An 81,896-nucleotide genomic window follows, 5' to 3' on the forward strand; every position below is an offset into this window, starting at 1 on the left:
GCTGTTGCCCGAGCGCAACCGTCTGGCCGTGGCGGTCGACGCCACCATCGCGCACCCGCTCGGCGGCGCGCCGTTCACGGGCACGCTGGCCGTCGAAAGCGCGCTGGCCTACGATCCGGCGACGATGTCGGTCGTGCTGCGCGATCCCGAGGTACAGAACTTCACCGTCGACCGATTGCCCGAGCGCTGGTCCCGGCAATTGAACGCCGCCGGCGCACTGATCGCCACGCAGCTGCTGCAAGGCGCGCCCATCTATACGTTCAAGCCCGAACAGCTCAACATTGGCGGGATGCCGCGCCAGCCCGGCGAGATCACGGTCCTCTCGCACGGGGTGAACGTCAGGTTCGATTCACGCTGACGGCGGCGACGTCGCGCTCGGACGCGCCCCCCGACGGTTTCGCTTTTCCACATTCCACATTCACGACTTCTCAGGAACGCATTGCATGGACTTGTTGCTGGCACTCAAAGCCGTCATTCTCGGCGTGGTCGAAGGGTTGACCGAATTTCTGCCGATCTCCTCGACCGGCCACCTGATCCTGGCGGGCAGCCTGCTCAACTTCAACGACGAAAAGGGCAAGGTGTTCGAGATCGTGATTCAGTTCGGCGCGATTCTGGCGGTGTGCTGGGAATTCCGGGCGAAGATCGCACAGGTCGTTGCTGGGCTGGGCAGCGATGCCAAGGCGCGTCGTTTCGCGGTGAATGTGATCGTCGCGTGTTTGCCCGCCATCGTGCTTGGGTTGCTCTTCGGCAAATACATCAAGGCGGTGCTGTTCAACCCGATTGTGGTGGCGACGGCGTTCATCGTGGGCGGCGTGATCATTTTGCTGGTGGAGCGCCACAATCGCAGCAACACCATGGCGGGCAAGTCGCCGCGCGTGACATCGATCGATGATCTCTCGTTCGCCGACGCCCTGAAGGTCGGCTTCGCGCAATGCTTCGCGCTCGTGCCGGGCACGTCGCGCTCGGGCGCCACGATCATCGGTGGCATGATGTTCGGGCTGGAGCGTCGCGTGGCGACCGAGTTCTCGTTCTTCCTCGCTATCCCGATCCTCTTCGGCGCGACGGTGTACGAACTCTACAAGGCGCGCTCGATCCTGTCGGTGGACGATGTCAGCCTGTTCGGCGTGGGTTTCATCGCTGCGTTCGTCAGCGCGTTCATCTGCGTGCGCTGGCTGTTGCGCTACATTGCATCGCACGACTTCACGGCGTTCGCGTGGTACCGCATCGCGTTCGGGATCGTGGTGCTCGCCACCGGCTACAGCGGACTGGTCGTCTGGGCGGACTGAAACCGTCGGACCTCCGTATGAAAAAAGGGCACCGCGAGGTGCCCTTTTTCGTTGGATGCCTGGTTGACTGTCGCCGCGTTAGTGCGTTTGATCCGCGTCCGACTCGCCGCTTATCCGCGTTTGCGGAACACGAGATCCCATACGCCGTGGCCGAGGCGCAGGCCGCGGTTTTCGAATTTCGTCACGGGCCGATAGTCGGGGCGCGGCGCGTAGTCGGTTGCCGTGTTCTCGAGCGTGGCTTCGCCGCCCAGCACTTCGAGCATCTGCTCCGCGTATTCCTGCCAGTCCGTCGCGCAATGCAGATATCCGCCCGGCTTCAGGCGCGAGGCGAGCAGCGCCACGAACGGCGGTTGCAGCAGGCGGCGCTTGTGGTGGCGCTTCTTGTGCCACGGGTCGGGGAAGAACACGTGCACGCCATCGAGCGAGCCCTCTGGGAGCATGTGCTGCACGACCTCGACCGCGTCGTGCTGGATGATGCGCACGTTCGACAGCGGCGTCTCGCCGATCAGCTTGAGCAGTGCGCCCACACCTGGCTCGTGCACTTCCACGCCGAGGAAGTCGTCCGCCGGACGCAGCTTCGCAATATGTGCGGTGCCGTCGCCCATGCCGAAACCAATCTCCAGAATTCTCGGTGCACCGGTGCGTTCGAAGGCGTTCGGCCAATCGAGCGGGGCGGGTGCGTACGGCAACACGAACTTCGGGCCGAGTGCGTCGAAGGCGCGCTTCTGCGCTTCCGAACTGCGACCCGCGCGGCGCACGAAGCTGCGAATACGGCGCGGATGGGCTACGCCGTCGGGACCGACATAAGTCTCGCCGTCACCTTGGGCGTTAGGTTGCGACGTATCGATCTCGTCGTCGTCGTGGGCCGATTGCGCGTCGTCAGCCGGCGGGTGTCCGTGGTTCGTCATGGAAGCAAAAAGCCGTCTGGACGACGGCTTGTCGAGGAATGCTGCGGCGGGCGACCCCTTAGGCGCGGTGGCCTGAGTCGGTGCCCAACACGATGATTTTCAAAGGATTTTCCCGGGCCGTGGCGTCGGGGACGGGCTCGATTATCCACCGGAACCCCCTTGACTGGCAAGCCGATGCCCGGCTCAGCCGGGGCGCACGACCCGCGTGTCCTCCGGGGCGACCGGCTCGCCGCGCGCCGTGCTCGGCCGCAGCTCGGCCAGTGGCTCGCCGGTGCGCGTGTCGATGAGCGTCGAATGCGCCTCGCCTCGCGCGAACCGGTACTTCTCGCCCCATTGCCGCAGCGCCACGATCAGCGTGAAGAGTTCGCGGCCTTGCGCCGTCAGCACATATTCCTGGTATGCCGTGCCGTCCGAGGCGGGCTGGACCGACAGAATGCCGGCGTCGACCAGCGCGCGCAAACGCGTCGTGAGCATGCTGCGCGCCACCCCGAGGCTGCGCAGAAAGTCTCCGAAGCGGCGCACGCCGTCGAAGGCATCGCGCACGATGAGCAGGCTCCAGCGGTCGCCGATGATGTCGACGGTGCGGGCCACGGGGCAGGTGCCGGGCGACGGGGAAGTGGGTGTTCGAGGCATGAGCGATAGCGGTGAACCGGTGGCAAGCGTTGGCCGATGGCGCGAACGTTGGACCAATATAGGTTTCATTTTAAGACTGGTTTGGCTATCATCCAACAAGTCTTAATTTGAAACCGGATTGGGAGCTTTCATGTCATCGTGCCGAATGACGCAACCCGACGGGCATCCGCACGCCGCCGCTGCGCGAATGCCGCGCGCGCTGGTGGGGACTTTCGCCGGCGCGGCGGGGTTGAGCGTCGCAAACGTCTACTATGCGCAGCCACTGCTGGATACGCTCGCCGACGATTTCGGCATTTCGCGCGGTGTGGCCGGGAGTGTCGTTACCGCGACGCAGGTGGGGTGTGCGCTGGCGCTGCTCTTTCTGGTGCCGCTGGGCGATCAGTGGGAGCGGCGCCGCCTGATGCTCGTGCAGGTCGCGTTGCTGGCCGTGAGTCTCTTGGGGGTTTCGATGGCAACGTCCGCAGCCGGCCTGTTGTTGGGCATGGCGGCCGTTGGCCTGCTGGGCACGGCCATGACGCAGGGACTGATTGCCTTCGCATCGAGCGTGGCGGGCGAGCATGAACGGGGTCGCGTCGTCGGCGCCACGCAAGGGGGCGTGGTGGTCGGGCTGTTGCTTGCGCGGGTTATGTCGGGGGCCGTCGCCGATCTGGCGGGATGGCGGGGCGTCTACCTGGCATCCACCGCGGCGATGCTGGTGCTAGGCATCGTCTTGTGGCGAGTCTTGCCGCAGCAGGCGGTCGCGGACGAGTCGGGTGACCCGAAGGATTCGCCCTCGGCAAGACAGTCCTATGGCGTGTTACTCCTGTCGATGTTCGAGCTGTTGCGCCGCGAGCGCACGCTCCAGATTCGCGGGGCGATCGCGTTGCTGATGTTCATGGCGTTCAGCGTCTTCTGGAGCGCGCTGGTGCTGCCGCTGTCGGCCGCCCCATTTCACTTCTCGCACACGGCCGTCGGGGCCTTCGGCCTCGTGGGCGCGGCCGGTGCGATCGCGGCAGCCCGCGCGGGGGCGTGGGCCGACCGTGGATGGGCGCAGCGCACGACGGGCCTCTCGCTGGCGTTGCTCACGCTCGCCTGGCTGCCGCTGGCGGGATTGCACGCGTCGCTCGCGTGGCTCGTGCTCGGGGTGTTGCTCCTCGATCTGGCCGGGCAGGCGATTCACGTGACCAACCAGAGCCTCATCTTCGCCGCGCGCACGGACGCGCCGAGCCGCCTCGTCGGTGTCTACATGCTGTTCTATGCGACGGGAAGCGGCCTGGGCGCATTGGGGGCAACGGCCACGTATGCATCGTTCGGCTGGTCGGGCGTGTGCCTGCTGGGCGCCGGGGTCAGTCTTGCAGCGCTGGTGTTTTGGGCGGCAACGCTGCAATTCATGCCCGATGCCGCCGCGTCGGCGTCGCCGTCAGCGCGGCTTGGCGCGTGACGGTTTGGCCGGCTTGGCGGGTGTCTGCGCGCGGGCCGTGGCCTTGGTGCCGAAAACGCCGGTCGTCTCCATGTCTTCGAGCCACGAGAGGGCGTCGGCATGGCGCAGGAAGTGGCGCAGATAATCGGGTGAGACATCGTGCATGAGCGACAGCGCACGATGCACCAGATGGCTGGAGTTGAGGGGGCCGGCGTTTTCGGGCACTTGCGCGAGCGACTGTCGCAGGTTGCCGTCCGTGCTCAGCTTCGACCATGTTTCGCGGAAGTATTCGAGCACGTCGAGATCCTCGAACGCGTCGTCCGTGGCGATGACGGTTGGCGTGATGGTCGCCGGCGCCGTACGCTGCACCGCAGCCTCTGCGCCGCGCGCATCGCGCTTGCCGGTGGCGGGTTGAGCCGACGCAGGAGGTACCGCGGGCGAAACGTCAGGCGCAGCACGTGAGGCGGGCGCCGATGCCGACCGACCGTTGGCGTCGAAGCGTCGCGCGATGTCCGCCGTCAGCGCGCGGAGCGTCGAAGCGGCTGGCGCGCCCGGTGCGGCGCTATGTGAGGGCGCCGGTTCGGCGGCGTTCGCGACGTCCTCGTCATCTGCATCCGACACCGACCCGGCAAAGGCGTCGACGAGTGCTGCGATCCTGGCGTCGAGCACACGTTGCACGCTGGCATCGCAGGCGCGACGGCGACGCGCGAGCGCTTCGATCCGATGGAAGCGCACGGGATCGCGCTTGTCGGCGCCCTGCGCGCGCCACGCGGCCAGTTGCGCCTCGATGTCGCGGGCCTGCGGTGCGGCGCCGGTCTGCACTTCGCCGTCGGCGGTGCCTCGCCCGACGCCCATCCCGCTAGCGTCGCGCTCGTCGGGCGCGGGGAATGTGTCGTCGCCGGAACTCGTCACGATGGTCTCGTCGCTCATGGCGTCACGACTTCGGCTTTGCTGCGTTACTGGCACTGCTGCGCGGCATCGGCGCGATTTCCACGCGGCGATTCTTCGCGCGTCCCGCTTCGTCGGCATTCGATGTGACGGGCTGCTCCGCCCCGAAGGCCGCCGAGAAGATCGACGACGGCGGCACGCCCGCGGCGATCAGCTCGCGTGTGACGGTCAGCGCGCGCTGGGCCGAGAGCTCCCAGTTGTCGGCGAACCGCCGGTTGGTTTCGCGCACTTGCTGATCGTCGGTAAAGCCGCTGACCATGAGAATCTCGTCGCTTGCCCGCAGATAGGCGGCCAGCGGCGCGGCGAGACTGCGCAACACCTCGCGGCCTTGCGGCTGCAACTGGTCGGAGTTCAGTGCGAAGAGCACGTTGCCGCTGATGCCGATGCGTCCGTTCACGAGCGTGACGCGTCCGCCGGCAAGCGGCCCGGCGAGCGCTTTCTCGAGCGTCTCGCGGCGCTGCGTTTCGGCGCGGCGCTCCTTCACCTCGCGCTCGAGCTTGGCGGAGAGTTCGATCTGCACGCCGATCACGCCGAGCATGATGAGCACGAAGGCGCCGAGCATCACTGACATCAGATCGCCGAAGACCGCCCACGTGGGCGCCGCGGCCCCGACGTCGCCGCTGTGTCCGATGTCCGCGTCGAAGTCGTCGCTCATGCTGCCACGCTACCCGGTTGTGCCCGCGTCCTTGCCAGATCCTGAAGATTCTCGAGGATCTGCTTTTGCGACATCACGCTCAGTTCCACGACTTCGCGCGCCTGCGCGACGTAGTATCCGAGCTGCTCGTCGCTGCGGGCCATCGATTTGTCGAGCGCGGTTTCGATCCGCTGCAGCTGTTCGAGCAACTGCGTGTTCGACTCGCCGAACGACTGCACCGCCGCGCCGAAGGCATCGCCAAGGCTGGCGATCTCGATTGCGCTGCCGGTGACCTGTGCCGATGCGGCCGCAAGCTTTTCCGTTTGTGCGGCAATGGCGTCGCCGAGATTCGCGCCGGCGCGCTCGAGCAGCTGCGCCGACGTGGTGACCAGTTCGTCGACGGCGGCGCGTTGCTCGTTGCCGGCGTGCTTCACGGTGTCGAGCAGTGTGCCCAGCGTATCGAGCAGACGCGAGCGTTCCTCCAGCATGGCGTTATCGCGTGCCATGCTGTCGGAGAGCTTCTGGCGCAGCTCGCCGATGATCTCGGCGGCGGCCTTGGGGGCTTCCGATGCGGTTTGCACCAGACGCGAGATTTCCGCGATGGTGTCGCTCGCGTTGGCGCGGGTTTGCTCCGACATCTCCAGCGCGGTACGCGCGAGCGTGTCGCAGATCGCCTGTTGCTGGCTGGCCGTCTGCGCGCCCACCTGTTGCCATTCGGCGCGCAGCGTGGCGAGCGTGCCCTCGAGCGTTTGGGTCCAGGCGGACAGACGCTGCGTTTCGCGCTGGGCGGTGGCGTCGTGATGGGCGGCGTTCGCTTCGCTCAGCGCCTGCATCAGCGACGCGCTGTGCTGCTCGAATGCGCTGGTCGTGGCGGCCACCAGTTGCTGGCTGCCGTCGGCGAGTCGTTCGTTGCTGCGCGCGTGTTCCGCGACGGCCTCGCGCCATGTCTGCGCGACGTTGGCCGAAGTCGAGTCCATCTGGGCGGCCACGCTGTGGAGCAATTGTTCGGCGCGCATCTCGAAGGTTTGCGCAAATTGCGAGAGGGCGGCGGCGAGATCGCGCGCCAGTGCCTCATTGGCCGACTGTTGCGCGACGAGCGCCTGCTTCCACTCGCCGGATACGACCGCGGCCGTCTCGGAGACGTTAAGCATCGCGCCTTCGGTGCGTTGGCTGACACCGTCGATCAGGTGTGCCGAGCGTTGTTCGAAGGTGTCGGTAAAGCGCGCGAGCGCGGTGGCCAGTTCGGTGCCGAGTGTGGCGTTGGCCTGCTGTTGCAGCGCGATGGATCGATCCCAGGCCTGCGCCACGCGTTCGTGCGCGCCGCTGACACTGCCGCTTGCCGCATCGAGCTTGGCGGCCACGTCGCCGAGCAGGGCGCCGGAGCGGGCTTCGAACGTTTGCGCGAAGCGCTCCAGCGCGGCACCGAGGTCCTGCGTGAGGGCGTCGTGCGAGCGTTGCTGTTGGGCGAGTGCGTGCTCCCAGGCCTGCGCCACCGTCGTCTGCGCGGTGGCAATGCTGCCGGTGGCGTTGTCCAGTCGCGCGGTGACGTCCGCCAGCAAGCCGGCGGAACGCGTCTCGAACGCCTGGGCGAACTGCGCGAGCGTCGCGCCGAGATCGCGGGCGAGCGCGTCATGGGTTTGCTGCTGGGTGGCGAGCGACGTTTCCCAGGTCTTCGCCACGTCCGCGTGCGAGGCGCTGACCCGATCGGTGGCGGATTCTAGGCGTGCGGCAACGTTGTCGACGAGTTGGGCCGAGCGCGTCTCGAAGGTCTCGGCGAATTGCGCGAGCGCGGTGCCGACGTCCTTCGCGAGGGCGTCGTGGGTGCGCTGTTGCGTGGCGAGCGAGGTCTCCCACGTTTGCGCCACGTCGGCGTGCGCGCTGCTCACCTGCCCGGTGACGGATTCGAGGCGCGTGGCGACATCGTCGACGAGCCGCGTGGCGCGCGTCTCGAACGTTTGCGTGAAGTCGCCGAGGGCGGCGCGCAGATCGGTCGCGAGCGACGCGTTGGTGCGCAACTGTGCGTCGAGCGAATCCTTCCAGACATTCGCCACGCGTGCGGTGGTGGCTTCGAAGCGATCGGACAGGCCGTCCATGCGATCCTGCACGGCGGCGGACACCGTCTGGTGCCAGTTGGCCGTCTCGCGGGCGAGGCTGGCCATGGTCGCCTCGACTTCCGGACGAATGGCCGCGCCGGCGGCGCTGGCGGTGGTGGCGACGCTGTCCTTCAGATACTGCTGCATCGCCTCGGTGAGCTGTGCATAGGAGGCGTCCGTTCGGGCGTGCAGGGCGTCCTGGTTCGCCGCGAGGCGTTCGCCCAGCGCCAGACTCTGGCGCTCCATCGACGCCATCATCGCCTGCAGACGGTCGACCAGCGCCGGCATGGCGGTTGCCTGCTGCTGAAGCAATTGCAGCGTGGTTTCGCGCTGATGCTGTTGCGAGAAGCCGCGCAGGGTAGTGACGATGCGCGCGTCGAGCGTCTGCACGACCTGGGCGCGCTCCTTGCGGGCGAGGGCGGCGAGCAAGCCGAGCATCGCCGATGTGGCGACCCCCGCTACCGACGTGCCGAACGCGAAGCCGAGTCCCTTGACGGGCGAGGCGAGCGAGGCGCGGATGGCTTGCAGGTCGGTCGCGCCTTCGAGTGCGATGCCGGTGCCGCGCAGCGTGGCGGCCATGCCGAGGAAAGTGCCGAGCATGCCGAGCAGCACGAGCAGGCCGACGAGGTACGGCGTGAGGGCGGGGCCGGGCAGACCGACGCGCTCGCCTTCCACGCGCAGTCGTACCGCGGTGCGCACGCCGGCGGGCAGCGTGTCGAGCCAGGCGGGCAGTGACGCCGGCGGTGCGTTCAGGCTCGCGACGGCGCCTGCCAGCGCGTTCGTCGTCTGATGAAAGCGCTTGAGTTCGAGCGCGCCGATGAGATAGACGGCCGCGATGAGCAGCGCCACGGCGAGCGCGAGCGTATTGGTGCCGGCATAGCCGATGGCAATCCAGGCGACGACGGCCAGACCTGCGACAAAGGCAACGAGATCAACGAGGTAACGGGTCATGTTGTCCGGGTTCACTTACGTTTTCGCCTGTGCGAACCGAGGCGAGGGCGGCGATGAGCCCTTCGAGCGGTTCGAGGCGGATGTCCAGTTCCGCGAGCAGGATGCTCTGCATATCCCGGTGGAAGGTGTCGAGCCACGTGCCGGCGGGCGCGAGCGGCGGTGCGCCCGGCACGCGCGGGGCGGCGAACGCCGCCTGTTCCGTATCGCGCAGCCGCGTGAAGTGCCCTTCGAGCAGGTTCGGCACGCTTGCGAGCAGTGTGCGCTCACGTGCGCCCATCACGCGCTCCATGACGGCGTCCACGCTGGCGAGCCGAGCGGCCTCCGGCGATTGCGTTGCGAGCTGCGCGCGAAGCCGGGTGCGCAGGGCGCCGATCGCCGTATCCATCGTCTGCTGCGACGTTGCGTAGCGCTGGCGATAGGCCGGGAACTCCGCGAACGAGGCCGCGCGCTGGCGCTGTGCCGCGCTCAGGGCGCGAATTTGCCCGCCGGGGGCCGCGGCCAGACCGCAGTCGCGGGCGATGGCGGCGGCAAGCTCGGTTCGAACGCGTGCCACTTCGCCCGCCGGATCCTGGGCGGCCGTACGCGCGCCGGGCATTGCGGCGGGCGGCGTGGCTTTGAGGGCCGACGACAGGGCGATGGCGTCGGTCCAGCCCAGCCACTGACTCATGCGGTCCGAGAGCGACGGCGCGGCCTCGGGCGGCGCGAACGTGCTCAGGCGGGCCAGCGAGCGTATGAGTGTGGGGGCGCTGATAACGGGACGCCGGGACACTTGCACCATTCCACTGGGGGGTCGAAAACCCAGCAGTTTACACTGCGCGCGGCCCGCGTCCCCGGCGGCCCGGTCCGGCGGGGGATTGACGGGCGCGTGAGCCTCTGGATGGCGGGTGCGCCGGGCCGGTCCAAACATCGCGCGATCGGATGGCGATGGGGGGCGATGGGCTTGCGATGGGTGCGCTACGGTGATCGGGGCGGGCCGCGTCCGGCCGAGGTCGGCGCCGCGGACGGAGGGAGCGACGGGCTTTTCCGCCGACTGTGATTTATCTCAGTTTTCAGCCGGGGACCCGGGGTATATCGTTGACCCAACTCGCGACAAACGCGAAACGACCAAGCGAAAACCGGAGGTGTGAAATGGCTGCAATTGGACCGATCTGCGACGCACTGGTGACTGTGGGCACGTGGGCTAGCCGGGCTGCACCGGTGGCGAAGTTCTTCTCCGACGTGGCAAGTCTCTTCATGTAAAGCGCAACGCGCGCAACCGAACCGAACGACGACTGGAGGTGTGACATGGCTGCAATTGGACCGATCTGCGACGCACTGGTGACCGTGGGCACGTGGGCCTCCCGGGCCGCCCCGGTGGGGAAGTTCTTCTCCGACATGGCAAGTCTCTTCATGTAAGGCGCGACGCGCGCAACCGAACCGAACGACGACTGGAGGTGTGACATGGCGATGATTGGACCGATTTGCGACGGGATGGTGGTAGTGGGAACCTGGGCGATGCGCATCAAGCCCTTCGCGCAATTCGTTGCCGACGTTGCGGGCCTCCTGTAACTCGCCTGGGGCGAGATCGAGACAAGTCATCAATGGAGGTGTGAAATGGTCTGGGGAATCATGGTGCAGGGACTGACGTCGATCGGCTCGTGGATTGCAGGACACATGCCGATCGTCGATCTCGTCGGGCAAAGCGTGGCGCACTGCATCTGACAGGAAGTCGGACGGCGACAGTCGATGCGGCGTCCGTGGCAGCGGGCTTGCGTGGGATGCTTGTGGCGAAAGTCTGCGCAGCAAGCGCTGACTGAGGCGTCAGGGAGATCCGTCAGTCAGCGAGGCGCGGGCGGGGAGAGGCGCCGGACGGATCAGGACGTCGGGCACGCGGCGTCGGGTGCCTGAGCGAGTCCCGAACGCAGGTAGGGGAGCAGGCTGGCGAGGCCGAGCGTGGCCATCGCGGCACCGATCCATAGCGGCGAGCGCATGCCATAGCCTGCGTCGATGGCGGCGCCACCGGCCCAGGTGCCGAAGGCGAGGCCGGCGGTAATCACCGACGTATGCATCGTGTTGACGAGCGGGCCGGGCGTAGCGGCACGCATCACGCGGGCGACCATGGCGGGATTGAGCGACACCCCCGTCAGACCGATGGCGGCAAAGGCGGCGATGCCGACCGGCGTCGACTGCGCCCACAGCGCGAAGCTCACCAGCGCGAGTGCGAGTACTGACAAACCGGCGACCAGAACGGTCAGCGTGTGACGGTCTGCAAAGCGTCCGGCCACGGCGTTGCCGATGATGTTGGCCACGCCGTACATGGCGAGCAGATTGGGAATTGCGGCGGCGGAGACGCCGGCGACATTGAGGAAGATCGGCGAGAAGTAGCTGAAGGCGGCAAACGTCGCGCCGATGATGAGACCGCTGGTGGCGAAGGCGGCCCAGAGCGGGCGATTGCGCAGCGAACGGAATTCGGCGGCGAGGCTGATCGCCTGACGATCCTGCTTTTGCGTGGCGGGCGCCCGCCAGGCGATCACGACCGTGCACATCGCGGCCAGCGCGGCAACGAGCCAGAAGCTGGCGCGCCAGCCATAGTGTTGCTCGATGAAGGCGGTGAGCGGCACGCCGACGACCGGCGAGAACATCAGTCCCCCGAGCACGAACGAGGCGGCGCGTCCGCGCACCGAGGGGGCGACCAGATCCGCGCACAGCGTGAGTGCGACGCCGAAAGTGGCCGAACTGGCCACCCCCATGACGATCCGCGCGAGGGCCATCGCTTCGTAGCGCGTGGCGAGGGCCGCGAGCACGCCCCCGGCGACATTGATCGAGAGCAGCCAGACGAGGGCGCGCTTGTGCGGCGTGCGCAGGGCGAGCAGCAAGGCGGTGAGGACCGGGCCGCCGATCGCCATGCCCAGGGCGTAGAGCGAGATGAGATTGCCGATGTCGCCGATGCCGACGTGCATCGCTTGCGAGAGGGCGGGCATCATGCCGGCGACCATGAATTCGGCGGTGGTCATCGCAAAGACCGTCAGTCCGAGCAGGTAGACGACGGGGGGCATCGCCGTTTTTTGTGTCATATCTTTAACGATCATTCCAATTTTTGCTGTTCGAGGGGCTCGCGAGGTGTCGGGCGTAGGGGAGGATTGCGCTGACGGCTCGCGAGGCGCGGATGTGGGGGTCAGAGCACGGCGAGCGCGCCTTCGAGGACGTCTTCGAGGAAGGCGCGGTCGGTGACGGTGCGTCCGAGCGTGCGCAGGCCGTAGTAGTTCGACAGGAACGTGCGGGCGACGAGGACTGGCGAGCGGTCGGTGGAGAGTTCGCCGTTGTGTTGACCGACGGCGATCAGGTGAACGATCACCTGTTCGAGCCGGGCGAGATATGCCTGGCTGAACTGTCGGACTTTCGGGTCCTTGCCGCCGCGCTCGAAGGCGGCGAGCAGGGCCATGCAGCCACGTTGCCGGTCGGGATCGAGGTCTTCGTCGATGCCCCATTGCATGAGCGCGCGCAACCGGTCCTTGACGGGCCCCGGCGCGTTCAGGATGTCGACCTGCTTCTGAAGCCCGAGTGCCTGATAGCGTTCGAGGGCTTCGTGATAGAGGTTGAGCTTGTTGCCGAACGCGTTGTAAAGACTGCCGCGCCCGAGGCCGGTGCCGTCGACGAGCGCCTGCGCCGAGGTGCCTTCATAGCCGTGGGTCCAGAAGACGTCCATGGCGGCGTCGATGACGGCTGCGTCGTCGAATTCTCGGGGTCTTCCGCTCATGATGGGATCCGTGGACAGGTGTGAAGGAAACTGCACGCGCGAAGGCGGTGTCGTCGTTACCACGACTATAGGTTATTTTTGACTGATCGTTCAAATAACCGGATGGCGGTTGTGGATTCTTGGGGATGGCGAGCTTGCGATGCCGTTGTGTCACCTCCGTTCGATACGCATTTCGTTTTCGGGTTTCGGAGCGGGACGGGCTTGCTTGCTCAGGTGCCTTAATCGTGAGCAGGTGAACCGGGCGCCCAGTCGCGCTCGTTGATCCACATGCGGCCATTCGATCCCCAGTAGCACACGACGTTCTGGCCGGCACTGGCGTCGCTCACGGACGGGCTGAAGCCATGCGCCCGACTGCGGGCGAAGACGATTTTCGCCTGATGCGTGTTGCTGCATCCACCGACATAGTCGAGCGTGCCGATCCAGAGCTTGTGTCCTGGCGCGTCGGCACGCCGTTGTGACCACTTCTCCAATTCGCGCTCGACATCGGCGTCGTAGGTTGGGGCATAGACCTCCTCGTGCGCAATGCCGTCGAGCAGCGACGCGAAGGCGACGCCGCTGGTGATGCCTTCCAGCGTGGCCGAGCCGGTGGCGTTCTGCATGACGAGGATCTTGTCGGGGAAGGCTTCGCGAAGTTCGCGCACGAGATCGAGCGCGCCTTGCTGGCAAGCGGCGTCGCAGGGGCCATTGGGGGTTCGCACGCCGTGTTCGATGAGTTCGAGATTATCGAGATAGAAGCCGTCGACGCCTTGAGCGATCAACCGCGGCGCGACATACGAGACGATGAGCTTGCGGTACGCCGGGTTGGACGGGTTCATCCAGGTCTCATCGCGGTAGCCGTTGTAGCGTCCCAGATGCGCGGGGTAATTGCTGCCGCAGGGGACGAAGCCGGCGGGGGCATGGTGCCAATAAGCGCGAAAGCGCTCGCAGGCGCCGAGATTGAGATAACTGATGACGCGGTTCTTGCCGCCGGCTTTGAGCGTGGCGATCTGCGCGGGCGTGACGTTGCCTTGATCGGGATCGGCGTCGATATCGACGAGTCGGAAGGTGTTCGCCATGCGAGCGAGGTCGAGGCGGGCGACGTTGCCGTAGTAGCTGACCCACGGGGCGCCGACACCGATATCGCGCCCGGTCGGTGCGGCGACGGCCGCGCGAGGCGGTGTGGGCGTTTGCGCCGACGCCACGTGTGTCGCGAAGGCGAGGAGGGCGGGAAGGGCGAGAAGTGGGCGCGTAACGCGGCGCAGCCATGAACTCGCGACCCGCGCATGATGCGAGACACCGTGCAGACCGACTTGCCGAGCGTGAGTCGTCATGGATGCGATAGACGCAAAAAAAAAGCCGTCTGTGCGACGGCTGATCGATGAGTGCTGCGAACGCTGCTGAAACATGCTGTGGAGCGGGCGATGGGAATCGAACCCACGGCTCTAGCTTGGGAAGCTAGGGTATTACCATTATACGACGCCCGCGAAGAGCGCTATTTTACGCGGGGTTGGTGGTTCTTGGCAATCCATGCGCCTAGCACGTGACTACGATGCTGGGCCAAATGGGAAGGGCTCGGGTGGCCGGCTAGTAGGCTGGGATACTGGAGCATCCTCCCGACAACGCTCCGCCGTCGAGTCGAACGTTGGGATAGAACGGCGCTTTGCAACTGAAGGACGCGTAAACACGCTTCGGCAGGAATCCGCCTCCCAGCCCATATCTGCTGTTAGGTTTAACTTCCGAATACTGGTGCGTGCAGGACTGCGACGTCGCAGCGACGTTGCATACGACAACGACGATCGGGTACGAACAGCTGTTCTCGATGAACATGTCGGCGTCGTTGTAGGCGGGTTTGAGCACCGGCACGAGGTGTGCGCAGCCGTTGACCGGCGAACTCGACTCGGCCCCTGACGCAACATTTGCCGACGGCGAACGTCCAGTGACACTGGGAGAGGCCGTGTCCTGGAGTGCTGCGCTGAGGGCATTGAATTGTGCCGAGTTCTTTCCCCCGGTAGCGGCGGCGCCTTGGGCTACGCCCGAGAGCAGACCGGCGGCGACGGCAAACGCTGCCGACCCGGTGCTGCTTGACGATGCCGGGACAAAGTCGCCCTGCTTACCGTTGGTGTAAGGCCAACTACCGCGATTGTTCGCGCGCACGCCGTCTTTGAGTCGATCCTGATAGAAGACCCCGCTCAACGTTGTCGGCCCCGCCTGGAGAGAACTTCCATCGGTCCACGCCTGACCGGCGCCGTGACGCTGCCCGCGTTTCATTTCTCCGATGTACCGGTACGTCAGGCTGGACCCGCTGTATCCCTTCAACTCGCCATAGCCGGTAGCCCAGCCCGATTCGCACTTACCCGACCACGTGTAGTGCTCCCATGTTCCGATCACGGAGCAGTCGGGATGATTATCCAGACTGATCAATGTTGGCGTCGAATATTTGGGCATCGCTGCGCAGCCGCTCAAAAGGGCGACGGTGCCGGCCAGGACCAGCGTGATTATTGTGCGTTGCCCGACCATCCGCCCGTGAGTCATAACCCCCTCCCAAAATGTTCATTCCGCATGCAACAAGGTAACGAGTTGGGCAGACGTCGGCATCCACTGTTCGAATGATGACAGCTTCCCCGATCCTGGCTTGTGGGAGGCGCGGAGATCATTTGGGGGATGCCTGGCAAACCTGAATCTTCAACAACGTCCGCGTGCGTCTCACGCCGAGAAGCATGCGCGCGGCTTCCCCCAGAGTTCTCACCTGCGATCAAGACGCGTGACCCGCTCGTATGAAGTTGCGCCAGGCCAACCGCATCCGTCAAATGAACGATGCGCCGCCGCGACGCGTCCTCCTAGAATCCCCGAAAGTCAAAATCCAATAACGGGGAGCGAAAATGAGAACAGATCGTTGGCAGCGGCGTCTGACCGGCGTTGCGACAATCGCGCTGGCCGTGATGCTTGCGGGCTGCGGATTGCCCGGACCGACGCACAAGACCGGCGTTCCGGTGGCCCTGGATGACCGTCCCGACTGCTCGGTGTACGGGGTTTGGGAGCGCTACACGTGGTCCGGGGAATGTCAGGGCGGTCTGACCAGCGGGAACGGCACCCTGCTCGGCTACGGCGGCTCGACGCTCATGATGCGTTACGACGGCGAAATGAAGGCGGGCCTTCGCGACGGCGTGGGCGAGCTATGGATGAACGGGGAGAAGTTCAACGGCGGCCCGACCACACGATCCGGACGCTTCTCGCGCGGCAACCTCATCACCGGCGCCGAAACCAACGGCTACAGCGTCCGGAACTATACCGACGGGAAGAACGCCAGCACGACCTACAAACCCAGGGAGAGCGAGTCGTCCTCCGGCGTGGGGACGGCACTCGCGATGGTTGGCGCGGCAATGCAGGGCGTGGCCGCCGGCGGCGGCAGGAACGCCGCACAACTCGCCGCGCTGGGCACCGCCATGCGCGGCAGCACGCAATCCACCGTCGAGGGCGTTTCGCCGAATCCGTCCGGGGGATCGCGCAGCGATCTGAATCCCACCGTGCCCGCTGCCAACCAATGCGTACGCCTGAGTCGCACGAAGTACTCGATCAATTTCACCAACACCTGCGATTTCCCGGTGGCGGTCCGCTACTGCTTCGTCAATCTGTCGGGCGCCAGCCGACTGGATGCCAGCACGGGCGTACTCAAGGACGCCCTCTGCGGAGCCAAGACCGCCTACCCCAGCGCAACGCCGTCGATCATGCCCGGCGGTACCGACTCGCAGGTGGCGCCGAACAACGCCTCACCCATCCACTTCGTGGCGTGTCCATCCAGCGATATCCGAGCACAAAGCCATATCGAGTGGGACGGTTCGGCGCTGCGAGGCACGTGCGGCGGCATCCTGTCGAAAGACACCGTGCCGAACGGGCCGCTCAAAAAGGCGGGCGCCATCCGTTAGCGGCGTGATGGCGCCCATGCGTCCAGCGGCGCCGCAAGGCAACAACGCGGCGCCGAGCCGCGTGGTATTTCGCATGCACGCCTGGCGCCGTCGGAACGCATACGGTGCCCGATTGGCACCCGCCGTTAATCGTCGGCGAGCCGCGCGGTATTCGCCCGCGTCGGCGGTGTGGCTGCCAACAGCTTGTAAAGCATGAACGCCCCCGCGCCGCCGCTGGCGAGCGCCAACAACCACGCAATTGCCGGAAGGTCGAAAACACTCGGCGTCGTCTCGTCGGAAGGAAGATGCATCGTGAGCGCCACCACCGACGTGTTGTAGAACATGTGCAGCAGAATGCCCGGCACCAGCGAGCGCGTGCGTTCGTACATCTTCCCGATGATCAGCCCGATGATGAGCGCCACCACGAACTGATACACATTCAGGTGCGCCAGCCCGAACACCGCGGCCGAGTGAGCGATGGCCGTGCCCGCCGGATACTGACGCAGAAAACTGCGCAGGATGATCCCGCGATACAGCATCTCTTCGACGAAGGGAGCAATGAGGCAGACCATTGCGAAGGCGCCGAGCCCGCCCTTTGCATACACGTCCGCGCTGCTTTGCAGCCATCCGCCCATCGGAAACATCTTTTCCAAGCCCGTACCGATTACGGTAATGACCAGCAACAGCCCCGGCGTCAACAGCGCGATGGGCAGCGTGAACAACCCCACTGTTGCGCGAATTGACCCGCGTCCGCCCTGAAACAGCGCCCGATAACTAAGTTTGCTGTGATGCAGTACCACGCAGAAGACCACACCGTAGGCAAGCACGCGGCCGATGCTGTATGCGGCCATCGGCCGGATGCCGACGACATAACTCAATTGAACGATGATGGCGTCGGTGATCATCTCGACGAAATAGAGGGCGATCACCACAAAGAACGCTTCCAGTAGATTCGGAAAGCAGTATTCCCCCGGTCTGGCTTTCATTTTTTTATGATTCTCTGATCTGATGGTTATCGTCACGCCCGGTGAAGCTCGCGACTCCCCCGGGACGCGGGTCGCCCTGGTGAGCGACGCCGGCACTCGAATGCCGTCTTGACTTGCGACACCGACGAACCCCCGCTCGCCCGTGTCCAACAGCATGATGCCGAAAAATGCCCGTCAATATTTCGAAAGATGCTTAGGCATGTGAAGCGATACGGATTATCGCAGGCGTAAGGCAACCCGCGAAGCGAGATGTCACCGGTTGCCGCATTGCGCCGTCATTGCGAGGGGCAGCCCCGAGTCCTATTCAGTACAGGCCTGCCAGGGTGTTTTTCTGTAGGTCGCGGTCATAGGTCTCGCCGTCGAAATGCCCGCCGCTCAGCCGCTTGTGCATCGCGCCGGTGCTGGGAAGCGTCTCTCGCGGGATCTGCGATGCGGGGTCCCAAAGACGCGATCGAACGACGGCCTTCGCACAGTGAAAATACGCGGCGTCGATGGTCACGACGATGACGGTCTTCGGCAGTTTGCCGTTGACCTCGAACTGGACGAGCAGATCGGGGTCCACGGAGATTCGTGCACGACCGTTCACGCGCAGCGTCTCACCAACGCCGGGGATCAGGAAGAGCAGCGACACGCGCGGGTCGCCGACGATGTTGCGCAAATTGTCGATCCGGTTGTTGCCGGGACGATCAGGCAGGGCGAGCGTTCGCTCGTCGAGAATCCGGACGAAGCCGGCGCCATCGCCTTTCGGCGAGCAATCGGTGCCATGGGCGCCGACCGACGCGAGCACGACGAACGGGCTTGCCTTCACAAAAGCCTGATAGTCCTCGTTGAGGTACGTCAGCTCCTTCCATATCGCACGCTCGCCCGGCGCGCCGTAAAGGGTCTCGAGCTGTTCCACGCTGCTCACGTCATGACTCATGCCGCGCTCTCTCCGTATCCGGTTCGTCGATGGGAAATGCGGGCCGGCTGGCCCGCAGGGGCGGTCGGCCTGAACTCGCGGCGAACGCCTCCCACGCTTTTACCACATTGACGCTCATCGGCGCAGACAACGCGTCGAGCGCATCGCCGATCAGTGGCGTCGCGCATTGATGCGCGTTTTGCATGTGCGCTTGCGATCAGTATTTCTGCGTATGGGGCGCACGTAGCAATGCGGATTTCCCAGCATTTTTGATCGGATATATCTGGTGATGGAGTTACAAGGAGACGTTTAGGTTAACGAATTAAATAATTAATGGGAGACAAGCATGAACGGCATGCTTTCGAAATATCGCTGGTGCGCTGCGGTTGTCGTGTTGACGTTCGGCCACACGGCGGTCGCGGCGCCCCTTGTCGGGACGTACTGCGACACGCCGTCGCGCTGTACGAACCCGATGACCTTGGGTGGCATGGTCACCTCGTCGAACCATCTGGCGACACAGGCGGGACTGAAAGTCCTTCAGCGAGGCGGGAATGCCGTCGATGCGGCCATCGCCGTCGCCTCGACGATTTCCGTCGTGTACCCGCAGATGAACACGATCGGCGGCGACAACTTCTGGCTCATCTACAACGCGAAAACGAAAACGCTTCGGGCGCTGAATGCCAGCGGCCGCTCGGGTGAGCACGCCACGCTCCAGTTCTACAAGGACAAGGGGTTGAGCGCGATTCCACCGCGCGGCTACCTGTCGGTCAACACGGTGCCCGGCGCGGTTTCAGGTTGGGATGCGGCCTATCGCTACGCACGGACATCGATGGGGAACAGCCTCCCCTGGCGCGATCTGCTGAGCGACGCGGTGCACTATGCGAAGGAGGGCTTCGTCGTGACGCCGTCGCTGGCGAAATGGGAGGCGATCAACGTCGATACGTCCGACCCGGTGTATCGCAATCTCCAGCAATACGAGGGTTTCCGGAAGATCTTCCTCAAGCCCGGCGGCAAGCCATATCAGCTCGGCGAGACGCTCAAGCAGCCGGAACTGGCCGGCACGCTCGAACAGATTGCGCGGCAAGGCGCGGAGGTGTTTTACAAAGGCGAGATTGCACACAGGATCGTGAGCGACCTGCAGGCCAACGGCGGCATGCTCACGCTCGACGACTTCGCGCGCCATCGCGCGGACTGGGTCGAGCCGATTACCGTGAAATACCGGGGCTTCGACGCTTACAATTTCCCGCCGAACTCGCAGGGATTCGCATCGCTGGAAATCCTCAACATCCTGAACCGGTTCGACGTGAAGTCGCTCGGCGAGGGCACGGCGGACTATTACCACCTGATGGTGGAGGCCACGAAGCAGGCGTTCGCGGATCGCGATCGGTATCTTTCCGATCCGGACTTCGTCGAGATCCCGCTGCATCCGCTGCTGTCGACGCGGCACGCCGAAGCGCAGGCCGCGCGCATCGACATGGCGCGCGCGAACAATGACGTGAAGCCGATGGACCCGAAAGGAGACACGGTCTGGTTCGGCGTGGTGGATCGGGACGGTAACGCCGTGTCGCTGATTCAAAGCATCTACTACGACTTCGGTTCGGGCATTGTGCCGAAGGGCACGGGCATCCTCATGCAGAATCGCGGATCGTTCTTCTCGCTCGATCCGAAGCACGTCAACCATCTCGAACCGCGCAAGCGCACGTTCCACACGCTCAATCCCGCGATGTTGCTCAAGGACGGCAAGCCGTATCTGGTCTACGGGACGATGGGCGGCGAAGGGCAACCGCAAACGCAGGCGGCGATCGTGACCCGCATCGTCGATTTCGGCATGTCGCCGCAGGATGCGATCAACGCACCGCGCTGGCTTTACGGCCGCACCTGGGGCGTGTCGTCCAACGATCTCAAGATCGAAGGTCGGGTGTCCGCCGTCGTGACGGACGAACTCAGGCGTCGCGATCAACCGGTGAAGGTGGTGGAACCGTTCACCGACACGATGGGACACGCGGGCGCGATCCTCATCGATCCGGTCACGGGCGTGCGACAAGGCGCGTCGGACCCGCGCGGCGACGGACTCGCGGCAGGGGACTGAGGGCGCCGCACGCACCGCGCCTTGCAACGAAACCCGGTGCGTGCCGCGCGCAGACCGACGCCCGCGGGCAACGCGGACTTACGCCTGCCGGCGCGTCGCGTCTGCCCGATTTGCCGCGATCCCCGACTGCACGGCCGGGCGCGCTTCGATCTGCGCGAGCCACCGCTGCAGATGCGGGAACGGGGTGATATCCAGGTCCAGTTCATGATGCGTGCGCAGCCAGGCGAACGCGGCGATGTCGGCAATCGAATAGTCGTCGGTCGCGAGGTAGGCGGACACGGCCAGACGGGCATCGACCACGCCGATCAGCCGCAGCGACTCCTTCCGATAGCGCGCGATGGCTTCCTCGTTGCCCGTTTTCGATCCGTGCAGAAACCACCACAACTGCCCCAGCATGGGGCCGATGCCGCCAATCTGGAAATGCAGCCATTGGTTGACCGCTAACGCCTTTGCCTGCGTCATGGGCTGCAACACGCCGGTCTTCGCGGCCAGATAGGTCAGGATCGCGCCGGACTCGAAGACAGTGAGATCGCGCTCGTGATCGACGATCACCGGAATCTTGCCATTGGGGTTGCGTTGCAGAAAATCGGGGCGCTTCTGCTCCCCGGCGGACAGGTCGACATCCACCTGCCGATAGGGCAATGCCGCTTCATGGAGATACAGGCTGACCTTGAGGCCGTTCGGGGTGTCGGCGGTGTAAAGCGTGAGTGACGGATTCATGCGATGGCTCCGGGAGACAAAATCGAGTGCGTGGCGAGCAACGCGATTGCCACGATTTGCGATTGCAAATACAATGATTGCAAGTGCAATCCTATGAGTTTTCCGTCAGCTTCACAAGGTGGGGGGGGAGGCAACATGACAGCGGTGTCGGGGCGAGGCGGTCTTGCGGCGAATGCCGAGACACGGCGAGCGGCGCTTGCCGGTATCGGGAGGCTGATGGCAGTGCAGACTGGCGCGGCGCTCGCGGCGCACGCGGCGTCGCCATCGCGAGCGCTCGATCGAATGCTGCATGCCCTCGCGCAGGGGGAGGCGCCCGAGCGGATCTGGGTCGTGGATGCCGCCATGCGAGACGCAACCGGTACATCGCAGAACGACAAGACGATGCCGGGGGCCCTGTCGAGCGCCGTCGCGACCTGGTTTCGCGACCCGGCCGCGTTCGAGCGGCCGCTGCTGTATCGGCTGCGCGCGCCGTCATTGCGTGCCGTGCTGTCCGCAGGCGTGGAGGTCAAGGGAATGGCGCGTGCGGCACGGGCGGCGCCGAGCGGGCGAGGCATCTTCCTCAACGAGGCGAGTGTGGCATCGGGCGACCGGCGCTCGCGCGTGCGCCCCGAGCTGCCGCTGTGGCTCGCCGCGCAATCGGAATGGCTGCCGTATGACCCGGCATCGGCGCAGGAACTTCGGGCCTTGCTGTGCGAGGCACTCGACGCGTTGTACGTGCGTGGCGAGTCGGGGTTCTGCTACCTGAGCGCGCACGACGCATCGGGCACGGACGGGCCTGCCCTGAGCAAGACCGATGCGATTGACGCGTTTCGGGGCATGTATCGTGTGCGCGCACTCCCGCGGACGCACCCCCCTTACGCGATTCGCCTGTGCGGCGCGGGCGGCGCCATGGCCAACGTTCTGGAGGCTGCCCGCTGGCTGCAACTGGATTGGGGCGTGGCCAGCGAGATCTGGAGTTGTCCGAGCTACACGCGTCTGGCGCGCGAGGCCGCGCAGTCGGCGCATCGGTCGTTGCTTGGTGCCGACGCCCGGGTCGAGACGGCGCACCTGTCCCGTTGCCTGGCCGGCAGCGCCATGCCGGTGCTCGCGGTCACCGGCTATGCGAGGCACATCGCCAACCAGATCGGCGCTTTCGTGCCCGCGCGCTTTGCGGCCCTGGGCGGAGACGACGTCGACGTGGGCGTGGACGACATCACGCCGGGCGAGGCGCCGGGCGTGCGTTGGATCGTCCTCAATGCGCTGCGCCTGCTCGTGAGCGACGGCGCGATACCGGCGACACGCATCGCGCAGGCGACACGGCGCTACGGCATGGCCTGACGGGCGATGCCGCGCCGGGACAGCGCGTCGTGGCCTTCATCTACTTCGCCTCTTTCGCATTGGCCGGCAAGGTCTTCGCCGCGGCACTGGCACGATCGAGCGCCTCGGCCACCGGCGCAATGTCGCGATCCCGGAACTGGCTCAGGAAAAGTTCCGAAACGGTGGACTGGTACACCTTCCACATCTTCTTGCGCAGTGCACGGCCCTTGTCGGTGATGGTGGCGTAGGCCGCGCGTCCGTCGTCGGGATCGCGCGTGCGCGTGACGAGCGCTTCCTGCTCCAGCCGATCGATCAGGCGCGTGAGGTTGTACCGCTCGATGGCCAGCACGTCCGCCAGCTCATGCATGCGCCGCGTGCCCTGCGGCCCGCTCTCCAACCCCCAGAGCGCGTCGTACCAGGCATAGGCGGGCAACCCCGCCTGCGCCAGCCGGCGCTCGATCTCGCGAATCATCGTGCGGTGCGCCCGCACGAAAGAGAACCAAAGATCGGGTTCGGTCGTACTCATGAATGTCCTCTTGTGGTATTCGATGTTCGCTTGTGAGTTGCAGTTGCAATTGTACATCGCTAGAATGGCTTGCGAGACGATTGCAAATGCAATTCAATGCGTCGTTGCCATTTCGTTTTGCTGTTCCTGCTGGGGCACCCGACGGGTTCCCGGTGATTCCAAGGAGATCTGTCATGACCCAATTGCCCGTGGCGGCGAGTGCCGACACCGATATTCAGGAGACACGCGAGTGGCTCGACGCGCTCGAGGGCGTGACTGCCGTGGAGGGCCGCTCGCGCGCGCACTTCCTGATCGATCGTCTGGCGGCGTGGGATTTCGCGCGTCACGGCGACTTCCACGGCCGCGTGACCACGGACTACGTCAATACGATCCCGGTCTCGCGTCAACCGGCCTATCCCGGCGATCTCGCCATCGAGCGACGCCTGAATGCATTCATTCGCTGGAATGCCATGGTGATGGTGTTGCGAGCGGGGAAGCACTCGAACGTGGGCGGGCACATCGCAACCTATCAGTCGGCGGCGGTGCTGTACGACGTCGGCTTCGATCACTTCTTCCGGGGGCGCACCGAAGCGTTCGACGGCGACATGATCTACGTGCAGGGGCACTCGGCACCGGGGATCTACGCGCGCGCCTTCGTCGAGGGGCGCCTCTCCGAGGCCCAGCTCGACAACTTCCGCAGAGAGGCAGGGCGCGATGGCATTCCGTCGTATCCGCATCCGCGCCTGATGCCCGACTTCTGGCAGTTCCCGACGGTGTCGATGGGGCTCGGTCCGATCACGGCCGCCTACCAGGCGCGCTATATGCGTTATCTCGAATATCGCGGTCTCAAGCCGCATCAGGGACGCAAGGTGTGGGCGTTCCTGGGCGATGGCGAGATGGATCAGCCCGAAGCGCTGGCGGCGATCTCGCTGGGCGGGCGCGAGCGGCTGGACAACCTCATCTTCGTGGTCAATTGCAACCTGCAGCGGCTGGACGGTCCCGTGCGCGGCAACGGCAAGGTCATCCAGGAGCTTGAAGGCACGTTCCGTGCGGCGGGCTGGCACGTGATCAAGGTGATCTGGGGCAGCGGCTGGGACGACTTGCTCGCGCGCGATACGCACGGGCTGCTTCGCGAGCGGATGATGGCCTGCGTGGACGGCGATTATCAGACGTTCAAGTCGCAGAACGGCGCGTATGTCCGGGAGCACTTCTTTGGCACGTCGCCGGAATTGCTGGCGATGGTCGCGCACCTGAGCGACGACGAGATCTGGCAACTCGCGCGCGGCGGCCACGACGCCCTCAAGGTGTATGCCGCCTACGCACAGGCGATGCAGACCGAGGGGCGTCCCACGGTGATTCTGGCCAAGACGGTCAAGGGTTTCGGCATGGGCGAAGCGGGCGAGGGGCAAAACGTCAATCACCAGCTCAAGAAGATGAGTGCCGACGCGGTGCGTGCATTCCGCGATCGCTTCGACCTGCCGGTGAGCGACGATCAGCTGGCCGAGATGCCTTATCTGCGTCCCGGCCCCGACAGCGAACTGGCGCGCTACTTCGCCGCGCGTCGTGCCGCCATGGGCGGCCATCAGCCGGCGCGCTTCGGCCTGCGCGCGCCGCTCGCGATTCCTCCGCTCGATGCCTTCGCGGGGCAGCTCAAGGACTCGGGCGAGCGAGCCATGTCGACGACGATGGCATTCGTGCGCATCCTCACAACGCTGCTCAAGGACCCCGAGATCGGCAAGCGCGTAATTCCCATCGTGCCGGACGAGTCGCGCACCTTCGGGATGGAGCCGCTGTTCCGTCAGATCGGCATCCATTCCTACCTCGGCCAGCGCTACACGCCCCAGGACGCCGGACAGCTCAGCTACTACAAGGAAGCCAAGGACGGCCAGATCCTGCAGGAGGGCATCAACGAGTCGGGCGCGATGGCGTCCTGGATCGCAGCGGGTACGTCCTACAGCACGCACGACTTTGCCACGATCCCGTTCTACATCTTCTATTCGATGTTCGGGCTGCAACGCGTTGGCGATCTCGCCTGGGCGGCGGGGGACGCGCGAACGCGCGGCTTCCTGCTGGGCGCCACGTCGGGGCGGACCACGCTCATGGGCGAGGGCCTGCAGCATGACGACGGCCACAGCCATGTGCTGGCGTCGGTGATTCCGAATTGCGTGTCCTACGATCCGACGTTCCAGTACGAGCTGGCCGTGATTCTGCAGGACGGCATGCGGCGCATGTATGTCGAGGACGAAGACGTGTATTACTACGTCACGCTGCTCAACGAGAACTATGTGCATCCGGCAATGCCTCAGGGCGCCGAGCCAGGCATTCTCAAAGGGCTGTATCTGCTGTCGACGTCCGAGGCCTCGGGCGCAGACGCACCTCGCGTGCAGTTGATGGGCAGCGGCGCGATTCTGCGCGAAGTGATGGCCGCCGCCGAACTGTTGCGCAGCGACTATGGCGTGTCGAGCGACATCTGGAGCGCGACGAGCCTGACCGAGGTACGTCGGGAGGGGCTGGCGGTGCAGCGCTGGAACCTGCTGCACCCGGATCGGTCGCCGCGCGTGCCTTACGTGGCGCAGTGCCTGGCGGACCGGCGGGGGCCGGTGGTGGTGGCCACCGACTACATGAAAATCGTCGCCGACCAGATCCGGCCGTTCATTCAAGACCGGCGGTTCGTGTCGCTGGGCACGGACGGCTTCGGGTGCTCCGACACGCGCGAATTGCTGCGCGCCTACTTCGAAGTCGACCGTCACTTCATTGCACTGGCGGCACTCGGTGCACTGGCCGATGCTGGCACCATCGACCGCGAGCGGGTAGGCGACGCCATTCGCCGATACGGCATCGACCCCGAGAAGACCGATCCCTCGACGGTGTAACGCCGGGCACCGAAGCGCGCGTGCGGGGGCGGCGCTCGCTTCCCCCGCGCGGTCAGTGACCGGTCTTGCGGTACAACGCCAGCCCGCCGGCGAGCGAGAACATGACGACGGCGCAGGTACGATTGAGACGCTTGAGTCCGCGCGCCGTCATCAGACGCGCGGCCTGCACGCCGCCCGTGGCGTAGAGCGTCATCACGCCGATATCGACGGCGGCGGACACCACGGCCAGCACGGCATACTGCGGCGCGAGCGGCATCGACGTGTCGACGAACTGCGGCAAAAAGGCGGAGAAGAACAGCAGGATCTTAGGGTTGGTGAGCGCCACGCCGAAGCTGCGCAGAAACACGCGCCGCGCGCCGAGATCGGATTGGATGCGCACCTGGCTCAGGTCCCGCGGGTGGCTGCGCCAGAGCTGTATCGCGAGCCACACGAGATAGGCCACGCCCACCCATTTGACCGTGGCGAACCATGTCGCCGACGCCATGAGCAATGCGCCGAGTCCGGCGCCGACCGCCGCGACCACGAGCATGTCGGAGAGCGCCGCGCCGCACATCCCGACGAGCACCACGCGCCAGTTGCCCGAAATACCGTTGGCGAGCGCGAGCAATGTCGTGGGGCCGGGGATCAGGCCGCCGATCAGCGCGGCCGTGGCATAAATCGCGAGCGTGGAGAGTTGCATGACGAAGCACCGGTGACTGTGGCGGATGGCCAAGTCTTGCAGAAGCGCCCGCGCTCAGCAAGCGCGATGCACGTGCGTGCGTTGCTCGTAATCGAGCGACCCCATCTCGGCGAGCCGGCTGATGGTGCGCGACAGGTCGCGCCAGTCGCTCAGGGCGTCGAGTGCGGCGAGAAGCGGTGCGTCGGAGGCGATCACCAGCGTGCGGCAACGGTCGTAGCAGATGTCGACCAGCCAGGCAAACCGTTGCAGCGTATCGGGGCGCCGCAATAGCGCCACAGGCAACGCGTCGACGATCACCGCCTGCCAGCGCTCGACCAGCGCCAGATAATCGAGATGCGAACGATGCGCGACACACAGGTCCTCGAAGCTCGCCCACAGCACGCGGTTTCCCGCGCTGCGCGCCGGTAGCGAACGGCCTGCCAGCGTCACCTCGGACGGCGCGCGGGGTGCGGCGCCCTCGATCTGCGCGTAGTGTGCGGGCAGCACGCGGCTTGCGCCGTCGAGCGGCGATAGCCAGCGCCGAAGCGTCGCCGTCTCACCGGCCATTCGGTAATCGGTAGCGCCGTCGAAATGGACGACGACGAAGCGTTGCTGAATCGCCGCGATCGTCGGTTCGAAGCGCTCGTGGAACTCCGGATCGGGAAGCAACCGTTGCGGTGCGTAGTTGGACGTCAGCACCAGACGCACCCCCCGCGTGAGCGCGATATCGAGAAAGCGGCCGATGAGAAACGCGTCCGCGATGTCATGGACGTGAAACTCGTCGAAGCACAGCAACGCAACGCCTTCGAGCCAGCGACCCGCAACCGCGGCGAGCCGGTCGTCGCATTTGGGTTCGCGCACGAGCTGCCGGTGCATGTCGCGCAGGAACTCATGGAAATGCACGCGTCGCTTTTCGCAGTCGGCCACCGAGAACGCGGCATCGACCACCAGGCTCTTGCCGCGTCCTGGCAGGCCGTGACAGTACACGCCGTCGAATGCCGCCTGATCCGCGGTGGCGCGTGGGGGTGCGAGTCGCGCGAGAGCGGCGATCGCTTCACGCTGGCGAAGATCGGGGCGGATGTGGCGCTCGGCCAGCGCTTGCGTCACGCGCGCGGCATCGATCATGAAAGGAACACTCCGGAGAACGGCGGCCGGCGCCTCCGGCCGGTCAACGAGCGCCACTATACCGGTGGGCCGCGCGGCCGGCCAATACGTAATACGGCGCGCTACCATCGCATTTCGGCATGGTCCGCGTGATCCGCGTGGTGCGATAACGAACCGCGATGCTGCTAGAATCCGGGCCAGGCCGATGCTGCCTGCCGCCCGCACCCGAGCACGCCGTGCCCGGCCCCGGTGAAAGCATCGAAGTCATCGCATGTCCGTCCTGTTCCTTCGGCGGCGCGCATCAGCAACGCGGGCACTGATCGAATACGTCGCCACCGAACATCGACAAGGATGGCTGCTATGCGAACTTATCTCGACGCCAAAGTCATGGCGAAGTCCCTGCGCGAACGTCTCGCGCGCGAGGGCATCGATCTCACCCACGCCCAGGCACTCGAATCCGTGGCCGCGCAGTTCGGCTTCTCGGATTGGAACGTGCTCGCCGCCAAGCTCGCCCAGGCGTCGGCCGACGGCATCGTCTTCGACACCGTCGCACCGATTCACCGGATCTTCGAAGAAGCGAAGGCGCGGGAATTCTACGTGGACTTTCTCGGCTTCCAGGTGGACTGGGAGCATCGCTTCGCCGACGGCATGCCGTTGTATTGCCAGGTCTCGCGCGCGGGCATGACGCTGCATCTGTCCGGCCACTTCGGCGACGCCAGCCCGGGGGCGACGACGTTCGTCTTCATGCGCGGCGTCGAGGCGTATCAGCGCGAGCTGGCCGGCAAGCGGTATCCGAACATGAATCCCGGCATCGAAACGCTCGACTGGGGCAGGCAGATGACGGTCACCGACCCATTCAACAATCACATCCGCTTCTGCGAATCGAGCGACTGAGGCCCTCGCGGGCAGGGCGGTGCCGCGCCCTCCGCACGGCGCCGCGCGAATGCGGTAACGTATGTGCTCTGCGTATATCCGCATCCCGTGAAAGGAAGTCCGGCATGTCCCCTGCCTTCGATCCCGAGCGCTATTTCCGGCGCATCGGTTACACCGGTCCGCGCGAAGCCACGCTCGACGTGCTGCGCGCCGTGCACGCCCTGCATCCGCTGGCGATTCCCTTCGAGAACCTCGAGCCGATTCTCGGGCGGCCCGTTCATGTCGATCTGCCGTCGGTGGTCGCCAAGCTGGTCGACGCCCGGCGCGGCGGCTACTGCTTCGAACAGAACGCCCTGTTCGCCAGTGCGCTCACGTATCTGGGGTTCACCGTCACGCCGCTGATCGGACGCGTCGTCTGGGGCCGGACATTCGATGTCGAGGCGCCGCTTACGCACATGATGCTGCGCGTCGATCTCGACGGACAGGCGTGGCTAGCGGATGTCGGCTTCGGCTCGGTGACGCTCACGGCTCCGCTGCGTCTCGACTCGCCGGACGAACAATCGACGCCGCTCGAAGCGTTTCGATTGACGGCCGTGCGCGGCGCGGGTAGCGACACCGTGAGCGAGTACCAACTGAGCGTGAGATCGGCGCAATCGTGGCTGCCGACCTATCGCTTCACGCCGCGACCGGCCGAATGGATCGATTACAAGTTGGGTAACTGGTACACGTCGAGCGCGCCGGATTCCATTTTTTGCAACCATCTGATCGCGTGTCGCGTGCTCCCCGAAGGTCGTATCGCGCTGCTCGACACGAAGCTGATCGAGCGCGCCGCGCAGGGCGACGTGCTCGCCGAAACGACGATCACGTCGGCGTCGCAACTGGCGGAGGTGCTCGGCGAGCGCTTCGGACTCAATCTCGACGGTGTGGATGCCCGTGAACTGTTCGAGACGGCCAGGGCGTGTGCGGCGAAATCGGGCGCCTGAGACTTCCGACTTACCGGTGGCGCCCGAGGCGCAGGCGACCGACCCACGAAGGGATCTCCGAAGCACACCGAACGGCGCAAACGAAAGCGCCCGGTGCGATGGCACCGGGCGCCGGAAGCTGGCGGTGCGCTGCCGACGTGGCGTCGGCAACACGCGACCGGCGAATCAATGCGCCGATGTCGTACCCGGCCACATCCGCACGGCCAGCGCGCTGAGGGCGGCCACCGTCGCGAGCGATGCCACGCCGGTCCAGCCCCAGTGGGCCAACGCCTGGGCGCCGAGCGCCGCGCCAACGGCCATGCCGATGAACACGCCGACGAACAGCACCGCGTTGAGGCGGCTGCGGGCGGGCGGCTCGATCCCGTACACGATCGTCTGGTGCGACACCAGCGCGACCTGCACACCCAGATCGAAGCCAATGGCGCCCAGGCCGATCAGCCAAAGTTGCGCATGAGCGCCGAGCAGCGGCGCGAACAACATGGCCGCGAACGAGACGGCCACCAGCCCGGCACCGAGACGCGTGACGAGTTGCGGCCCCTTGCGGTCGGCGATGCGACCCGCCAGCGGCGCACCCAGGGCGCCGGCCGCGCCCGCCAGGCCGAACGCCCCGGCCGCGGCAGCGCCCAGGTGGAACGGCGCTTCGTGCAGCATGACCGCCAGTGTCGACCAGAAGGCACTGAATCCAACGGACAGCAGACCCTGTGCCAGCGCGGCGCGACGCAAGGCCGGGTGGCGGCGCCACAGATCGGCGACGGAGCCGATCAGCCGGCGGTAGGTCATTTGCGTGGTCGGATGGAACGAGGGCAGGGCGCGCCAGGCCACCACGCCGAAGCTCGCGACGCTGATCGCCGCAACGACATACATCGCGCGCCAGCCGAAGTTCTGGGCGACGAAGCCCGATACGACCCGCGAGAGCAGAATACCCAGCAACAGGCCGGTCATCACGGTGCCGACCACGCGTCCGCGAACCGACTCGGGCGCGATCGCGGCAGCGGCCGGCACGATGTCCTGCGCCATGGTGGCGGTCAGGCCGATGGCGAGACTGGCGGCGAGCAGCGTGCCGATACCTGGGGCCACCGCCGCGGCGAGCAGCGCCAGCGTGAGAATCGCCCCCTTGATCAGCACGATGCGGCGCCGGTCGATGATGTCGCCCAACGGTACGAGCAGCAAGATGCCGAGCGCGTAACCGAGCTGGGTGAGCGTCGGCACCCAGCCGACGGCGGTATTCGACGCGTGAATGTCGTCGGTCATGATGCCGAGCATCGGCTGCGCGTAGTACAGCGACGCGACCGTGAGGCCGGTGCCCGTGGCCAGCAGCAGAATCAGCCGGGCCGAGAGTTCGGCCTGGGGACGCATCCCGGCCGTGGCGTTGGAAATCTGAGCGGAACTCATGAGGTGAGGCTCCAGTAGGTGGGTACGGGGCGTAGTGTCTCGCTTGGTGCGGTGCAGCGGTAGGCCTATAATCCGTACAACCTTTATACGTGATGCGTATGACCGATCCTCGCAATCCTTCGACACCGATCGCGGACTCCCCGGCAGCTCGCGCCAGCGGCGCCGACCGCGTGGAGCTCATGCAGACCTTCGTGCGCATCGTGGAAGCCGGCAGCCTGTCGGCCGCGGCGGCGCTGCTGGGCACCACGCAGCCGACCGTGAGCCGGCGGTTGCAAATGCTGGAACGCTCGCTGGGACTGCGCCTGCTCCAGCGCTCCACGCATCGCATGAAGCTCACCGAGGATGGCGAGCGCTGCTTTGCCCGTGCGAAGGAGCTGGTGATGAGCTGGGAGGCGTTCGAAGCCGATCTGCGCGGCACCGGCAACGATCCGGAGGGTACCTTGCGGGTTCTGGCGCCGCATGCGTTCGGCCAGGAGATGATGATCGGCCCGCTGGCCGACTTCCTCGAGCGCTACACCGGCATGAAGGTGCACTGGTTCCTGCAGGATCGTGAGCCGGACTTCATTGCCGAGGGCATCGATTGCGCGATTCACGTGGGCGAGCTGCGCGATCCGTCGAACGTCGCCATCCTGCTCACCGACGTGCCGCGCATCGTGGTGGCGTCGCCCGCACTGCTCGCCGGACGCGCGGCGCCGACGCATCCGGAGGCGCTCGCCTCGCTGCCCTGGCTCTCGCTCACCACCTTCTACCGCAACGAGATCACGCTCACGCACGAGCAGACGCACGAGACGGCCCGCCTCACATTCGATCCGCGCATGAGTACGGACAATCTCTATGCGTTGCGCAGTGCGACAATTCGTGGGTTGGGGGTGGGCGTCTGCTCGGCGTGGCTGATGGCCGAGGACGTGGCACAGGGGCGGCTGATCCAGTTGCTGCCACAGTGGCGCTCGTCGGCGCTGCCGATGTATCTGATCTACCCGTACGCGAAGATCTATCCCGCGCGCCTGCTTCGTTTCATCGAGGCGATGCGTGCGGCCATCCCCGCGGTCATCGACGCCGAGCAGCGCAAGATCCGCTGATCTTTCCGGCGCGGGCGGCGCGGCGTTTGGCGTCGCGCGCATCGTCGTCGGTTCGCCTGCGGCAGTCCGGCCGTTCGCGGCGTTCGCATCGTCCTCAGTTCAACCGCAACTGTCCGGCCCTGCCTTGCAGCAGCGCATCGTTGCGCTGGGCGGCATCGCGCAGGTAATCCCACAGCACCGTAATCCGCTTGAGTGTGCGCAATTCCTCGTGGCAGTAGATCCAGAAGCTGCGTGTGACAACGACGTCGTCGACCAGCAAGGGCACCAGCCGAGGGTCCTGCGCGGCCATGAAACACGGCAGAATCGCCAGCGCCTCGGACTGTAACGCCGCCTGGTACTGGGCAATCACGCTGGTGCTGCGCAGCACCACGTTGCACCCCGGCACGATGTCTTCCAGATAGCGTAGTTCGTTGCTGAACGTGAGTTCGTCGACATAGCTGATGAACCGGCGTCCGCTCAGGTCGGCAAACGTCCGCACGTCGCCATATTTCGCGAGGTAGTCGGGTGTGGCGTAGAGCTGCAACCGGTAGTCGCACAGCTTGCTGCACACGTAAGGACCGCGCTGCGGCCGTTCGATGGTGATGGCGAGATCCGCCTCCCGCTTCGACAGACTCACGAAACGCGGCACGGGCAGCACGTCGAAATCGATTGCGGGATATTCGCGCTGGAAGTGCGAAAGCACCGGCGTCACGAAATAGGTGCCGAACGCCTCCGTCGACCCGATGCGCACATGACCCGACAGCGTTTGCCCGAGCCCCGCCACTTGCTCGCAAGCCGACTGCACCGCCGTCTCCATCTGCTCGGCATGGACCAGCAGTTGCTGGCCTTCCGGCGTGAGCGCAAATCCCGCGTTACGCGACTTGTCGAACAGCAGCGTGCCGAGCGATTGCTCCAACGCCCGCACCCGACGCGACACCGTCGTGTGGTCCACCCCCAGACGCACCGCCGCGGCGCTCACGCGCTGCGTGCGGGCCACTTCCAGAAAGTACCGCAGGTCGTCCCAGTCGGGACGCGGCTCGACGCCGGACGCGCCAGCGAGTCGCGAGGGCTGGGCCTGCGGCGAGGCGGACGAATCCGACGAATCCGACGAAGTGGCTGAAGCGTGCGACGTTCGTCCCGCCGGGATGCGCGTCATGCTGGTGTCTCCTATGTGCATTTGTGCACAAAGTAGATGCAGATATTCGCTATGTAAAGCAAATTCGCACAAATACAATTTATGAGCGCCGCGCATAGACGCCGGCGACGAAAAGCATAAGACCTGAAGGAGACAAAAGCGATGAAGATCAAGCCGTGGCTGCTCGCGCTCGGACTCGGTGCGGGCTTGGGGTTGACGTCGGTTGCCGGTATGGCGCAGTTGCCGGATCGCCCGGTGAAGGTGGGCGTGCTCACGGACATGTCGGGCACATACTCGGCGATGGGCGGCGCGGGCTCGGTAGTGGCCGCGCAGATGGCCATCGACGACTGCCTGGCTGCCGAGTGCAAGGGCATGAAGATCGAACTGGTGTCGGCCGACAACCAGAACAAGGCCGACGTTGCCGCCAACAAGGCGCGCGAGTGGTTCGACCGCGACAACGTGGACGCGATCGCCGACCTGACGAACTCCGCGGCGGCGCTTGCCGTGCAGAAGCTCGCGATGGACAAGCAACGCGTGGTGTTGTTCTCCGGGCCGGCGACCACGCGTCTGACGAACGAGGACTGTTCGCCCACTGGCTTTCACTGGATGTTCGACACGTATTCGCAGTCGGCGGCGACCGCCCGGGCCGTGGTCGGCAACGGCGGCAAGTCGTGGTACTTCATTACCGTCGATTACGCGTTCGGACATTCGCTCGAAAAGGATGCCGCCGACATCGTGAAGACCCTCGGCGGCACGGTCGTCGGCCAGTCGCGGCACCCGCTCAATGCCTCGGACTACGCGTCGTTCCTGTTGCAGGCGCAAAGCTCGAAGGCCCAGGTCGTGGCGCTCGCCAACGGCGGCCAGGACACCGTGAACGCGCTCAAGCAGGCGCGTGAATTCGGCATCGTGCAACGCGGACAGAAGCTCGCGGCATTGCTGGTGTTCCTGTCCGATGTCCACGCCCTCGGGCTGAACACCGCGCAGGGGCTGTTGTTTACCGACGGCTTCTATTGGGACTTCGACGACGCCTCGCGTGCCTGGTCTGCCCGCTTCCAGAAGAAGTACAAGAACCTGAAGCCGACGATGGTGCAGGCCGGCGTGTATTCGAGCGTGCTGCATTACCTGCGCGCGGTCGCGGCGACACAAAGCGTCGATGCCAGGGTCGTTGCGCAAAAGATGCGCGAACTGCCGATTCGCGATCCGATCATGCACAACGCGTCGATCCGCCCGGACGGACGCGTGATTCACGACATGTATCTGTTCCGCGTGAAGACACCCGCCGAGTCCAGGGGGCCGTGGGATTACTACACTAAAGTGGCCACCGTTCCCGCGACGGAAGCCTTCCAGCCGCTGTCGAAATCGACCTGCTCGCTCGTGAAGACGAGCACGGCGGCGAAGTAACGATGACCGGTGCAATCGACCGGCATTCGACCGGCGTTACCCGTATTCCTTTGCCTTTGTCTTTGTCCTGAACTGGAGAGCGTGTCATGTCCCTTCCCACCATTCCGCTGCTCATCGACGGCAAGCGTGTCGAGTCGAAAACGTCGCAGTGGCGCGATGTCGTGAACCCCGCCACGCAGGAAGTCGTTGCGCGCGTGCCGTTTGCCACGCCCGATGAGCTCAACGCGGCCGTGGCCTCCGCCAAGGCGGCGTACAAGAGCTGGCGCAATACGTCGCAAGCCAACCGCATGCGCGTGATGCTGCGTTTCCAGCAGCTGCTGCGCGATCACACGGGCGAGCTTGCCGAACTGATCACCCGTGAGCACGGCAAGACGCTGCCCGATGCCGAAGGCGAGGTCGGGCGCGGCCTCGAAGTCGTGGAGCATGCGTGCTCGATTGCATCGCTGCAACTCGGCGAGTACGCCCAGAACGCGGCCGGTGGCGTCGACGTCTATACCCTCATCGAGCCGCTGGGCGTCTGCGCGGGCATTACCGCCTTCAACTTCCCGGTGATGCTGCCGTGCTTCATGTTCCCGCTGGCGGTGGCCACCGGCAACACGTTCGTGCTCAAACCCTCGGAGCAGGACCCGAGCGCATCGCTGCGTCTGGCCGAACTCGCGCTGGAAGCCGGCCTGCCGCCGGGCGTGCTCAACGTCGTGCACGGCGGTCCCGACACGGCGAACGGCATTTGCGATCACCCGGACATCAAGGCGGTGTCGTTCATCGGCTCGACGCATGTCGGCACGCACATCTACCGTCGTGCGTCGGAAGCGGGCAAGCGCTGCCAGGCCATGATGGGCGCGAAGAATCACTGCGTGATCCTGCCCGATGCCGACCGTGAACAGGCGATGAACCACCTGCTCGGCGCCGCGTTCGGCGCGGCGGGGCAACGTTGCATGGCGACCTCGGTGGCCGTGCTCGTGGGCGAGGCCCGCGAGTGGGTGCCCGAACTGGTCGAGCGCGCCCGCGCGCTCAAGGTCGGTCCCGGCACCGACCGCAAGGCGGACCTCGGGCCGGTGGTGTCGAAGCAGGCCCGCGCCCGCATCGAGAAGCTCATCGGCGCCGGTGTGGAAGAGGGCGCGAAACTGCTGCTCGACGGTCGCGGCCACGCGGTCAAGGAAGCCCCCGAGGGCAACTTCGTCGGCCCGACGATCTTCGACGGCGTGAGGGCGGACATGTCGATCTATCGGGAAGAGATTTTCGGGCCGGTGCTGTGCATGACCGGCGTGGACACGCTCGACGAGGCGATCGCGTTCGTCAACGCGAACCCGAACGGCAACGGCGTGGCCCTCTTCACGCAGGACGGCGGCGCGGCGCGTCAGTTCCAGAACGAGATCGACGTCGGCCAGGTCGGGATCAACCTGCCGATTCCGGTGCCGGTGGCGTGGTTCAGCTTCACCGGCTCGCGTGCCTCGAAGCTCGGCGATCTGGGCCCGAATGGCAAGCAGGCCATTCTCTTCTGGACGCAGACCAAGACGGTCACCGCCCGCTGGCAGGCGCGCGGCACCGGCCCTGCGGGCGTGAACACCACCATCACGCTGAAGTAAGGCGGCCTTTCGACATTTCGGAGACAGACGATGGCTACGGAAACGCAACAAGGGTCGCTGCGCGTCGCGTTCATCGGACTCGGCAACATGGGCGGGCCGATGGCGGCCAATCTGGTGACGGCCGGGCATGCGGTGCGCGGTTTCGATTTGTCCGCGGCCGCCATGGACCGACTGGCCGCCGCCGGCGGCCGGGCGGCCGCCTCGATCGCCGACGCCGTGCGCGACGCGCAGGTCGTCATCACGATGCTGCCGGCCGGGGAGCACGTGCTGGCTGCCTATGACGGCCAGCAGGGAGTGCTCGCCAATGCCGCGCCGGACGCAGTGCTGATCGATAGCAGCACGGTGCCGCCGGAGATCCCGCGGCAACTGGCCAGGCTCGCGCGGCCCGGTACGCTGCTGCTCGACGCGCCGGTCTCGGGCGGCACAGCCGGCGCGGCGGCCGGCACGCTCACGTTCATGGTCGGGGGCGACGCGGCGCTCGTCGAGCGCATGCGCCCGCTGCTGGGCAACATGGGGCGCGCGATCCACCATGGCGGGCCGCTCGGCGCAGGCCAGACGCTCAAGCTGTGCAACAACATGCTGCTGGGCATTCTGATGGCGGGCACGAGCGAGGCGTTGCGCCTTGGCATCGCTAACGGACTCGATCCGAAGGTACTCTCGGCGGTGATGCAACAGAGTTCGGGCCGCAACTGGACGCTGGAGGTGTACAACCCCTGCCCGGGGGTGATGGAGAACGCGGCGTCGTCGCGTGGCTACACGGGCGGATTCGCGACGGATCTCATGGCCAAGGACCTGCGTCTGGCCCATGGGGCCGCGCTGGCGAGCGACGTGGCCACGCCACTGGGGGATCTTGCACGGCGCATTTTCGAAGTGCATCGCGCCAATGGTCATGGCGGACTCGACTTCTCGAGCATCTTCCAGGATCCGGTGACGCTCGCGCAGGCGCTCGATGTGAAGTAGCCGCGGCGCCGCACGCGCTGGCCGGCGGGCAAGCCGGAGAATGAAAGACGCCCGTCGGTATTCGCCGGCGGGCGTGCTTTTTTGCTCGGGAAGCGCCTTGGCTGGCGTCAGCCGGCAATCATGCGCTGCAGTTGGTCGAGCTCCTGGTTCAGGGCGCGCTGCTCGTCCGCCGAGAGCCCGCCGCCGTGCTGCGCGGCCATGTCGCGCATTTCCTGCGCAATGGCGTCGAGGCGTCGGTGCAGCTCAAAGCCGCGCGGAGGCGGGTAGTAGCCCCGGTTCACGTGATTGTCGATACTGTGCGACTCCCCGCCGATGCGACGCTCGATTTGCTCCCGGCGCTGGACGGCGACGGCGTGCGGGTCCTGTTCCACGATGACGCGGGTGGCGGGCGCCGGGCGCGGCGGCTCGACCACGCAGCCCGTGAGGCTGGCGGCACCGGCCAGGCCGGCGAGCAGCGCGAGCACGGCCAGCGGACGGGCCTGAGTGGATGCGCCGGCAGGGCGCTTGCGGGAAGTGCGGCTTGGGACGTTCATGATCGTTATTGACCCTTGTCGATGCCTCGGCGGCAGAATATATGCCTGATGTCGGCGCGGCATCCACGACCTGTGCGTGACGCATGGGTGTGATGTGCGCGTAAGGGCATTCTCGCGAGGCCCGCGTGCGGCGAACAGAGATGTTGCAATCCGTTGCAACCATTTCAAACCCGCCAATATCGGCGTATCATCGCGCCGCAACGGTTCCCCCTCGGCCTGCCTTTCCGCGCTTGCGAGCGCCGCTTCCCGCCATGATCGTCCGACCCAATCTGCACTGGCTGCGCATGCTTTTCGTCGTGCGCGGCTCGATCTTGCCCAAGATCGCACCGCAGCTCATTTTCACCACGATCATCTCGATAGGCGTCACCGTGGCGCACGGGCGCGTCTTCGAATGGAAGATTCCGCTCACGTTCATTCCGTTCTCCCTGATCGGCATCACACTGGCGATCTTCCTGGGCTTTCGCAACACCACGAGCTACGCCCGCTATTGGGAAGCCCGCATGCTTTGGGGCAGTGTGCTCAACGAGACGCGCGCGCTGGCCCGACAGTCCATGACGCTCGTCTCGGATACGTCGGATTCTCCGCGCTTCGTCGGCTATCTCATTGCATTCGTGCATGGCATGCGCCATCAGTTGCGAGGCACGGACCCGAGCGCGGATTTCCAACGCCTGCTCGACGAGAAGGAAGTCGCGTGCCTCGCACGCAAGCAGTTCCGGCCGATCGCGTTGCTGCTCATGGCGGGCGAATGGCTGCGCGAGCGTCGTCGGCTGGGGCAGATCGAAGCCCCCCTTGCGCAGGTCATGGAGATGCACCTCGACCGCCTGGGCGAGGCCATCGGCGGCTGCGAACGGATCGCCACAACGCCCATCCCGTTCACCTACGGCGTGATCCTGCATCGCGTGACCTATCTCTACAGCCTGCTGCTGCCGTTCGGGCTGGTGGATTCGATCGGCCCGATGACGCCGGTGATCGTCGCCTTCATTTCGTACACCTTCTTCGCGCTCGAAGCCGTGAGCGCCGAAATCGAGGAGCCGTTCGGTCTGGAGCCCAACGACCTGGCGCTCGACGCCATGTCGGAGACCATCGAGCAGTCGCTTCGCGAAATCCTCCACCGTCAGCACACCGCGCGTCTGCCCGCCCGCGATCACCACATCATCACCTGATGCGTCTCGCAGGAATTTGATACTAAAGTTCTTGCTTTACTTTCTTGTATGACTATACTCAAGCACATGCTTGACCATGACAATGCCCTCGATCTGACTTTTCAGGCACTGGCCGATACGTCCCGCCGCGCGATGCTCGTGCGTCTGGCGCAAGGGCCGGCGTCGGTGAGCGCGCTCGCGCAGCCGTTGGCGATGTCGTTGCAGGCGGTCATGCAACACCTTGCCGTGCTCGAGAGCGCAGGGCTGGTGCGTACGGAAAAGGCCGGACGTGTTCGCACATGCCGGATCGAACCCCAGGCGCTGAGCCTTGCAGAGCGATGGATCCACCAGCGCCGTCACGAGTGGGAGGGTCATCTCGACCGATTGGGCGAGTATCTGGCCAGCCTGCCGCCCGAAGGAGAGGTTCATGAGGACAGCAAGTGAAGCAACGCCCACTGCGCAGCCGCGCCCGTTGAACGTCGGCCGCACGTATGCCGTCAAGCGCGAGGTTGTGTTCGGCGCGTGGACGAGTGTCGACGCCGTCAAACGCTGGTTCTGCCCGACCGGCTATACGGTGCCGGAGGCAACGGTCGACGCCCGCGTGGGCGGCCCTTTCGAACTGCGCATGCAGTCGCCCGAAGGCGAGTCGCACTGGATTCGCGGGCGCTTCGTCGAGATCGACGCGCCGGCGCGACTCGTGATCGACATGGAGGTGACCGACGCTGGCGGCATGGCGCTGTTCGGCGCGCGCACGACTGCCGCGTTCACCGACGTTGCCGAAGGCACGCGGCTTGATGTCGAGCAGCGCTACACGGTGCACGATGCGGCGTTCGCGTGGATGCCCGAGGGCGCCGGCGAGGGTTGGAAACAGACGCTCGACAAGCTGGGCCGCGAGGTGCTGCGCGATCTGGACGCGCCGGCGCGACGCAGCGTCGTGCACGCAACCTTTCGCCTGGAACGTCAATATCCGGCTTCGCCCGCGCGCGTATTCCGGGCGCTGTCCGATCGAGAGGCCAAGGACCGATGGTTCGGCGGCGGGGCGGGCTACACGATGCTCGAGCGCACGATGGACGTGCGCCCCGGCGGGCGCGAACGCGCCCGGGGGCGATGGGCGAGCGGGATGGTGTCGACCTTCGATGCCGTCTACTTCGATGTGGTGCCCGACACGCGCCTTGTCTACGCGTACGAAATGCACCTGGATACGCGCAAGATCTCCGTATCGGTCGCGACCATCGAATTGCGCGCGAAGGACGGGGGCACGCATCTCGTCATGACCGAGCAGGGCGCTTATCTGGACGGTTATGACGATGCGGGCTCTCGCGAACGCGGCACGCAGCATTTGCTCGATGCCCTCGGTGCATCGCTCGCCGACTGAGGATTCGCCCGCGGTTCGGGGCGGTCTGACGCCGCCAACCCTGGCCGGCTGTCGCTGCCTGTAGCCACGCGCGGCTACTCGCGGCTACTCGCCAACTTTCCGCCGCTCGAAAACACGCCACCGCCCCGTGAGACGGGTACGGTGGCGTCGTGCTTTTCGCGATCGCACCGAATTGGTGCGCGGATTCTCCGTAAAAGGCGCAATAGTTCCTCGACAAATTTCGCGTTTTTCATCGCAAGGCGGAGTTCTAGACTTCTTTCCATCGACGGCGCAATGCAAAAACAAAGTCGTCGCAACCAAGACAGGAGTTATGAAAATGAACCGCAAGAACATCGCTATCGCCCTTATCGCCGCCGTCGCTTCGCTGGGTGCCGCTGCCACCCAGGCCGCCGAGAACGGTAACAACTACCCCGAAATCGCCTCGCAAGGTAAGCCGCTCACACGTGCCGCCGTGCTGGCCGATCTGGCGCAAGCGCGCTCGCAGGGCCTGATCCCCCATGGCGACGCCGACTATCCGGTGTACGTGGCTTCGGGCCCGGCCAAGAGCCGTGCCGACGTGAAGAGCGAACTGGCGCAAGCCCGTGCCGAAGGCCTGATGGCGCAGAACGACGTCGACTATCCGATCGTCGCCACGCAGGGTGCGAGCGTATCGCGTGCCGATGTGAAGCAGGAACTGGCCCGCGCCCGCGCCGCCGGCGAACTGAACGTCAGCCAGGGCAGCTAAGCATTCGCCCCGCGACGTTGCCAACGTCGAAAGCCGTCCTCCGGGACGGCTTTTTGCTTTTTTGGCGCCGGATGAGGGATGCGGCGTCCGAAGTCGATCAGCCCTTGAGCAGACGCAGTGCGAAACGGGCCAGTCGCGGCACGAAGGTCGGGCGCAACAAGCGACTGTCGTAGCCGTCCATGCGCCGGGCGTCCTCTTCCAGGCACAGGGCGATGAGTTCGCGCGGTTTGAGCGACTCGCCGATGTCGGCGGTGCCGGTGGCGAGAAAGTTGGCATCGCGGGCCACACCATCGGTGTCGATGCCCTTGGCGATGGCCACCCGGTCCCAGATCAGCGCGACCCAGACCGCCGCCACGCGCGCATGGAACCACGGACGCTTCCAGAAGGGCAGATTCCGGCGATGCCACGCGAACCAGTTCACGAAGAAGAGGATGTGCCGCGCTTCCTCCTGCACGACGGGTTCGAACGTTTCGACCAGCGCTTCGGGAAAATAACCGGACCGTTGGGCCGAGCGAAACAGCCCGAACGCCATGAAGCTGTCGATGCACTCGCTGAACCCGGTCTTCAACCAGGCCCATTCGGCGTCCCGGGGTGCCGGATAGGCCGGCTCGGGCGCAAGCTCGATGCCGTACACCTGCACCAGCCGTGAGAGCACGACCTTGTGACGCGCTTCCTCCTCGCCGTCCATGACGAGGGCTGCGCGCAGCAGCGGGTCTCGGACCGTCGACGCGTACGTGGCCACGCGGATCGACGCGCGGCCCTCGGTCTGCACGGCGATATCCCAGATAGGCAGCGAAGTGAGACGAGCCAGCGCGTCGGGCGCGAGCGTCGGCCAGTCGATGACGGCAGGCTTGTACGGGTTGTGGGACTCCAGCAGCATGCGGCAGAACATGCGCTTGTGGGAGTCCGAACCGATTTCCACGGGACCGTCGACGTCGTATTGCCAGTGGCGCATGACGTGATCGGCCTGCGCGACGGCAACCGCTTGCGTGTCGGAGATCTCGTCGGGATATCGCATGAAGGATGAGTCTTGTCGGCGTCGTCAAAAATCATAACATCATGCCTGTCCCGCGCGCCGTGCAGACCGGCCTGCCGCCAGCGCCCGACGTGCGTCCCGCCGGCTCAGAACAGATACATCCCGCCGATGAAGATCACGCCGGAGAACAGCAGCGCCGTCACACAGTAGCCCATGATGTCGCGCACCCCGAGTCCGGCGATGGCGAGCGCGGGCAAGGCCCAGAACGGCTGCGCCATGTTGGTCCACGCCTCGCCATAGGCGATTGCCATGGCCGCCTTGCCCATGTCCGCGCCGAGCGCCTGCGCCGCGGGCATCACGAACGGTCCCTGCACCACCCAGTGACCGCCTCCGGAGGGGACTGCGAAGTTGATCACGGCCGAACTCAGGAAGGCGAGCAGCGGGAAGGTATGCACGTTGGCGATTTCGATGAACCAGTTCGTGATGACACCCGCCAGTCCCGAATGATCCATGGTGGCCTGAATGCCCGCATAGAAGGGGAACTGAATCATGATGCCGCTCGCCCCGCGCGCGGCGTTCGCCACTGCGCGCGCGTAGGCCATCGGGGTTCGGTGCAGCAGGATGCCGATGCCGAGGAACGCAATGTTGACGGTGTCGATGTCGAGTGTGAAGCCCTTCGTGACGGTCCGCAGTACGAGATATGCCGCGATGAGCAGGAACACGAGCAACGACAGCAGGCGGCTCTCCTCCAGCTTCTCCGCGAGGGTGGCGTCGGGGCCGAGTACGCGTTCATGCGTCGGCTCGTCGACCAGCAGCTTCGGATCGACCGACACCACTTCGTTGGGGCGGGGCATCATGGCGCGCGCGAGCAGCGGCAGCATGACGATCAGGCCGATGGTGATGAACGCGTTATACCCGGTGAACAGCGTCTGCGACACCGGGATGAGGCCGACGACCTTCTCCATCGGATTGCCGTGCGTGGCCGCCACGAGCGGCACCGAACCGGACAGGCCGCCGTGCCACGTCAAAAAGCCCATGTAGGCGCACGCCACGAGCAGGCGGTAGTCGGTACCCTTGACGCGTCGCGCGACTTCGCGCGCGAACATCGCGCCGAGCACCAGGCCGAAGCCCCAGTTGATCGCGCAGGCCACGCCGGCGAGCAGCGCGACCATCATCGTCGCCTGTGCCGGCGTGCGCGCCGACCCGGCAAGGGCCGACATCGCACGCTTCATCGGCGCTGAGCTGGCCAGTGCGTGGCCGGTCACCAGGATCATCGCCATCTGCATCGAGAACGCGAGCAGGTTCCAGAAGCCGGCGCCCCACAACTGCACGAGATCGCCCGGCGTCTTGGGCGTGAAGCCCAGCGCCAGCGCGAATGTGATGACGGTGAGGAAGATTGCGAAGATGAGCGGATCGGGCAAAAAGCGATGCACGACCTGCGTGAAGAAACGGGAAATACTCTTGACCACGACTGCCTCGTCCTTATTGTTAACATGTTAATCGGCGCATTGTCGCATGCACTTGGCGCGGAGGCATGACGTAGAACTGCTTAATAGACATTGACGGCGGGACATTGACGGCGGGACATCGACGGCAAGACATTGACGGCAGGACATCGACGGCAAATGACTGGCGAAAGGTCCCTGAATCGCCGGCGCGACGCGTGCGCAGGCAGTCACCACCATGCGGTGCGCGCCACGAAGGACTACGAAGCGGCGCAAGAGGCGGGCGGCACGCGAAGCGGGGCGAGACGGTGCGAAGCGGTGATAAAGACGCACGAAACGGTGCGAAACGGCGCGAATCGTTGCGTTGAGAGCGCTTCAGCGAAGCGTGCGATGCGAGACGAAATATTTGGTAATTGTTGCGGGGCGTGCAACGCAGGTCGTCGGCCGGCGACGTTTATCCGACGCGGGTGGGTGCATAGACTGTGGAGTCCGCTGTCGCAGTTTCACAGCTTTCTTGCAATGGAAACCACATGACACCGACCCTCGAGCAACTCTTTCCCCAGCATCGTCCCGAAGGTGACGCCGTGGCCACGGCGCTCGACAGTCACGCTGTCGTTCAGGCGCTCTCGCTGGCTGTCGCGCATCATCCGGTGGCGTTGCTGCGCATGATGTATCCGGCCACCGATGCGACCACGCACCGCAGCCGGGACGAACTCACGGAAGTGCTGCACCGCCACGGCCTGCACCAGGTCGCGGGACTGATCGAGGAGGAGGCGCCGTATCTGCTGTTCAGTTCGGCCGAGCACGCGCATCTCACGCTCGTCGAGATTCGTCGCTATTCGGCGGCGATTGCCGTGCACCTCTACTATCGCGGGCTGGCGGGCGCGGCGGCGGAAGCGCGATTGCGCGCCGACGCCACGGCACCGGCCGACGGCCATTTCCGCCCGTTCGACGGCTTCGCGCGTGCCATGTGATCGCGAACCGCGGGAGGGCGTCGCGAGCGATGCCTGGCGTAGCACTCCCGCGAGCCTTGGCCGCCCGGTGTTCAGGCGCGCGAGTCGTCCGATGCGCGTGCGCCCGCGCTCGCGGACGGTGCTGGGTTCGGTGACGTGGGCGGTGTCGGCGTCATGTCGTCCGGCGAGCGCTCGCCGTCCCACCCGAACGTGACGTGCCGCTGCGCGCGACGCTGCTCGCGCTCGCGCGCCATTTGCTCCTCGAACTGACGTCGGCCTTCCTTCGCGGCGGCGATCATCTTGTTGCGGTCCTGGTAGGCCGGGTACATCTCGTCGGTCAGTTGCAGGTTCGCGCGGCGAAACGCCAGGGTCGCCTCGCGCGCCTCTGCCGGCGGCCACCCCAGTTCCTCGAGCACCGAACGCGCGCTGCGCAACGAAGACTCGAAGACCTCGCGTTCGATGTGCTTCACGCCGCGATCGCGAAGCTGGAACAGATGGCCGACATTACGGGCGCGCGCGACGACCGGCACGTCCGGAAAGTTCTCGCGCATCAGATCGACGATTTCCAGCGACTGGTCGATATCGTCTACCGCCACGACCACCGCGCGCGCATGCGCCACGCCGGCGATGCGCAGCAGGTCGAGTCGCGTGGCGTCGCCGTAGAACACGCGAAAGCCGATCTGGCGCAGGCTCTCGATGGTGTCCGGATCGTGATCGAGCACGGTGACCGACACGCCCTGCGGTACCAGCGCACGCCCCACGATCTGTCCGTAGCGTCCGAAACCGCAGATCACCACATTGGCGGACTGCGGCTCCTCGATTTCCTTCATGCGTGGCGATCCCTTGACGCTGTAGCGCGGCAGCAGCCACTTGTCGATGGCGACGAGCAGCAGCGGCGAGATCAGCATCGAAAGCGCGACCGCCCCGATCAGGAACGACGAGACCGCCGGGGGCAGCACTTGCGGGCCGGCGGACTGAAACACCACGAACGCGAATTCGCCGCCCTGGGCGAGCAGGAGCGTAAAGATCGGACGCTCCTGGTAGGGCAGTTGCATCATGCGCGATACGCCATAGATGGCCAGGCCCTTGAGCGCCATGAATCCGATGACCACGGCGATCATGCGCAACGGCTGGGCGAGGAGCACGCCGAAATCGATGCTCATGCCCACGGCGATGAAGAACAGGCCGAGCAGCAGTCCCTTGAACGGCTCGATGTCGGTTTCCAGCTCGCGCCGATACTCGCTTTCCGCGAGCAGCACGCCGGCGAGGAACGCGCCAAGCGCCATCGACAGACCGACGAGTTGCATCAGCGTGGCGATCGCGACGACCAGCAGCAGCGACGTGGCCGTGAAGATCTCGGGGGTGCGGCTGTTGGCGATCCACCGCAGGAGCGGCCGCAGCAGCAGGCGGCCGCCCAGAACGATGGCGGCGATCACGCCGACGATCTTCAGGCCTTCGAGTGCACGTTGCGCACCGGTCAGCGCATGACTGTCGACTTCGTTCGCGAGCAGCGGCAACAGCGCCAGAATCGGAATGGCGGCCACGTCCTGAAACAGCAGAATGGAGAAGCCCGCCTGTCCGCTTTGCGTGGCGAGCAGGTTACGCTCGGCCATCACCTGCAGCGCGATGGCCGTCGAGGACAGCGCGAGCCCCAGCGCGGCCACGAGCGCGATGCGCCAGGGCGCACCGAGCGCCACGCCGGCCGCGAACAGCACGACGGCACATCCGGCGACCTGTGCCGACCCCCATCCGAAGATCGGCCGCCGCAAATTCCACAAACGACGCGGTTCCAGTTCCAGGCCCACGAGAAACAACATGAGCACGACACCGAATTCGGCGAAGTGCAGCACGTCCTCCACGCGCGACACGAGGCCGAGTCCCCACGGTCCGATGGCGATGCCCGCGGCGAGATAGCCGATGATGGCACCAAGGCCGAGCGCACGGGACAGCGGCACGACGATCACCGCCGCCGCAAGGTAGATCAGGCTGGCGAGCAGCCAGGCCGGGACGTGTTCCATCAGGCGGCCCTCCCGGTGTCGGAGTCCGCCGCGTGGTGAAGCGACGCCGCCTGCGCGTCGAGGTCGGCACAGGCGGTGTCGTTCGCGTCGTCGGCGGCGCGCGGCCGGTCCGACGCGGGAATGTCGCAGCACTCGGGTGCGTCGGCCATCGATATCAGCTCCGGCCACTGCGGATAGGTGGCCAGACGTCCGGCGAAGTCGCTCACGTGGGCGTCGAGCATGGCATCGTCGCTGCGCCGCGCGCCGTGGAACACGTGCGGCGGCAGGAAGCGCATGCCGCACAGTCGCGCAGTCTGCTCGTAGGCGGGCAGGAATGCCGAGAAGTCATGCTGGTTGTAGCCCTCGGGGCGATAGCTTTCCCGAGGTCCGCCGGTGCTGGCCACCAGCCAGAGATCCTTGTTGGCGAGCGCGTGGCCGTCGTGACCATAGGCCCAGCCCCAGGAGAGCACTTCGTCGAGCCAGAGCTTCTGCAACGGCGGCATGCTGTACCAGTAGATCGGATGCACGAGCACGATCAGGTCGGCGCGCGCCACGCGTTGCTGTTCGGTGGCCACGTCGATGCTGAAATCGGGATATGTCGAGTAGAGATCGTTGACGTCGACGCCGGCGATGCTGCGTGCAGCATCCAGCAGACGACGATTTACACGTGAGTCGCGCCAGCGCGGGTGTGCCACGATGACGTAGGCGCCGCGTCCGGACGGGGCGGCACCGGTGTTCCGGGCGCTCTCGGAAATGGCGGCGAGGCGGGAGGATGCGGGGGCTGTCATGCCGGGGAGCATACCGCATTCACTTGACGCGGGACATCGCGGCGTTGCAGCTTCGGGGCGACGGCCACCCCAGTCATGACAATCATTAAAGACTGCGGTGGCAAAAGCCGTAAAGACTGATTAAGCTCTGGCTGCTATCGAGCGCGCGGGACCGCAACCCGAGTCGCCATGGGACGGCCGAAGGCCGGCGAGCGCTCGAGCGCGGACCGATAACTATAATTTTTCGTGCCGGCGCGGCCTGGCCGTTGCCGCGCACGCTGACCCGACATGTCGCCGCAAGCCTTTCGTACTACCGTCAATCTGATCTATCACGGCCGCAATGTGGCGTTGGTGCTGCTGCTCGTCGCGTTGCTCTACAACCAGACGTTCTGGGTGTTCGCGAGCGCGGCGGCGGCGGCGTTGTGCACCGGTGCCCTGCATGAGGCGGGGCGCATGCCCGAAGATGAGGATCTGCCGCCGCGTCCGCTCGTGATCCAGGTGCTGCGCATTTCGGTGCCGCTGCTGCTCACGATGTTCGCGCTCGGCTACGGCGCCGTGTGGCTCAACCGGCATCTCGGCTGAGCCATTTTCCTCGGGCATGGGCGCTGACGGAAGTCAGGTCCGCGCGCCGCTTTCCTGCTGGCTCGTGTGGAGCACGGCGTTACGACGGGCGTAGGTGAAATAGATCACCATGCCGATCACGAGCCACACGCCGAAAGCGATCCACGTGGTGGCCTGCAGATGCGCCATGAGGAACAGGCACAGGCCCGCCGAAATGAGCGGCACGACGGGCGCGCCGGGCACGCGAAATGCGCGCGGCAAGTCCGGGCGTGTGCGGCGCAATACCAGCACGGCGACCGACACCAGCGTGAAAGCCGACAAGGTGCCGATATTGATCAGCTCGGCAAGCACGCCCAGCGGCACGAAGCCGGCAATGACGGCAAAAATCACGCCAATGATCCAAGTGCCGGCGAACGGGGTCTTGTGCGTCGGATGGATACTCGAGAGCATCGGCGGCAGCAGGCCGTCGCGCGACATGGCGTAGGTGATGCGCGTCTGGCCGTAAGTCATCACGAGAATCACGGTCGTCATGCCGAGAATCGCGCCCAGGTCGACGAAGCCGGCGACCCAGTTCTGTCCGGCGTATTGCAGCGCCAGAGAAACCGGATGATCGACGCCCGCGAAATGCGCGAACGGCACGATGCCGGTCATGATGGCGGCAACCGCCACGTACAGCACCGTGCAGACGATAAGCGAGCCGATGATGCCGACGGGCAGGTCGCGAGCGGGATTGCGAACCTCCTCGGCAGCCGACGTGACGGCGTCGAAGCCGATGAAGGCGAAGAACACGAGCGCGGCGGCGTTGAACATGCCGCTGGTGCCGAACGGCATGAACGGCGTCCAGTTGGCGGGCTTCACGTGCCACACGCCCACGGCGATGAACAGCAGCACGACGCCGATCTTGATCGCCACCATCAGGTTGTTGATGCGTGCGGATTCGCGCACGCCATACGACAACACCCACGTGATGAGCAGCATGATGACGACGGCCGGCAGGTTGATGAAGGTCGTCACGCCCGGCACGCTGCCCGGCGCCGCCGTAATGGCGGCGGGCAGATGCAGGCCGAACCCGGCGGCCAGCGACTGGAAGTAGCCCGACCAGCCGACTGAAACGGCCGACGACGCCAGTCCGTACTCGAGCATCAGATCCCAACCGATGATCCACGCCACGATTTCGCCGAGCGTGGCGTAGCTGTACGTGTAAATCGATCCGGAGACGGGGATCGTCGACGCGAACTCGGCGTAGCACAGGGCGGCGAAGCCACACGCCATGGCCGCGATGATGAACGAGAGGGTGAGGGCGGGGCCGGCCGTGAGGGCACCGGTGCCCGTCAGAACGAAAATGCCGGTGCCGATGATGGCGCCGATGCCCATCAGGACCAGATCGACGGGGCCCAGCACTTTCTTGAGACTGCCGGTGCGGCCGGCGACCAGCATGTTCTCGATGTTTTTGGTTCGAAAAAGACTCATGACCTGCTGAAGGTTCCTGCAACGTATGCCCTGGCGCTCGCGCGGCGCGCGCCATCGGGAATTCCACGGGAGACATGTCCCGCGACCTGGCTGCAAGGGCACCCGGGCTTGTGGCCGTTCGTTCCCATGCCTGGCGGATCGCCGCAGGGCTTCACGAACCACGTCGTTGCGTACGCGCCGCCGTGCATGCGCACAGCCTCCGGCCGTGGTCGACGTGCGCGGGGACGCGGCCGGCGACGGCATGGCGTTGGGCAATGGACGGCCGCGACGTGCGGCAAGCACGCCGGGGCGGGACGAACACGATGGAGACTGACGGAGGATCCTGCCGGACTGCCGTGGCCGTTGCGACGGTCGCCATGGCAGACCGGAGAACGGTCGGCTGAAGGCCCTGTCCGATGCCGAAGCCGGAATCGGGAGCAGGCGCCTGGTCTTCAATGTGAGAAGCCCGCACACGCGTCGGGCGTGGTGCGGGCATGGGCTCGCTGTCCTGCGGTCCGGCCATCGACGCCTGATCGGCGCCACCGCCTGGCCGGAATTGCTAACATTTTAAGCGTTTTTTGCGGACCGCGTTCAGGAGCTGCTGAATTCGGGGTCATAAGCATACCCAGGGCGTCGGGGGCATGAGGGGGCCCCGGGGACACCAAGTCCGCTGACGCCCTCGCGGCGGCCGGTCGGCGCGAATGCCCGAAAGCGATCAGCGGTCGCCGCCACCGCCCGGCGGGCGTCCCCCGCCATGCCCACCGCCATGTCCGCCACCACCGGGCGGGCGGGAACCGGGCCCGTGGTTACCGCCTCCCGGCGGGCGCGGGCCGGGGCCCGCCCCATGACCGGGTGGGCGAGGGCCGGGGCCTGCGCCGTGTCCGGGAGGCCGCGAACCCGGGCCCGCGCCGTGCCCGGGGGGGCGATTGCCCGAACCATTCCAATGCGGCGGCCGCGGTCCCGGGCCCGGATAGTGTCCGCCTGGCGGCCGGGGTGCCGGGCCGGGATAGTGGCCCGGCGGGCGTGGCCCGGGTCCGCCCCAGTGCGGCGGACGCGGTCCCGGCGGTGGCCGGTTCCAGTAGCGCCGGTCGTGGTACCACGGCCGATTGCGGTAATAGTTGCCCCAGTACGAGCCGATGGAGAACGTGATGATGGGCAGGCCGATCATCGGGCCGTAGTTGAGGATGGGCACCGGATTGCCCTGATACGGATAGCTGAGCAGCGCGGCATAAATCCAGCCGCGCGCGCCGGGCAGGCCGATGTCGCACCACGAATAGTCGGACAGGCAGCCGTAGACGGTGACCGGCATGCCCGGTGCGGCCTGCGCGACGATCGGATAGTCGCTGGCCGGGCCCGCGCGCACGTTGGCCGACGAATTGATCACCGCCTGTCCAGACTGCGCCAGCGCGGTGCCGGGAACTGCCAGCGCAGCGAGCGAGGCGACGCCCGCGAGCGCGAGCGGTAAGGTCCATCGCTTCATTGTCGTCTCCCTTGTTCGAACCACGGCCAGACCATGGCCGAATCATGGGCGCCGGCCGCGACCGGCCGGCATCCACCGCATGTCGGTTCGACCGGTCGCCTCGCGCTTTGGTTTGCGGTAATGCGTAACGAAACCGGACGGAATTGTTTTATTTCGTTACGCCATGGCGACATCGGGTCGATGCGACCGCCGTCGCGATCAGTACAGCACGACCGAGCGGATCGATTCGCCGCGCTTCATCAGATCGAAGCCTTCGTTGATCTGGTCCAGTCGCAGCGTGTGGGTAATGAGATCGTCGATGTTGATCTTGCCTTCCATGTACCAGTCGACGATCTTCGGCACGTCCGTGCGCCCTCGGGCGCCGCCGAAGGCCGAGCCCTTCCACTCGCGGCCCGTAACCAGTTGGAACGGGCGCGTGCTGATCTCCTGCCCGGCGGCGGCCACGCCGATGATGAACGACTGGCCCCAGCCCTTGTGGCAGCACTCGAGCGCCTGGCGCATGGTCGTCACGTTGCCGATGCACTCGAACGAATAGTCTGCGCCGCCGTCGGTCAGTTGCACGATGGTGTCGACCACGTTCTCGACGTCGTTCGGGTTGAGGAAGTGCGTCATGCCGAACTTCTTCGCGAGTTCCACGCGGCCCGGATTGATGTCGACGCCGATGATCTTGTCGGCGCCGACCATCTTCGCGCCCTGGATCACGTTCAGGCCAATGCCGCCCAGCCCGAACACCACGACGTTGGCGCCCGCCTCGACCTTCGCCGAATAGACGACGGCGCCCACGCCGGTCGTCACGCCGCAGCCGATGTAGCAGACCTTGTCGAACGGTGCGTCCGAGCGCACTTTCGCCACGGCGATCTCGGGCACGACGATGTAGTTCGAGAACGTGGAGGTGCCCATGTAGTGGAAGATGGGCTTGCCGTCGAGCGAGAAGCGCGACGTGGCGTCGGGCATCAGGCCGCGACCCTGCGTGCTGCGGATCGCCTGGCAGAGGTTGGTCTTGCGCGACAGGCAGAACTTGCACTGGCGGCATTCGGGCGTGTACAGGGGAATGACGTGATCGTCCTTCTTGAGCGTGGTGACGCCGGGACCGACGTCGACGATCACGCCCGCGCCTTCATGGCCGAGAATGGCGGGGAAAATCCCCTCGGGATCGGCGCCCGAGAGTGTGTAGTAGTCCGTATGGCAGATGCCGGTGGCCTTGACCTCGATCAGCACCTCGCCGGCGCGCGGCCCTTCCAGATCGACTTCCTCGATGGTCAGGGGTTTGCCCGCTTCCCAGGCAATGGCGGCTTTGGTTTTCATGGCGATATTCCTCGTTGCAACGACGTTCGGGGGAGTCCCTTCGCGACGTACCATACCGCGTTCTCAGGGCGCGCGCGAGTCTTGACAGGCCATGCCGTCGGAAATAGCGGGGCCGGGCGCAGGAATCGCGGGGCGCGGCGGGTTATCGCCGGGCTCCGCTGCCCAGCGGCGCGACGATGTGATAGAACCCCTGCATCTCGACCGGGCGGGCGAACCAGAAGCCCTGTGCCTCGTCGCAGCCCAGCTCGGTGAGACGCTGCGCCTGCGCCTGGGTCTCCACGCCTTCGGCGGTAACGCGAAGGCCGAGCGAGTGCGCCATGGCGATGACCGCGTTCACGATGGCGTGACTCGGCGCGTGCGTGAGCATGTCGCGCACGAACGTGCGGTCGATCTTCAGGCGGTCGACAGGGAAGCGGGTCAGATAGGCGAGGCTCGCGTAGCCCGTGCCGAAGTCGTCGACGGCGATCTCCACGCCCATGTCGTGCAACGAGCGCAGTCCGCCCAGCGCGGCGCTCGAATCGCCGAGCAGCACCGTTTCCGTGATCTCGATTTCCAGGTGGCGCGGCTCCAGTGCGTGGGCCTTGAGCGCACGTTCGACCATGCCTACCACATCCTGCCGGGCGAACTGCTGCGCCGACACGTTCACGGAAATGCGCGGCAACCGGCCACATCGGCGCAGCAGCCGGCTGGCCTCGCGACAGGCGGTTTGCATCACCCACTCGCCCAACGTCAGGATCAGACCGGATGTCTCGGCAATCGGTACGAACTCGGCCGGCCCGATGGCGCCCAGCGTCGGGTGGCGCCAGCGAAGCAACGTTTCGGCGTGACGGATCTCGCCGTCCGAGAGGCTGACCTGTGGCTGGTAGACGAGATGCAGTTGCGAATGCGTGCGCTCGTGAACCGCCGCCCGCAGCAGGCCTTCCAGCGCGTTGCGCCGCCTCGCCTGCGCGTCCATCTCGCTGCTGAAGAAGCGCAGTCCGCCGCCCGCGGCGCTGGCGATGCCCAGTGCCACGTGGGCGCGCCGCAACAGCGCCTCGGGGGTGTGGCCGTGTTCGGGATAGCTCACGGCGCCGATACTCGCGTCGAGCGCCACCGCACTTTGCTCGACGTCGACCCACTGGGCGAGCCGGGACTGGATGCGCGAGGCGAGCAGACGCGCGCCGTCACCCGTTTCATTCGTGACGATGACGAACTGGCTGCCGCCCAGGCAGGCGAGGGCGTCCTCCGGGCCGGTGGCTTCGCGCAGACGCTCCGCGGCGATGCGCAACGCCAGCTCGGCGGCCGGGGCGCCGAAGGTGCTGTGCAGCTTGCGCAGATGGTCGAGTTCGAGGAGCAGCACCGTAAGCCCCACCTGCTGTCGCGCACAACGGTGAATCGCCAGTTCGAGCCGTTCGTTGAGCAATGTCTGGTTGGGCAGGCGCGTGACCGGGTCGTGGTGCGTGACGTACCAGAGGCGCGACGCGACCTGAACCTGTTGCGACAGGTCGAGCACGATGCCCACCCAGCGCCGCTCGCCGGGGGCATGTTCGACGCAGGACAGGGCCAGACGAATGGGCAGCCAGCTGCGCACGTGCGTGAGCAAGTGCCATTCGTCGTCGTACGGCACTGTTTCGTTGGCCGAAAGGCTGGCGAGCGCAGGCAGGCGGCGGCGCGCCAGTTCGGTGGGGTCGAGTAGCGAGAGGAAGCTGCGCCTGCCCACCAGTTCGCGGCTTCCATAGCCCGTCAGGCGCGTGAACGCGGCGTTCATGCGCTCGAGCATGCCGTCGTCGGTGCAGACGAACATGGCATAGGGCGCACTGTCGAGCGCCGCGCGGCTCAACTCGGCTTGTACGTCGGGTACCCGACGAGGCACGGGATCGTTCATGCCCGCACCTCCCGAATGCCGGTCTGGCCGGCGTTCAGGAACGTCATGCAACACCTCCCTGGCGTCGCGATTATTATCTCGAAAATCGAGCGATCGACTCGCCAGATTTCTTTTGATTTTCAAGCGGTTATGATGGTTATTCTGCCACGTTGCGAACGTGTGCGTGCAAGGGAAAACGCGGGGTCGAAAGCGCTTTCGAAAACGCGCCTTCTCGCGCATGCTGCAAGGGAAGTCAGTAACGAGGAACCGCGGTGCCGAGCCGCACGATGCATCGATTGCCGGTGGCCTGAGTCGAAGCCCTTCGGTATGATTCGCCCTGACCCGGGCGGGATGCGGTGAGATCCGTCGCGCGGGACACTTACGGTACCTCAGGACCAAAGACGTTTCAGGAAAAGGAAGACGGCGTTGCATTGCGTGCGGACATCGACGAGCGGTATGGCAACAGGCCTCTGGCGAGCGCGCCGGATGCCTCGTCATCGGCACGCGCTGGCGCTCTGCCTGTGGCTCGCGTGCTGCGTCTGGTATGGCATCGCCCATGCGCAGACGCCGGAGGTCGGTGCCCCTGGCGACAAGGGCAGTGCGGCCGGGGACGTGCGCGAGGCCAACGTGCGTCAGGTGGTGCTGGGCATCATCAGTTTCACCCGGTGGCCGACGCCGCCCGCCAAGGTGCGCCTGTGCGTGAGCGGCAACACCGAATATGCGCGCGATCTGCTTGCCGGACCGCTGCCCGCGAGCGGGCTGCCGGTCGAGGCGCGCCGTCTGTCCGCCGCCGAGCCCGCGATTGGTTCGTTGTGCGACGCGTTGTATCTCGGCACGATCGGCGACAGCGAGCGCCGGCAGTTGCTGGTCAACATCGCGGGCCATCCCGTGTTGACGATCAGCGAACGCAATGACTCATGCACCTCCGGGACGATGTTCTGTCTGAACGTCGATGCCGACCGGGTGACCTTCGACATCAACCTCGACACCGTCGCGCGCAGCGGCGTACGTGTCCACCCCAACGTGCTGAAGCTGGCACGAAAGCCGGGGACACCATGACGACCCAACTCCCCCCAACCCACCCGCCACCGCCCGGCGCCGGTAGTGCCGTGGCCGGATTACTTTCACCCCAGACCACGGCGCCGGACCAGTATTCGACCGGTACCGGGGCTCCGGCACCCTCGGCGCCCACGACGCACTCGCTTCCGTCCGCTTCCCAGCCCGCGGCGCCGCCACGCCACCCGGCGGGGCTGCCCGCCACGACGGGCACGATGGGCCGGCGTCGCCGACGCCCGTCGTTGCAAGGCTTGCTGCGACGCACGCACCTGCGCCTGGCAGTCTCGGCGGTCGTGCTGGCAGCCGTTTCGCTCTCGCTCGTGGCATGGCTTGCCCTGCGCAGTTACGCCGAGAACAACCTTCAGCTCATCGGCAGGTCGCTTGCCTACACGGCGGAAGCCGCCGTGGTGTTCGGCGACCGTGTGGCGGCGCAGGAGGCGATCGCGCTGATCGCGAACGACGAGGATGTGGTGCAGGTACGGGTGCTCGACGCCCAAGACAACCAGTTTGCACTGTGGCGTCGCGCGGACGGTGGTACTCTCGCCCGGGTCGAGCGTGTCGTGGCCGACATCGCGCTGCCCGGTCCGGTGACGTCGCCGATTCGTCATGACGGCAAGGACGTGGGCCGTATCGAGGTGCAGGGACAGGGCCATCAGTTCTTCCTGTTCCTGATCAGCGGCATTGGCGGCGTGCTCGCCTGCCTGCTGGTCACCTTCGCCGTGGCGAACCTGCTGGCCAAGCGAATGCACCACGACATCGTCAAGCCGCTGCGGGCGCTGGCCGAAGTGGCCCACGCGGTGCGCCGGGAGCGTGCCTTCCACCAGCGCGTGGCGGCCACGCCGCTCGCGGAACTGAAGGAACTGGGCGACGACTTCAACGCGTTGCTCGACGAATTCGAAGGCTGGCAGAGCCACCTGCGCGCGCAGAACGCGACACTCGCCCATCAGGCGAACCATGATCCGCTCACGGGACTGCCGAACCGGGCGTACTTCGAATCGCGGCTGTCGCAGGCGCTGGTGGACGCCAGTGAGCTCGGCACGCATGTCGCGCTGTTGTACCTCGACAGCGACCGCTTCAAGGAAATCAACGACCAGTTGGGCCATGACGCGGGCGATGCCGTGCTTGTGGCGATCGCCGAAAGGCTGCGCCAGCCGTTGCGCGAAGGCGATCTGGTGGCGCGCCTGGGCGGCGATGAGTTCGCCGTGATGCTGCCGGGCGTGCGTCAGACATCCAATGCCGTGCGTCTGGCGCAGAGTCTGCTGGCCGCGATGGAAAAACCGATTGCGCTGCCCGGTGGCGGCGAAGTCGTCACGTCGATGAGTATCGGCGTGGCGCTGTACCCGACGCACGCGAGCGACGCCTCCGCGTTGCTGCGCGCGGCGGATGCGGCGATGTACCAGGCCAAGCGTGCCGGTGTGGGCACCTGGCATGTTGCGGAAAGCCCCAAGGAATAAGGCGGCGCGCAACACCTTAGCTGCAACGACAAAACCAGAAATGACGACCGGACCATCTACTGCCATGGGGATTCGCTTTGGACTTCGCTGTTGATACAAACAGTCTGCGCGCTCTTGCGCCAACGCCGGCTTCGGCAACGCCGCGCCACGTCGTGTCGGCTCGCCTCACGCGCGCCATTCGCCGCCTGCTTTCCCTCGTCTTCCTGCTGACGTTCGGTGCGCTCGCCGGCTGCCAGACGACGCCCGTTCACGGACTGACGGCCGAGCAGATCGCCGCGCTCAAGTCCGAGGGGTTTGTCCAGACCGACGAAGGCTGGGAATTCGGGCTGTCCGACACAGTGCTCTTCGATACCGACAAATTCGTGTTGCGCGACGCCGCTCGCCAGACGGTGCTGCGCATCGGCGGCACGCTCGTGAAGGTGGGGCTCGACGCGGTTCGCGTCTACGGCTACACCGACTCGGTCGGCAGCGATACGTATAACGAGCAGTTGTCGGCGCGCCGGGCAGACGCGGTGGCTGACGTGCTCGTCGACGCGGGCCTGAAGCGCAACGGCATCCAGTCGATCGGCGTCGGCAAGCGCAATCCGGTGGCCGACAACAGCACCCCGGCCGGCCGCGCACAGAACCGCCGCGTGGCCATCGTGATCTCGACGCGCTGACGGTCACGACTTGCTGCGCGGTCGTGACAAGACGCTCGCGTTACGCCGACGCCGCCCGTGGGGAACGTCTCGCGCGGCGCGCGATCACAATCAGGCAAAATGACGGCAATTTCGGGGCATGCCCGCAAGCGGCTAGCCCCCTCACCGGCTAGTGCCCGGTTGCCTCAACGTTTCCGATCCACTGCGCTTCCTCAGCTGACGGCTCACCCCGAATGCATCGTGCATTACGTGTTTTCCTGAACCTCGCGTGGCTCGCTTTCCTGACGGGCGGCGCGTTGTCGTCTGCGCTCGCGCAGCCTGCGCGCGTCGGCACCTGGGCGACGGCGCCCCAGGCAGTCGCGCAACATCCCGCGGCGCCTTCGTTCAATCGGGCGCCGGCCGCCGGTGGCCGAACCGTGCGCCAGATCGTTCATCCGACGCTGTCGGGCAACGAGGTACGCGTGCGATTTTCGAACACGTTCGGCGCGCAACCGCTGGAGATCGGGGCGGCAAGTCTCGCGGTGGCCATGCGCGGTGCGGACGTCGATGCCGCGAGCCTGCGCGCGCTGACCTTCGGCGGCAGACCGGACGCCACGATCGCGCCGGGGGCGTCGGTCGAAAGCGACCCGTTGGCGTTCACCGTCCGCGCCGGCACACCGCTGGCGGTCAGCCTGTTCACGCGGGAGGCGCGCGCACCGACAACGTGGCACAAGATCGCGCAACAGACAGCGTTCCTGAGCGGCACCGGCAATTACGTCGATGCCGCGCAGGGCTCGGCGTTTCCGACGCGCTTTACCAATACCGTGTGGCTGTCGGGACTCAGCGTGGTGCCCGACGTACCGGCGCATGCCATCGTTGCCATCGGCGATTCGATCACTGACGGCATGCGCAGCACGCTCGATGCCAACCGGCGCTGGCCGGACGTCCTGGCGCGGCGTCTGGAAGCAGCGGGGCGCCGCGATGTCGCGGTGCTCAATCTCGGCATCAGCGGCAATCGCCTGCTGCACGACTCGGCGTGTTACGGCGAGCGGCTGCTGACGCGCTTTCGCCGCGATGCGCTGGAGCAACCGGGCGTGCGCACGGTCGTGGTGCAGATCGGTATCAACGACATCAACTTCGGCTACGTGCCGCCGCACGCCGGACTCGACTGCGACGTACCGCACGTCATCGTGACCGCCCCGGAAATGATCGCCGGCTATCAGGCGCTGATCGCCGCCGCGCACGCGAAGCACGTACGTATCCTCGGCACCACCATCCCGCCGGGAAAATTGCCGCCCGAGCGCGAAGCGGTTCGGGAAGCCGTCAATCAGTGGGTACGCACGAGCGGCGCCTTTGATGGCGTGATCGATTTCGACGCGGCGCTGCGCGACCCGGCGCAGCCCACGCGCATGCAGCCGCGTCTGGACAGCGGCGACGGCACGCATCCGAGCGATGCCGGATATGCCGCGATGGCGGACGCCGTGCCGCTGCCGCTGGTGCTCGGCCCCCAGAAGTAGCGTCGGTCGGGGTGGGCGGGGGAGGGCGTCAGCGCTCGCGCCGCACGCCGACCGTGATCTCCTGCAGGCGTGCAACCTCGGGCGATCGCAGCCACTCCGGATGTTCGAGGCAGTGGCGGAACATTTCGGTCGCATCGTCTCCCCAATACAGCGCGCCGTCGCAGGCAAATGTGGGTACGCCGAACACGCCCGCCGCGATGGCGCTTTCGGTGTTCTCGCGCAAGGCCGTTTTCACGGCCAGGGCGTCTGCCTTCTCGATGGCCTCGTCGGGAGAGAGCCCGAGGCGTTCGCTGAGGACTTGCCACGCCTGCACATCGGTGACGTCGCGCCCTTCCGCCCAGATGAACCGGAAAATCGTTTGCACGACCTCGTGCGTCGCGCCGAGCGCCACGGCCAGGCGCAGCACACGGATCGGATGGAACGGATGTACCGGGGGCATGCGAAACGCAATGCCGTCCTGCTCGGCCCGGAATTGCGCCATGCGATAAGTGAAGATGCGCTTGGCGGGAATCTCCGCCGGCCCCTGCGTCTGCACGTGCGCGAGTATCGCGCCAAGCACGATCGGTTTGTATTCGATCGTCAGCGTGGCGGGTAGCGTGCCGAAGCGCTGGAGCTGCAAGTATGCGAAGGGCGAGGCGAAATCGAAATACCACTGTGCCCGGCGGGCGGGAGCAGCTTGCGACATGAGGACGGTCTCCGATAAGGCGATGTTTGAACGCGTCCGCTTAGGCGACAGCCTTGCCGCCTCTCGTGACGCTGAAGGGGGCACCTCCAGGGATGCTTCTCGATGATCTGCAACAGTGTAGCGGGCGGGCAGGCACGGCCCTCGTGCGGCCTGCGCGGTCGCAAAGCAAAAAATGGCGTGAATTCAAATATTTACGTGAGGGTCGTGTAAATATCGGATTTTTTGATGTTTCTTATCCGATATAACGATTTTTATTATTGAAGCGGAGTTTTTAGACTTGCAGTCATTCCACAGGAGTGCCTGCAATGACAACAAAAACCCACACCGAACGCTCTGCCACGGCCAGCCGTCCCGATACACTGGTGCCGGATCGGCACAACCCGTGGGCCGGTTTGATTCTCTCGACGGTCATCGCTTTCGTGGCGTTGTTGCTCGGTCGCCAGATGCCGCTCGTCGGCGGTCCGGTGTTCGGCATCCTGCTGGGCATTCTCGTGCGCAACCTGTTTGCGCCGGGGGCCCGATACGAGGCGGGCATCAAGTTTGCGTCGAAGTACGTGCTTCAGTGGTCCATCATCGCGCTCGGCTTTGGCCTGAGCCTCTCGCAGGTCGCGCACACGGGGCTCGAGTCGCTCGCCGTCACGGCGGTGACGATCACCGCCGCGGGGTTGTCGGCCTGGGGGCTGGGACGTTTGCTCGGCGTGGGCGACAAGCTCAAGTTGCTCATCGGCGTGGGTACGGCCATCTGCGGTGGATCGGCGATCGCGGCCGTCACGCCGATCGTCAAGCCGGACGATCACGAGACCGCGTTCGCCATCTCGACCATCTTCCTGTTCAATATCGCGGCCGTGTTGCTGTTCCCGGTGCTCGGTCACGTGTTGCATCTGTCCGACCTGGGTTTCGGCATGTGGGCGGGCACGGCAATCAACGATACGTCGTCGGTGGTGGCGGCCGGGTACAGTTACAGCAAGGCGGCCGGCGACTACGCAACGATCGTCAAGCTCACCCGTGCCACGCTGATCATCCCGATCTGCCTGACGCTCGCCGCGATCGTGGCCTATCGCGCCAAGCGCTCCGGCGCCGGCAACTTCAGCCTCGCCCGCATCTTTCCGTGGTTCATCCTCGGCTTCCTGATCGCCTCGGGTGTCCGTACGGCTGGGCTGGTACCGAGCGCGCTGCAACCGTGGATTCACGACGCCGCGGAGTTCCTGATCATCGTTGCGCTCACGGCCATCGGTCTGTCGTCGAACCTGCGTCGCATGGCTTCCACCGGGGTGCGTCCCATCCTCCTGGGACTCGGCGTGTGGGCTGCCGTGTCGGTGAGCAGCCTGGCCGTGCAACTGGTGATGGGACAGCTCTGAGACGCACCCATCCGGTGCCAGCACTAAGGGCAGACCCGGCGGGCAAGCCGGGTTTCGTCACCTAGAATGCAATCACGGACGGCCATCGGTCGTCCGTGAAGTCCTTTTGGGACGGCAATTTCAGGCGGCAACTTTAGGCGGCAATTCGGGAGGCGTCATGGGAACGTCATTCGGTGATATCTGGTACACCATCGGCGCGCTGGTGTTGATCGCGGTGCTGGCCGGGATGGTGTGGGAGCTGGGGGTGTGGTGGACGCGTCACCCGAATCACAGCGCGGTGCAGCGGCTCGAGCACGCCTGGACGAGGATTCGCCACCCGCGGCAATGAGCGCGGGCGCTCCGCGCGCCGGCGACGTCATCGGGAGGGGACGTGCGGCTGACGGTCGTCAGCCGTGAGGGAAGTATGTGCCGCGCGGCTCAGTCGAGCTTGAGGTGGCGCGGTACGTTGCCGTCCCAGCGCTGCAGGTCTTCGAGGGGATACGGCTTGCTGCCGTGAAGCGCGCGCTTGATGCGGCTCTTGCCGCTCGGCTGCGGCACGTTCGGTAACGCGGCGCCCGCGGGCGTACCCGCCAGATCGAGATAGTCGCGCTTGAACTCCGCCTGCGTCATGCCCCACTTCATCAGAAATTCGCGGCTGCCCCGATTCTTCACCACGCGACCGGTGGAGCGGCACCCGAAGTGATAAACGACGCTTTTGCCGACAATGCGGAACGTACGACAGCCGACGAGCCACAGTTTCATGAGGAAGTCGTCGTCGCTGCTCATACCGGGCCCGAACTCGATGCTGTAACCGCCGACGAGATGCCACAGACTACGGCTCACCAAAGTGGGCTGGGTGGGCACGCCATTGACGTCGTCGCGACCCAGCGACGCGGCGAAAGCGAGCAGTGCCGACTCGTCGAACGTCTCCGGCGTCGTGCCGAAATCCTTCGATACCACCTGTTTGCTTACCCCTGCGTTGGGTTCGATCATCACCGATGACAGGTAATAGACCGGCGTGTCGAGGGTACGGGCCGCCTCGATGAGCGCCGTGTCCCAGCCGGGCGTGACGAACATGTCGTCGTTCAGGAACAGCAACTGGTCATGCGAGGCCAGCGGCGCGAGCTGGTTGAGCGCCAGACAGACGCCCACGTTGCCGCTGCTGTGGGTGTATCGCAGTCCCTGTGCCTGCACCCATGCCAACGTACCGTCGCTGCCGTCGTTCACGTGGACGAGAATCTCGTGCGCCTCGCCGGAATGTCGGCGCACGCTATCGATGCACAGCTTGAGGAACGGCAGGTTGTTCCAGGTCGGGATCAGGATGCTTAGCATGGAAGGAACGGCGTGGATTACCGGGCAGCCGGCGTCTTATGGTCGGAATCGCCGTCAGGATATGCGAAGGCCGCAAACACCGCCAGCATCGTTGCGTAGAAGGCGACCGTGACCTTCAGATTGAAGGTCTCGACGGTCAGGCCGAAGACCGCGAACGCGACTGCGGTCATCAGCCCCATGAGCGCGGCGCGGTGTTCTTCAGGGCGCTCGCGAATGCGTGACATGCGCAGATAGAAAAACGCCGGGCCCGCATAGACCCCCAAAATCGAAAGCAACCCGAGGATCAGGCCGTAGTCGACCGTGTAGGCCAGAATCTGGTTGTGGACTTCGCCCTTTCCATAATCGGCGGCCATCGGCGTCAACACACCCGATGCCGCCATTTCCGGCATCGCGTTGCGATACCCGTGCGCGCCCAACCCGAGCAAAGGACGCTCGGCGATGAGTTTCGCGGCAGCCTTCCACAGTTCCAGGCGGATGCCGGTGGAGGTGTCCGGTTGCCCGGCCGTCAGGCTGGTAAGGTCGGTGTGGATGGCCTCGAAGCGACTGCGCACCATAGGCGAGGCAAACGTGCTTGCCAGCAATATCGCGGCGACACCCGCGATCGTCACCCGGCGAGCCATGCTCACGCGATGCTTGTGCCAGAAGACCCACACCAGCAGCAGGCATGGCAATGCGATCCAGCCGCCCCGGGACTGACTGGCCCATGACGCATAGCAACCGGCAACGCCGCCCAGCAGCTTGAAGGCGATTGCCCAAGGCCCGTCATGCGACAGCCAGTGAATCGATACTACGGACAGTATGCCCAGCAGCAGGGCGAGGTCGCCGAAGTGAATCGGATTCAGGAATGTACTCCCCGCCCGGAGGGCGAGGAGGTCCGCCTTGGAATAGAGGGCCATGAGCCCCGCGCAGAGCGCGCCGAGAGCGAACGTCAGATCCACCCATTTCGGCACGAATCGGACAACCATGCGTAATCCGAGGAATACGACGACGGCCAGCAGAAAGCGCAGCGGGGAGTCGAGCGTGTTGGCGACGACATGGCCGTGCAGGAGCTCGACGGTCAGAAAGGCGAAAAATGGAAGACAAAGCGAGGCGACGAACACGCGTGTGGGCATGCTCGCGTCCGGCGACGAACGCGGGATGACCGACCGGCGGTGCTTGACCAGCACCACGGCGCCCAGCGCGACCGTAAGAAACATGATCGTGTTCCCGCCGCGGGGAACGACCAGTGCGGCTGCTGGAAACAATAGGAGCAGCGCGCAGAAAAAATTGGCCAAAAGGGGCCGGCTCGTATCGCTTTCCGGCACAGCGGACTTGCTCATTGGATGACTGGCAGACTTCAGGTTTCCTCAGCACGAAGTATGCCAGAAATGCCCTGCCAGCCACGGCTTCGTCTTCCGTGCGCAACGTCCGCCCGCCAGGCGCCCGCGAACAGGCGAATTTACAGGTTCATCGCGCCGAGCACGCCGCACAGGTGCAGGGCCACATGCGTCCAGGCGGCCTCGTCGTAGGCGTCGCCCTCGCGCGCGAGTTGTTGCGCCTCGTGAAACGCGCGCCACAAGGCGGCGGCGCTCGACGGCGTGCCGCCCGCCAACTGATATTGGCGCTGCAAGGCTTCGGCCAGCCAGGGCTGCTCGTGCGCGCAGGCTTCGGCATAGGCTTCGACGGCAACGCGTGCATAGGGGTCGCCGGCCGGATCGAGCACGACCGGCTGGCGGGCCGCGGGCTGTGCGACGGCCGCGAAAACGTGGCGCTCGGCGGCGCTGTGGCGTGTGGAGAGATGCTTCATGTCGGTCTCGTCTCGTTGGCCGCGCCAGGGCGGCTGGCGCGGAATCACTTACGTGGACTCAGTCGTTTTCCAGATTTCGAATAAACACCATCGCGGCTTGCTTGGCCTGGTCGATGCTCGTGAATGTCCGACCATCCATGGGCCAAATGTCGACCAGCACCGCAAAATTGCCGGGCCGCTCGCCCTGCATGATGCGAATGTAGTGCTGTCGGAATACGCAGCGCGCGAGTTCCACGGTCGGATGCGGTCGGCGAAAGTGGGCGGTTGCCATGACAGTCTCCAGAAAATCGGCCCTCCGGCCTCGACGGGCCGTTGCCAGAGGGGCAGCAATTCCCATGCCAGTGCTCTCGCGACGATTAACTGCTTGATTTGTAAGGGGTGGCCGCACATGGTCCGCGTCGGGGCGACGGAAAACGTTACGAAACCGAAACATGGCGGGAACACCGGACCGTAACAACGCCGGGGGGAGTGGCGCGCCAGTCGCGCGCGAGTGCCGAGTGGCGGGCGTGGGCCGATTCTCGCGGATCGCGCATGCGTTCCCGCTAAAATGGGCGCATGAATCTGCGTTTTCTCGAAACCTTCGTCTGGCTCGCCAAGCTGCGCAATTTCCGACTCACCGCGGAGCGCCTGCATACGACGCAGGCGGGGGTGTCGAGTCGGATCGCGTCACTCGAGCAGAGTTTCGGTGTGCGTCTGTTCGATCGCAGCGCGCGTGAGGTCACGCTCACCGCCGCCGGGCAGAAGGCACTGGCCTATGCCGAGCGCATCGTCATGCTCGGTCAGGAGATGAAGCGCGAGCTGAGCGATCCCGACATGCCGCCGGGCGTGCTCAAGATCGGCGTGGTCGAATCGATCGTGCACAGTTGGTTTCCGGACCTGGCCGCGCGCATCCATCGCGAGTATCCGCAACTCGAGATCGAGGTCACCAGCGAGACGACGATCAATCTGTGCAAGCAGCTCGAAGCCGGCACGCTCGATCTCGTGCTGCAGACCGATGTCCAGCATGGCACGGGCATCGAGAACCTCGCGCTGGCGGAATTCCGGATGCGCTGGGTGGCCAGCCCGAAGCTCGGGCTCGAAGGCGAGACGCTGGACGTGTCGGATCTCGCGGCATATCCGCTGGTGAGCTTTTCCCGCAATTCCGGCCCGCACAAGACGCTCGAGCGCATGTTCTCGGTGGCGGCCGAACGTCCGGTGCGCGTGAACTGCATGACCTCCGTGGCGGCCATCATCCGGCTCGTGGCAGACGGCTTCGGGGTGGCGATGCTGCCTCCGGCCATCATTCAGCGCGAGCTGGGCGAACACAGCCTGCACCTGCTGCGCGTGAACGCCAATTTCCCCAGCCTGTCGCTCGTGGGCTCGTTCCGTACCGGGGCGCTGCTCGCGGAGAACGTGGCACGCCTCGCGCAGCGCACTGCCAGCGAGTTCGCGCTGAACATGGGGCCGGACATCGCGATTCCGCCCGCCGCCGCCATGACGGCGCCTACCTGGGGCGCGGGCGAGGCCTGACCTCCGCCAGGCACCGCGCCGCCGACGGCGGGCGCGGGTCATAAGAATTTGCTGTCGCGGCGAATTTGATTTCTTGTTGGACGCCATTTCCCTCGTTTTGCACACTCGGCAAGACGGTCGGCCCCTGCGCATCGCCGCTTGCCACGCGGCGCGCGCCGGGGTCGATCTCCCCCGATTGTCGAAACGATGGATTGCCTCATGACTGTGACTGCACCGCGCGCCCAACTCTGCATCTGGACGAATATCGACCCGGCCTTCGAAGCCGACTTCAACCGCTGGTACGACCGCGAGCACATGCAGGAGCGCGTGGCGATTCCGGGCTTCCGCTTCGCCCGTCGCTTCAAGGCCGTGCATGAAACCGCCCGCCCGTATCTGGCGCTCTACTGCACGCAGGACGCCTCCGTGTTCACCAGCGAGGCCTATGCCCGGGCATTCCAGAACCAGACGGAATGGTCGCTGCGCAACTTTGCACGCATGCAGGGCACGCAGCGCCGTGTCGGTACGCTCGATGTCGAGGCAGGCGAAGGGCAGGGCGGCATGCTGGCCGCCTTTGTCCTGACCCAGGCCGTCGTGGCGCAGGCCCGGCCGCGACTGGATGCCCAGCTCGCCGAACTGGCGCAAGCCGACGGCATCGTGCGGGCCACCTTGCAGGTCACCGTGCCGGCGTTGTCCGTCTCCCTCACGGCCAAGGACGCGCCGCCGCCCCCGGCCGACGCCGTGGTGCTGATCGAAGGCACCGACCCCGACACCGTGCGAACCGTCGCCGAGACGCTGGCCGCCGCCCATGGCGTGCCGGCTGGCGAGGTGACCCGGTTTGCCATGCTCTGGCGCCTTGGCGCCAACGACGACTGACGCCCCGCCGCCTTTCCGCGAGCGATCCCGCGGACCCACTGGAGACATCCATGACGACTTATTCGAATACCCGCGAAGCCGCGCAAGCGTCGGCCGGGACACACGACGCCGCGCGCGCCGGCCGCGCCAACAAGGGGCGCCTGGCGACGGCCAGCATGGTGGGCACCACGCTGGAATGGTACGACTTCACCGTCTACAACACGCTCGCCGCGCTCGTGTTCAACCATCTTTTCTTCCCGTCGGTCGATCCGCTCGCCGGTACGATCCTGGCACTGTCGACGTACGCCGTGGGCTATGTTTCGCGTCCGCTCGGCGGGTTCGTGTTCGGCAACCTCGGGGACAAGATCGGCCGCCGTGCCGTCCTGGTGCTCACGCTTGTGGTGATGGGCCTGACCACGGGGCTCATGGGGTTGTTGCCCACGTACGCCTCGATCGGCATCTGGAGCCCGGTGCTCCTCGTGGCGCTGCGCTTCGTGCAAGGGGTCGCGCTCGGTGGCGAATGGGCGGGGGCGGTGCTGCTTTCGGTCGAGCACGGCGATCAGCGCAAGCGGGGATTGAACGCCTCGTGGACGCAGGTCGGACCGTCGTTCGGCACGTTGCTTGCGACGGGCCTCATCGCGCTGATCACGCTCGCGATTTCGCCCGACGACTTCCTCTCGTGGGGATGGCGCGTGCCGTTCCTGCTGAGCCTGGTGCTGGTGGGGTTCGGTTTGTGGGTGCGTCGCGGCGTGGAAGAAACGCCGATGTTCGAACAGATCCAGCATTCGGAGCGCAAGGCCGAAATGCCGATCGCCGACGTTTTCCGCTCGCACTGGCGCAATCTGCTCGTGGCCGGTGGCTCGCGCATCGGCTCGGACGTGCTTTACGCGCTGATGGTCGTCTTCACGCTCACTTACGTGACCGGCACGCTGCATCTGTCGCGCCCGCTCGCGCTCACGGCCGTGCTCGTCGGCACCGCGTGCAACGCGCTCACGGTGCCACTGTTCGGTGCGCTCTCGGACAAGCTCGGCCGCCGTCCGGTATACGGCTTCGGCGTGTTGTGCGCGATGATCTGGGCCTACGGCTTCTTCGTATTGCTCGATACGTCCCATCCGGCGCTCATCGTGCTGTCGGTCGTCATCGGCCTGGTGATCCACGCGATCATGTACGGTCCTCAGGCAGCGTTCGTTACCGAGCAGTTTCCGACCCGCGTGCGCTACGCGGGCGCTTCGCTGGCCTATACGCTGGCGGGGATTCTGGGCGGCGGGTTCGCGCCGCTCATCATCGTGAGCCTGTACAAGGAATACGGCACCACGGTTTCGGTATCGTTGTATGTCACGGCGGCGCTCGCCGTCACGGCCGTGGCGCTGTTCGCGGCGCGCGAGACCGCGCACAAGCCCCTCAGGGACTGACGGACACCGACGTCCCGGCATGACGCGACGGCACGCCCACGGGCGTGCCGTTGTCGTTTGCCGTGCGCGAAGCGGTGCCGGGCAGTGTCGAATGGTGTCGGACGACGCCGGGTTAGCCGGCGGGTGTTTCGCACAATGCGGCGAGCCCGGCCAGATCGCCGCGTTGCGCGAGTTGGTGGACGTGCCGGGCGAAGGCGTCGAACTGGGGCGCCTGATCGCTAAGCTCGCGCGCCCAGTCCATCAGATCGGTGATCGCACCCATCGCAATCAGTTGCCGCGCCTGCGTCAGATGTTCCCGGGACGGCAGTATGCGCGGCAGGTCGCCCGGGGCGTCGGCGTTCGACGCGCTCGGCGATTCGTCGCGCTGCAGATCGAGCAGCCGCGCGAGCGTATTGCGCAGATCGGCCAGCTCGATGGGCTTGAGCAGGCACGCGTCGTAGCCGCTCGCTTCCACTGCCTGGGGCGAGGCCGAGACGGCGAGTACCGGCACGCCGGGCCAGCGACGCCGGGTGGCACGGGCGACGGCGAGTCCGTCGGCGTTGGGCATCATGTGGTCGGTAAGCACGAGATCCGGCGCCGACGCTTTCGGGTCGCCCAGCGCCGCGATGAGCGCGACGCCGTCGCCGAACGTGCGAACGGTGAAGCCCAGGCTCGCCAGTTCATCGTGCAGGAACTGCCGGATGTCCGGCGAGTCCTCCGCGAGCCAGATGCGATAGCCGCTGCCGTCGAGCGCGGGCAGCGCATGGGGCATGCCCGGGAACGAATACGACACGAGATCCGTTTCGCGCGCGATGCGCAACGCCAGTGTGAACGCCACGCGCGTGCCCTCGTCGGGCGCGCTGTCGATGGAGATCGTGCCGTCCATGCGCTCGACCCATTGCTGCACGATGGCCAGGCCGAGACCCACGCCCGGCACGCGTCTTGCCCGGTCGAGCCGCGCGAATGGCTCGAATACGCGAGGCAGATCGTCGCTCGCAATACCGCAGCCGGAGTCCTCCACCGCGAAGCGCACGTGCACGAGGTCTGCTCGCGATGCGTCCGCAGTGGCGTGCAGCGAAAGCGTGATCGTGCCGTTCGACGTGTACTTCGCGGCATTGTCGAGCAAATTGCCAAGGACCTGGCGCACCCGCTTGGCGTCGAATTCGAGCAGTGGCGGCAGCGGTGCGCGCACGTCGAGCACGAACGTGTTGTCATGCTTGCGCGCCAGGCTCATGCCTTCGTGCGCCATGGCGTCGACGAAGGCATGCGTGTAGACGGGGGCGACGTGCAGCGCGTCGGCCGCGCCGCCGCCGGCGTATTCGATCAGGTCGTTGACCATGGCGAGCATGTGATGCGCGCTGCGTCGGATGATGCGGCCCCGGTCGGCGTCTTCGCGGCCGCCGGCCTGCACCAGATCGGCGAAGCCGATGATGGAGGTCAGCGGTGTGCGCAGGTCGTGGCTGATGCGCGCGAGGAAGTCGCTCTTCGCGCTGTTCGCTTCATCGGCCGCGATGAGCGCGGCCTGCAATTCGCGCGTGCGCATGTCGACGGCGTTGGCCAGCCTGACTTGCTCCTCGCGGCGCGTTTGCAGCACTTCATGCTGCGCGGCACGCTGCTCGCGCACGAGCTCGCGCGAGCGGCCGGCCACGATGATCGTGAGCATGAGCAGCACGGAGACATTCGTGCTCCAGGCCATTGCGGTATTGGCCAACCAATCCTCGGGCAGCACGCCGTAGATGATGGCCAGTCGCCAGAACAGCACGGCGCATCCCGGCGAGAATGAGAGCAGCGACAACCGCGCGTTGGCGTTGCCGCGCCGCCAGCCGTCGATGAGCGACACCACCCAGATGGCATTGAATGCGGTGAGCAGACGCAGGTGCGTGAGTGCAGCCGCGCGGTGATCGCCGAAAGCGACCCAGAGCGCCATGACGGCCATGCACGCGATCATCGCGCGGTAGGTCCAGCGCCAGATCGCGATGCGTCGCAGGCCGGCGAAGATCATGAGCATCGCGCTGAAGAAGCCCGCGGTGAGCGTGGAGAAGAAGCTCGGCGCCCGCACCACGAATTCCCCACCCTGCGTGAGCAGGTACCGGTAAAGAAAGCCCTGAAACGCCATGTCCTGCGCGACCTGGGTGACGGTGATGAGCGCGAGCAGCACGAACACCGTGTCGCGACGCGCCACGCCGAGCACCATGGCGTACAACGCGATCGAGAGCATCGACCCGGCAAGCAGCATGGCGACCATCGCGTTGTGCGACTCCTCCAGGCGGAAGTCGTCGGGACGCCAGAGCTCGGGCACGATGCTGACCGACGACCGGGACTGCACGCGCACGAGGAAGGTCATGCGCTCGCCGGGCGCCAGCGTGATCGGGAAAACCGAGGTTTCCGAGGTGACCGGATGCCGGTCGAGCGGGACGGTGTGACCGGCACGCCACGTCACGGTCGGCTGCGTGCTGCCGAACGGCATCGCGTAGAAGCGCACGTCTTCGAGGCGCACGATGCCCACGCTCAGCCAGCGGGTGACGGGCGCCTTGCCGAGGTTCTCGAAGTGACCCGCGAGCCAGAACGCGGCGCTGCTGTAGCCGGGATTGAGCATGCGCGGCGCAACGTCACGCCATCCGGGGGCGACGAGCGCTTGCGACGGCGTGAGACGCGCGGACGTGTCCTCGAGAATGCGCAGCCGCGTGTCGAGCCTGAGCGGCGACGGCGCGCCGTCGATGTCGATGAACGACGCCGTCGCCGCATTCGCGGATGCTGCGGATGCGGCGGATGCAGCGGACGCCGCGGGGGCGATGCCCGCGCCGGCGAGCAGCACGACCAGCAGGATCCAGCCCGTGATGTTCGCCATGCCGTGGATCACGGGCTGGATGAGCCGTACGAGCCGTACGAGCGGTACGAGCGGTACGAGCGGTAAGGCGGCGCTCCGTCGTCGTGCGCCGACGCGTACGCGCGATGACGCCGCCGTCATGGCGTGGTGGACGTTCCCGGTACGTCCGTTACCGGGGGATTCTGCGGCATGCCCCTAAGTGCGCCCGACGCCCCGAGCTCGCGAAAACCGCTCGGCGGCATGCCGAAGCGTTCGCGAAACGCCGTGGCGAAGTTTGCGGCGCTGGCGAAGCCGACGGCGCCGGCGATGTCCTGGACGTCGAGCGACGTCTCGGAGAGCAGGCGTCGCGCTTCCTTCATGCGTTCCTCTCGCAGAAAGTCGAATACCGTCACGCCGACACACCGGCGAAACGCCAGGTTCAGGCGACGCGTGTTAGTGCCTACGGCGCTCGCGAGCCCGGCCAGTTCGGGCGTGAGTTCGAGCCTGTCGAGCAGCAGCGCTCGCGTGGCGCGAAAGAGCACGGCGTCGAGCGTGTGCGCCTGTACGGGCAGCGGCGGCGCCTTGCCCGCCTCTGTGGTCGAGCCGGGCAAGGGCGCGGGTGCACCCGCCTTCAGATGGATCGAAAGACGCAGCCGGACTTCTTCGAAATCGTACGGTTTGGTCACATAGTCGACGGCGCCGGCCGAGAGCCCGGCCACGCGCTCGCCGGGCAGGGCCGCCGCCGTCAGGAAGATCAGCGGGATGTGACGCGTGCCCGGGTCGGCCTTGAGCAGACGGCACGCCCCCAGGCCATCGCAGACGGGCATGCGGATGTCCATCAGGATCAGGTCGGGTTGCACCGTGCGTGCCTTCGTGTAGCCGTCGCGGCCATCCTGCGCAATGTAGACGCGGCATCCCTGCTGGCTGAGAAAGTCCATGAGGAGCATGCGGTCGTCCTGATTGTCGTCGACGACGAGCACCCGCACGCCCGAGAGCTGACGGGCGTGCGGCGAGGCGGGCCAGGCGTCGCCCGCCTGACGTGCGGCGGGTCTGACAGGCGGCTGCGGAGGCTGGGGACGATCGCTCATGATGGTCGCCATTCTTTCACATTCGCCGCGTTGCGCCGCGGCGGTTGCGCGCGAAATCCGACCCGCGAGAAATATTTTTCCGTCGCGCAAACGACACGTGCCGTCGGGCAAAGGTACGGGGATTTCAGGCGGGAAGCGCTCGGGTATTGTCGGGCGTCGGGTTCGTCGGAGCGAGGACCGGCGTGCGGGCGATCGGGGGGTTGTCCGCCGGCGGCAAAGCCTACGCGGCGGGCCCGGCCCCCCCGCGGGGGAGGCCGGTGGGCCCGGCGCTCATTCCGTGGGTGTCCACACGACGTCGGCGCCGACGGAGCAAAGGTTTTCCACGAAGCGCGGATGCGCACGGCGGATCGGATCGGCGTTCTTGATCGTCGAATGCCCGTCGATGCTTGCCGCGACCATCAGCAACGCAATCGCCACGCGGATGATGTACGGGCTCTCCACCACGGCGGGCGAAAGCGGTACCCCGCCGAAAGTGATCAGGCGATGCGGGTCCGACTGGAACACGTGCGCGCCGAACTTCGAGAGTTCCGTCGACCAGCCCATCGCACCGTCGTACACCTTGTTCCAGAACATGGCGCTGCCTTCGGCCTTGACGCCCAGCGCGATGAAGATAGGCAACAGGTCGACCGGGAAATACGGCCAGGGCGCGGCTTCGACCTTTGTCAGAATGTTCTGCGTGAACGGCGTTTGTACCTTCAGCTTGCCCTGGGCGGTTGCCGTGGACCAGCCGTCGCGATGTTCGACCTTGATGCCGAACTTCGCAAACGTACGGTCGATGAGCGGAAACTGTTCGGGCGCCGTGTTCTTGACCGTGATCTCGCCGCCGGTGATGGCGCCGAGCGCCAGGAACGTGGTGATCTCGTGGAAGTCCTCGGCGAAACGGAATTCGCCGCCGCCGAAGCGCTCCACGCCTTCGATGGCGAGTTGGGACGTTCCCACGCCTTCGATGGGCACGCCCAGCATCTGCATGAAACGGCAGAATTCCTGTACGTGCGGCTCGGACGCCGCGTTGTTCAACTGCGAGCGGCCGTTGGCGGTGGCCGCGCACAGCACGAAGTTCTCGGTGGTGGTCACCGACGCATAGTCGAGCCAGTGATGGATGGCCGGGCGCGCCTCGTCCGCATGGATGAGCAGCGAGCCTTCGGTGCGCTCCACGCGGCCGCCGAAGTGGCGCAGCACTTCGATATGCGGATCGATCTCGCGCACGCCGAGCGTGCAGCCCTTGATGTTGTCCTCGATGCGCGCCACGCCGAAGCGCGCGAGCAGCGGCGGCACGAGCATGATCGACGAGCGCATCTCTTCCGGCAGATGGTCGGTGCGCGGGTCGAACCGGGTGTGCTTGTGGTGGACGTCGAGCGTGCCCGCGTCGAAATCGACATTCACGTCGCTGCCCAGCTGACGAAAGATGTCGAGGATCTTGCGCACGTCGGTGATCTCCGGCACGCCGATGAGGCGAACCGGCTGATCGGTGAGCAGGGTGGCGCAAAGTACCGGGAGAACGGCGTTCTTGTTGGCTGAGGGGGTAATGCGGCCGCGTAGCGGCTGGCCGCCGTGGACTACCAGATGGGACATGGGCTTCCTTCGGGCTTCTTGCCTTCGTGCATCGTGCGGGGGGAGGAAATGGCGGGCCTGAGGCCTGTCGCAAACAGGCGCAATATACCCCCATTGAAGGGTGTGCGCCACGCGAACCCCCTCGTCCGTGGTGGGATTGCCGCGCGGCTTGACGCGCGACGGACGATGCCATCTCGTCCAGATTCCCCCAGTTCGGCCAGTTCGCCCGATTGGGCGGATTGGGACGATTGGGCCGATCCCGGCGATCCGGCCCGACGCTGCCGGCTTGGCAGGTCCCGGTGGACCGCCGTCGGCCTCAGCGGGCCGCGTCGGCGAAGGCTTCGGCGAAAATCGCGCGGAAGTCGGGCGTCTCCGCCGCTGCCGCGCGCGTGAGCACGCGGGCCTCGAGCTCGTCGAGGTGAGCGGTCGCGAGGGCGATCGCGGCCTCGGTCTCGCCATTGCGCAACTGGTCCACCAGTTGTGCGTGCTCCGTGGGCGCGCAGTGGATGAACTCCGCCGGGTCGTACAGCGCCTTGTAAAGCTCCGTTTTCGCCACGAGCTGGCGCGCGAAGACATCGAGTTCGGCGCTGTCGGCCATACCGATCAACTTCAGATGAAACTCGCCCGCAAGGCGTATCGAGCGCTCGTGCGTGCCGTCGGCATGCGAGCGGGCCTCGGTGGCCACATGCGCGTCGAGTTCGGCCAGCTGGCCGGCGCTCAGTCGCGTGCAGATACTCGCGATCACGCCGGTTTCGAGCACGCGGCGGGCGCGATAGGTCTGGCGGATGTCGTCGAGCGACGGCTGCGGAACGAACGCACCGCGATTGGGTTCGAGCACCAGCTTGCCCTCGAAGCCGAGCCGCGCGAGCACCTTGCGCACCGCGCCGCGCGTGCAATCGAAAGCCTGTGCCAGGTTGCGCTCGCGCAGCGGCATGCCGGGCCGCAGCTTGCCGGAGAGCAAGGCCTGCGAGATGGCCTGATAGACGCGCGCCTCGATGGGCTGCCCCGTACCCGCCGACGCGCCTTCGAGCTTCGATGCGGGATCGTCGGCAGCAGCGGGCGGCGCATCGACGTGCGATGCACCTCGGGACTCACCAGGGGACGCGTCGCGTGGCGACGCCGGTGCTGCATTGCGGCTCAAGCCTCTTCTCCTTCATCCGCGAGGGCATGGGGACGACGCGCTTCGCGTCGGTGTCGGCGAATTGTACCTGTCCCCACGCTCGCGCCACCGCCCCAGGACGGCGATCCCGTGCCGACGCCCCCGTGACGGGGCGCCAACCGGTGCCGACACCGCCCGCGTACGGTTGTCGCGCGCGCCGCCGCGCCCCTGCCATGCGCCTTCGGCCCCCTATCGCAAACCCGCACTCCAACACCGCGACCTTGCATTTCGGCAATTCGTTGCCGATAATGGTCAACAAAAATGGTTAACCATTTTGTGGTGTTTGGTTGATGATGTGGCAATCCGTCGTCACTCGCCAGCCACGAAGCGGGCAAGCCATCGGGACACGCCATTGCGGCGGTCGTTCGATTCCTGTTGGGTCTGGAGACGTCATGAAACCTGTACATTGCCTGGCCGCGCTTCCCATCGCGGCCTTCTATAGCGGCGGTTGGCTCGCCGAGCATCTGGGCACCCGGCTCGCCGGGCTGCCGTTCCTGATGACGTGGAACATCGTCTGGCTGCTGCTCACCTCGGCCGTCATGGTCGTGATGTTCCGCTTCGACGGATCGCGCGATGCCGGGCGGAATCCGGGGGTGGGCGACGGTGTGGCGCCCGACGCTTGTGCCAGGCGCGACGGAGCGACGTCATGAACGCCGCGCTGGCCGTCATTGCGGCGTTTCTTGCCTTCGCCCTGTTCGTGGGCATTCGTGCGCGGCGCGGGCGCACCATGAGTCTGGAGCAGTGGGCCGTCGGTGGCCGGGGCTTCGGAACGCTGCTCGTGTTCCTGTTGATGGCGGGCGAGGCGTTCTCGACGTTCACGTTCCTCGGCGCGAGCGGATGGGCCTACAGCAAGGGGCCGCCCGCGTTCTACATCCTGGCCTACGGCGCGCTGGCCTATCTGCTGGGGTACTGGATGCTGCCGGCGGCGTGGCGTCATGCCACGCGACACCATTGCGTGTCGTTCTCCGACTTCTTCGCCACGGCGTACCGCTCGCGTGCGCTCGGTGTGGTTGTCTCGGTGGTGGCCGTGCTGGGCATGAGTGCGTTGCTGATCATTCAACTGCGTGGCCTGGGCATCATCGTGTCCGAGGCGTCGTATGGCAGCATCTCACCTGCCGTGGCGATCTGGTGTGGTGCGATCGCGATGGTGCTCTACATCACCGTCTCGGGCATTCACGGCTCCGCGAGCATTGCCATTTACAAGGACGTTCTGATTCTCGCGATCGCGGTGTTCCTCGGCATTTATCTGCCGCTGCACTACTTCGGAGGATTCGGCGAGATGTTCGACCGCATCGAGGCCGCGCGACCTGGCTTCCTGCAACTGCCCACGAGTGGCCTCACGCTGTCCTGGTACAACTCGACGATTCTGCTGACGTCGCTCGGCTACTACCTGTATCCGTACGTGTTCACCTCGGTGTATGCGGCCAAGACGGAAAATGCGGTGCGCAAGAACACGATCTTGATGCCGCTCTACCAGATGGTCATTGCGTTCATGTTCTTCGTCGGGTTTGCCGCGATTCTGCAAGTGCCGGGGCTCACCGGCGCGGACTCGGATCTGGCGCTGCTGCGTATCGTCAAGCAGACGTTCTCGCCGTGGTTCGTGGGTGTGATCGGCGGCGTGGGGGTGTTGACCGCGCTCGTGCCGGGTTCGATGATCCTGCTCAACGCCTCGACGCTGATCGCCAAGAACATCTATCGCGACGGCTTCGCTCCCGACGCGAGCGAAGCTGCGGTCGGCAAGCTTGCCAAGCGCGTGCTGCCGGTGTTCGGGCTGGTTGCGGTGTTCTTCGTGCTGCGCGGCGGCGCGACCTTCGTGGCGCTGGCGCTGTTCGCGTCGAGCCTGCTCACGCAGCTGTTCCCGTCATTCGTGGCAAGCCTGCTGCCGCGTCCGTTCGGCAACAAGTACGGCGCATTCGCCGGCATTGGCGCCGGGGCTGTCGTGCTGGCCGCGGCGGTCGGCTTCGACGTCAACCTGCACACGCTGATGCCGAACGCTTCGGCGACGGTCGCATCGATCAACATGGGGCTGGTGGCGCTGGCGGTGAACGGGGTGACGTTCGTGGCGGTGAGTCTGCTCACGCGTTCGCGCAACGTCGCCGGGGAAATCAACCTGAGGAAGGCATGACAATACTGGACATTCGCAACGCACGCGCGCTCGACGGGACGCCGGTGGACGTGCGCGTCGAGGACGGACGGATCGCGGCCATCGGGGCATCGCTACCCCCGGTGTCGCCTCCGTCGGCTCCGTCGGCTTCGCCTCTGGCGGCAGATGGCGTCACGCGCATCGATGCGCGCGGCGCGTTGTTGCTGCCGGGGCTCGTGGAGTCGCACACGCATCTGGACAAGACCGTGTGGGGGATGCCCTGGTACGTCAATGAATGCGGCTCGCGGCTCATCGACCGGATCGACAACGAGCGTCGCTGGCGTGCCGAGAGTGGCCACGACGCGGGCGCGGCATCGCTGGCGCTCGGTCGCGCGTTTCTCGCCGCCGGCACCACGCGCCTGCGCACGCACGTCGACATCGACACCGATGCCGGTCTGCGCCATCTCGAAGGGGTGCTCGCCACGCGCGAGACACTGGCCGACACGCTCGACATGCAGATCGTGGCGTTTCCGCAGTCGGGCGTGCTCGATCGCGAGGGCACCGTGGCCTTGCTCGACGCGGCGCTTGCACGTGGCGCCGACGTGCTCGGCTGGCTCGATCCGTGCGCCATCGACCGCGATCCGAAAGCCTCGCTCGACGCCATGTTCGCGCTCGCGGACAAACACGGATGTCCCATCGACATGCACCTGCATGAACCGGGCGAGATGGGCGTCTTCACATTCGAACTGATGCTCGAGCGCATTGCGGCGCTTGGCATGCAGGGCAGGGTGGTGGTCTCGCATGCGTTTTGTCTGGGGGAACTGGATATGGCGCGGGCCGATGCCATGCTGGCCCGGCTGGCGGATGCCGGTGTGGCACTGATCACCACGGCGCCACCGTCGCGCGTCGTGCCGCCGCTCATGGCGTGCCGTCGCGCCGGGGTGCCGCTCGCGGGCGGCAACGACGGCATTCGCGACACCTGGACACCGTATGGCGTGCCCGACATGCTCGAGCGCGCCATGATGATCGGATTGCGTTACAACCTGCGACGCGACGACGAGCTCGAGATGGCGCTCGATTGCGTGACGCACCAGGGCGCGCGCACCTGCTGGTTCGACGACTACGGTCTGCACGTGGGCGCGCGAGCCGATCTGGTACTCGTCGACGCCGTCAATGCGGCGCAAGCCATCGTCACGCGCGCGCCGCGTCGCTGGGTAGTGGCCAACGGACGCGTCGTCGTCAGCGAGGGCGTTGCGGTATGACCCTCTGGCTGGCCATCGTCGCGGTGGGCCTCACGCTGCGCCCGACGCTCACGTCCATCAGTCCCTTGTTGCCGCAGATTCGCTCCGCCACGGGCATGACCTATCCGGTGGCGGCGTTGCTGACGTCGCTGCCCGTGCTGGCCATGGGCGCGGGGGCGTTCGCGGCCGGCGGGCTGACGCGGCGTTTCGGCGAGCGTCGCGGCGTGCTGCTCGGCCTGGCGGCGCTGGCGCTTGCCTGTGGCGTGCGCTTCGTCGCCGACGATACCGTGACCATGATCGCCACCGCGCTTGCGTCGGGCATTGGCATTGCCATCGTCCAGGCATTGCTGCCCGGCGTGGTCAAGGCGAACTATGGTGCCGCGCGCATGAGCGCGATGATGGGCTTGTATTCCGCCGCGCTCATGGGGGGCGGGGGACTCGGGGCGGCGCTCAGTCCCTGGGCGGCCTCCGGGGCCGGCGACTGGCGCATCGGACTCGGCATGTGGCTGCCGGTCGTGCTGGCGGCGGCGCTCGCGTGGTCGCGCGCGCCGTTGGCTGCGTCGATGGCCACCGGCGGCGCGCAGACCGCCACTGCCGTGGAATCGCGCCCCGCGAATGAAGCGGTCGGCGAGCGCGCGACGTCGTTTGCGGATGAAGCGCCGTCCATGTTGCACCTGTTGGGCAACCACCGGGCGTGGACGCTCGCCGTCTACTTCGGCCTCATCAACTGCACCTACACGACCATGGTGGCCTGGCTGCCGCCGTTCTACCAGCAGCATGGCATGAGCGCGACGCGAAGCGGCGCCCTGCTCGCGGGCCTGACCGCGTGCCAGGTCGTGGCCGCCCTCATGCTGCCGTGGCTCGCGCGCCGCAACGTCGACCGCCGCCGCTGGCTCACTCTGGCATTGGCGGCCACCCTGGCCGGACTCGCCGGTCTGGCCTGTGCGCCCGACCTCGCCCCGTGGGCATGGGTCGGCGGCATTGGCTTCGGCCTGGGGGGGACCTTCTCGCTGGGACTCGTGCTGGCCCTCGATCATCACACACAGCCGCGTCACGCCGCCGCGCTTGCGGCCTTCATGCAGGGCGTGGGTTTTTGCATCGCGGCAATTGCGCCGTTCGCGGCCGGTGCCGTGCTCGCCGCGACGGGCAGCTTCCTGCCGTCGTGGGCCGGACTCATCGTCGTCAACATGACGCTGATCGCGCTGACCTGGCGCTTCGATCCGGCCGGCTACGCGGCGGCCCTCCGCCTGGCGCGTGATCGACGACAGGCGCGTCATCAGCGCGCGTGACGTGCGCGCCGGAGGGCTCATGCGTTGCGCACGCGAGACACGATTCGCCAATGCAAAATTCATGCGAATCCCTTCGCAATCCGCGCTAAGATGGCTCATCGTGTGATGTCGCAGCGGGACTTCGGCGCGAGACCGTCGTTGCCGGTCCGGTCGGTGCTCTCGGTCCGCAGGGCCCGATTGGCTGCGTATCTTCAGAGACCAGGCCAAAGGGAGAACGGATGCTCGGAATGTCGCGCGGGACCGTGGGACGATCGTTCGGGACGACACTCGTCACGGTCGGTGCCCGCAGCGTCGGCGCGGCCGCATTGATGCTTGGACTCGGCACGTTCTCCCCCCTCGTTCCGGCTGCCGACACCCTCTTGCCCGGGCGACCGGGCAATCCTGTCGTGCGACCCGCCGCGGCTTCCGCGCCTTCGGCGCCCGTTGCCGCCAGCGCGGCGCCGGCGGCCAAAGCATCCCCTTCCACCGGCGTCGACCAGCGCGTGTTGCGCAGCGATGGCGCCTATGCCGAACTCCACGTCTTCCGTCCGCCGGCGGCCTGCAGCGGCGTGGCCGTGCTGAGCCCGGGGGCGGGTGACGACCGCGACGCGCTCGCGTGGCTCGGCCGGGCCCTGTCGCAATACGGGTGGCTCGCCGTGACCATGGCACACAAGGAAAGCGGGCGCGACTCCTTGCGCGAGCGGGTGCGAAACGGTGGATTGCGCGATGGCCTGCTCGCACTCACTACGGACCCCGAAGCGTATGACGACCGGTTCGAAGATACCGGGGCAGCACTGCATTGGGCGCGAACGCAATGCCGTGCGGGGCCCTCCGTGCTGGTGGGGCATTCCATGGGGGCCGTCACTGTCATGATCGAGGCGGGGGCGAAGACCAAGCTCGGGCTCGACAGCGACGACCGCTTCGACGGCTACATCGCGTTGTCGCCCCAGGGCAGCGGGCCGATCTTTCCGGCGGGGGCCTGGCACGACGTCCACAAACCCGTGCTGCTCGTCACCGGCACGCGCGACGCGCCGCTCGACGGCAAATGGCAGACGCGCACCGAGCCCTTCGCCGATCTTCCTCCGGGGTGCCATTGGCAGGCTGTCGTCGACAACGCCACGCATTTCAACTTCGCCGGGTTCGGATACGGTCATGGCGACATCGAGGCCAAGGTGCTGCCTATCATCCAGCGCTTTCTCGACAATGTGCGCGCGCACCGATGCGCCGTGCCCACGCCGGCATCCGGCGTGAAATTCGACGCCAAATAGCGCACCATGGCCGAAAGGGATCTGACGCGCGGCCCCATCGGCAAGACGCTGTTCTGGTTCTCGCTGCCCGTGCTCGGCAGCAATGTCCTGCAGTCGCTCAACGCGTCGATCAACGCCATGTGGATCGGGCATTACCTGGGCGAGTCCGCGCTGACCGCGGCGTCGAACGCCAACATCCTGCTGTTCTTCCTGCTGGGCGTGGTGTTCGGCATCAGCATGGCCAATACCATCCTCATCGGCCAGTCCATCGGCGCCAAGAATCGCGAGCTCACCCAGCGAATCGTCGGCACCAGCGCCACCTTCTTCGTACTGGTCTCCGTGGCTGTGGCCCTGATCGGCTACTGCTTTACGCCCGAACTGCTGCACATGCTCGGCACGCCGGGCGACGCGCGCGACTTCGCCGTCGCTTACCTGCGCATCATCTTCGTGGCCTTGCCGGTCATGTACTTCTACAACTTCGTCATGATGGCGTTACGGGGGGCGGGCGATGCGCGCACGCCGTTCCGGTTCATGCTGCTTTCGGCCGGCCTCGACGTCGCGCTCAATCCGTTGTTCATCTTCGGGTGGGGACCGGTCCCGCCATTCGGCATCGCGGGCTCGGCGGGCGCGACCCTCGTGGCGCAGAGCGTGAGTCTCGCGGCGCTCCTGTACACCCTCTATCGCCGGCGCGATCCCTTGTGGCTGCAGCGCAAGGACTGGAAATACCTTCGCATCGATCCGGGGTTGCTCAGGCTCATCGTCGTCAAGGGCTTGCCGATGGGGTTGCAGATGGTTGTGATCTCGTCGTCGGCCATGGTCATGATGGGATTCGTCAATGGGTACGGATCGCAGACCACGGCAGCGTACGGTGTTGCTTCCCAGTTGTGGACCTACGTGCAGATGCCGGCGCTGGCCATCGGTGCGGGTGTGTCATCCATGACCGCGCAGAACGTGGGGGCGGGGTTGTGGGATTGCGTCTCGCGCATCGGCCGGGTCGGCGTGGGTCTCAACTTCGTCATGACCGGCGCGCTCGTCATTGCCATCCTCCTGTTCAATCGCCAGTTCATCAACGCCTTTCTGCCGGGCGACGGCTATGCCATCTCCGTTGCGCAGCACATCAACACCGTAGTGGCGTGGTCGTTCGTGCTGTTCGGCGTGACCATCGTGCTTTTCGGTGTCGTGCGTGCGACGGGCGCGGTGGCGGCGCCGCTCGTCATCCTGTTCGTCTCGCAGTGGATCATCCGGTTGCCGTTTGCGTGGCAGATGCAGAAACACTGGGGGGCGGAGGCGATCTGGTGGAGTTTCCCGCTGGGCTTCGCGGTCTCGCTCGTCATGGCGCTCGCTTACTACAAGTGGGGCCGGTGGCGGGGCATGCGGATGCTGCCCGGTGGCGCGAGGCCGGCCGTGGCGCCGGTCAAGGATGCCGTGAGTGCCCCGGCGGGGCCATCGCCGGCGCCCGTCGCGTCGCCTTCGCCGGACGAGTCGCTGACTGGCGATCCTCGCCGTCCCTTCGATTCAAGCGAAGCGCCGGGCGAATCCACCGAAACGCGTCCCTGACAGGAGGGGCATCAGCGAGCGTTGGCAGTCCATCGGGCGGCTGACGCGGCCAATTCCGTGCGTAGCCATTCCACCAGCGCGGCGCTTGCCGGGTGGGATGCCGGGGGCGTACGCGACAGGGCGACATAGGCCGAACCATCACGAACGAAGCCGTGGGGGGCGACGAGGCGCCCGGCTTCCAGTTCATCGCACACCATGTACACCGAGCCGATCGCTGCGCCGAGACCGGCGCCGGCGGCTTGCAAACTCAGATAAAAGTGTTCGAACGGTGGAGCGCCGGGTTGGCTGGGTGGGGCGGGTCGATTGGCGTTGCGCATGGCGCGGTGCCAGTCTTGCCAGGCGAGGGGGCGGGTGCGGGTATTGAGTTGTGGTGGATGAGGTGACGCGAACGAGGCGGGCAGGCCGACTGGGCCGATCCATTCCTCGGCCAGGGGTTCGGCGACCAGCGCGTGACTCCAGAAAAAGTCATTGCGGCGGATGGCGATGTCCACGCCGGCGGTGGCGAGGTTGAGTGGTCCGCCGGCGGAATGCAGGTGGAGGGCGATGTCCGGGTGGAGTTGGGAGAAGGCGCCGAGGCGGGGGATGAGCCAGCGCATGGCGAGGGTGGGTTCGCAGGAGACGACGAGAGTGTGAGAGGTGGGGGAGGGTTGGAGGTTGGAGAGGGTGGTGGCGAGTTGATCGAACATTTGCCGGGTGGTGGCGTGGAGGCGTTCGCCGGCGGGGGTGAGGAAGACGGCGCGGTTGCGTCGTTCGAAGAGGGGGATGCCGAGGGCGACTTCGAGGGAACGGATTTGGCGGCTGACTGCGCCGTGGGTGACGAAGAGGCGTTCGGCGGCGCGGGCGAA

Annotated in this window: 71 protein-coding genes and 1 tRNA gene (1 of these 72 only partly in view); 34 read left to right on the top strand and 38 right to left on the bottom strand. The window is 66.1% G+C overall.

Features of this window, described 5'->3' with window-relative positions; translation table 11 throughout:
• Together W930_RS0114165 and W930_RS0114170 are read left to right on the top strand one after the other, a co-directional pair.
• Positions 1–358: the 3' portion of a DUF1439 domain-containing protein gene (locus W930_RS0114165; RefSeq protein WP_080685187.1), read on the top strand. Its footprint begins 281 nt before the window's first position; 358 of the gene's 639 nt are visible here — the last part of the coding sequence; the start codon falls outside the window, past its left edge; its stop codon occupies positions 356–358.
• An 85-nt stretch (positions 359–443) separates the two neighbouring features.
• On the top strand, positions 444–1,286 hold the full coding sequence (locus tag W930_RS0114170) for an undecaprenyl-diphosphate phosphatase (RefSeq protein WP_023872278.1): 843 nt from the start codon (positions 444–446) through the stop codon (positions 1,284–1,286).
• 110 nt (positions 1,287–1,396) lie between these two features.
• On the opposite strand, the gene trmB is transcribed toward W930_RS0114170, so the two are convergent.
• Entirely contained in the window at positions 1,397–2,194 is a 798-nt protein-coding gene (gene trmB, locus W930_RS27425) for a tRNA (guanosine(46)-N7)-methyltransferase TrmB (protein WP_024788628.1), read from the bottom strand.
• A gap of 183 nt (positions 2,195–2,377) precedes the next feature.
• Complete coding sequence (locus W930_RS0114180; protein ID WP_023872277.1) at positions 2,378–2,827, bottom strand: helix-turn-helix domain-containing protein; 450 nt, start codon at positions 2,825–2,827, stop codon at positions 2,378–2,380.
• 130 nt (positions 2,828–2,957) lie between these two features.
• On the opposite strand from W930_RS0114180, the gene W930_RS0114185 reads away from it, so the two are divergent.
• Positions 2,958–4,247 (top strand): MFS transporter, encoded by a 1,290-nt coding sequence (locus W930_RS0114185; RefSeq protein WP_036641937.1) that lies wholly within the window; start codon positions 2,958–2,960, stop codon positions 4,245–4,247.
• On the opposite strand, the gene W930_RS27430 is transcribed toward W930_RS0114185, so the two are convergent.
• The 9 genes from W930_RS27430 to W930_RS27445 form a co-directional block, all read right to left on the bottom strand.
• Positions 4,227–5,156, bottom strand: a complete 930-nt coding sequence (locus tag W930_RS27430) for a DUF2894 domain-containing protein (protein WP_024788629.1) — start codon at positions 5,154–5,156, stop codon at positions 4,227–4,229. The two genes, W930_RS0114185 and W930_RS27430, sit on opposite strands and share 21 nt — an antisense overlap.
• A 4-nt stretch (positions 5,157–5,160) precedes the next feature.
• Entirely contained in the window at positions 5,161–5,829 is a 669-nt protein-coding gene (locus W930_RS0114195; protein ID WP_023594299.1) for an OmpA family protein, read from the bottom strand.
• Positions 5,826–8,852, bottom strand: a complete 3,027-nt coding sequence (locus W930_RS0114200; RefSeq protein ID WP_023594300.1) for a DUF802 domain-containing protein — start codon at positions 8,850–8,852, stop codon at positions 5,826–5,828. The genes W930_RS0114195 and W930_RS0114200 overlap by 4 nt, the downstream gene beginning before the upstream one ends.
• On the bottom strand, positions 8,833–9,630 hold the full coding sequence (locus tag W930_RS27435) for a DUF3348 domain-containing protein (RefSeq protein WP_023594301.1): 798 nt from the start codon (positions 9,628–9,630) through the stop codon (positions 8,833–8,835). The genes W930_RS0114200 and W930_RS27435 overlap by 20 nt, the downstream gene beginning before the upstream one ends.
• Before the next feature lie 1,075 nt (positions 9,631–10,705).
• A complete protein-coding gene (locus tag W930_RS0114225) occupies positions 10,706–11,905 on the bottom strand; it encodes an MFS transporter (protein WP_024788630.1) in 1,200 nt (399 codons plus the stop codon).
• A gap of 101 nt (positions 11,906–12,006) precedes the next feature.
• The gene (locus tag W930_RS0114230; protein WP_023872271.1) at positions 12,007–12,588 is read right to left on the bottom strand and encodes a TetR/AcrR family transcriptional regulator; all 582 of its coding nucleotides are present in this window, start codon (positions 12,586–12,588) and stop codon (positions 12,007–12,009) included.
• Positions 12,589–12,806: 218 nt separating this feature from the next.
• Positions 12,807–13,769: an endo alpha-1,4 polygalactosaminidase gene (locus tag W930_RS27440; RefSeq protein WP_023872270.1), complete on the bottom strand. Its 963-nt coding sequence runs from the start codon at positions 13,767–13,769 to the stop codon at positions 12,807–12,809.
• A gap of 208 nt (positions 13,770–13,977) precedes the next feature.
• Positions 13,978–14,051, bottom strand: a tRNA-Gly gene (locus W930_RS0114240).
• 100 nt (positions 14,052–14,151) lie between these two features.
• Positions 14,152–15,099, bottom strand: coding sequence for a hypothetical protein (locus tag W930_RS27445; RefSeq protein WP_036641940.1), 948 nt, complete (start codon positions 15,097–15,099; stop codon positions 14,152–14,154).
• A 347-nt stretch (positions 15,100–15,446) separates the two neighbouring features.
• On the opposite strand from W930_RS27445, the gene W930_RS0114250 reads away from it, so the two are divergent.
• Positions 15,447–16,490, top strand: coding sequence for a hypothetical protein (locus W930_RS0114250; protein WP_023872267.1), 1,044 nt, complete (start codon positions 15,447–15,449; stop codon positions 16,488–16,490).
• A gap of 125 nt (positions 16,491–16,615) precedes the next feature.
• Here W930_RS0114250 and W930_RS0114255 read toward each other — a convergent pair whose 3' ends face one another.
• The gene (locus tag W930_RS0114255; protein ID WP_304413270.1) at positions 16,616–17,605 is read right to left on the bottom strand and encodes a CPBP family intramembrane glutamic endopeptidase; all 990 of its coding nucleotides are present in this window, start codon (positions 17,603–17,605) and stop codon (positions 16,616–16,618) included.
• Positions 17,606–17,759: 154 nt separating this feature from the next.
• Positions 17,760–18,374 (bottom strand): pyridoxamine 5'-phosphate oxidase family protein, encoded by a 615-nt coding sequence (locus W930_RS0114260; RefSeq protein WP_023872264.1) that lies wholly within the window; start codon positions 18,372–18,374, stop codon positions 17,760–17,762.
• Between the two features lie 451 nt (positions 18,375–18,825).
• Here W930_RS0114260 and ggt point away from each other — a divergent pair, with 451 nt between their 5' ends.
• A complete protein-coding gene (ggt, locus tag W930_RS0114265) occupies positions 18,826–20,442 on the top strand; it encodes a gamma-glutamyltransferase (RefSeq protein WP_145929501.1) in 1,617 nt (538 codons plus the stop codon).
• A 78-nt stretch (positions 20,443–20,520) separates the two neighbouring features.
• Here ggt and W930_RS0114270 read toward each other — a convergent pair whose 3' ends face one another.
• The gene (locus tag W930_RS0114270) at positions 20,521–21,162 is read right to left on the bottom strand and encodes a glutathione S-transferase family protein (protein ID WP_023872260.1); all 642 of its coding nucleotides are present in this window, start codon (positions 21,160–21,162) and stop codon (positions 20,521–20,523) included.
• A 216-nt stretch (positions 21,163–21,378) separates the two neighbouring features.
• On the opposite strand from W930_RS0114270, the gene W930_RS0114275 reads away from it, so the two are divergent.
• Positions 21,379–22,479, top strand: coding sequence for a hypothetical protein (locus tag W930_RS0114275; RefSeq protein WP_023872259.1), 1,101 nt, complete (start codon positions 21,379–21,381; stop codon positions 22,477–22,479).
• Positions 22,480–22,519: 40 nt separating this feature from the next.
• Here the strand turns inward: W930_RS0114275 and W930_RS0114280 are convergent, their stop codons facing one another.
• Positions 22,520–22,984, bottom strand: coding sequence for a MarR family winged helix-turn-helix transcriptional regulator (locus W930_RS0114280; RefSeq protein ID WP_023872258.1), 465 nt, complete (start codon positions 22,982–22,984; stop codon positions 22,520–22,522).
• Positions 22,985–23,157: 173 nt separating this feature from the next.
• Between W930_RS0114280 and aceE the strand changes: the two genes are divergently transcribed.
• Positions 23,158–25,836, top strand: coding sequence for a pyruvate dehydrogenase (acetyl-transferring), homodimeric type (gene aceE, locus W930_RS0114285; protein WP_023872257.1), 2,679 nt, complete (start codon positions 23,158–23,160; stop codon positions 25,834–25,836).
• A gap of 52 nt (positions 25,837–25,888) precedes the next feature.
• Here the strand turns inward: aceE and W930_RS0114290 are convergent, their stop codons facing one another.
• Both W930_RS0114290 and zapE read right to left on the bottom strand, forming a co-directional pair.
• A complete protein-coding gene (locus W930_RS0114290) occupies positions 25,889–26,515 on the bottom strand; it encodes a LysE family translocator (RefSeq protein ID WP_023594324.1) in 627 nt (208 codons plus the stop codon).
• A gap of 54 nt (positions 26,516–26,569) precedes the next feature.
• Positions 26,570–27,619 (bottom strand): cell division protein ZapE, encoded by a 1,050-nt coding sequence (gene zapE / locus W930_RS0114295; RefSeq protein WP_023872256.1) that lies wholly within the window; start codon positions 27,617–27,619, stop codon positions 26,570–26,572.
• A gap of 339 nt (positions 27,620–27,958) precedes the next feature.
• Here zapE and W930_RS0114300 point away from each other — a divergent pair, with 339 nt between their 5' ends.
• Positions 27,959–28,492, top strand: a complete 534-nt coding sequence (locus W930_RS0114300) for a glyoxalase superfamily protein (protein WP_023872255.1) — start codon at positions 27,959–27,961, stop codon at positions 28,490–28,492.
• 104 nt (positions 28,493–28,596) lie between these two features.
• On the top strand, positions 28,597–29,454 hold the full coding sequence (locus W930_RS0114305) for an arylamine N-acetyltransferase (protein ID WP_023872254.1): 858 nt from the start codon (positions 28,597–28,599) through the stop codon (positions 29,452–29,454).
• A gap of 165 nt (positions 29,455–29,619) precedes the next feature.
• Here W930_RS0114305 and W930_RS0114310 read toward each other — a convergent pair whose 3' ends face one another.
• Positions 29,620–30,846 (bottom strand): MFS transporter, encoded by a 1,227-nt coding sequence (locus tag W930_RS0114310; RefSeq protein ID WP_023872253.1) that lies wholly within the window; start codon positions 30,844–30,846, stop codon positions 29,620–29,622.
• Positions 30,847–30,944: 98 nt separating this feature from the next.
• Between W930_RS0114310 and W930_RS0114315 the strand changes: the two genes are divergently transcribed.
• Positions 30,945–31,925 carry a LysR family transcriptional regulator gene (locus tag W930_RS0114315; protein WP_023594329.1) on the top strand — a complete coding sequence of 327 codons (981 nt, stop codon included), beginning with the start codon at positions 30,945–30,947 and terminating at the stop codon, positions 31,923–31,925.
• Positions 31,926–32,019: 94 nt separating this feature from the next.
• Here W930_RS0114315 and W930_RS0114320 read toward each other — a convergent pair whose 3' ends face one another.
• Complete coding sequence (locus tag W930_RS0114320; protein WP_023872251.1) at positions 32,020–33,060, bottom strand: LysR family transcriptional regulator; 1,041 nt, start codon at positions 33,058–33,060, stop codon at positions 32,020–32,022.
• Between the two features lie 141 nt (positions 33,061–33,201).
• Here W930_RS0114320 and W930_RS0114325 point away from each other — a divergent pair, with 141 nt between their 5' ends.
• The 3 genes from W930_RS0114325 to mmsB all read left to right on the top strand — a co-directional run bounded on the left by W930_RS0114325 (position 33,202) and on the right by mmsB (position 36,986).
• Positions 33,202–34,440, top strand: coding sequence for an ABC transporter substrate-binding protein (locus W930_RS0114325; RefSeq protein WP_023872250.1), 1,239 nt, complete (start codon positions 33,202–33,204; stop codon positions 34,438–34,440).
• A gap of 86 nt (positions 34,441–34,526) precedes the next feature.
• On the top strand, positions 34,527–36,026 hold the full coding sequence (locus W930_RS0114330; protein WP_023594332.1) for a CoA-acylating methylmalonate-semialdehyde dehydrogenase: 1,500 nt from the start codon (positions 34,527–34,529) through the stop codon (positions 36,024–36,026).
• A 30-nt stretch (positions 36,027–36,056) separates the two neighbouring features.
• Positions 36,057–36,986, top strand: coding sequence for a 3-hydroxyisobutyrate dehydrogenase (gene mmsB, locus W930_RS0114335; protein WP_023594333.1), 930 nt, complete (start codon positions 36,057–36,059; stop codon positions 36,984–36,986).
• 107 nt (positions 36,987–37,093) lie between these two features.
• Here the strand turns inward: mmsB and W930_RS0114340 are convergent, their stop codons facing one another.
• Positions 37,094–37,519, bottom strand: a complete 426-nt coding sequence (locus W930_RS0114340) for a hypothetical protein (RefSeq protein WP_223272024.1) — start codon at positions 37,517–37,519, stop codon at positions 37,094–37,096.
• Between the two features lie 251 nt (positions 37,520–37,770).
• Here W930_RS0114340 and W930_RS0114345 point away from each other — a divergent pair, with 251 nt between their 5' ends.
• From W930_RS0114345 to W930_RS27450, 4 genes are all read left to right on the top strand, one after another.
• The gene (locus W930_RS0114345; protein ID WP_023872247.1) at positions 37,771–38,682 is read left to right on the top strand and encodes a bestrophin family protein; all 912 of its coding nucleotides are present in this window, start codon (positions 37,771–37,773) and stop codon (positions 38,680–38,682) included.
• A gap of 66 nt (positions 38,683–38,748) precedes the next feature.
• Positions 38,749–39,105, top strand: a complete 357-nt coding sequence (locus tag W930_RS0114350) for a helix-turn-helix transcriptional regulator (RefSeq protein ID WP_023594336.1) — start codon at positions 38,749–38,751, stop codon at positions 39,103–39,105.
• Positions 39,089–40,036 (top strand): SRPBCC family protein, encoded by a 948-nt coding sequence (locus tag W930_RS0114355; RefSeq protein WP_023872246.1) that lies wholly within the window; start codon positions 39,089–39,091, stop codon positions 40,034–40,036. The genes W930_RS0114350 and W930_RS0114355 overlap by 17 nt, the downstream gene beginning before the upstream one ends.
• Before the next feature lie 316 nt (positions 40,037–40,352).
• A complete protein-coding gene (locus W930_RS27450) occupies positions 40,353–40,760 on the top strand; it encodes a DUF4148 domain-containing protein (RefSeq protein ID WP_023872245.1) in 408 nt (135 codons plus the stop codon).
• A 97-nt stretch (positions 40,761–40,857) separates the two neighbouring features.
• Here the strand turns inward: W930_RS27450 and W930_RS0114365 are convergent, their stop codons facing one another.
• Together W930_RS0114365 and W930_RS0114370 are read right to left on the bottom strand one after the other, a co-directional pair.
• Entirely contained in the window at positions 40,858–41,715 is an 858-nt protein-coding gene (locus W930_RS0114365) for a ferritin-like domain-containing protein (RefSeq protein WP_115344574.1), read from the bottom strand.
• Positions 41,716–41,882: 167 nt separating this feature from the next.
• Positions 41,883–43,205: a TIGR00366 family protein gene (locus tag W930_RS0114370; RefSeq protein WP_023594340.1), complete on the bottom strand. Its 1,323-nt coding sequence runs from the start codon at positions 43,203–43,205 to the stop codon at positions 41,883–41,885.
• Positions 43,206–43,711: 506 nt separating this feature from the next.
• Between W930_RS0114370 and W930_RS27455 the strand changes: the two genes are divergently transcribed.
• Positions 43,712–44,155 (top strand): hypothetical protein, encoded by a 444-nt coding sequence (locus tag W930_RS27455; protein WP_023594341.1) that lies wholly within the window; start codon positions 43,712–43,714, stop codon positions 44,153–44,155.
• A 71-nt stretch (positions 44,156–44,226) separates the two neighbouring features.
• Here the strand turns inward: W930_RS27455 and kefC are convergent, their stop codons facing one another.
• Both kefC and W930_RS27465 read right to left on the bottom strand, forming a co-directional pair.
• A complete protein-coding gene (gene kefC / locus W930_RS27460; RefSeq protein ID WP_023872243.1) occupies positions 44,227–46,152 on the bottom strand; it encodes a glutathione-regulated potassium-efflux system protein KefC in 1,926 nt (641 codons plus the stop codon).
• On the bottom strand, positions 46,152–46,919 hold the full coding sequence (locus W930_RS27465) for an NAD(P)H-dependent oxidoreductase (RefSeq protein ID WP_224785347.1): 768 nt from the start codon (positions 46,917–46,919) through the stop codon (positions 46,152–46,154). Before W930_RS27465 ends, kefC begins: the two co-directional genes overlap by 1 nt.
• A gap of 267 nt (positions 46,920–47,186) precedes the next feature.
• Here W930_RS27465 and W930_RS0114390 point away from each other — a divergent pair, with 267 nt between their 5' ends.
• Positions 47,187–47,480 carry a hypothetical protein gene (locus W930_RS0114390; RefSeq protein WP_023594344.1) on the top strand — a complete coding sequence of 98 codons (294 nt, stop codon included), beginning with the start codon at positions 47,187–47,189 and terminating at the stop codon, positions 47,478–47,480.
• 33 nt (positions 47,481–47,513) lie between these two features.
• Here the strand turns inward: W930_RS0114390 and W930_RS0114395 are convergent, their stop codons facing one another.
• The 4 genes from W930_RS0114395 to W930_RS0114410 all read right to left on the bottom strand — a co-directional run bounded on the left by W930_RS0114395 (position 47,514) and on the right by W930_RS0114410 (position 53,557).
• On the bottom strand, positions 47,514–48,929 hold the full coding sequence (locus tag W930_RS0114395; protein ID WP_023594345.1) for an amino acid permease: 1,416 nt from the start codon (positions 48,927–48,929) through the stop codon (positions 47,514–47,516).
• A 694-nt stretch (positions 48,930–49,623) separates the two neighbouring features.
• Positions 49,624–50,388, bottom strand: coding sequence for an SH3 domain-containing protein (locus tag W930_RS0114400; RefSeq protein WP_023872241.1), 765 nt, complete (start codon positions 50,386–50,388; stop codon positions 49,624–49,626).
• A 198-nt stretch (positions 50,389–50,586) separates the two neighbouring features.
• Complete coding sequence (locus W930_RS0114405; protein WP_023594347.1) at positions 50,587–51,693, bottom strand: S-(hydroxymethyl)glutathione dehydrogenase/class III alcohol dehydrogenase; 1,107 nt, start codon at positions 51,691–51,693, stop codon at positions 50,587–50,589.
• A 142-nt stretch (positions 51,694–51,835) separates the two neighbouring features.
• Positions 51,836–53,557 (bottom strand): bifunctional diguanylate cyclase/phosphodiesterase, encoded by a 1,722-nt coding sequence (locus W930_RS0114410; protein WP_023594348.1) that lies wholly within the window; start codon positions 53,555–53,557, stop codon positions 51,836–51,838.
• Positions 53,558–54,022: 465 nt separating this feature from the next.
• Here W930_RS0114410 and W930_RS0114415 point away from each other — a divergent pair, with 465 nt between their 5' ends.
• From W930_RS0114415 to W930_RS0114430, 4 genes are all read left to right on the top strand, one after another.
• Positions 54,023–54,595, top strand: coding sequence for a YfiR family protein (locus W930_RS0114415; protein WP_024788634.1), 573 nt, complete (start codon positions 54,023–54,025; stop codon positions 54,593–54,595).
• A 212-nt stretch (positions 54,596–54,807) separates the two neighbouring features.
• Positions 54,808–56,046: a diguanylate cyclase domain-containing protein gene (locus W930_RS0114420; RefSeq protein WP_023594350.1), complete on the top strand. Its 1,239-nt coding sequence runs from the start codon at positions 54,808–54,810 to the stop codon at positions 56,044–56,046.
• 152 nt (positions 56,047–56,198) lie between these two features.
• Positions 56,199–56,705 carry an OmpA family protein gene (locus W930_RS31070; RefSeq protein ID WP_023594351.1) on the top strand — a complete coding sequence of 169 codons (507 nt, stop codon included), beginning with the start codon at positions 56,199–56,201 and terminating at the stop codon, positions 56,703–56,705.
• A gap of 212 nt (positions 56,706–56,917) precedes the next feature.
• On the top strand, positions 56,918–58,180 hold the full coding sequence (locus W930_RS0114430) for an SGNH/GDSL hydrolase family protein (protein ID WP_023872239.1): 1,263 nt from the start codon (positions 56,918–56,920) through the stop codon (positions 58,178–58,180).
• 28 nt (positions 58,181–58,208) lie between these two features.
• Here W930_RS0114430 and W930_RS0114435 read toward each other — a convergent pair whose 3' ends face one another.
• Entirely contained in the window at positions 58,209–58,865 is a 657-nt protein-coding gene (locus tag W930_RS0114435; protein ID WP_023594353.1) for a 2-hydroxychromene-2-carboxylate isomerase, read from the bottom strand.
• A gap of 305 nt (positions 58,866–59,170) precedes the next feature.
• On the opposite strand from W930_RS0114435, the gene W930_RS0114440 reads away from it, so the two are divergent.
• Together W930_RS0114440 and W930_RS30465 are read left to right on the top strand one after the other, a co-directional pair.
• Positions 59,171–60,223, top strand: coding sequence for a YeiH family protein (locus W930_RS0114440; protein ID WP_023594354.1), 1,053 nt, complete (start codon positions 59,171–59,173; stop codon positions 60,221–60,223).
• A 157-nt stretch (positions 60,224–60,380) separates the two neighbouring features.
• Positions 60,381–60,551: a hypothetical protein gene (locus tag W930_RS30465; RefSeq protein WP_023872237.1), complete on the top strand. Its 171-nt coding sequence runs from the start codon at positions 60,381–60,383 to the stop codon at positions 60,549–60,551.
• Between the two features lie 89 nt (positions 60,552–60,640).
• On the opposite strand, the gene W930_RS0114450 is transcribed toward W930_RS30465, so the two are convergent.
• The 4 genes from W930_RS0114450 to W930_RS0114465 form a co-directional block, all read right to left on the bottom strand.
• Entirely contained in the window at positions 60,641–61,534 is an 894-nt protein-coding gene (locus W930_RS0114450) for a glycosyltransferase family 2 protein (RefSeq protein ID WP_023594356.1), read from the bottom strand.
• A 17-nt stretch (positions 61,535–61,551) separates the two neighbouring features.
• Positions 61,552–62,838 carry an O-antigen ligase gene (locus W930_RS27470; protein WP_162162841.1) on the bottom strand — a complete coding sequence of 429 codons (1,287 nt, stop codon included), beginning with the start codon at positions 62,836–62,838 and terminating at the stop codon, positions 61,552–61,554.
• A gap of 134 nt (positions 62,839–62,972) precedes the next feature.
• Positions 62,973–63,320: a hypothetical protein gene (locus W930_RS29180; protein WP_023594358.1), complete on the bottom strand. Its 348-nt coding sequence runs from the start codon at positions 63,318–63,320 to the stop codon at positions 62,973–62,975.
• A gap of 58 nt (positions 63,321–63,378) precedes the next feature.
• Positions 63,379–63,657 carry a hypothetical protein gene (locus tag W930_RS0114465; RefSeq protein ID WP_141572389.1) on the bottom strand — a complete coding sequence of 93 codons (279 nt, stop codon included), beginning with the start codon at positions 63,655–63,657 and terminating at the stop codon, positions 63,379–63,381.
• Positions 63,658–63,875: 218 nt separating this feature from the next.
• Between W930_RS0114465 and W930_RS0114470 the strand changes: the two genes are divergently transcribed.
• The 3 genes from W930_RS0114470 to W930_RS0114480 all read left to right on the top strand — a co-directional run bounded on the left by W930_RS0114470 (position 63,876) and on the right by W930_RS0114480 (position 67,072).
• Positions 63,876–64,829, top strand: a complete 954-nt coding sequence (locus tag W930_RS0114470) for a LysR family transcriptional regulator (protein WP_023872234.1) — start codon at positions 63,876–63,878, stop codon at positions 64,827–64,829.
• Positions 64,830–65,027: 198 nt separating this feature from the next.
• Positions 65,028–65,681, top strand: coding sequence for a DUF4286 family protein (locus W930_RS27480; protein ID WP_023594361.1), 654 nt, complete (start codon positions 65,028–65,030; stop codon positions 65,679–65,681).
• A gap of 50 nt (positions 65,682–65,731) precedes the next feature.
• Entirely contained in the window at positions 65,732–67,072 is a 1,341-nt protein-coding gene (locus tag W930_RS0114480; protein WP_023594362.1) for an MFS transporter, read from the top strand.
• Between the two features lie 112 nt (positions 67,073–67,184).
• Here W930_RS0114480 and W930_RS27485 read toward each other — a convergent pair whose 3' ends face one another.
• From W930_RS27485 to W930_RS27495, 4 genes are all read right to left on the bottom strand, one after another.
• Positions 67,185–69,899 carry an ATP-binding protein gene (locus W930_RS27485; RefSeq protein ID WP_072619151.1) on the bottom strand — a complete coding sequence of 905 codons (2,715 nt, stop codon included), beginning with the start codon at positions 69,897–69,899 and terminating at the stop codon, positions 67,185–67,187.
• Positions 69,900–70,015: 116 nt separating this feature from the next.
• Complete coding sequence (locus W930_RS27490; protein WP_231107102.1) at positions 70,016–70,804, bottom strand: DNA-binding response regulator; 789 nt, start codon at positions 70,802–70,804, stop codon at positions 70,016–70,018.
• Between the two features lie 411 nt (positions 70,805–71,215).
• Positions 71,216–72,517: a UDP-N-acetylglucosamine 1-carboxyvinyltransferase gene (locus W930_RS0114495; protein ID WP_023594365.1), complete on the bottom strand. Its 1,302-nt coding sequence runs from the start codon at positions 72,515–72,517 to the stop codon at positions 71,216–71,218.
• Positions 72,518–72,812: 295 nt separating this feature from the next.
• Positions 72,813–73,637: a GntR family transcriptional regulator gene (locus W930_RS27495; RefSeq protein WP_024788638.1), complete on the bottom strand. Its 825-nt coding sequence runs from the start codon at positions 73,635–73,637 to the stop codon at positions 72,813–72,815.
• A 410-nt stretch (positions 73,638–74,047) separates the two neighbouring features.
• Here W930_RS27495 and W930_RS27500 point away from each other — a divergent pair, with 410 nt between their 5' ends.
• From W930_RS27500 to W930_RS27515, 6 genes are all read left to right on the top strand, one after another.
• The gene (locus tag W930_RS27500; RefSeq protein ID WP_023594367.1) at positions 74,048–74,305 is read left to right on the top strand and encodes a DUF3311 domain-containing protein; all 258 of its coding nucleotides are present in this window, start codon (positions 74,048–74,050) and stop codon (positions 74,303–74,305) included.
• Complete coding sequence (locus W930_RS0114510; protein WP_023594368.1) at positions 74,302–75,780, top strand: sodium:solute symporter; 1,479 nt, start codon at positions 74,302–74,304, stop codon at positions 75,778–75,780. The genes W930_RS27500 and W930_RS0114510 overlap by 4 nt, the downstream gene beginning before the upstream one ends.
• Positions 75,777–77,000 carry an amidohydrolase family protein gene (locus W930_RS0114515; RefSeq protein ID WP_023872229.1) on the top strand — a complete coding sequence of 408 codons (1,224 nt, stop codon included), beginning with the start codon at positions 75,777–75,779 and terminating at the stop codon, positions 76,998–77,000. The genes W930_RS0114510 and W930_RS0114515 overlap by 4 nt, the downstream gene beginning before the upstream one ends.
• Entirely contained in the window at positions 76,997–78,268 is a 1,272-nt protein-coding gene (locus tag W930_RS27505) for an MFS transporter (RefSeq protein ID WP_023872228.1), read from the top strand. The genes W930_RS0114515 and W930_RS27505 overlap by 4 nt, the downstream gene beginning before the upstream one ends.
• A gap of 227 nt (positions 78,269–78,495) precedes the next feature.
• On the top strand, positions 78,496–79,515 hold the full coding sequence (locus W930_RS30470; RefSeq protein ID WP_155252877.1) for an alpha/beta hydrolase: 1,020 nt from the start codon (positions 78,496–78,498) through the stop codon (positions 79,513–79,515).
• Between the two features lie 6 nt (positions 79,516–79,521).
• Positions 79,522–81,051: an MATE family efflux transporter gene (locus tag W930_RS27515; RefSeq protein ID WP_024788639.1), complete on the top strand. Its 1,530-nt coding sequence runs from the start codon at positions 79,522–79,524 to the stop codon at positions 81,049–81,051.
• 11 nt (positions 81,052–81,062) lie between these two features.
• Here W930_RS27515 and W930_RS27520 read toward each other — a convergent pair.
• Positions 81,063–81,896: LysR substrate-binding domain-containing protein (locus W930_RS27520; protein ID WP_036655932.1), on the bottom strand; the 834-nt coding region annotated here is incomplete at its 5' end.

The sequence above is a fragment of the Pandoraea sp. E26 genome, assembly GCF_000681415.1.
Taxonomy (GTDB): Bacteria; Pseudomonadota; Gammaproteobacteria; order Burkholderiales; family Burkholderiaceae; genus Pandoraea; species Pandoraea pnomenusa.

Bases quoted from the DNA above. Each gene is read 5' to 3' on its own strand.
- W930_RS0114170 (WP_023872278.1), top strand. From the start codon at position 444: ATGGACTTGTTGCTGGCACTCAAAGCCGTCATTCTCGGCGTGGTCGAA.
- trmB (WP_024788628.1), bottom strand. From the start codon at position 2,194: ATGACGAACCACGGACACCCGCCGGCTGACGACGCGCAATCGGCCCAC.
- W930_RS0114180 (WP_023872277.1), bottom strand. From the start codon at position 2,827: ATGCCTCGAACACCCACTTCCCCGTCGCCCGGCACCTGCCCCGTGGCC.
- W930_RS0114185 (WP_036641937.1), top strand. From the start codon at position 2,958: ATGTCATCGTGCCGAATGACGCAACCCGACGGGCATCCGCACGCCGCC.
- W930_RS27430 (WP_024788629.1), bottom strand. From the start codon at position 5,156: ATGAGCGACGAGACCATCGTGACGAGTTCCGGCGACGACACATTCCCC.
- W930_RS0114195 (WP_023594299.1), bottom strand. From the start codon at position 5,829: ATGAGCGACGACTTCGACGCGGACATCGGACACAGCGGCGACGTCGGG.
- W930_RS0114200 (WP_023594300.1), bottom strand. From the start codon at position 8,852: ATGACCCGTTACCTCGTTGATCTCGTTGCCTTTGTCGCAGGTCTGGCC.
- W930_RS27435 (WP_023594301.1), bottom strand. From the start codon at position 9,630: ATGGTGCAAGTGTCCCGGCGTCCCGTTATCAGCGCCCCCACACTCATA.
- W930_RS0114225 (WP_024788630.1), bottom strand. From the start codon at position 11,905: ATGACACAAAAAACGGCGATGCCCCCCGTCGTCTACCTGCTCGGACTG.
- W930_RS0114230 (WP_023872271.1), bottom strand. From the start codon at position 12,588: ATGAGCGGAAGACCCCGAGAATTCGACGACGCAGCCGTCATCGACGCC.
- W930_RS27445 (WP_036641940.1), bottom strand. From the start codon at position 15,099: ATGACTCACGGGCGGATGGTCGGGCAACGCACAATAATCACGCTGGTC.
- W930_RS0114250 (WP_023872267.1), top strand. From the start codon at position 15,447: ATGAGAACAGATCGTTGGCAGCGGCGTCTGACCGGCGTTGCGACAATC.
- W930_RS0114260 (WP_023872264.1), bottom strand. From the start codon at position 18,374: ATGAGTCATGACGTGAGCAGCGTGGAACAGCTCGAGACCCTTTACGGC.
- ggt (WP_145929501.1), top strand. From the start codon at position 18,826: ATGACCTTGGGTGGCATGGTCACCTCGTCGAACCATCTGGCGACACAG.
- W930_RS0114270 (WP_023872260.1), bottom strand. From the start codon at position 21,162: ATGAATCCGTCACTCACGCTTTACACCGCCGACACCCCGAACGGCCTC.
- W930_RS0114275 (WP_023872259.1), top strand. From the start codon at position 21,379: ATGGCAGTGCAGACTGGCGCGGCGCTCGCGGCGCACGCGGCGTCGCCA.
- W930_RS0114280 (WP_023872258.1), bottom strand. From the start codon at position 22,984: ATGAGTACGACCGAACCCGATCTTTGGTTCTCTTTCGTGCGGGCGCAC.
- aceE (WP_023872257.1), top strand. From the start codon at position 23,158: ATGACCCAATTGCCCGTGGCGGCGAGTGCCGACACCGATATTCAGGAG.
- W930_RS0114290 (WP_023594324.1), bottom strand. From the start codon at position 26,515: ATGCAACTCTCCACGCTCGCGATTTATGCCACGGCCGCGCTGATCGGC.
- zapE (WP_023872256.1), bottom strand. From the start codon at position 27,619: ATGATCGATGCCGCGCGCGTGACGCAAGCGCTGGCCGAGCGCCACATC.
- W930_RS0114300 (WP_023872255.1), top strand. From the start codon at position 27,959: ATGCGAACTTATCTCGACGCCAAAGTCATGGCGAAGTCCCTGCGCGAA.
- W930_RS0114305 (WP_023872254.1), top strand. From the start codon at position 28,597: ATGTCCCCTGCCTTCGATCCCGAGCGCTATTTCCGGCGCATCGGTTAC.
- W930_RS0114310 (WP_023872253.1), bottom strand. From the start codon at position 30,846: ATGAGTTCCGCTCAGATTTCCAACGCCACGGCCGGGATGCGTCCCCAG.
- W930_RS0114315 (WP_023594329.1), top strand. From the start codon at position 30,945: ATGACCGATCCTCGCAATCCTTCGACACCGATCGCGGACTCCCCGGCA.
- W930_RS0114320 (WP_023872251.1), bottom strand. From the start codon at position 33,060: ATGACGCGCATCCCGGCGGGACGAACGTCGCACGCTTCAGCCACTTCG.
- W930_RS0114325 (WP_023872250.1), top strand. From the start codon at position 33,202: ATGAAGATCAAGCCGTGGCTGCTCGCGCTCGGACTCGGTGCGGGCTTG.
- W930_RS0114330 (WP_023594332.1), top strand. From the start codon at position 34,527: ATGTCCCTTCCCACCATTCCGCTGCTCATCGACGGCAAGCGTGTCGAG.
- mmsB (WP_023594333.1), top strand. From the start codon at position 36,057: ATGGCTACGGAAACGCAACAAGGGTCGCTGCGCGTCGCGTTCATCGGA.
- W930_RS0114340 (WP_223272024.1), bottom strand. From the start codon at position 37,519: ATGAACGTCCCAAGCCGCACTTCCCGCAAGCGCCCTGCCGGCGCATCC.
- W930_RS0114345 (WP_023872247.1), top strand. From the start codon at position 37,771: ATGATCGTCCGACCCAATCTGCACTGGCTGCGCATGCTTTTCGTCGTG.
- W930_RS0114350 (WP_023594336.1), top strand. From the start codon at position 38,749: ATGCTTGACCATGACAATGCCCTCGATCTGACTTTTCAGGCACTGGCC.
- W930_RS0114355 (WP_023872246.1), top strand. From the start codon at position 39,089: ATGAGGACAGCAAGTGAAGCAACGCCCACTGCGCAGCCGCGCCCGTTG.
- W930_RS27450 (WP_023872245.1), top strand. From the start codon at position 40,353: ATGAACCGCAAGAACATCGCTATCGCCCTTATCGCCGCCGTCGCTTCG.
- W930_RS0114365 (WP_115344574.1), bottom strand. From the start codon at position 41,715: ATGCGCCACTGGCAATACGACGTCGACGGTCCCGTGGAAATCGGTTCG.
- W930_RS27455 (WP_023594341.1), top strand. From the start codon at position 43,712: ATGACACCGACCCTCGAGCAACTCTTTCCCCAGCATCGTCCCGAAGGT.
- kefC (WP_023872243.1), bottom strand. From the start codon at position 46,152: ATGGAACACGTCCCGGCCTGGCTGCTCGCCAGCCTGATCTACCTTGCG.
- W930_RS27465 (WP_224785347.1), bottom strand. From the start codon at position 46,919: ATGACAGCCCCCGCATCCTCCCGCCTCGCCGCCATTTCCGAGAGCGCC.
- W930_RS0114390 (WP_023594344.1), top strand. From the start codon at position 47,187: ATGTCGCCGCAAGCCTTTCGTACTACCGTCAATCTGATCTATCACGGC.
- W930_RS0114395 (WP_023594345.1), bottom strand. From the start codon at position 48,929: ATGAGTCTTTTTCGAACCAAAAACATCGAGAACATGCTGGTCGCCGGC.
- W930_RS0114400 (WP_023872241.1), bottom strand. From the start codon at position 50,388: ATGAAGCGATGGACCTTACCGCTCGCGCTCGCGGGCGTCGCCTCGCTC.
- W930_RS0114405 (WP_023594347.1), bottom strand. From the start codon at position 51,693: ATGAAAACCAAAGCCGCCATTGCCTGGGAAGCGGGCAAACCCCTGACC.
- W930_RS0114410 (WP_023594348.1), bottom strand. From the start codon at position 53,557: ATGAACGATCCCGTGCCTCGTCGGGTACCCGACGTACAAGCCGAGTTG.
- W930_RS0114415 (WP_024788634.1), top strand. From the start codon at position 54,023: ATGCCTCGTCATCGGCACGCGCTGGCGCTCTGCCTGTGGCTCGCGTGC.
- W930_RS0114420 (WP_023594350.1), top strand. From the start codon at position 54,808: ATGGGCCGGCGTCGCCGACGCCCGTCGTTGCAAGGCTTGCTGCGACGC.
- W930_RS0114430 (WP_023872239.1), top strand. From the start codon at position 56,918: ATGCATCGTGCATTACGTGTTTTCCTGAACCTCGCGTGGCTCGCTTTC.
- W930_RS0114435 (WP_023594353.1), bottom strand. From the start codon at position 58,865: ATGTCGCAAGCTGCTCCCGCCCGCCGGGCACAGTGGTATTTCGATTTC.
- W930_RS0114440 (WP_023594354.1), top strand. From the start codon at position 59,171: ATGACAACAAAAACCCACACCGAACGCTCTGCCACGGCCAGCCGTCCC.
- W930_RS30465 (WP_023872237.1), top strand. From the start codon at position 60,381: ATGGGAACGTCATTCGGTGATATCTGGTACACCATCGGCGCGCTGGTG.
- W930_RS0114450 (WP_023594356.1), bottom strand. From the start codon at position 61,534: ATGCTAAGCATCCTGATCCCGACCTGGAACAACCTGCCGTTCCTCAAG.
- W930_RS29180 (WP_023594358.1), bottom strand. From the start codon at position 63,320: ATGAAGCATCTCTCCACACGCCACAGCGCCGCCGAGCGCCACGTTTTC.
- W930_RS0114465 (WP_141572389.1), bottom strand. From the start codon at position 63,657: ATGGGAATTGCTGCCCCTCTGGCAACGGCCCGTCGAGGCCGGAGGGCC.
- W930_RS0114470 (WP_023872234.1), top strand. From the start codon at position 63,876: ATGAATCTGCGTTTTCTCGAAACCTTCGTCTGGCTCGCCAAGCTGCGC.
- W930_RS27480 (WP_023594361.1), top strand. From the start codon at position 65,028: ATGACTGTGACTGCACCGCGCGCCCAACTCTGCATCTGGACGAATATC.
- W930_RS0114480 (WP_023594362.1), top strand. From the start codon at position 65,732: ATGACGACTTATTCGAATACCCGCGAAGCCGCGCAAGCGTCGGCCGGG.
- W930_RS27485 (WP_072619151.1), bottom strand. From the start codon at position 69,899: ATGGCGAACATCACGGGCTGGATCCTGCTGGTCGTGCTGCTCGCCGGC.
- W930_RS27490 (WP_231107102.1), bottom strand. From the start codon at position 70,804: ATGCTCCTCATGGACTTTCTCAGCCAGCAGGGATGCCGCGTCTACATT.
- W930_RS0114495 (WP_023594365.1), bottom strand. From the start codon at position 72,517: ATGTCCCATCTGGTAGTCCACGGCGGCCAGCCGCTACGCGGCCGCATT.
- W930_RS27500 (WP_023594367.1), top strand. From the start codon at position 74,048: ATGAAACCTGTACATTGCCTGGCCGCGCTTCCCATCGCGGCCTTCTAT.
- W930_RS0114510 (WP_023594368.1), top strand. From the start codon at position 74,302: ATGAACGCCGCGCTGGCCGTCATTGCGGCGTTTCTTGCCTTCGCCCTG.
- W930_RS0114515 (WP_023872229.1), top strand. From the start codon at position 75,777: ATGACAATACTGGACATTCGCAACGCACGCGCGCTCGACGGGACGCCG.
- W930_RS27505 (WP_023872228.1), top strand. From the start codon at position 76,997: ATGACCCTCTGGCTGGCCATCGTCGCGGTGGGCCTCACGCTGCGCCCG.
- W930_RS30470 (WP_155252877.1), top strand. From the start codon at position 78,496: ATGTCGCGCGGGACCGTGGGACGATCGTTCGGGACGACACTCGTCACG.
- W930_RS27515 (WP_024788639.1), top strand. From the start codon at position 79,522: ATGGCCGAAAGGGATCTGACGCGCGGCCCCATCGGCAAGACGCTGTTC.